101 protein-coding genes (1 of these 101 cut by a window edge) are annotated in these 112,249 nt (G+C 67.7%); 46 read left to right on the top strand and 55 right to left on the bottom strand.

Features of this window, described 5'->3' with window-relative positions; all coding sequences use genetic code 11:
* The 3 genes in view from AC5WJ1_RS17625 to AC5WJ1_RS17615 are tightly spaced (at most 35 nt apart) and all read right to left on the bottom strand, a layout consistent with a single transcriptional unit that may run on beyond the window.
* Positions 1 to 175 carry the start of a tripartite tricarboxylate transporter substrate-binding protein gene (locus AC5WJ1_RS17625; protein ID WP_135703891.1) on the bottom strand. The gene continues 818 nt to the left of window position 1, outside the view, so the window shows 175 of its 993 coding nt (coding positions 1-175); it begins with the start codon at positions 173 to 175; its stop codon lies off the left edge, out of view.
* Positions 176 to 210: 35 nt separating this feature from the next.
* Entirely contained in the window at positions 211 to 1,713 is a 1,503-nt protein-coding gene (locus AC5WJ1_RS17620) for a M81 family metallopeptidase (RefSeq protein WP_494476823.1), read from the bottom strand.
* Positions 1,714 to 1,747: 34 nt separating this feature from the next.
* Positions 1,748 to 2,746 (bottom strand): Bug family tripartite tricarboxylate transporter substrate binding protein, encoded by a 999-nt coding sequence (locus AC5WJ1_RS17615; RefSeq protein WP_494476822.1) that lies wholly within the window; start codon positions 2,744 to 2,746, stop codon positions 1,748 to 1,750.
* A gap of 205 nt (positions 2,747 to 2,951) precedes the next feature.
* Between AC5WJ1_RS17615 and AC5WJ1_RS17610 the strand changes: the two genes are divergently transcribed.
* The 5 genes from AC5WJ1_RS17610 to AC5WJ1_RS17590 all read left to right on the top strand — a co-directional run bounded on the left by AC5WJ1_RS17610 (position 2,952) and on the right by AC5WJ1_RS17590 (position 8,318).
* Positions 2,952 to 3,977, top strand: coding sequence for a LysR family transcriptional regulator (locus tag AC5WJ1_RS17610; RefSeq protein ID WP_240745780.1), 1,026 nt, complete (start codon positions 2,952 to 2,954; stop codon positions 3,975 to 3,977).
* A 299-nt stretch (positions 3,978 to 4,276) separates the two neighbouring features.
* Positions 4,277 to 5,302, top strand: a complete 1,026-nt coding sequence (locus AC5WJ1_RS17605) for an acetamidase/formamidase family protein (protein WP_133093283.1) — start codon at positions 4,277 to 4,279, stop codon at positions 5,300 to 5,302.
* Between the two features lie 91 nt (positions 5,303 to 5,393).
* Entirely contained in the window at positions 5,394 to 5,621 is a 228-nt protein-coding gene (locus AC5WJ1_RS17600) for a XapX domain-containing protein (RefSeq protein WP_135703896.1), read from the top strand.
* Between the two features lie 15 nt (positions 5,622 to 5,636).
* Positions 5,637 to 5,828 carry a DUF1427 family protein gene (locus AC5WJ1_RS17595; protein ID WP_063240339.1) on the top strand — a complete coding sequence of 64 codons (192 nt, stop codon included), beginning with the start codon at positions 5,637 to 5,639 and terminating at the stop codon, positions 5,826 to 5,828.
* Positions 5,829 to 5,927: 99 nt separating this feature from the next.
* Positions 5,928 to 8,318, top strand: coding sequence for an acetamidase/formamidase family protein (locus AC5WJ1_RS17590; protein ID WP_494476821.1), 2,391 nt, complete (start codon positions 5,928 to 5,930; stop codon positions 8,316 to 8,318).
* Positions 8,319 to 8,335: 17 nt separating this feature from the next.
* On the opposite strand, the gene aspA is transcribed toward AC5WJ1_RS17590, so the two are convergent.
* The 4 genes from aspA to AC5WJ1_RS17570 form a co-directional block, all read right to left on the bottom strand.
* Positions 8,336 to 9,781 (bottom strand): aspartate ammonia-lyase, encoded by a 1,446-nt coding sequence (gene aspA, locus AC5WJ1_RS17585; RefSeq protein WP_195427441.1) that lies wholly within the window; start codon positions 9,779 to 9,781, stop codon positions 8,336 to 8,338.
* Positions 9,782 to 9,812: 31 nt separating this feature from the next.
* Positions 9,813 to 10,829 carry a ribonuclease Z gene (locus AC5WJ1_RS17580; RefSeq protein WP_135703899.1) on the bottom strand — a complete coding sequence of 339 codons (1,017 nt, stop codon included), beginning with the start codon at positions 10,827 to 10,829 and terminating at the stop codon, positions 9,813 to 9,815.
* 338 nt (positions 10,830 to 11,167) lie between these two features.
* Positions 11,168 to 12,286, bottom strand: coding sequence for an NAD(P)H-dependent flavin oxidoreductase (locus AC5WJ1_RS17575; RefSeq protein ID WP_195427439.1), 1,119 nt, complete (start codon positions 12,284 to 12,286; stop codon positions 11,168 to 11,170).
* A gap of 228 nt (positions 12,287 to 12,514) precedes the next feature.
* A complete protein-coding gene (locus tag AC5WJ1_RS17570) occupies positions 12,515 to 14,254 on the bottom strand; it encodes a sigma-54 interaction domain-containing protein (RefSeq protein WP_218959483.1) in 1,740 nt (579 codons plus the stop codon).
* Positions 14,255 to 14,456: 202 nt separating this feature from the next.
* On the opposite strand from AC5WJ1_RS17570, the gene AC5WJ1_RS17565 reads away from it, so the two are divergent.
* From AC5WJ1_RS17565 to AC5WJ1_RS17520, 10 genes are all read left to right on the top strand, one after another.
* Entirely contained in the window at positions 14,457 to 16,007 is a 1,551-nt protein-coding gene (locus AC5WJ1_RS17565) for an acyl-CoA carboxylase subunit beta (RefSeq protein WP_135703901.1), read from the top strand.
* Positions 16,008 to 16,058: 51 nt separating this feature from the next.
* Positions 16,059 to 19,376 carry an acetyl-CoA carboxylase family protein gene (locus AC5WJ1_RS17560; protein ID WP_494476820.1) on the top strand — a complete coding sequence of 1,106 codons (3,318 nt, stop codon included), beginning with the start codon at positions 16,059 to 16,061 and terminating at the stop codon, positions 19,374 to 19,376.
* A 42-nt stretch (positions 19,377 to 19,418) separates the two neighbouring features.
* Complete coding sequence (locus AC5WJ1_RS17555) at positions 19,419 to 21,890, top strand: CaiB/BaiF CoA-transferase family protein (protein WP_494476819.1); 2,472 nt, start codon at positions 19,419 to 19,421, stop codon at positions 21,888 to 21,890.
* 44 nt (positions 21,891 to 21,934) lie between these two features.
* Entirely contained in the window at positions 21,935 to 22,963 is a 1,029-nt protein-coding gene (locus AC5WJ1_RS17550) for a tripartite tricarboxylate transporter substrate binding protein (protein ID WP_494476818.1), read from the top strand.
* Between the two features lie 196 nt (positions 22,964 to 23,159).
* Positions 23,160 to 24,506 carry an MFS transporter gene (locus tag AC5WJ1_RS17545; protein ID WP_195427434.1) on the top strand — a complete coding sequence of 449 codons (1,347 nt, stop codon included), beginning with the start codon at positions 23,160 to 23,162 and terminating at the stop codon, positions 24,504 to 24,506.
* Between the two features lie 94 nt (positions 24,507 to 24,600).
* On the top strand, positions 24,601 to 25,221 hold the full coding sequence (locus AC5WJ1_RS17540) for a TetR/AcrR family transcriptional regulator (protein ID WP_133093271.1): 621 nt from the start codon (positions 24,601 to 24,603) through the stop codon (positions 25,219 to 25,221).
* Positions 25,222 to 25,379: 158 nt separating this feature from the next.
* Positions 25,380 to 26,597 (top strand): YbfB/YjiJ family MFS transporter, encoded by a 1,218-nt coding sequence (locus AC5WJ1_RS17535; RefSeq protein ID WP_494476817.1) that lies wholly within the window; start codon positions 25,380 to 25,382, stop codon positions 26,595 to 26,597.
* 92 nt (positions 26,598 to 26,689) lie between these two features.
* The gene (locus AC5WJ1_RS17530; protein WP_135703908.1) at positions 26,690 to 27,805 is read left to right on the top strand and encodes an NADH:flavin oxidoreductase/NADH oxidase; all 1,116 of its coding nucleotides are present in this window, start codon (positions 26,690 to 26,692) and stop codon (positions 27,803 to 27,805) included.
* A gap of 29 nt (positions 27,806 to 27,834) precedes the next feature.
* Positions 27,835 to 28,257, top strand: a complete 423-nt coding sequence (locus AC5WJ1_RS17525) for a VOC family protein (protein ID WP_135703909.1) — start codon at positions 27,835 to 27,837, stop codon at positions 28,255 to 28,257.
* Between the two features lie 216 nt (positions 28,258 to 28,473).
* Positions 28,474 to 28,641, top strand: a complete 168-nt coding sequence (locus AC5WJ1_RS17520) for a hypothetical protein (RefSeq protein ID WP_165971435.1) — start codon at positions 28,474 to 28,476, stop codon at positions 28,639 to 28,641.
* A 47-nt stretch (positions 28,642 to 28,688) separates the two neighbouring features.
* Here AC5WJ1_RS17520 and AC5WJ1_RS17515 read toward each other — a convergent pair whose 3' ends face one another.
* The 4 genes from AC5WJ1_RS17515 to AC5WJ1_RS17500 all read right to left on the bottom strand — a co-directional run bounded on the left by AC5WJ1_RS17515 (position 28,689) and on the right by AC5WJ1_RS17500 (position 34,112).
* Positions 28,689 to 30,554, bottom strand: a complete 1,866-nt coding sequence (locus AC5WJ1_RS17515; protein ID WP_434034096.1) for an ATP-binding response regulator — start codon at positions 30,552 to 30,554, stop codon at positions 28,689 to 28,691.
* On the bottom strand, positions 30,551 to 31,189 hold the full coding sequence (locus AC5WJ1_RS17510) for a response regulator transcription factor (RefSeq protein ID WP_135703911.1): 639 nt from the start codon (positions 31,187 to 31,189) through the stop codon (positions 30,551 to 30,553). The genes AC5WJ1_RS17515 and AC5WJ1_RS17510 overlap by 4 nt, the downstream gene beginning before the upstream one ends.
* Positions 31,190 to 31,538: 349 nt before the next feature.
* A complete protein-coding gene (locus tag AC5WJ1_RS17505) occupies positions 31,539 to 33,200 on the bottom strand; it encodes a hypothetical protein (protein ID WP_135703912.1) in 1,662 nt (553 codons plus the stop codon).
* A 207-nt stretch (positions 33,201 to 33,407) separates the two neighbouring features.
* Complete coding sequence (locus tag AC5WJ1_RS17500; RefSeq protein WP_133093265.1) at positions 33,408 to 34,112, bottom strand: Crp/Fnr family transcriptional regulator; 705 nt, start codon at positions 34,110 to 34,112, stop codon at positions 33,408 to 33,410.
* A 156-nt stretch (positions 34,113 to 34,268) separates the two neighbouring features.
* On the opposite strand from AC5WJ1_RS17500, the gene AC5WJ1_RS17495 reads away from it, so the two are divergent.
* Positions 34,269 to 35,903, top strand: coding sequence for an acyl-CoA synthetase (locus AC5WJ1_RS17495; RefSeq protein WP_494476816.1), 1,635 nt, complete (start codon positions 34,269 to 34,271; stop codon positions 35,901 to 35,903).
* Between the two features lie 12 nt (positions 35,904 to 35,915).
* Here the strand turns inward: AC5WJ1_RS17495 and AC5WJ1_RS17490 are convergent, their stop codons facing one another.
* From AC5WJ1_RS17490 to AC5WJ1_RS17480, 3 genes are all read right to left on the bottom strand, one after another.
* Positions 35,916 to 36,188, bottom strand: a complete 273-nt coding sequence (locus AC5WJ1_RS17490; protein WP_135703913.1) for a DUF6566 family protein — start codon at positions 36,186 to 36,188, stop codon at positions 35,916 to 35,918.
* A 14-nt stretch (positions 36,189 to 36,202) separates the two neighbouring features.
* Complete coding sequence (locus tag AC5WJ1_RS17485) at positions 36,203 to 36,481, bottom strand: hypothetical protein (protein ID WP_135703914.1); 279 nt, start codon at positions 36,479 to 36,481, stop codon at positions 36,203 to 36,205.
* Positions 36,482 to 36,749: 268 nt separating this feature from the next.
* On the bottom strand, positions 36,750 to 36,998 hold the full coding sequence (locus AC5WJ1_RS17480) for a hypothetical protein (RefSeq protein ID WP_133093261.1): 249 nt from the start codon (positions 36,996 to 36,998) through the stop codon (positions 36,750 to 36,752).
* A 179-nt stretch (positions 36,999 to 37,177) separates the two neighbouring features.
* Between AC5WJ1_RS17480 and AC5WJ1_RS17475 the strand changes: the two genes are divergently transcribed.
* Positions 37,178 to 38,299 (top strand): AGE family epimerase/isomerase, encoded by a 1,122-nt coding sequence (locus AC5WJ1_RS17475; protein WP_135703915.1) that lies wholly within the window; start codon positions 37,178 to 37,180, stop codon positions 38,297 to 38,299.
* A gap of 88 nt (positions 38,300 to 38,387) precedes the next feature.
* Here the strand turns inward: AC5WJ1_RS17475 and AC5WJ1_RS17470 are convergent, their stop codons facing one another.
* The 5 genes from AC5WJ1_RS17470 to AC5WJ1_RS17450 all read right to left on the bottom strand — a co-directional run bounded on the left by AC5WJ1_RS17470 (position 38,388) and on the right by AC5WJ1_RS17450 (position 41,564).
* Positions 38,388 to 38,594, bottom strand: coding sequence for a hypothetical protein (locus tag AC5WJ1_RS17470; protein WP_084402732.1), 207 nt, complete (start codon positions 38,592 to 38,594; stop codon positions 38,388 to 38,390).
* A 206-nt stretch (positions 38,595 to 38,800) separates the two neighbouring features.
* Entirely contained in the window at positions 38,801 to 39,169 is a 369-nt protein-coding gene (locus tag AC5WJ1_RS17465) for a hypothetical protein (protein ID WP_135703916.1), read from the bottom strand.
* A gap of 67 nt (positions 39,170 to 39,236) precedes the next feature.
* Positions 39,237 to 39,920 carry an alpha/beta hydrolase gene (locus AC5WJ1_RS17460; RefSeq protein WP_133093258.1) on the bottom strand — a complete coding sequence of 228 codons (684 nt, stop codon included), beginning with the start codon at positions 39,918 to 39,920 and terminating at the stop codon, positions 39,237 to 39,239.
* A 127-nt stretch (positions 39,921 to 40,047) separates the two neighbouring features.
* Positions 40,048 to 40,347: a hypothetical protein gene (locus tag AC5WJ1_RS17455; protein ID WP_133093257.1), complete on the bottom strand. Its 300-nt coding sequence runs from the start codon at positions 40,345 to 40,347 to the stop codon at positions 40,048 to 40,050.
* Positions 40,348 to 40,523: 176 nt separating this feature from the next.
* Positions 40,524 to 41,564, bottom strand: coding sequence for an alpha/beta hydrolase (locus tag AC5WJ1_RS17450; RefSeq protein ID WP_240745782.1), 1,041 nt, complete (start codon positions 41,562 to 41,564; stop codon positions 40,524 to 40,526).
* A gap of 347 nt (positions 41,565 to 41,911) precedes the next feature.
* Here AC5WJ1_RS17450 and AC5WJ1_RS17445 point away from each other — a divergent pair, with 347 nt between their 5' ends.
* The 4 genes from AC5WJ1_RS17445 to AC5WJ1_RS17430 all read left to right on the top strand — a co-directional run bounded on the left by AC5WJ1_RS17445 (position 41,912) and on the right by AC5WJ1_RS17430 (position 45,065).
* Positions 41,912 to 42,388 (top strand): copper resistance protein CopQ, encoded by a 477-nt coding sequence (locus AC5WJ1_RS17445; protein WP_494476815.1) that lies wholly within the window; start codon positions 41,912 to 41,914, stop codon positions 42,386 to 42,388.
* A gap of 273 nt (positions 42,389 to 42,661) precedes the next feature.
* The gene (locus AC5WJ1_RS17440) at positions 42,662 to 43,228 is read left to right on the top strand and encodes a TetR/AcrR family transcriptional regulator (RefSeq protein ID WP_133093255.1); all 567 of its coding nucleotides are present in this window, start codon (positions 42,662 to 42,664) and stop codon (positions 43,226 to 43,228) included.
* A 395-nt stretch (positions 43,229 to 43,623) separates the two neighbouring features.
* A complete protein-coding gene (locus AC5WJ1_RS17435; protein WP_135703918.1) occupies positions 43,624 to 44,256 on the top strand; it encodes a copper resistance protein CopQ in 633 nt (210 codons plus the stop codon).
* A gap of 221 nt (positions 44,257 to 44,477) precedes the next feature.
* Complete coding sequence (locus AC5WJ1_RS17430; RefSeq protein ID WP_494476814.1) at positions 44,478 to 45,065, top strand: TetR/AcrR family transcriptional regulator; 588 nt, start codon at positions 44,478 to 44,480, stop codon at positions 45,063 to 45,065.
* On the opposite strand, the gene AC5WJ1_RS17425 is transcribed toward AC5WJ1_RS17430, so the two are convergent.
* The 10 genes from AC5WJ1_RS17425 to AC5WJ1_RS17380 all read right to left on the bottom strand — a co-directional run bounded on the left by AC5WJ1_RS17425 (position 45,051) and on the right by AC5WJ1_RS17380 (position 56,500).
* Positions 45,051 to 45,803, bottom strand: a complete 753-nt coding sequence (locus AC5WJ1_RS17425; RefSeq protein WP_135703920.1) for an alpha/beta fold hydrolase — start codon at positions 45,801 to 45,803, stop codon at positions 45,051 to 45,053. The two genes, AC5WJ1_RS17430 and AC5WJ1_RS17425, sit on opposite strands and share 15 nt — an antisense overlap.
* A 15-nt stretch (positions 45,804 to 45,818) precedes the next feature.
* Positions 45,819 to 46,844 (bottom strand): M14 family zinc carboxypeptidase, encoded by a 1,026-nt coding sequence (locus AC5WJ1_RS17420; protein WP_133093251.1) that lies wholly within the window; start codon positions 46,842 to 46,844, stop codon positions 45,819 to 45,821.
* Positions 46,841 to 47,734, bottom strand: coding sequence for a LysR substrate-binding domain-containing protein (locus AC5WJ1_RS17415; protein WP_494476990.1), 894 nt, complete (start codon positions 47,732 to 47,734; stop codon positions 46,841 to 46,843). Before AC5WJ1_RS17415 ends, AC5WJ1_RS17420 begins: the two co-directional genes overlap by 4 nt.
* 143 nt (positions 47,735 to 47,877) lie before the next feature.
* Positions 47,878 to 50,031, bottom strand: a complete 2,154-nt coding sequence (locus AC5WJ1_RS17410; protein ID WP_135703921.1) for a phosphocholine-specific phospholipase C — start codon at positions 50,029 to 50,031, stop codon at positions 47,878 to 47,880.
* A 68-nt stretch (positions 50,032 to 50,099) separates the two neighbouring features.
* A complete protein-coding gene (locus AC5WJ1_RS17405; RefSeq protein ID WP_133093249.1) occupies positions 50,100 to 50,288 on the bottom strand; it encodes a hypothetical protein in 189 nt (62 codons plus the stop codon).
* Between the two features lie 68 nt (positions 50,289 to 50,356).
* Positions 50,357 to 52,336 carry a hypothetical protein gene (locus tag AC5WJ1_RS17400; protein WP_494476989.1) on the bottom strand — a complete coding sequence of 660 codons (1,980 nt, stop codon included), beginning with the start codon at positions 52,334 to 52,336 and terminating at the stop codon, positions 50,357 to 50,359.
* 320 nt (positions 52,337 to 52,656) lie between these two features.
* Positions 52,657 to 52,785, bottom strand: coding sequence for a DUF2474 domain-containing protein (locus tag AC5WJ1_RS17395; protein ID WP_133093247.1), 129 nt, complete (start codon positions 52,783 to 52,785; stop codon positions 52,657 to 52,659).
* On the bottom strand, positions 52,785 to 53,792 hold the full coding sequence (gene cydB / locus AC5WJ1_RS17390; RefSeq protein ID WP_133093246.1) for a cytochrome d ubiquinol oxidase subunit II: 1,008 nt from the start codon (positions 53,790 to 53,792) through the stop codon (positions 52,785 to 52,787). Before cydB ends, AC5WJ1_RS17395 begins: the two co-directional genes overlap by 1 nt.
* A 4-nt stretch (positions 53,793 to 53,796) precedes the next feature.
* Positions 53,797 to 55,230, bottom strand: a complete 1,434-nt coding sequence (locus tag AC5WJ1_RS17385) for a cytochrome ubiquinol oxidase subunit I (protein WP_135703925.1) — start codon at positions 55,228 to 55,230, stop codon at positions 53,797 to 53,799.
* Positions 55,231 to 55,564: 334 nt separating this feature from the next.
* On the bottom strand, positions 55,565 to 56,500 hold the full coding sequence (locus AC5WJ1_RS17380; RefSeq protein WP_494476813.1) for a LysR substrate-binding domain-containing protein: 936 nt from the start codon (positions 56,498 to 56,500) through the stop codon (positions 55,565 to 55,567).
* 144 nt (positions 56,501 to 56,644) lie between these two features.
* On the opposite strand from AC5WJ1_RS17380, the gene AC5WJ1_RS17375 reads away from it, so the two are divergent.
* From AC5WJ1_RS17375 to alaC, 10 genes are all read left to right on the top strand, one after another.
* Complete coding sequence (locus tag AC5WJ1_RS17375; protein ID WP_494476812.1) at positions 56,645 to 57,661, top strand: tripartite tricarboxylate transporter substrate binding protein; 1,017 nt, start codon at positions 56,645 to 56,647, stop codon at positions 57,659 to 57,661.
* Positions 57,662 to 57,702: 41 nt separating this feature from the next.
* Positions 57,703 to 59,226 (top strand): UxaA family hydrolase, encoded by a 1,524-nt coding sequence (locus AC5WJ1_RS17370; RefSeq protein ID WP_494476811.1) that lies wholly within the window; start codon positions 57,703 to 57,705, stop codon positions 59,224 to 59,226.
* Between the two features lie 37 nt (positions 59,227 to 59,263).
* Complete coding sequence (locus AC5WJ1_RS17365) at positions 59,264 to 60,739, top strand: NAD-dependent succinate-semialdehyde dehydrogenase (RefSeq protein ID WP_494476810.1); 1,476 nt, start codon at positions 59,264 to 59,266, stop codon at positions 60,737 to 60,739.
* Positions 60,740 to 60,778: 39 nt separating this feature from the next.
* Positions 60,779 to 61,597 carry a 4-hydroxy-2-oxoheptanedioate aldolase gene (hpaI, locus tag AC5WJ1_RS17360; protein ID WP_494476809.1) on the top strand — a complete coding sequence of 273 codons (819 nt, stop codon included), beginning with the start codon at positions 60,779 to 60,781 and terminating at the stop codon, positions 61,595 to 61,597.
* Between the two features lie 60 nt (positions 61,598 to 61,657).
* Positions 61,658 to 63,055 (top strand): FAD-binding oxidoreductase, encoded by a 1,398-nt coding sequence (locus AC5WJ1_RS17355; RefSeq protein ID WP_494476988.1) that lies wholly within the window; start codon positions 61,658 to 61,660, stop codon positions 63,053 to 63,055.
* A gap of 180 nt (positions 63,056 to 63,235) precedes the next feature.
* Entirely contained in the window at positions 63,236 to 64,318 is a 1,083-nt protein-coding gene (locus tag AC5WJ1_RS17350) for an MBL fold metallo-hydrolase (protein WP_494476808.1), read from the top strand.
* Between the two features lie 299 nt (positions 64,319 to 64,617).
* Positions 64,618 to 65,316 carry a PadR family transcriptional regulator gene (locus AC5WJ1_RS17345; RefSeq protein WP_494476807.1) on the top strand — a complete coding sequence of 233 codons (699 nt, stop codon included), beginning with the start codon at positions 64,618 to 64,620 and terminating at the stop codon, positions 65,314 to 65,316.
* Between the two features lie 78 nt (positions 65,317 to 65,394).
* On the top strand, positions 65,395 to 66,222 hold the full coding sequence (locus tag AC5WJ1_RS17340) for a siderophore-interacting protein (RefSeq protein ID WP_494476806.1): 828 nt from the start codon (positions 65,395 to 65,397) through the stop codon (positions 66,220 to 66,222).
* An 80-nt stretch (positions 66,223 to 66,302) separates the two neighbouring features.
* Positions 66,303 to 66,695: a hypothetical protein gene (locus tag AC5WJ1_RS17335; protein ID WP_133093236.1), complete on the top strand. Its 393-nt coding sequence runs from the start codon at positions 66,303 to 66,305 to the stop codon at positions 66,693 to 66,695.
* A gap of 123 nt (positions 66,696 to 66,818) precedes the next feature.
* Complete coding sequence (gene alaC / locus AC5WJ1_RS17330; RefSeq protein ID WP_494476805.1) at positions 66,819 to 68,030, top strand: alanine transaminase; 1,212 nt, start codon at positions 66,819 to 66,821, stop codon at positions 68,028 to 68,030.
* Between the two features lie 52 nt (positions 68,031 to 68,082).
* On the opposite strand, the gene AC5WJ1_RS17325 is transcribed toward alaC, so the two are convergent.
* The 5 genes from AC5WJ1_RS17325 to AC5WJ1_RS17305 form a co-directional block, all read right to left on the bottom strand.
* Positions 68,083 to 69,228: an enoyl-CoA hydratase/isomerase family protein gene (locus AC5WJ1_RS17325; protein WP_135702522.1), complete on the bottom strand. Its 1,146-nt coding sequence runs from the start codon at positions 69,226 to 69,228 to the stop codon at positions 68,083 to 68,085.
* An 8-nt stretch (positions 69,229 to 69,236) separates the two neighbouring features.
* On the bottom strand, positions 69,237 to 70,007 hold the full coding sequence (locus AC5WJ1_RS17320) for an enoyl-CoA hydratase (protein WP_494476804.1): 771 nt from the start codon (positions 70,005 to 70,007) through the stop codon (positions 69,237 to 69,239).
* On the bottom strand, positions 70,004 to 70,909 hold the full coding sequence (mmsB, locus tag AC5WJ1_RS17315; RefSeq protein ID WP_494476803.1) for a 3-hydroxyisobutyrate dehydrogenase: 906 nt from the start codon (positions 70,907 to 70,909) through the stop codon (positions 70,004 to 70,006). Before mmsB ends, AC5WJ1_RS17320 begins: the two co-directional genes overlap by 4 nt.
* Before the next feature lie 104 nt (positions 70,910 to 71,013).
* Positions 71,014 to 72,537, bottom strand: a complete 1,524-nt coding sequence (locus AC5WJ1_RS17310) for a CoA-acylating methylmalonate-semialdehyde dehydrogenase (protein ID WP_434034068.1) — start codon at positions 72,535 to 72,537, stop codon at positions 71,014 to 71,016.
* A 42-nt stretch (positions 72,538 to 72,579) separates the two neighbouring features.
* On the bottom strand, positions 72,580 to 73,713 hold the full coding sequence (locus AC5WJ1_RS17305) for an acyl-CoA dehydrogenase family protein (protein ID WP_133093230.1): 1,134 nt from the start codon (positions 73,711 to 73,713) through the stop codon (positions 72,580 to 72,582).
* A 181-nt stretch (positions 73,714 to 73,894) separates the two neighbouring features.
* Here AC5WJ1_RS17305 and AC5WJ1_RS17300 point away from each other — a divergent pair, with 181 nt between their 5' ends.
* Positions 73,895 to 74,911 (top strand): AraC family transcriptional regulator, encoded by a 1,017-nt coding sequence (locus AC5WJ1_RS17300; RefSeq protein WP_135703935.1) that lies wholly within the window; start codon positions 73,895 to 73,897, stop codon positions 74,909 to 74,911.
* Between the two features lie 26 nt (positions 74,912 to 74,937).
* On the opposite strand, the gene AC5WJ1_RS17295 is transcribed toward AC5WJ1_RS17300, so the two are convergent.
* The 10 genes from AC5WJ1_RS17295 to AC5WJ1_RS17250 all read right to left on the bottom strand — a co-directional run bounded on the left by AC5WJ1_RS17295 (position 74,938) and on the right by AC5WJ1_RS17250 (position 85,535).
* Positions 74,938 to 76,155: a GGDEF domain-containing protein gene (locus AC5WJ1_RS17295; RefSeq protein ID WP_195427399.1), complete on the bottom strand. Its 1,218-nt coding sequence runs from the start codon at positions 76,153 to 76,155 to the stop codon at positions 74,938 to 74,940.
* 162 nt (positions 76,156 to 76,317) lie between these two features.
* Positions 76,318 to 76,455, bottom strand: a complete 138-nt coding sequence (locus tag AC5WJ1_RS17290) for a hypothetical protein (protein WP_165971434.1) — start codon at positions 76,453 to 76,455, stop codon at positions 76,318 to 76,320.
* 126 nt (positions 76,456 to 76,581) lie between these two features.
* Complete coding sequence (fghA, locus tag AC5WJ1_RS17285; protein WP_494476987.1) at positions 76,582 to 77,424, bottom strand: S-formylglutathione hydrolase; 843 nt, start codon at positions 77,422 to 77,424, stop codon at positions 76,582 to 76,584.
* A 22-nt stretch (positions 77,425 to 77,446) separates the two neighbouring features.
* The gene (locus AC5WJ1_RS17280) at positions 77,447 to 78,553 is read right to left on the bottom strand and encodes an S-(hydroxymethyl)glutathione dehydrogenase/class III alcohol dehydrogenase (RefSeq protein WP_494476802.1); all 1,107 of its coding nucleotides are present in this window, start codon (positions 78,551 to 78,553) and stop codon (positions 77,447 to 77,449) included.
* Positions 78,554 to 78,688: 135 nt separating this feature from the next.
* A complete protein-coding gene (locus tag AC5WJ1_RS17275) occupies positions 78,689 to 80,053 on the bottom strand; it encodes an NTP/NDP exchange transporter (protein ID WP_135702534.1) in 1,365 nt (454 codons plus the stop codon).
* A 15-nt stretch (positions 80,054 to 80,068) separates the two neighbouring features.
* Entirely contained in the window at positions 80,069 to 80,989 is a 921-nt protein-coding gene (locus AC5WJ1_RS17270) for an aldo/keto reductase (protein WP_133093226.1), read from the bottom strand.
* Between the two features lie 153 nt (positions 80,990 to 81,142).
* Positions 81,143 to 82,504 (bottom strand): GntP family permease, encoded by a 1,362-nt coding sequence (locus tag AC5WJ1_RS17265; protein ID WP_133093225.1) that lies wholly within the window; start codon positions 82,502 to 82,504, stop codon positions 81,143 to 81,145.
* Between the two features lie 217 nt (positions 82,505 to 82,721).
* Positions 82,722 to 83,114, bottom strand: a complete 393-nt coding sequence (locus AC5WJ1_RS17260; protein WP_063240271.1) for a RidA family protein — start codon at positions 83,112 to 83,114, stop codon at positions 82,722 to 82,724.
* Positions 83,115 to 83,172: 58 nt separating this feature from the next.
* Positions 83,173 to 84,627 (bottom strand): N-acyl-D-amino-acid deacylase family protein, encoded by a 1,455-nt coding sequence (locus AC5WJ1_RS17255; RefSeq protein ID WP_135702538.1) that lies wholly within the window; start codon positions 84,625 to 84,627, stop codon positions 83,173 to 83,175.
* Positions 84,628 to 84,629: 2 nt separating this feature from the next.
* Positions 84,630 to 85,535, bottom strand: a complete 906-nt coding sequence (locus AC5WJ1_RS17250) for a MurR/RpiR family transcriptional regulator (RefSeq protein WP_135702540.1) — start codon at positions 85,533 to 85,535, stop codon at positions 84,630 to 84,632.
* Between the two features lie 210 nt (positions 85,536 to 85,745).
* Between AC5WJ1_RS17250 and AC5WJ1_RS17245 the strand changes: the two genes are divergently transcribed.
* From AC5WJ1_RS17245 to AC5WJ1_RS17235, 3 genes are all read left to right on the top strand, one after another.
* Positions 85,746 to 87,014 carry an amino acid deaminase gene (locus tag AC5WJ1_RS17245; RefSeq protein WP_195427396.1) on the top strand — a complete coding sequence of 423 codons (1,269 nt, stop codon included), beginning with the start codon at positions 85,746 to 85,748 and terminating at the stop codon, positions 87,012 to 87,014.
* Positions 87,015 to 87,027: 13 nt separating this feature from the next.
* A complete protein-coding gene (locus tag AC5WJ1_RS17240) occupies positions 87,028 to 87,966 on the top strand; it encodes a sugar kinase (protein WP_135702544.1) in 939 nt (312 codons plus the stop codon).
* A gap of 64 nt (positions 87,967 to 88,030) precedes the next feature.
* Positions 88,031 to 88,675 (top strand): bifunctional 4-hydroxy-2-oxoglutarate aldolase/2-dehydro-3-deoxy-phosphogluconate aldolase, encoded by a 645-nt coding sequence (locus AC5WJ1_RS17235; RefSeq protein WP_133093220.1) that lies wholly within the window; start codon positions 88,031 to 88,033, stop codon positions 88,673 to 88,675.
* Positions 88,676 to 88,765: 90 nt separating this feature from the next.
* On the opposite strand, the gene AC5WJ1_RS17230 is transcribed toward AC5WJ1_RS17235, so the two are convergent.
* From AC5WJ1_RS17230 to AC5WJ1_RS17220, 3 genes are all read right to left on the bottom strand, one after another.
* A complete protein-coding gene (locus tag AC5WJ1_RS17230; RefSeq protein ID WP_010814145.1) occupies positions 88,766 to 88,897 on the bottom strand; it encodes an entericidin A/B family lipoprotein in 132 nt (43 codons plus the stop codon).
* 16 nt (positions 88,898 to 88,913) lie between these two features.
* Positions 88,914 to 89,444, bottom strand: a complete 531-nt coding sequence (locus AC5WJ1_RS17225) for an EAL domain-containing protein (RefSeq protein ID WP_240745787.1) — start codon at positions 89,442 to 89,444, stop codon at positions 88,914 to 88,916.
* 417 nt (positions 89,445 to 89,861) lie between these two features.
* Entirely contained in the window at positions 89,862 to 91,178 is a 1,317-nt protein-coding gene (locus tag AC5WJ1_RS17220; protein ID WP_135702550.1) for a hemolysin family protein, read from the bottom strand.
* 183 nt (positions 91,179 to 91,361) lie between these two features.
* On the opposite strand from AC5WJ1_RS17220, the gene AC5WJ1_RS17215 reads away from it, so the two are divergent.
* Entirely contained in the window at positions 91,362 to 92,285 is a 924-nt protein-coding gene (locus AC5WJ1_RS17215) for a helix-turn-helix domain-containing protein (RefSeq protein WP_135702552.1), read from the top strand.
* On the opposite strand, the gene AC5WJ1_RS17210 is transcribed toward AC5WJ1_RS17215, so the two are convergent.
* Positions 92,260 to 92,808 (bottom strand): acyloxyacyl hydrolase, encoded by a 549-nt coding sequence (locus AC5WJ1_RS17210; protein ID WP_494476801.1) that lies wholly within the window; start codon positions 92,806 to 92,808, stop codon positions 92,260 to 92,262. The two genes, AC5WJ1_RS17215 and AC5WJ1_RS17210, sit on opposite strands and share 26 nt — an antisense overlap.
* A 367-nt stretch (positions 92,809 to 93,175) precedes the next feature.
* Between AC5WJ1_RS17210 and AC5WJ1_RS17205 the strand changes: the two genes are divergently transcribed.
* The 3 genes from AC5WJ1_RS17205 to AC5WJ1_RS17195 all read left to right on the top strand — a co-directional run bounded on the left by AC5WJ1_RS17205 (position 93,176) and on the right by AC5WJ1_RS17195 (position 96,223).
* Positions 93,176 to 93,739, top strand: coding sequence for a surface-adhesin E family protein (locus tag AC5WJ1_RS17205; RefSeq protein ID WP_135702554.1), 564 nt, complete (start codon positions 93,176 to 93,178; stop codon positions 93,737 to 93,739).
* A gap of 169 nt (positions 93,740 to 93,908) precedes the next feature.
* The gene (locus tag AC5WJ1_RS17200; protein ID WP_135702556.1) at positions 93,909 to 94,142 is read left to right on the top strand and encodes a hypothetical protein; all 234 of its coding nucleotides are present in this window, start codon (positions 93,909 to 93,911) and stop codon (positions 94,140 to 94,142) included.
* A 359-nt stretch (positions 94,143 to 94,501) separates the two neighbouring features.
* Complete coding sequence (locus AC5WJ1_RS17195; RefSeq protein ID WP_135702559.1) at positions 94,502 to 96,223, top strand: mechanosensitive ion channel family protein; 1,722 nt, start codon at positions 94,502 to 94,504, stop codon at positions 96,221 to 96,223.
* 42 nt (positions 96,224 to 96,265) lie between these two features.
* Here AC5WJ1_RS17195 and AC5WJ1_RS17190 read toward each other — a convergent pair whose 3' ends face one another.
* The gene (locus AC5WJ1_RS17190; protein WP_135702561.1) at positions 96,266 to 96,700 is read right to left on the bottom strand and encodes an RT0821/Lpp0805 family surface protein; all 435 of its coding nucleotides are present in this window, start codon (positions 96,698 to 96,700) and stop codon (positions 96,266 to 96,268) included.
* Between the two features lie 271 nt (positions 96,701 to 96,971).
* Between AC5WJ1_RS17190 and AC5WJ1_RS17185 the strand changes: the two genes are divergently transcribed.
* The 3 genes from AC5WJ1_RS17185 (at position 96,972) to mdoH (ending at position 101,924) form a co-directional block, all read left to right on the top strand.
* A complete protein-coding gene (locus AC5WJ1_RS17185; protein ID WP_133093211.1) occupies positions 96,972 to 97,337 on the top strand; it encodes a hypothetical protein in 366 nt (121 codons plus the stop codon).
* A 400-nt stretch (positions 97,338 to 97,737) separates the two neighbouring features.
* Positions 97,738 to 99,333, top strand: coding sequence for a glucan biosynthesis protein G (locus AC5WJ1_RS17180; protein ID WP_133093210.1), 1,596 nt, complete (start codon positions 97,738 to 97,740; stop codon positions 99,331 to 99,333).
* Complete coding sequence (gene mdoH, locus AC5WJ1_RS17175; protein ID WP_434034060.1) at positions 99,306 to 101,924, top strand: glucans biosynthesis glucosyltransferase MdoH; 2,619 nt, start codon at positions 99,306 to 99,308, stop codon at positions 101,922 to 101,924. Before AC5WJ1_RS17180 ends, mdoH begins: the two co-directional genes overlap by 28 nt.
* Positions 101,925 to 102,076: 152 nt before the next feature.
* Here the strand turns inward: mdoH and AC5WJ1_RS17170 are convergent, their stop codons facing one another.
* Positions 102,077 to 102,673 carry a hypothetical protein gene (locus AC5WJ1_RS17170; protein ID WP_135702564.1) on the bottom strand — a complete coding sequence of 199 codons (597 nt, stop codon included), beginning with the start codon at positions 102,671 to 102,673 and terminating at the stop codon, positions 102,077 to 102,079.
* A 406-nt stretch (positions 102,674 to 103,079) separates the two neighbouring features.
* Between AC5WJ1_RS17170 and AC5WJ1_RS17165 the strand changes: the two genes are divergently transcribed.
* Positions 103,080 to 104,297, top strand: coding sequence for a Bcr/CflA family multidrug efflux MFS transporter (locus AC5WJ1_RS17165; RefSeq protein ID WP_133093208.1), 1,218 nt, complete (start codon positions 103,080 to 103,082; stop codon positions 104,295 to 104,297).
* Between the two features lie 4 nt (positions 104,298 to 104,301).
* On the opposite strand, the gene AC5WJ1_RS17160 is transcribed toward AC5WJ1_RS17165, so the two are convergent.
* Positions 104,302 to 105,144 (bottom strand): mechanosensitive ion channel family protein, encoded by an 843-nt coding sequence (locus AC5WJ1_RS17160; RefSeq protein WP_135702566.1) that lies wholly within the window; start codon positions 105,142 to 105,144, stop codon positions 104,302 to 104,304.
* Between the two features lie 172 nt (positions 105,145 to 105,316).
* Entirely contained in the window at positions 105,317 to 106,519 is a 1,203-nt protein-coding gene (locus AC5WJ1_RS17155; RefSeq protein WP_133093206.1) for an ammonium transporter, read from the bottom strand.
* Between the two features lie 494 nt (positions 106,520 to 107,013).
* On the opposite strand from AC5WJ1_RS17155, the gene AC5WJ1_RS17150 reads away from it, so the two are divergent.
* The 3 genes from AC5WJ1_RS17150 to AC5WJ1_RS17140 all read left to right on the top strand — a co-directional run bounded on the left by AC5WJ1_RS17150 (position 107,014) and on the right by AC5WJ1_RS17140 (position 108,455).
* Positions 107,014 to 107,295, top strand: a complete 282-nt coding sequence (locus tag AC5WJ1_RS17150; RefSeq protein WP_029047409.1) for an HU family DNA-binding protein — start codon at positions 107,014 to 107,016, stop codon at positions 107,293 to 107,295.
* A gap of 181 nt (positions 107,296 to 107,476) precedes the next feature.
* Positions 107,477 to 107,962, top strand: a complete 486-nt coding sequence (locus AC5WJ1_RS17145; RefSeq protein WP_133093205.1) for an acyl-CoA thioesterase — start codon at positions 107,477 to 107,479, stop codon at positions 107,960 to 107,962.
* 16 nt (positions 107,963 to 107,978) lie between these two features.
* Positions 107,979 to 108,455: a CreA family protein gene (locus tag AC5WJ1_RS17140; protein ID WP_371702962.1), complete on the top strand. Its 477-nt coding sequence runs from the start codon at positions 107,979 to 107,981 to the stop codon at positions 108,453 to 108,455.
* A gap of 33 nt (positions 108,456 to 108,488) precedes the next feature.
* On the opposite strand, the gene AC5WJ1_RS17135 is transcribed toward AC5WJ1_RS17140, so the two are convergent.
* The 3 genes from AC5WJ1_RS17135 to AC5WJ1_RS17125 form a co-directional block, all read right to left on the bottom strand.
* Entirely contained in the window at positions 108,489 to 110,237 is a 1,749-nt protein-coding gene (locus tag AC5WJ1_RS17135; RefSeq protein WP_494476800.1) for a class I adenylate-forming enzyme family protein, read from the bottom strand.
* A gap of 121 nt (positions 110,238 to 110,358) precedes the next feature.
* The gene (locus tag AC5WJ1_RS17130; RefSeq protein ID WP_135702570.1) at positions 110,359 to 111,123 is read right to left on the bottom strand and encodes an SDR family oxidoreductase; all 765 of its coding nucleotides are present in this window, start codon (positions 111,121 to 111,123) and stop codon (positions 110,359 to 110,361) included.
* Positions 111,124 to 111,391: 268 nt separating this feature from the next.
* A complete protein-coding gene (locus AC5WJ1_RS17125) occupies positions 111,392 to 112,249 on the bottom strand; it encodes an arylamine N-acetyltransferase family protein (RefSeq protein WP_195427387.1) in 858 nt (285 codons plus the stop codon).

The following is a 112,249-nucleotide window of genomic DNA, read 5'->3' as shown; positions in this document are numbered from 1 at the left end:
GCTTCTCGGCCAGCGCACGCGCAAAGATGTCGAGGGCGCCGCCAGGCGCGAATCCAACCACGATGCGCAGCGGGGTATCGGGGGGGGCCGCGAGCGCGGTGGCCGGCAAGACGCCCATGCCCAAGGCAAGGGAAATGCCGACTGCGAGGTTGCGCAGTGCGAATCGGACCGGCATGGTGTCTCCTTTGGGAAGCGAGAATACATCGATCATCAGAACGTCTGGAGCGCGGCGTGTTCGTCCAGCGGATAGATGGGGCGGCTCAGGTTGCGGAAGGGAAACTGGCTGTAGTCCGAGTTGCAGACGCCAGGGCCTGCCACCAGCACGATGTCCTTCGCGATCGGCTCGAAGCCGGCGCGGAAATGCTGGCGCGACTTGATCAGGACATACTTGCGGCGCGACAGGTCGATCCCGGCGTGGGTGAAGACGCCAGTATCGAATGGCTCCTGCGGCTTCTCGCAGACGACGACCAGCGTGCCGTCCACGTCAAGCACCGCTGTCCGGCCGAGGCTGAGCCGCATGCCCGTGAACATCGGCCCGGTCACCTGGTAGGCGCCATCGGTGATGGCGCGAACCTGTCCGGTCAGGCGTAGCGGCTTGCCTTTCAGGCCGAGCGCGGGCATGTCGGTCTTGCCGCCGACGTCGACCGTCACGGTCGTGCCCACACCCGCCTCGATCATCAGGGCTACGGCACCCGGATCCCAGAAGGGCCCGGCGACAACGTCCTTCAGTCCCTGCCGCAGCACCTCACCAAGCACCGTCATCTCGTCGGTCGGCCCGCCCGCACCGCAATTGTCGCCGTGGTCGACGAGGATCACGGGGCCGGCCTTGGCTTCGCGTGCGCGAGCGATGGACGTTTCCATGGGTTCGAGCGGAAAGACGAAGTCGGCGCGGCGCTCCCATGCTGCGGCGCTGAGTTCGTCGAGCAGCTGGGTGCCCGCCTCGGCATGGGCTGCATCGGCGACCACGACCACCGTCAGGCCGACATGTGGAATATCCGCAAGCGGAAAGCCGCCGAAGATCGACACGTTCAGCACCTCGCCATCGCGCTCCGCGGCGATGGCTCGATCCATGATGTCCTTCATCGGTTGCTCGCGCGGTGTCTGGCGCAGCATGTGGGTGAGCATCGGCAGCGTGCGCCACAGCATGACCGGGCGGACTTCGCCACGGATTGCCGCCATCAGCGTCTGCGCAGCGCGCGCTCCGGTCTCATACACGTCCACATGCGGATAAGTCCGGTAGCCGGCAATGACCGTGGCATTGTCCACCAGTGCCTTGCTGAAGTTGGCATGGAAATCGAGCGATACCGCGATCGGCACCTCCGGCGCGGCGGCGCGGATCCGGACAAGCAGTTCGCCTTCGGCATCCGCAAGGCCTTCGGCCACCATTGCACCGTGCAGGTCGAGCATGACGGCGTCGCAGCCTTCGCGCACGGCCTCGATGATGGTGGCCGACATCGATTCGAAGGCTTCCCGTGTCACCACGCCGCTAGGTACGGCATTTGCCATCAGGGGCATCACGAACTGGTCGCCCTGGGCGACCACCAGGTCCATGAACGCCGCCGCAGCGCTGTTGGTGCCCTGGCAGGCGCGCACGGCGTCGTCGCCATACAGCGGACCATCGGTGCTGCTGCCGCGGCTGAAGGCGGACAGCGGCGTGGGAATCGGCGAGAAGGTATTGGTCTCATGCCGCATCAGGGCGATGACGAAGCGCATTGGGCGAGCTCCAGAAAATGGGTCGGACGTGATGTCAGTTGGATTCGAGATTGACCGTGCGAGCGATGGCGCCGTAGCGCACGGTCTCGGCGTGGATCAGGCGGCGGCTCTCGGCGGGCGTGGTGAGGACCGGTTCGTAGGCGAGCGACTGCAGCCGCTCGACGAAATCAGTCTCCTGCATGCTGGCGCGCACCTCCCGGTACAGCCGCTCGACGACGGCTTCGGGTGTGCCGGCCTTGGCGACCAGCGCCAGGTTGGCGCGGACGAGCAGGGCATCCTTGCTGTCAGCGGCCTGCCGCTGGAGCTTGGGGAACTGCGCGACCGCCGCCGTTTGCAGCACGGCCAGCGGCTTGACCTTGCCGTCGCCGACGTAGCTGATGGAGGAGCCGATGACATCCACATGGGCATCGGTCTGGCCGCCGATCAGGTCCGACATGGCCGGCGGAGAGCCGCGATACGGCACGATGGTGAAGTCCAGTCCGTTGCGTCGCTTCCAGTCCGCCAGGCCGAGATGCGCCGCGCCGGCGACAGCATTGATGCTGATCGAGACCTTGCCCGGGTGCTTGACGATGTAGTCCCTGAGCTCGGTCAGGTTCATCTGCTTGCGGTCCACCCGCGTGACGATCCAGTGCGGCACGGTACTCACGATGGTGACGGGCGTGAAATCCCGGTCGGGGTTGTAGCGCAAGCCCTTGACGGTATGCGGATTGATGTTCAGCGTGCCGTCGCTCGCGAGCAGCAGCGTATTGCCGTCGGCCTTCTCCTTCAGTACCGACATGACGCCCGGCACGGTAGCGCCGCCAGCGATGTTCTCGACCACCACCGGCTGCCCGAGCCGCTGTTCCAGCTTGCGCGCCAGGGTGCGGCCTACGATGTCATAGGAACCGCCCGCGGGAAACGGCACCACCAGCCGCAGCGGCCGATCCGGCCATGCCGCGGCAGCGGCGGGTTGAATCGCGACAAGCATGGTGCCCACCGTGGCGGCTGCCATGACCCCGCGTACGATCCTGGCAATAGTGTTCAGCGTGATCATCGGTTCTCCTCCTGGGGTCTTGCGCCGCCTTGTATTGATGGAATGCCGCCGACTATAAGGGATCGAGGTCTTTACCCAAAAGCGAATAAAAGTCACTGTAGATAAACCAAATGGTTAACTCTTAAAATGCGGCTATCTCCCCGTCACTAGTTTTCCACCGATGCCGAATGATCCTGCCCGCGCCGTCCGGGAATCCGCCCAGTCCATGCTTGGTCGCCTGAAACTTCGTCATCTCCGCCTCGTTCTTGCGCTCAGCGAAGCGGGTACGGCCGCGGCGGTGGCCGAGCGCCTGCACGTCAGTCCGGCTGCGGTGTCGAAGGCATTGGGGGAAATCGAGGATATTGTCGGCACGCCGCTCTATGTCAGGAGCCGACGCGGCCTGGTGCTGACCGAGCCCGGCCGCGAGATGGCGGCTCACGCCAAGGTGCTGCTGGCGCAGTTCGAGCGGCTGGCGGAATCGCTGCACGCGGTGCGTGCCGGCAGCCAGGGCGAGCTGCGCATCGCCTTTCGGACGATCTCGGTGCAGCCGCTGCTGGCGCAGGCCATGACCGATTTCCACCGTGACAATCCGCGCGTGGAAATCAGCGTGATCGAAGGCGGCATCGGCGAAATGACGGAGCAGCTTGTCGACGGCTCGCTCGACCTGCTGTTTGCCTACGACGACCCTCGCCTGTCCCGGCCGGAATTGCGGACCACGCCCGTGGTGCCGGCGCAGAAGGTCGTCATTGTGGCCAGCCGCGACCACCCGCTGCTGGCGCGCCGCAAGATCGCGGCACAGGCCTTGTCTTCAGAGCGGTGGTGCATACCTGCGGCCGGATCGCGCATGCTCCACCTGCTGCACACGGCCTTCCACGCCTTTGGCGTTGCGCCACCGGCATCGGGAATCCGCACGAGCGATGTCGCCGCGACCGCAAGCCTCATGCAGACAGGGCATTACCTGGCAGTCTTCCCCGAGCGCATCGCCGCGCAGCTCTGCGAGGCCAAGGTCGCACGCATTCTGCGCTTCGACCTGCGCAGCCACGTGGAGCCGGTGGTCGTGGTCTGGAATGGCGAAGTCACGCCGCGGCCCGCGGCGCAGCGTTTCCGTGACCTGGTCGTGGAACGGGCCAACCCCGGCGCCTGGCGGCACGAAGGCGTGCCGGTGCTGGGCGCGCGTGCCGTGGCCGCGGCGGGCATGGTGGATCGCGAACCGAAGCCGTCAGCGAATCGTAAGCCGCGCGCGTCCCACTGATGCCCAGATCGTGCCGCCCCAGCGCACGTTTACCCTAGTACGCGCCAGCACAAGTCTTTGGGGCGTATCGCCCTATCGGTCATGCACCGGCCCTCTCTAGTATGGATTCACCGCGCGGCACCGAAAGCACTGCGGCGCGGCATCCGGGCTTCCCTGCCTGGACGTGAATCGCCGGGCTCAATGACGGCGATTCATGAGAAACACGAATAGCCGATATCCCCCTCCCTGCCTGACCGGATACAGCCGATCACCGAGTGAGCGGCTGGGGATGCGGCTGCGAAAAAAATCCAGGAGACGACATGCTGCATGACCTGCCCGCCCGCCCCGAGACCATCCACTGGGGCTATTTCGATGCCACCAAGGCGCCCGCCCTGACCGTGAAAAGCGGGGACCTCATCCGCGCCGAAGCGGTGACCCATCACGCCGGCGATGCGCCAGACCTGATGATGGATGCCGCCATCCGCGAGATCTACCGGACCATCCCGCACGATGACCGCAACCCGGGCGTGCATATCATGACCGGGCCGATCTATGTCGAGGATGCCAGGCCCGGCGATATGCTGGAGGTGCGCTATCTCCAGATGATCCCGCGCTTTCGCTTCGGGGCCAACGTTGCGGCGCACTGGGGGCAGCTCTACCGGGAGTTCGAGAAAGAGCGGGTCACGATCTACGAGCTGGACCAGGCCTCCAACACCGCGCATGCGCTCTATGCCTTCGACTATCCCGGCAAGCTGACCACGCCCGGCAAGGTGGTCGACGACCGCGAATGCTGCCGCCAGCCGGCGCTTGCCGGTGTGCGCGTGCCGGTGCGCCCCCATCTTGGCACGGCCGGGGTCGCGCCCGACAAGCGCGGCCGGGTCACTACCGTCGAGCCCGGGCTGCATGGCGGCAATATCGACAACTGGCGTATCGGCGCGGGGGCCACCATGTACTATCCCGTCCAGGTCGATGGCGCGCTGTTCTCGATCGGCGACCCGCATATCTCGCAGGGCGACGGCGAAATCAGCGGCACGGCGATTGAAGCCTCGCTGAACGTGTTGTTCCAGGTGATCCTGCGCAAGGATTTCCACTTCCCTTCGCCGCTGCTGGAAACGCCCGACTGCTGGGTCGTGCACGGTTTCCACGAGGACCTCGATGAAGCCGGCAAGAACGCGGCCCGCGACATGATCCAGCTGCTGACCGAGCAGCAGGGCCTCTCGCGCGACGATGCCTACTCGCTGATGAGCGTGTCGGCCGACTTCGGCGTGACGCAGGTCGTCGATGGCACGCAGGGCATCCATTGCACCATGCCGCGCGCGATCTTTCCCCCGAAAGGCAAGGGCTGAACTGGCATCCTCATCGAACCCTCGCACCGCCGGACGCCCACCGCCGCAAGGCGGGGAGGGCCCGCGCGGCTGCGGAACCGGAGATACGCGCATGCAATACGTCTACGTAGGACGCAACGAATGGGTGGCCCTGATCGTCGGCCTGGTCACCGGCACCCTGTATTCCTGGCTGGACTTGCCGATTCCCGCGCCCAATGTCACCGGCGGGATCTGCGCCATTCTTTTTACTTACCTCGGCTACCTGATCGTGCAGGCGTTGCGCAGGACGATCGCCTTCGGGCGCCCGCCGCAAGGCAGCCAGGGCAACGGAATTTCCTGAGAGCGGGAGAACGACATGGTCGAAATTGCATTGGGGACGACCGAGTTGCAGGCAGCGGCCGTCGGACTGGTGACTGGTATTGTCTACACTGCTGTTCGTGCGCCGATACCGGCGCCTAACGTGCTCGGCGGCATCTTCGCCATCTTCGGCACATTTGCCGGTTTCGTGCTGGTTGCCGCAATGCGGGGCCAACTGCTGGTCGGATAGCCCGGCGGGCTGAAGGACCTTGCATGAGATGCCTGAAGCGTTGGCGGACAACCATGTCCGCCAATTGCGCTGTTGCAGAACGCTGCCTGGGAGGCTGAATTGCACCTTTTGCGCTTTTCCACCGAAGCCTATCCGCACAAGCGGCGCGGCGCCGCCTGGCGCGACGAACTCAGGGTCGCGCGCCTGCATTGCGAAAGCCTGTGCGCGGATCACACCCTGCACGGCACGATCCAGTCGCGGACAACGCCCGCGGGGGTCGAGCTGGCGTGCATCTCGTCGGTTCCACAGACCCTGAGCATTGCCGCGGGAGGCGGGCGCGGCATGATGCTGCTGATGCTGGTCGAAGGTAACGCCACCCTCGCCGCGCCGGACCTGCGCGAGCCGCTGCGGCCGGGCCAGCTGGCATGCGTGCCGCAGCAGGACTCCCGAAAGCTGGTGCTGAGCACCGGCTTCCGTCTGATGGCGGTACACATCGGCCAGGCCTTGCTCGGCGCAAGGATCACGGCCCCGCTGCCGGGCGCCGCGCTGATGCTTTCCGGTGATTCGGCCGAGCTGTTTGCCCGGCTGCTGCAATCGATGGCGCTCAGTTTCGATACGGTAGTGGCCGCCGAGGGCAAGGCGCTCCAGCCGTTCGAGAACACCATCATTTCGTGCCTGGGCGCGGTCCTTGCGGACAGCCGGGCAACGCCGGCCGCGGACATGACGCCATCGCGGTCCGCCATCTTTGCGCGCGTCTGCAGCCGCATCAACGCCCGCCTTTCGGAACCCGAGCTCAGCCTTGCCGCCATTGCCGCGGACGAGCGCCTGTCGGCCCGCTACCTGCAGAAGCTCTTCGAGAAATCGGGCAGCAGCTTTTCATCCTATCTGCGCACCAGCCGGCTTGACCGATGCCGGGCCGATCTGGCCAACGCGCAGTATGAAAAGCTCTCGATTGCCGATATCTGCTATCGCTGGGGCTTCAACGACCCGTCCTATTTCAGCCACGCGTTTCGCGAACAGTTCGGGATCTCGCCGCGCGCATACCGCGACCAGATGGCGATCGCGCCCGCGCCCCGGCCACCGCAGAAAGTGTCGCGCGGACTTCCCGCGCACGCGAGGCTTGCGCCTGGCATGCGCGCAGCGCCGCCCGGTGATGGCCCGGTTGGCGCGCAACAAGCAGCCCCGGCCGTGGTTTCCATTGCCCAGGCGCGCGCGCATGCCGCACGCCACGAAGGCCGGCACCACTGGCTGCAGGCGACGGACAAGACCGTGCATTGGGGTTACCTGAGCCATGAACTGCAGCCGGTACTGGAGGTACAGTCGGGCGACACGGTCACGATCGAGACGCTGACCCAGCACGCATCGGACGACCGCGAGCGCATGATCGAGGGGGATCCCGGCGCGGAAAGCGTCTTCCACTGGACCGCGGAGCAGAAGAACGTGAACCGGCGCGGCGCCGGGCCGATCGATGCGTCGGTCTATGGCCGTGGTGCCGGAGAAGGCTTCGGCGTCCATATCTGCACCGGCCCGGTCGCGGTTCGTGGCGCCATGCCCGGCGATGTCCTCGAGGTGCGCATCCTCGACGTACGTCCGCGGCGGTGCGCCAACCCGCGCTTTGCCGGCAAGGCCTTCGGCAGCAACGCTTCGACCTGGTGGGGGTTTCACTACCGCGACATGCTGACGGAACCGCGCGAGCGCGAGGTGGTCACCGTGTTCGAGATCGATTGCGAACGTGCCGACGGTTGCGCGCGCGCGGTCTATAGCTTTCGCTGGACGCCGCAGCGCGATCCCTTCGGCGTGCTGCATCCGACCATCGACTATCCCGGCGTGCCGGTCGACCATGCCACCATCAGCAAGAACTACGACGTGCTGCGCGACGTGGCCATACCGGTCCGGCCGCACTTCGGCGTCATCGCCGTGGCGCCGGCGCAGGACGGGCTGATCGATTCCATCCCGCCATCGAGCTTCGCCGGAAACCTGGACAACTGGCGGGTCACGCGGGGCGCTACCGTCTACCTCAGGGTTGGCGTTCCGGGCGCGTTACTGTCGATTGGCGATCCCCATGCCTCGCAGGGAGACTCGGAACTATGCGGAACGGCCATCGAATGCTCGCTCACCGGAGACTTCCAGCTGGTCCTGCACAAGAGCACCATGATTGAACGCGGGGCTCCATTTGCCGACCTGAGCTACCCGTTGGTAGAGACCGCCGACGAGTGGATACTGCATGGCTTCAGTTCACCCAATCACCTGACCGAGCTGGGCAAGACGGCACAGAGCGATATCTACCTGAAATCCACGCTCGACGATGCCATGCGCGATGCCTTCCGCAAGGCGCGCCGCTTCCTGATGACGGTCAAGGGGCTGACCGAAGACGAGGCGGTCACCCTGATATCGGTCGCCGTCGATTTCGGGGTGACGCAGGTCGTCAATGGCAACTGGGGCATCCATGCCATCATCAAGAAGTCGTTGTTTGCCGGCACACCTGCCGGGCGTGATTACGGCCAGGGATGAGCCACGGCGAATCCTGTTCATGGCTTGCCGGTGGGCTTGCCTGCAGGTTTGTCGGCGAGCTTGTCCGCACGGGGCCGGATCAGCGTTTCGGGCCGCAACGCCTCGTCGAGCGCTTCGGCGGTCATCAGGCCCCGCGCCAGCACAACTTCGCGGATGGTGGTGCCCTTGGCATGGGCCTCGGCGGCGACGGAGGTCGCGTTCTTGTAGCCGATCACGGGATTGAGCGCGGTCACCAGGGCGATCGAGCGCTCGATGGTTTCGCGCAAGCGTTCAGGGTTGGCGGTAATGCCGTCGACGCACTTCTGCGCCAGCGTCAGGCAGCCATTGGTCAGGTGCCGGAAGCTGCGTAGCAGGCTGGCGGCAATCACCGGCTCGAAGGCATTGAGCTGCAACTGGCCGGCCTCCGCGGCAAAGGTGATGGTGGTGTCGTTGCCGAACACCTCGAAGGCGATCTGGTTGACAACCTCCGGAATGACGGGATTGACCTTGCCGGGCATGATCGACGAGCCCGCCTGCATCGGCGGCAGGTTGATCTCGCCGAAGCCCGCGCGCGGCCCGCTCGACAGCAGCCGCAGGTCGTTGCAGGTCTTGGACAGCTTGACGGCAATGCGCTTGAGCACGCCGGAGATCTGCACGAAGGCGCCGCAATCCTGCGTGGCCTCCACCAGGTTGGGCGCGAGGCACAGGTCGATGCCCGTGATCCGCCGCAACGCGGCCAGGGCCTTCGGCGCGTAGTCGGGATGCGCGGTGATGCCGGTGCCGATCGCGGTGGCGCCCAGGTTGATTTCGCGGATCAGCAAAGCGGTTTCGCGCAGGCGCGCCATGTCTTCCTCGAGCATGACCGCGTAGGTGGAGAATTCCTGGCCGAGCGTCATCGGGACCGCATCCTGAAGCTGGGTGCGGCCAAGCTTGAGCAGGCCGGAGAACTCCGTCGCCTTGCGGTCGAACGCGGCGCGCAGGACTTCCATCGCTTCGAGCAGGTGCTCGATGGCGAAATACGTGGCAATGCGCAGCGCGGTTGGATAGACGTCGTTGGTGCTTTGCGCCATATTCACGTGCTCGTTCGGGTGCAGGAACTGGTATTCGCCCTTGCGGTGCCCCATGTGCTCGAGCGCGCGGTTGCAGATGACCTCGTTGGCATTCATGTTCGTCGATGTGCCGGCGCCGCCCTGGATCGTGTCGACAATGAACTGGTCGTGCAGCTTGCCTTCGCGCACGTCATGGCAGGCGGCCAGGATGGCGTCGCGCAGCGTGGCGGGCAGCAGGGCGAGTTCGGCATTGGCCTCGGCGGCGGCCTGCTTGACGGAGGCCAGCGCAATGATCAGCTCCGGCCACGATGAGATGGGGGTGCCGCTGATCTGGAAGTTCTCCCAGGCCCTGAGGGTGTGGACGCCGTAGTAGGCATCGGCAGGCACCTGGCGTTCGCCAAGCAGGTCGGCTTCGGTGCGATGGGTATTGGTCATGACGCGATTCGATAAGGGTTGATGCGGCTGCTCAACGTCGCAGGTGCTCCCGGGCCGCCTGCACTTCACTGGCCATCTCCTCCGCACGGCCACGGTAACGCGGCGAGAAATGGAACGGCGTCACCGCGCGGGCGCCAATGCAGGACGCGATCCGGCCAGCCTGGGCGGCGGTCAGGTGGTTCTTGCGCAGGGCGTGGGCGCGATCCGCTTCCAGGAACACGCTCTCGATAAAGAGATGGTCGACGCCCTGCATCAGGTTCGACAGCGCCTGCATGTTGTCGCTGGTATCGCGCAGGTCGGTCGCATAGCCGATGCGCTGGCCAGGCGTGGCGTCAAGGATCAGGCGGCTTAGTTCGCCGACCGTTCGCGTTACCGCATGGTCGCCGCCGCTGTCGCGCCATTGCACGGGAATCGGCGTGTCGACGGGGGCACCGGTCAGGACCGCATGCTTAAGCTCGCGCAGCCACGCGCCTTTTGTCATGCCCGATGCGCCAAGGCGCTCCTTGTCGACGCCGAGCCGGACCTTTTCTTCGACGATGTAGGACAGGCAGGGAATGCCGTGGTCGACAAAGCAGGCGCGCACTCGGAATGTTGTCTCGTCATGCACGATATCGCCGCATTGCTCAGTCGTCGCGACTGCCACACTGGCAAAGCGGTCCCGGCTTGAAAACCGCGCGCTGCGGATGTGGCCATCCAGTGCAAGCTCGAACGCCTCAACGACCAACTCCAGGTCATAGCGGTGCACGACATTCCAGGTATAGGCACGCAGCTTATGCCCGACTTGCGCCACGAACCCGGGCCCGCCGTACAGCGCGATGGACGGCTTGCGCCCGAGCAGTACGCGCAGCAGGTGGTCGAAGCCGGAAAAGTGATCCATATGGGTATGCGTGACGAACACATGCGACACGCGCATCAGATTGCGCGGCATCAGCGCCGTGATGTCGCCCAGGTCGAAGAGCAAGGCGCGCCGTTCGTCGAGAAAGTCGACGAACAGGACGGGGTCGCCGAAGACGTCATTGACGAGGCGGGCTTGCAGCAGGGGACGCATGGTCACACGCGCGGGGGAAATCAGGAGAGGCAAGGTGCCTGTGCGGGCACATAGGCCGATTACCGGGCCCTTGTATCAGAATAGGACGCTCCGGTTTGCGGCGCTTCCACCGAATCCCTGTCTCCGACAGGTGGCCTTTTTTTCGCGTGCGCCGGGCGATTTCGCGGGGTTCTCATCCCTCACCGGCAGTGATGGAAGGCATCACCAAAGATGTTTTACGTGAGCGGTCCGGCCACCTGATTTAGGCATACCCAACCTTATCGGCATCCCTGCTGCAGATCAAGACATCACGCCGGCCGGCCCGCTGCATCGCTGACACGGCGGCCGGCATGGCGATGCTAGGCGGCCACGTGTTGCAGGGAGGCCAGGCGCGCAATCGCGTCCCGCAGTTCCGACTGCAGCCGTCCGACCAGTTCGGCCGCGGGCAGCGCTCGCGCCAGCGGCACCGCCTGTCCCGCCCACTGGGCCGCATAGTCGGCGCTTCCCGTGGCCTTGGCGGCAGCGTGGAGCGCCTTGCCGGCGTCATACGTGGTGGGGTAGTCGGGGATGGCGGGCGCGTCCGGATGCTCGCCCAGTGCCGTGAGGCGGTTCGCAAAGCCCCGGGCGGCGCGGCCGGAGATGGCGCGCGTGAGCGTGGTGGGGCGCTTGCTGTCCGCCGCGAGGGCGCTGCGATAGGCGGCGTCGACCGCCGTCTCGGGGCAGGCGATGAATGCGGTGCCAAGCTGCGCCGCTTGCGCGCCGAGCGCCAATACCGCGGCAATGCCCGCGCCATCCATGATGCCGCCGGCTGCGATCACCGGCAGGCTCGTCTTCTGCACCAGGACACGCACCAGCGCCAGCGTGCCGAGGCCCTCGTCGTAGGCGGCCGGATCGAACACGCCACGATGGCCGCCCGCTTCGATGCCCTGCGCGACAATGGCGTCGATGCCCGCCGCTTCGATCTGGCGCGCCTCTTGCAACGAGGTCGCGCTGGCCAGCAGCACGATGCCCGCGCTGCGCAGGGCATCGATCTTCTGCTGCGCGGGAAGGCCGAAATGAAAGCTCACGACTGCGGGTTTCTCTTCCAGCAGCATGCGCAGCATGTCCTCGTCTTCGACGAAGCTCTTGTAGATTTCGCGCAGCGTGGCGGGGGCCGTGCCGCCGTGCTTCAGGAAGTGCGGGGTGAGATAGTCCAGCCAGGTCTTTTCGCGCGCGGGATCGGGCTGGGCCGGCGCATGGCAGAACAGGTTGACATTGAACGGCCTGCCGGTCAGTGCCCGGGTCTCGCGGATCGCCTTGCGCGCGCCCTCGGCGTCCATGGCACCGACGCCGAGCGAACCAAGGCCGCCGGCCTCGGACACGGCAGCCGCCAGCGCGGGCGTGCCGACGCCTGCCATCGGCGCCTGGATGATCGGCGTGGAAATATGCAGGCGCGCAAGCAGGCCGCGGCCGTTGTCCAGGGGCTTCGATGTTTCCATGTGCAGTTCCTATGTTGAATCGCCCGGCGCCTAAACGCTCCGGGCAGAAAGCGGTTGCAGCCCGCAATGGCGCGCAAGCGGGCGCTGGTCAGTCATGGCGCAGTTCGCGCACGAAGGCCTCGTATGCGACGGGCTCATGAATGCAGGCGCTGGTCAGGCCCGGTCGCGATCGGTCGACGCACATTCTATCGACATCGGCGACGGTGCCGATAGGGCGGTGGCGCGCGCCTATTTCGATTGCGACGGGTTCGGCCCGCGTTCCAGGATCTTGTACAGGTGCGAGCGGGAAATCCGCAGTTGCTCGGCTGCGCGCTTCTTGTTGCCGCCATGGCGCGCGACCGCGTCCATCACCGCGGCATAGGCCAGTTCCTTCATGCCCGCGGCCGGGTCGCCCGGCGTGCGAAGTGCGGAAGAGGGCGATGGCAGCTCGTCCGCCGCGGAAGCCTCATATCGATGCGCTTGCCCGGCCGCATGCACATGGGGCTGGCTTTCCAGCCCCGATAGCCCGCGCGCCGATTCGCCGCGTGCGAAGTCCGCTACGCGCAGCGTCCGGCCATCGCAGAAGACCAGCGCTTCCTCGATGCGCTGGCGCAGTTGGCGCACATTGCCGGGCCAGGGCTGGCCGGCGAGGTGGCGCGCCACCTCGTGGTCGATGCCTGGCGCCGGCATGGCGTTGCGCGCGCAGAAGGCGTCGACGAAATGCTGCAGCAGAGCCGGGATGTCCTCGCGCCGCTGGCGCAGCGCGGGAATGCGAAGCACCACGCCGCTGAGCCGGTAGTACAGGTCGAGGCGGAAACGCCCGGCATCGATCAACTCGGGAATGTCGCGGTTGGTGGCCGAGACCAGCCGGAAGTCGACCCGCTGCGCGCGGCGGCTGCCCAGGCGTTCGACCATGTGGTCTTCGAGCACGCGCAACAGCTTGACCTGCATCTCCATCGGGATGTCGGCGACCTCGTCGAGAAAGACCGTGCCGCCCGCTGCCAGCTCGAGCTTGCCCGCCTGTCCCTGGCGCTGGCTCCCGGTAAAGGCGCCGGGCGCATGGCCAAACAGTTCGGATTCGATCAGCGTGGCTGGCAGGGCGGCCAGGTTCAGGCTGACCAGCGGACGGGCGCTGGCCGGCTCGGCTCCGGCGCCGTGGATGGCGCGGGCCACCAGCTCCTTGCCGGTGCCGCTTTCGCCCAGGATCAGCACCGGCACGTCAAGGCGTGCCACGGTCTGGATTTCGCGGCGCAGGCGCTGCATCGGCGCGCTTTCGCCGATCAGGCCAAAGGTCGGCTGCCGCTCGGGCAAGCCGTCGCGCAGGTGATCAAACTCGCGCTGGTAACGCGCCACTTCCGAACGCAGCTCGACCAGTTCCTTGTGCATGCGGCCCAGGGCTTCGGGCCCCTTGAACATGACCTGGCCGATGGCGCCCACCACCTCGCCGTCCTGGCGGATCGGCATGCGGTTGACCACGCGGGTGGCGCCGTCGAGCTGCTGCAGCTGCCCGATCTCCGCCTTCCCGCTGGCCACCACCTGCGGCAGCCGCGAATTGGGGATGACCTCGGCCGCCGGGCGGCCGATGCCGGCACCGGTGTCGAGGCCCAGGAATTTCTCGTGGACGGGGCTGATGAAGCGCACCCGTCCCTCCTTGTCGACCACGGTGATGGCCTGGTAGGGATCGTTCAGGAAGTGGTCCAGGATCGCGCCGGCGAAGGGCACTGTGCCCAGGAAGTCGAGCAGCACGGCCTGTGTGTCGGTGCGATGCAGAAGGATCAGCTGGTGGTCGCCGTCTTCCAGGCTCAGGCCGATGAAGCGCCGGGTGCCTGCCTCGACGGGGAAAAGCCGGCGCCCCTCGCCCGGCGCCTGCGCGTGTGCGCATGCGGTGAACGCCGCGTCGGCAATGGCCGGGTCGGTACAGGCTCCGATCGCCGCCAGCCGGGAGCCGTCGCGAGAACAGACCAGCACCCCGAGCGCGATCCCACTCATGTCTTGTGTCGTCACTGAGGACACTTGATGTCTCCATGCGTGCCTCTAATGCGGACACGTTTGTGTACTCATGGTGGACATCCTAACGGCGGCCGGGCATTTGTTCAATGAAATCAACGCGTAATCGAGCGCCCTGTGGCTGGCACGGCTCCTGCGGAAGTGTTGGCGACACATGTGCCGCGCAAAGACACAGGAGAGGACAGTGAGCTGGCAGCCCGAAATCGATGAACTGGCCTACCGCCGGCGGCTTGCCGCCCGGATGGGCGGCGAAGGCAAGGTGGAACGCCACAAGGCGGCCGGCAAGCTGACGGTGCGCGAGCGTATCGATGCCCTGGCCGATCCCGGCTCGTTCCGCGAGGTCGGGGGCCTGACCGGCAGCGGCCGCTATGACAGCAACGGGCGGCTGGTGGACCTGGTTCCCTCGAACCTGGTGATGGGCCGCGCGCAGGTCGGCGGCCGGCCGGCGGTGCTGGTGGGCGACGACTTCACCGTGCGCGGCGGCGCCAACGAAGGCGCAGTGGGCGACAAGCTGATCCACGCCGAAAAGATGGCGCACGACCTGCGGCTGCCGATGATCCGGCTGGTCGACGGCACCGGCGGCGGCGGTTCGGTGCGCAATATCGAGATCAAGGGCCATACCCTCATCCCCACCATGAAGGTCTGGCAGCACGTGGTGGAGAACATGTCCGTGGTGCCGGTGGTGTCGCTGGCATTGGGATCCGTGGCGGGCATGGGCGCGGCCCGCGTGGCCGCCAGCCATTATTCGGTGATGGTCAGGGAAACCTCGCAACTGTTCAACGAGGGCCCGCCGTCGGTGGTGGCCCGCGTGGGCGAGGAACTGAGCAAGAACGAGCTGGGCGGCAGCCAGATCCACACCCGCAACGGCGTGGTGGACGACGAGGTCGGCAGCGAGCAGGAAGCCTTCGCGTGCGCGCGCCGGTTCCTGTCGTATCTGCCGCCTTCCGTTTTCGAGCTGCCGCCGCGGAGCGAGCCCGACGACGACCCGGCGCGCCGCGACGAATGGCTGCTGTCGGCAATCCCGCGGGATAACCGGGCGGACTACAGCATCCGGCCCATCGTGCAGGCGCTGGTGGACGCCGATTCCTTCTTCGAGATCGGCATGCACTGGGGCTGCGCCGTCATCACCGCGCTGGCACGGCTGGATGGCTGGCCGGTGGCGGTGATCGCCAGCGACCCGTCCTTCCATGGCGGCAGCTGGGACAGCGCCAGCGCCGAGAAATTCACGCGCTTCGTCGACATGGCGCAGGCCTTCCACCTGCCGGTGGTCAACCTGGTCGATACGGCCGGGTTCCAGGTCGGCCTCGAGGCCGAAAAGGCGGGAATCATGCGCTACGGCGTGCGCGCGCTGTCGGCGCTCTACCAGGCCACGGTGCCGTGGTGCTCGGTGATCCTGCGCCGTGCCTACGGCGTGTCGGCAGCCGGCCACCAGCACATGGGGCGCTTCAATTTCCGCTACGCGTGGCCCTCCGCCAACTGGGGCGCATTGCCGATCGAAGGCGGCCTCGACGTTGCCTACAAGGCCGAGATCGAAGGCGCCGACGATCCGGTGCAGAAGCGCGCCGAGATCGAGCTGCGCGTGCGCAGCCTGACGTCGCCGTTCCGCAGCGCGGAAGCCTTCGTCATCGAAGACATCATCGACCCGCGCGAGACCCGCACGCTGCTGTGCGAGTTCGCCAACCTGGCGGCGCCGCTGCGCGAAGCCGGCATCAGCCGGTTCGGCATCCGGCCCTGAGCGGCCAGGCACCCACGGCACAGACATCGAAATACAAACGAGGAGACTGCATTGAAGAAGCTGTTGATCGCCAATCGAGGTGAGATCGCGCTGCGCGTGCTGCGTGCCGCACGCGATCTCGAAATCGGGACCGTCGCGGTCTATTCGCAAGACGACCAGGGCGCGCTGCACCGGATCCTGGCCGACGAGGCCGTTGCCCTCGATGGTGCCGGGCCGGCTGCGTACATCGACATCGCAGGCATCATTGCCGCGGCGAAAGCATCCGGTTGCGATGCCATCCATCCGGGCTATGGCTTCCTCAGCGAACGGGCCGATTTTGCCCAGGCCTGCCACGAGGCCGGCATCCGCTTTATCGGCCCCACCGTCGAGCAGTTGGCGCTGTTCGGCGACAAGGGGCGGGCACTGGAACTGGCGGCCGACAGCGACGTGCCGGTCATGCCGGCCACGCGCGGCGCAGCGTCGCTCGAGGAAATCACCAGCTTCTTCGACCAGCAAGGCGGCGCGGGCGTGGTGATCAAGGCGGTCGGTGGCGGCGGCGGGCGCGGCATGCGGGTGGTGCGCCGGCGCGAAGAACTGGCCGAAGCCTATGCGCGCTGCCGCTCCGAGGCGGGCTCGGCGTTCGGCATCGATGCCGTCTACGCCGAGCGGCTGGTGGCCCGCGCGCGCCATATCGAAGTGCAGATCGCCGGCGACGGCGCGCACGTCATTGCCCTCGGCGAACGCGACTGCACCCTGCAGCGCCGCTTCCAGAAGCTGGTGGAAATCGCCCCCAGCCCGGTGCTCAGGCCGCAGCTGCGCGAGCAGATCATCAAGGCGGCGCTCAGGCTGGCGCGCCGCGTCAACTACCAGAGCCTGGGCACCTTCGAGTTCCTGGTCGAGGAAACCGAATCCGGCGAGCAGAAGGATTTTGTCTTTATCGAAGCCAATCCCCGCCTGCAGGTCGAGCACACCATCACCGAGCAGGTCACCGGCGTCGACCTGGTCGCGCTGCAGATCGGGATTGCCGCGGGGCAGACACTCTCCGATCTCGGCCTGGACCCCGCTGCGCCGCCGCAACCCCGCGGCTATGCCATCCAGGTGCGCATCAACGCGGAAATGACCGACGCGCACGGCCTGGCGCGCCCTGCGCACGGCCGCCTGGAGCGCTTCGATCCGCCTTCGGGCCCTGACGTCCGCGTCGATTCCCATGGCTACGCCGGCTATGAACCGTCGCCCAACTTCGACACCTTGCTGGCCAAGCTGATCGTCAGCAGCGCGGCGCCGAAGTTCGATGCGGCCGTGCGGCGCCTGCAGCGCAGCCTGGCGGAGTTCCGCATCGCCGGCGTGCCGACCAACCTCGACCTGCTGCGCGCGCTGGTGCAGCGCGACGATTTCCTCGCGCAGGATGTCCATACCCGGCACTTCGAAGCGATCGTGCAGGAGCTGACCGCATCGGCGGAGGCCATCGCGCAGGCCGGGCGCGCGCAGGAAGCCTTGCTGGGCGGCCCGGCCCGTGCTTCACACGCGCTTGCGCCGCGCCACGCCGATGCGGAAGAGGAGGTCGGCGAGGGACTGGTGGCGATCCGTGCGCCGCTGACCGGCAGGGTGGTGGAGATTGCCGTCGCGCTGGACGAGATCGTCAAGCCGGGGCAGACCGTCGCGGTGCTCGACGCCATGAAGATGGAGCATGCCATCGTCGCGGAATGCGGCGGGCGCGTGGTCGACCTGCGGCTGGAGCCGGGCGCGCTGGCCGCCGAAAACCAGGTGCTGATCGTGCTGGAGCAGCTCGAGGCCGATGGCATCGCCGTGGCTGCCGCCCAGCAGCTCGATCCGAACGCGATTCGCGCGGACCTGCAGCGCGTGCTGGACCGGCATGCCTACCTGGATGACGCCGCGCGCCCCGATGCCGTTGCCAGGCGCCGCTCGCGCGGGCAGCGCACCGCGCGCGAGAACGTCGCCGACCTGTGCGATGCGGATACCTTCGTCGAGTATGGAGCGCTGGCACTCGCCGCGCAGGCTTCGCGCCGCAGCCAGCAGGACCTCATTGCCAACACCCCGGCGGATGGCCTGATCACGGGCATCGGCAATATCAATGGCGAACTGGTCGGCAAGGATCGGGCGCGCAGCGCGGTGATGGCCTACGACGCCACGGTGATGGCCGGCACGCAGGGCAAGCGCAACCATATCAAGACCGACCGCATCGTGGAGGTGGCGCTGCGCGACGAGCTGCCGCTGGTGCTGTTTGGCGAAGGCGGTGGCGGCCGGCCCGGCGACGTGGATTTCCCTTCGGTATCCGGGCTGTACCAGCCGTCGTTCGCCGCCTTTGCCGAGCTAAGCGGCAATGTGCCGGTGGTGGGCATTGTCTCGGGGCGCTGCTTCGCCGGCAACGCAGCCTTCCTCGGCTGCTGCGACGTCATCATTGCCGACCGGTCGGCCAATATCGGCATGGCGGGACCGGCCATGATCGAAGGCGGCGGCCTCGGCATCTTCAGCCCCGAAGAGGTCGGGCCCGCATCGGTGCAGCATGCCAATGGCGTGGTCGATATCCTGGTCGACAACGAGGCCGAAGCCGTGCAGGCAGCGAAGCACTATCTGTCGATGTTCCAGGGCCGCGTGGCGCACTGGAGCGCACCGGAGGCGCTGGCGCTGCGCCATGTCGTCCCCGAGAACCGGCTGCGCGTCTACGACACCCGCAAGGCCATCGAGGGTATTGCCGATGCCGGCAGCGTGCTGATGCTGCGCAGCGGCTTCGGCGCGGGCATCCACACTGCGCTGGCCCGAGTGGAAGGGCAGCCCATCGGCATCATGGCCAACAACCCCTATCACCTTGGGGGCGCCATCGATGCGGATGCCGCGGACAAGGCGTCGCGCTTCATGCAGCTGTGCGATGCGCATGGGCTGCCGATCGTCTCGCTGATCGACACCCCCGGGTTCATGGTCGGGCCGGAGGTCGAGGCCCGCGCACAGGTGCGGCACGTGTCGCGCATGTTCCTGACGGCGGCCAAGCTGCGTGTCGCGCTGCTGGCGGTGACGCTGCGCAAGGGCTACGGGCTTGGCGCCATGGCCATGGCGGGCGGCGGCTTCCGCTCGGCCAGCTTCACCGTGTCGTGGCCGACCGGCGAGTTCGGCCCGATGGGCCTGGAAGGCGCGGTCAGGCTGGGCTTCAAGAAGGAGCTTGAGGCCGTACCGGATGGTCCCGAGCGCAAGGCGCTGTTCGACCGGCTGGTGGCCCAGTCCTACGAGCGCGGCCACGCGATCAACACCGCGGCCGCCGTCGAGATCGACGCGGTGATCGACCCCGCGCAGACACGGAAGTGGATCGCACAGGGCATCGCCTCCGCGGAAGTGCGCAGCCGCAGGGAGCGCCGCGGCTTCATCGATGCGTGGTAAGCGCCGTGCCTGACGAGCCCACAGACAGAGCCAGGAGTTTTCATGATCAAGCATGGTATTGACCCGGCGCAGCTGGCGCTGGGTGGGTTGCGCGTGCTCGAAGTCGGCAGCGGGCCTGCGCTGGCGTACGCAGGCAAGCTGTTTTCCGATTTCGGCGCCGAAGTCATCAAGGTGGAAAGCCCGTCCGGCGACGCCTGGCGGCGGATGCCGCCCATGGTCAGCGCAGCGGGGGCCGCGCAGCCGGAAAGCGCGCTCTTTGCATGGCTGAACACCAACAAGCGCAGCGTCACCGCGCACGACGGTAACGCCGAGGACCGCGCATGGCTGGCCCATCTGGCGCGCACGTGCGACGTGGTGCTGGATGCCCGTGCGCTGGCTGAAGGCCCGGGCATCCTCGGCACGCCGGTCTGGCAGGGCATGGCCGATGAAGCGCGGGGGCAAGAGCCGATCGAGGTGGCACTCACCTGGTTCGGCGAAAGCGGACCATACAGCCATTACGCTGGCGCTGAAGCAGTATGCCGCGGACTTGCCGGCGCCGTGCATGGCAGCGGCCCCGCAGATGGGCCGCCACACATGCCGCACGACGTGCAGTCGGCGATCGTGGTCGGCTTGAGCGCATTCTCGGCCGCCGCCGCGGCGCTGATCGGGAGCGGGCAGGGCAGCCGCCGCTATGTGCTGAGCGCCCACGAATCCATCTTCAGCGTGGTCGAGATGGAAGCGGGCATGGTGCAGGACAAGCGCCATCCGCTCCAGCGCCTTGGCGTCAACCGGTTCTGCGGCACGCATCCGGCCGGGATCTACCAGACCGCCGAAGGGTGGATCGGCATCTTTACGCACACCCTGCCGCAGTGGAAGGGCCTGTGCGAGGCCATCGGGCGTCCGGACCTCGGCAGCGATCCGCGCTACGCAAGCGGCCCGGAGCGGATGGCGCGCGCGGACGAGATCGACGCGCTGCTTCTGCCTGCGTTCCTGGCGCGCACGGCCCGGCAGTGGTTCGAGATCCTGGGCGGCAAGAAGCATCCCGCCGTGATCGTGCCGACGATGGAGACCCTGCTCGGCCAGGAAGTGCATCGGCAGCGCGGTGCCTTCGTGCCGGTCGGCGTGGGCGGCGCATCGTTTGAAGGCCCGGTGGTGCCGCTACGCCTCGACGCGGCGGGTCCGCTGCCCGGCGGGTATGCGCCGGCGAAAGGCTCCCATGACCTGCACTATCGGACCTCGGGGCTGGATCATCGCCCGCGTCTGAGCCTCAGGCGAACGGCAGGGGAGCGCTTGCCGCTGCAAGGTATCCGCGTCATCGACCTGACGATGGGCTGGGCGGGACCGCTTGCGGCGCGGACGCTGGCCGACTTTGGCGCGGAGATCATCAAGGTCGAAAGTACCGGCTATCCCGACTGGTGGCGCGGCGCCAATTTCACCGAGGCTTTCTATCGGGACAGGCTGTACGAGAAGAACTCGAACTTCAACCTGATGAACCGCAACAAGCTGGGCATCACGCTGGACCTGACGCGCCCCGAAGGCAAGCAGTTGCTGCTGCAGCTGGTCGAAGGCGCCGACGCGGTCATCGAGAATTACTCCGCGGAGGTCTTGCCAAAACTAGGGCTGGACTACGAAGCGCTGCGCGCCAGAAACAAACGGCTTGTCATGCTGTCGATGCCGGCCTTCGGGCTCGGCAATGCGTGGAGCAATACCCGCGCCTACGGCGGCACGCTGGAGCAGGCCAGCGGGCTGCCGCTCTACACGGGGCACCCCGATGGCCCGCCGGCGATGACGTCATACGCCTACGGCGACCCGATCGGCGGCCTCAATGGTGGCGCGGCGATCCTGCTCGCGCTGTTTGCCCAGCAAGCGACGGGGCAGGGGCGGCACATCAACCTGTCGCAGGTGGAGGCCATGTTGCCGATGGCCGCGCCGTTCATGCTGGAGCAGTCCATCTCCGGCGCCGTATCGCCGCGCCAGGGCAATCGCCATCCGATGTACGCACCCCATGGTTGCTTCCGCTGCGCTGGCGACGATGCGTGGATCGTGCTGACTGTTACCGACGCGGACTGGCCCGCGCTATGCCGGGCGATCGGACGGGCGGACCTCTCCGCCGATCCGCGGCTGGAGCAGGGAGCGGGGCGGCGCGCCGAGGCGGACAGGATCGAGCAGGCGATCGGGTCCTGGTGCATGGCGCGGGACGCCGAACAGGCAATGCACCTGCTGCAACAGGCCGGGATCGCCGCTGGCGTGGTGCGTCCCATGTCGCAGGTGCTGCAGGACGCCCATCTGCGGTCGCGCGGATTCTGGTGCGAAGTCGAGCGCGCCCATATCGGCACCTACACCAGCAGCACTGCCTGGTTCAGGACCGGGCCAGGCCCTGTGCCCATCCGCAATGTCGCGCCGACGCTGGGCGAACACACCGAAGCGGTGTTGAGCCGCGTGCTTGGACTGGGCGCGGAGCAGATCGCAAGCCTGGAGCGGCAGGGCATCACCGGCACCGTCGCGAAACCAAAGCACGCGAAGGAAACGCCATAGGCCGGCAAGTATTCAGCACACCATTACTACGATACGGAGACGATATGAACAAACCGACATGGATCCAGCGCTGCCAGGCAAGCGCAAAGGCCGGCAAGTTCAGCATGGCGGCAGCCGCGCTGGGCATCCTGGCCGCGACGATAGCCGCGCCGGCTGCGGCGCAGAATAACGGCTGGCCCAGCAAGCCGATCCGCATGATTGTCCCGTTTCCGGCGGGGTCGTTCACGGATACCGTGGCGCGGGTGCTTTCGGAGCGCCTGACCAAATCCCTCGGCCAGCCCGTGGTCGTGGAAAACAAGGCCGGAGCGAACGGGCTGATCGGTGTCGGCGAGGCCGCCAGGGCCGCGCCCGACGGCTATACCTTGCTGGTCACCAACTCCAGCAGCATCACCATCAATCCGCAGATCTACAAGAAAGGGACTTACTCGCCGAAGGACTTCACGCCGGTCACCCTTGTCCTCGAAGCGCCATTCATCCTTGTCACCAATCCGGACTGGTCGCAGAAGAACTCGGTCGGGTCGGTACCGGAGCTGGTGCGCTACGCGACGCAGTATCCCGGCAAGGTCAGCTATGGCTCGGCCGGACCGGGCAATATCGCGCATCTCAGCTTTGCCATGCTGAACAACCGGGCGAAGATCAAGACCACGCACATTCCGTACAAGTCCGCGGCGCAGGCACAACTGGCCGTGATCAGCGGCGAACTGGATACTGCCTTCGATACCTGGACGGCACTGCCGCAGATCAAGGCCGGCAAGCTCAAGCCCATCGCCGTCAGCGCATCGAAGCGCATGGCGCAGTTGCCGGATGTGCCGACGCTGGAGGAACTCGGCATTGCGCCCTTCAACGTAACCTTCTGGATCGGCATGCTGGCACCGGCCGGCACGCCGCCGCAGATCGTCCAGAAGCTCCATTCGGTGATGCAGGGGGTTCTCGAGGACGGCAAGGCGAAGACAGCGCTGGGACAGCAAGGCGATGTCGTGATGATCGATCCGGCCAACTTTGCGAAGCGCGTGGAGAAGGAAGAGGGCAACTGGACGGCGGTGATCCAGCGTGAAGGCATCACGCTGGACTGACCCGGCAGACTGCACGGCGGCGGACGGGAATCCTGCGGGAAATGTGCATACATATGAAGCCCTCTTCAGCACGCTGAAGCGTTTTCCCGTATCGTGTCGGTCTGGTGCTGCCACTGGCGGCCACCGGTAACCGGCAACGACAGTGTCAAGCACAGCGCCCCTTCCCTCCGCGTCTGCCGCCGCCGCAGACAACGCCATGACAGCGCGCGAGCGCCGCGGCATGGCCGCCATCCTGATCGCGGTCGCCCTGGCGACCCTCGATACCGCCATCGCCAATACGGCGCTGCCCTCGATCGCCGCCGACCTGCGCGCCACGCCGGCGGCGTCGGTCTGGGTGATCAATGCGTACCAGCTGGCCATGGTCGCCACGCTGCTGCCGTTCGCGGCGCTGGGCGGCATCCTGGGGCACCGGCGCATCTATCTTGGCGGCGTCGCGGTATTCACCGTCGCGTCGGTCATCTGCGCGCTGGCGTGGTCGTTGCCGACGCTGGCGGCGGCACGTGCGCTGCAAGGCATCGGCGCGGCCGCGATCATGAGCGTCAACACGGCGCTGATCAGCTCGATCTTTCCGATGCACAGGCTGGGGCGCGGGGTGGGATTGAACGCGCTGGTGGTCGGGGTGTCGTTCGCGGTGGGGCCGACGGTGGCGTCGGTGATCCTGTCGTTCGGCACGTGGCCGTGGCTGTTTGCCGTCAACCTGCCGATCGGTCTGCTGGCGCTGGGGATCGCGCGCGGCGCGCTGCCGCAGACGCCGCGCGGCACGCAATCTTTCGACCGGGTCGCGGCGCTCCTCAACGTGGTGGCCTTTGCCGCGCTGATCTTCGCGCTCGGCGAGGGCGCGCAGCGCGCACCGCTGCACGAATCGCTCGCGGCCGCCGGCGTGTTCGTGGTGGCGTTCGGGCTGCTGGTCTGGCGCGAACGCGGCCGGCCCGCGCCGATGCTGCCGCTGGACCTGTTCCGCCGGCCGATGTTCGCGCTGTCTACGCTGACCGCGGTGTGCTCGTTCGCGGCGCAGGGGCTGGCGTTCGTGTCGCTGCCGTTCTACTTCCAGCATGTGCTGGGGCGAGGGCAGGTCGAGACCGGGTTCCTGCTGACCCCATGGTCGGTGGTGGTGGCGCTGATGGCTCCGCTCGCTGGCCGGCTTTCCGACCGCTATCCGCCCGGCCTGCTGGGTGGCGTGGGACTGGCGGTGCTGAGTGCGGGCATGGTGTCGCTGGCGCTGTTGCCGGACAATCCCAGCGCGCTCGATATCGGCATCCGCATGTGCATCTGCGGGGCCGGCTTTGGCTTTTTCCAGTCGCCCAACCTGAAGGCCCTGATGGCCAGCGCGCCGCGTGAGCGCAGCGGCGGCGCCAGCGGGGTGATTGCCACCGCGCGCCTGCTCGGCCAGGCCACCGGCGCCGCGCTGGTGGCGTTGTGCTTCGGCATCGGCGGAACCCACGGTCCGGGGCTGGCCCTGGCGCTGGGCGCCGCGTTTGCCGCGGTGGCGGCGATAGCGAGCTGGCTGCGGCTGGTCGCGCCCGACCCGCTGGCGCCGGCCTGACCCTTGCCTGACACTTGCATCGAGCATGGCCTTGTGTTTTGTATCGATCGATCTATAATTCGTTTCATAGCGAACGATACAAAATCGAGCGACCATGGCCAGACCCCGCAAATTCGACGAACAGACCGCGCTGACGGCGGCGCTGGATGCCTTCTGGGCGCGCGGCTACGAGGCCACGTCCACGCGCGACCTGACCAGTGCCATGGGTATGACCCAGCCCAGCCTGTACAACGCCTTCGGCGACAAGCGCTCGCTGTTCCTGCTGGCGCTGGAAGGCTATGTCGAAGCCAGCATGCGCGAGCGGATCGCCCGGCTGGGCACGACGCTGCCACCCGGCGCGGCCATTTCGGCGTACCTGTCTGAAAGCCTGGAGCGCTCACTGGCGGATCCGCTGCACCGCGGCTGCCTGCTGGTCAACACCGCACTGGAAGTCACGCCTGACGATCCCGGCCTGCAGCAGAAGGTCGCGGACGCATTCGCCGAAATCCGCGCATTCTTCCGCGACCGTTTCGCCGCCGCGCAGCAGCAGGGCGCGGCCAGCACCGGCGTGTCGGCCGACGACGCTTCGGCACAGCTGCTGGCGACGCTGCTCGGCATGCGCGTGCTGGCTCGCTCCGCCCCCCAGCGCGCCTTGCTCGAGGCGGCTGTGCGGCCGACGCTGGCGCTGCTCGGCCTGCCGCCACTGAGCGCGGCCGCGGTGCCCGGCACCGGCTGATTCCCGCCATCCCGGCCTGACCTTTCCCGTTTGTAGCTCCCGGACACGCCGCCCAGGCAGCGTGGCGGGCAGCTGCATGCCCTTTTTCCGGCGCCATGCCTGGCGCCGATGGCCCCGTTTTGCCCGGCGCAAGGGCGGGGGCCACACCGGAGATTCCCATGTCCAGACCTGCCGGCCTCTGCGCCGCCCCCACCGCGCCCGATCCCCTGGCATGGCGCGAGATCTACGCCGCGCTGTGCGGCCTGTGCGCGAGCCTCGTCGCCATCGGCCTGGCGCGCTTTGCCTACACCGCGCTGGTGCCGCCGCTGATCCAGTCGCACTGGTTCCCGGCCTCGCAGACCGTCGCGCTGGGCGCGGCCAACTTCGCCGGCTACCTGGCCGGCGCCTTGCTGGGCCGGCCGATGGTATCGGTCTGGTCCAGCCGCACGGTGCTGCGCGCGTTGATGCTTGCCGCCACGCTGGCATTCTTTGCCTGCGCGTGGCCTTTGTCGGTGGCGTGGTTCTTCGGCTGGCGCTTTGTCTCGGGGCTGGCCGGGGGCGGCATCATGGTGCTGGTGGCGACCTCGATCCTGCCGCATATCCCGGCGCCGCGCCGCGGGCTGGCGATGGGCACGATCTTCGTCGGGCTTGGCCTGGGTATCGCTGCCTCGGGCACGCTCGTGCCGCGCCTGCTGCAGTTCGGCCTGCGCGAGACCTGGCTGGGGCTGGGCGCGTTGGCGCTGGCGCTGACCGTGTTCAGCTGGTTCGGCTGGCCCGGCCCGCTGCCGCAATCCGGTGCGGGCGCGGCGGCAAAGGCACCGCCGGCAGCGGCGCGGCGTCGGCTGCAATGGCTCTACGCGCAATACGCGATCAATGCGTTCGGACTGGTGCCGGCGATGCTGCTGCTGGTCGACCTGGTCGCACGCGGGCTGGGGCGCGGCAGCGAGGTCGGCGCATCGTACTGGGTGCTCTATGGCCTGGGCGCGATCGCCGGGCCGCTGGTGTGCGGCTTTGCCGGCGAACGCATCGGCTTCGGCGTTGCCTATCGCGTCGCGCTGCTGCTGCAGGGACTTGCCGCGGCGATGCTGGCATTGTGCGGCGATCCGCTTGCGCTGGGCGTGGCGGCGGTGGTCCTCGGTGCCTTCACGCCCGGCATTGCGCCGCTCGGACTGGGCGCGATCCAGGAGGCGCTGCCGCACGACCCTGCCGCGCAGCGCGCCGCATGGAGCCATGCCACCAGTGCCTTTGCGCTGTTCCAGGCGCTGGCCGGCTACGGCTATGCATGGCTGTTTGCGCATTCGCATGAGAACTACGTGCTGATCTTCGGCTGCGGCGCGGCGGCGCTGGCACTGGCGCTGGTGTTGAGCCTGGCCGGCCAGCGCCGCGCGGCACCGTGAACGTCGCCGGCAGCAATCCCGGCATCGGCCTAGAATCCAGATTTCCCCCGGCCCCGCTGCGGGCCGGCATGACCTGCAAGGAGCAGCAACGCATGAGCCATCTGTTCGAACCGCTGGAAATCGGCAGCCTCCGGCTCGCCAACCGCATCATCATTGCGCCGATGTGCCAGTACTCGGCGCAGGACGGCAACGCCGGCGACTGGCACATGATCCATCTCGGCACGCTGGCGCTGTCAGGCGCCGGCATGCTGATCGTGGAAGCGACCGCGGTCTCGCCGGAAGGCCGCATCACGCCGCAGGACCTGGGCCTGTATTCGGACGACAACGAGGCGGCGCTGGGGCGCGTGGTGCAGGCGATGCGCGCGCATTCGCCCATCGGCATAGCGATCCAGCTCGGCCATGCGGGCCGCAAGGCGTCGAGCCATGCGCCGTGGGACGGGGGTCAGCAGATCGCGCCGGATGCGCCCGGCGGCTGGCACGCCGTGGCGCCGTCGGCGGTGCCGCATGGCGACGGCGAAGTGCCGCCGGCCGCGCTCGACCGCGCCGGTATGGACAAGGTGCGCGACGACTTTGTCGCGGCGGCGCGGCGCGCGGCACGGCTCGGGCTGGACGGCATCGAGATCCATGCCGCGCATGGCTACCTGCTGCACCAGTTCCTGTCGCCGCTGGCCAACCATCGCGACGACGAATACGGCGGCAGCCTGGAAAACCGCATGCGCTTTCCGATCGAAGTCTTCGACGCGGTGCGCGAAGCGTTCCCAGCGGAGCGGCCGGTGTGGATGCGCATTTCGGCCACCGACTGGGTGCCGGGCGGATGGGACATCGAGGGCACGGTGGCCTTGTCCAAGGCAGTGCAGTCGCGCGGCTGCGCGGCCATCCACGTCACCACCGGCGGCGTCTCGCCGCAGCAGGCGATCAAGCTCGGCCCGGGCTACCAGGTGCCGTACGCACAGCGCGTCAAGGCCGAAGTGGGGCTGCCGACGATCGCGGTGGGCCTGATCACCGAGCCCGAGCAGGCCGAAGCGATCATTGCCAACCAGGAGGCCGATGCGGTCTCGCTGGCGCGCGCCATGCTGTACGACCCGCGCTGGCCGTGGCATGCGGCCGCGCGGCTGGGCGCCAGCGTCCATGCGCCGAAGCAGTACTGGCGCTCGCAGCCGCGCGAACTGAAGGACCTGTTTGCCGGCGCCGCCTTCGGCCAGCGCTAGGCCCACCACATCTGCAGGAGGGTAGTGCCATGAAGCCTCGCATCACACTGGTCACGCTGGGCGTCGACGACCTGGAGCGCGCGGTGCGCTTCTATCGCGATGGCCTGGGATTGTCGACACCGGGCATTGTCGGCCAGCAGTTCGAGCACGGCGCGGTGGCGTTCTTCGACCTGCAGTCCGGGCTGAAGCTGGCACTGTGGCCGCGCGCGAGCCTGGCGCACGACGCCGGGCTGACGGTGACACCGCGCGCGTCCACCGATTTTTCGCTGGCCCACAATGTCGGCGACAAGGCGGAAGTCGATGCCGTGATGGCGCAGGCGAAGGCGGCAGGCGCTACCGTGGTCAAACCGGCGCAGGACACGTTCTGGGGCGGCTATGCGGGCTATTTCCAGGATCCCGACGGGCACCTGTGGGAGGTCGCTTGGAACCCGGAAATGCTGCCCGCCGGCTGACCTGCCACGCCTCCCTTGCGGCGGCGCCCCAGCCGTGGTGCGCCGCCGCAAAGGGATTTCCATGATTGCCACGCCCGCGCGAACTCCCGACTATCCTTGGTAACAGACAGCCTTAGCATGGCGGCGGAGCGGCCCCCACGCAGTGCCTTTGCATCACGCTTCGCCGGCAGACCACCGAAGTAAAGCAATAAGAACAAAAGGCCAAGGGAGACATCCATGCAAGTCTATGACAGCCTGCTGTATGTGACTGCGATGGTGCTGGTGTGCTTGTACGTGTATCTGGGCGTGCTGTCGCGCAGTGCCGCGATTCGCCTGGGTTCGCCGGCGATCGTGGCGGGACTGGTGCTCGCTTACTCGCTGTCCCCGCTGCATTCGGGCGGCTGACGCCCGCAGCGGTGCGCGGCCATCCGGCTTGATGCGGGAGGGCCGTCCTAATCAGCTTCGGCCTGTGAATGGCCGCGGCGTGTTTCGCCCTGCGCGTCCTGCACATTCTGCGCGGGGGCATCGCGCAGCAGCGTGTCGATCGCCGCGTGCAATTCCTGCGGAACCACCGGCTTGTGCAGCAGCAGCGTGCCTGCCGCATGCGCGGTCCGCAGCCGGTCCGCCGCCGTATCTCCCGTGATGATGATCGCCGGCACATGACGGCCCAGCCGCTGCCGGATCGCGTCCAGCGCTTCCTGGCCGGTGCGATGGCCGCGCAGGCGGTAGTCGGCAAGCACCAGTGCAGGCTGGAACGCCGCGAGCATGGTCAGCGCCTCGTCCTCGGATTCGGCCGTGCGGCAGTCGCATTGCCATGCCCCCAGCAGCTCCGACATGGCGGTGCGGATCGCTTCGTCGTCGTCGATCACCAGCACGCGCAGCCCGTCAAGCCCGCCCGGTGCCACCGGGTGCGGCGTGTCTTCCGGCGTGCTCCACGCGCGCGGCATCACGAAGCGGAACACCGACCCCCGCCCCGGCCGCGAGCCCAGCGTGACGTGCGTGCGCATCGTCCGCGCCAGCCCCTCGACGATGGCCAGCCCCAACCCCAGCCCCTTGCGCTGGTCGCGCTCCGGATTGCCGAGCTGGTGAAACTCGCGGAAGATCTCGCGATGCTGTGCGGCGGGAATGCCGATGCCGGTGTCCCATACCTCGATCACGGCATGCAGCCGGCGCTGGCGGCACGCCACCAGCACGCCACCCTCCCGGGTATAGCGGATCGCATTGGCGATCAGGTTGCGCAGCACCAGTTCGACCAGCGTGGGATCGCCGTACAGCGTTGTGGTGGTATCGCGCGTGCGGTACACCAGCCCGCGCGCATCGGCCTGCGGCGCGAATTCGTTCTCGAGCTTGTGCAGCAGCGGCTGCAGCCGGAACGGCCGCGGCCGCGGCGTGACCACGCCGGCTTCGAGCTTGGAGAAGTCCAGCAGCGAGTTCAGCATTTCGCGTGCGGCGCCGGACGATGCCTCCACATGCTCCAGCAACTGGCGCTGGCGCGCATCCAGCGCGGTGCGGCCCAGCGACACCAGGAACAGCCCCATCGCATGCAGCGGCTGGCGCAGGTCATGGCTGGCCGAGGCCAGGAACACCGACTTGGCGCGGCTCGCTTGCTCCGCCGCATGCTGCGCGGCCTCGGCACGCGCGGTCTGCTCGCGCAGCTGCGAGATCAGCTCGATGTTTTCGAAGCGCAGCGCGATCGAATGCCGCGCCACGCGCGAATAGTTGCGTGCGAACATGATCAGCACGAACAGGTACAGCGGTGTGCCGAGGAACATGGGCAGGTATTCGATATCGCCGGTGACCAGGAACGCGATCCAGACCGGCACGATCGACGGAATAAAGAAGCCGATCGCCACCGGCAGGCAGGCGGAGAACACCGCCAGCGCCGCCGCGCTCATGCCGGCGATCAGCGACAGCACGCAGATCACCACCGCCGGCATGCTCACGTCCAGGTAGAGCCATGCCACCAGTCCCCACAGCGCGCCGATCAGCGCGAGCATGGCGGTCATGCCGCGCGCATAGCGGCCCGCGCCTGCCTCGGTCAGCCGTCCGGCCAGCGCCAGCCGCCCGAAGTACGCCACCGCGCAGGCCACTGCCATCGCGCAGGCCCAGGGCAGGGCGCCGGGACGGTCGCCCGACAGCCTCAGGCCCGCGGCGAGGATAAAGGCCGCCAGCGAGCAGCCCAGCATGGCGATGCCGAAGCTCTGGTCGATCAGCGCCATCTGCGCGGCCAGCAGCCGCGGCTCGTCGAAGCGCGGCAGCAGCCGCACGCCCTGCGGGCGATCTCCCCTTACGCGCGGCGGCGCCTGGTCCGCGGTCATCGCGCCGCCTGCACCAGCCCGCGGCGCTGCGCTTCCAGGATGGCTTCGACGCGGCTGACCACGCCGAGGTGGTCGAGGATGGCGGCCACATGAACGCGGACGGTGTTTTCGGACAGGCCCATGTGGTAGGCAATGACCTTGTTGGAGCGGCCCAGCGTGAGCTGGTGCAGCACCTCCAGCTGGCGCGGCGTGAGCGTGCTGGCGGCATACGGCGCCGGCGCGGCGGCACGGCCGGCCGCACTGGCGTCATCGGAGAAATGCATGCCGCCGGCGAGGCAGCAGGCGATCGCTTCCTCGATCTCGCGCGCATCGGCCGACTTGGGCAGGAAGCCGGCGATCTCGCGCCGCACGTCGGCCGGAATGGTTTCCAGTCCGGAAGTGCCGGAAACGATCAGGATGCGCGCCGCGGGGAAATGCCGCCGCAATACCTTGACGCCCTCCAGGCCGTTCAGGCCCGGCATCTGGATATCGAGCAGCAGGATATCGACCGCGGCGCCGGCATGGTCCTGTACCGCCTGCATGACAGAGCCGGCTTCGATGATCTGCCCGACGCTCGGGCTGTCGGCCAGGACCAGGCGCAGGCCGGTGCGGAACAGGGTGTGGTCGTCGATCAGCAGCAGGCGGGCGTGGGGCATGGGGAACAGGCGCCGTGAGCAGCGGGGCGCAGGTCAGTCTGGATGCCGTCGCAGCGGGCACGGGTCGACAGACATTGGACAAGAATTCATGGAGATTGTCCATGCACCAGACGCGTCAGCGCGACTAGTCCGGAAAGATTATTGGCCCGGCGCGGCGCCGGTGCGAAGATCCTCGCCGTGGACAGTTCCGCGACATGTCCGCACCACTTTTCGTTACCCACTACCACCCGGCTGTGGGTATTTTTTTGTCTGCGGTTTTGCGATCGGCAAAGAAAAGGCCGGCGTCGCGGGGCGGTGCCGGCCTGGAGCGAATCCGGACAACGGATGTCCGGATTCGCCGTGCGGTGGATTACGGACGGTTGAGCGAGATGCTGTAGAAGTTGACGTTGTTCACGCCGATCGACACGTTCACGCCGGTATTGCCCAGCACCATCGCGATCGACTCGGCTGCGGCGGTGCTCGCTTCGCGATAGCGCAGGCCAGGCGCCGGCACGTTCTGCTTCCAGCTGTCGAGGCGGCCGTCTTCGACGCGCTTGCGGGTATAGATGCCAGTCTGCGCGTCGGCCGATTCGACCACCGTGCTCCATTTCTCCGTACCGGTGAAGGTGAGCACAGGCGTGCCACCGCCCGCGGGCCGCAGGTACATCACCGCGTTATCCCAATACGCATTGGAATAGCCGACTGCCGGCAGCGCGCGGTCAACCTGCTTGCTGAAGATCATGAAGCCGTCTTCATGCGGGATCACCGCCATCATCTGACCATCGGTGCCCTTGAAGGTGTAGACGGGCTGCGCGCTGGCATAGAGGTCGTTGAAGCCGAAGATGCCGTTGCCGATTGCGGAGAAGGTCGGCAGCTCGGCTGCCGGCCAGCTTTCGCAGCTGTTGATGCCGGTGCAGTCGGCGCCCGCGGTCGCCTTGCCGTCGGCATCCAGGCTCAGTGTGACGCGGCTGGGCTTGAGTGGCGAGCCGGCGTCCTCACGCTCGTAGCCGAGGCCGTTCCAGTTGCCGGCAAGGTCGGCCAGGGTCAGCGACTGGGCGGGAATCAGCATGGCCACGCCGGGGTTCGGCATCGGCGCTGCCGGCACGGCCAGGCCCACGCCGGACTTCGACATCAGCACGGTCGTGACGCTGCCGCCGGACGAGACGGTGAAGCGGCAGGCTTCGGCGGCATCCGGGGTCAGCGTCACCGACGAACCGGAGGGTGCGTCCGCGGCGAAGCTGGACTTCTGCGTGATCGTCAGCGCGCTGGCATCGACTTCGGCAATGGTGCCGGACGGGTAGCTCAGGCCGACCAGGTGGTACTTGCCCGAGCGCAGGCCCGCGCAGCTTGCCGCCGCCGGTTGCAGCGCGGTCTGGATCGCCGTGGCGCCTGCATTGGAGGCGACTGCCGACGACAGCTCGTCCAGCGAGGTCTGCGACGACTCCAGGCGCTCGCCCAGCTGGTCGAGCAGCTGATCCTGAGCGTTGCCCGCAGTGCTGCCATTGGCCGCTACCAGCGTGCCCTTGAGCGGATCGACGCCGGTCAGGTCGACCACGCCGGTCAGTACCAGCTTCACGGCCTCGGTGGCCGTGTTCAGGCCGCTGGTGGTCAGCTTGGCCTGTGCGCTGGCATCGAACTGGTTGAAGAAGGCGTCGGTGTCGCCGCCGGCCAGCGATGCGGTGATCAGCTCGGTCAGCGGCGTGATGTTGGCCGTGGCGGTGGTACCGCTGCCGGCTTCCACGACCGAATGCAGCGTGGTGCCGTCCGGCGTCGTGACGCTCAGCACGCACGGGCGCGTGGCGTTCGGGATATCGATGGTGAAGGTGCCGTCCGCGGCGGTGGTGGCGGTGCCGCTGCCCGATGCGCACTTGGCCTGCACGCTGGCATTGCCCAGCGCCGCGCCCACTGCGGCCGTGCCGCTGATCTTGGTGGTCGGAGCCGAAGAAGCCGGCGCTTCGCTTTCTCCTCCGCCGCCGCATGCTGTCAGCACGGCGACAGCCAGACCCGTCAGAAACAAGTTTGTGGTTTTCATCCCTGTATTTGGCTTTATGTGGTTCTGGTTATGGCAGGGACCGCGCTGGTCGACCCGTGGCTCATGCAGCCCCGCCAACAGGGTGGCTCGCCCACCCTGCGGGCGCGAGTGTGTGCGAACGGCAGGGTTCAAGGTAACCCGCGTTCTGGTGATTGACACACAAATAAGACATATGGTTTGGCGGCCAGCGCCGCCAAACCTTGACCGCTACAGCTCTGACAGCCCGAAGCTGCGCAAGCGCGGCAGGTCGGTCACGCGGATGCTCTGGTAGGACAGATGCACCATGCCGGCGTCGGCCAGCCGTCGCAGCGCCTGGTTGACGCGTTGCCGCGACAGCCCGGTCAGCAGGCCGATTTCTTCCTGCGACAGCTCCAGCACGGGACTGGTGCGCGGATACAGGTCGGGATGGAACAGCTGCGCGATTGCCTGCGCCACGCGCGCATCGGCGCCGAGCAGGCGGTCGTTCTGCACCGTGGCGATGAACTGGCCCATGCGCTCGTTGAGCTGGCGTACGACAAAGCTTGCAAACGGCAGGCTCTGCGCCAGCAGCGTGTTGAAGACCGGCTCGGGCACCAGCAGCACTTGCGAGTCGCGGATGGCGATCACGTCGTAGCGGCGGTCTTCGCGCTTGATCACGCTGCCTTCGCCGCACCAGCCGCCGGCCGGCACGCCGGAGAAGGTGCAGCCGCGTCCGTCCGGCGTGTACACCGCCAGCTTGATCAGGCCGCTGTCGACCCCGATCCAGTAGCGCGAAGGCTCGCCGCGCCGGGCAATGAAGGCGCCCGCGGCGAAGGACTGCAGCAGTGTTTCGCGCGCGGCCAGCGCCTGGTGTTCCGCCGCCAGCGCGGCGTACCACACATGGCTGGCAAGCATGCTTTCAGGGGCGCGAGTGGGGTTCTGGGATGCGGTCATGACATCGGCGCGAGCGGCTGCGCGGCACTTTGTAAGATTTGCGTAAGCCTTGGCCGGCGCGGGTTTGCGGGAAGTTTGTCGTCCGGACGACAGTGCGCCGGGCGTGTGCGATGATAGCCTTGCCCCAGAAAAAGTGCGACTAGCGGAGACACAGCAATGCCAACCGATTTCGACAGCGGCCTGGCCCGCAATGCGGCCAATTTCGTACCGCTCACACCCATCGACTTCCTGGTCCGCGCCGCGGAGGTGTACGGCGACCGCCTGGCCATCGTGCACGGTCCGGTGCGACAGAACTGGCGCGACACGTATGCGCGCGCGCGCCGCATGGCCAGCGCGCTGGCGCGTGCCGGCGTCGGCAAGGGCGACACCGTGGCCGCGCTGCTGCCCAACACGCCGGCCATGGTCGAGGCGCATTTTGGCGTACCGATGGCGGGCGCGGTGCTCAATGCGCTCAATATCCGGCTCGACGCCGCCAACCTCGTCTTCATGCTGCGCCATGGCGAGGCCCGCGTGCTGCTCGCCGACACCGAGTTTGCCGACGTTGCGCGGCAGGTTGCGCTGGAAATTCCCGGGCTCAAGGTGATCGCGGTCCATGATGCGCTGGGGCCGCAGGCCGAGCCTTTCGGCGAGACCGACTATGAATCCTTCCTGGCTTCAGGCGACCCGGACTATGCGTGGCGCATGCCTGCCGACGAATGGGATGCGATCGCGCTGAACTACACCTCGGGCACCACCGGCGATCCCAAGGGCGTGGTCTATCACCACCGCGGCGCGGCCATCAACGCGATCTCCAACGTCCTGGAATGGGACCTGCCCAAGCACCCGGTCTACCTGTGGACGCTGCCGATGTTCCACTGCAATGGCTGGTGCTTCCCTTGGACCATCGCGGCGCGCGCGGGCGTCAACGTCTGCCTGCGCAAGTTCGAACCCAGGCTCGTGTTCGACCTGATGCGCGCGGAAGGCGTCACGCACTACTGCGCCGCGCCGATCGTGCATACCGCGCTGGTCAACGCGCCCGCATCGTGGCGCGAAGGCGTGCGCGGCCCGGTGCGCGGCATGGTCGCCGGCGCGCCGCCGCCGGCAGCGGTGCTGGCGCAGATGGAGGCCATGGGCTTCGAACTCACGCACGTGTATGGCCTGACCGAGGTTTATGGCCCGGCCGCGGTCTGTGCCGAGCAGGACGACTGGCGCACGCTGTCGGAACAGGACCGCGCCGTGCGCAAGGCGCGCCAGGGCGTGCGCTACCACCTGCAGTCGCAGGTTGCTGTGCTCGATCCTGATTCTATGCAGCCCGTGCCCGCCGACGGCGAGACCATCGGCGAGATCATGTTCCGCGGCAACATCTGCATGAAGGGCTACCTGAAGAACGAGAAGGCCACGCGCGAGGCCTTCGCCGGCGGCTGGTTCCATACCGGCGACCTCGGCGTGTGCATGCCCGACGGCTATATCAAGATCAAGGACCGCAGCAAGGACATCATCATTTCCGGCGGCGAGAATATTTCCAGCGTGGAAGTGGAGGACGCGCTCTACCGGCATCCCGCGGTGCTTGCCGCGGCGGTGGTGGCTCAGCCTGACGCCAAGTGGGGCGAGACGCCGTGCGCCTTCGTCGAACTGAAGGATGGCGCCAGTGCCACCGCGGAGGACCTGATCGCGCATTGCCGCACGCTGCTGGCCGGCTTCAAGGTGCCCAAGGCGGTGTACTTCGGGCCGCTGCCCAAGACTTCGACCGGCAAGATCCAGAAGTTCGAGTTGCGCCGCAAGGTGAAATCGGACGCGGCCATCGATGTCTGAACGCGGCGGTTGCTAGGGCTGTACCGCTTCCTCGGCATCGCGCTGTCCGGCGATATCCGAGTCGATGGCTTCGCGGCCCCACGCCATGCCCGCGCGCGTGGCATCGCCGGCACAGCCAAAGCGCGTCTGCATCACGGGGCACGGCCATGGCAGCCGCGTGCCGCGATGCCAGACTTCGGCGCGCAGCGTCCACCAGCCATCGTGCTGGCTGCCATAGCGCAGCGCCGCGACATGGATGCGATAGCCGCGGTAGCTGGCGTTCTCGTCATGCAATCCGCTGGGCATGCGCTATCGGGCGTTCAGCGTGCCCGCGCTTCGTGTGGACTTCCGTGAGGGCGGGGACGGTGCCAGTCCTGGGCAATGTCGGGGACCACCTCGCATTCGCCACGCACGATATTCTCGATGGTGGCGCACACGCATTCAGTGCCGCGCGGCCCTACGCACACCAGGCTGCGCGGATGGTCGGTGTGCTGCGGAATGGCATAGACGCGCATGCCCTCCTGGTACAAGGGATGCTTGCTCAGGCGCTCGTTCATCAGCTCGACGAAGCGCTGCGGAGAGACGACCGGCTTTTCCATTTCATGCTCCTGCGGCCCTGCCACCGCACCGATGCCAAGCGCGGCGAGGCGACCAGGCCAGTTAAGGCCAGGAAGATGACAGGCAGGTGGCAGGGAAGCACCCAGGCTTCGGGAAGGCCCTGGGCGTGGCCGGAACGGAGAATCGCGGGCAAATAGCCTGCCCGCGTTGCCACTGCCACGATTCCAGACTAGGACATGCGCGGCAGCGCGCAAGGATCGGGGCCACCCGGACGCCCGCGCCTGCACATGGCAGCGCGGGCGGCGTGCTTCAGGTGGTGCGCAGTTCGCTCGCCGCGCGCGGGCCATCCAGCATGCCATTGCCGGCGGCCCAGCAGGCTGCCTCGGCCTCGGCATGCGAACTGTATGTGGAAGGCGCTTCAACAGTGCAGTCGGCATCGGCCGCGCCGCAAAGTTCTTCCATGACAATGCGCCAGGTGTACTGGCCGGATGGCTCTTCCAGCACGTGCAGTACCAGCGTGCGGTGATGGTCCGAAAGCGTAAGGGGCAGGGTCGACATTGGCTCCTCCCGTTGGCAGGTGGGACGCATTTGATGCTAGCAACTACAGGCGCATGGTGCCATCGGAGAATTGCAACCGCGGCATGGCAAGATACGCGTGCCGCGGCTTCCCCCGCTGCGCCGAATCCAGTAACCTTCTGCGCCTGGCGCCACGTGGCGCCTGCTTCTCGCCACCGACCATGCTCAATTCGACCGCACTCAACCAACAGGTCGCCGCCTTGACGGCGCACTACGACGCCACGGTGCTGCCGCTGTGGACTGCCAGCGGCTGGAATGCCGGCCTGTTCCTGCCTTATGAGGCCCTCGACGGCGCCACGGCCGCGCCGCTGCCGGCGGCGCGCTACCGTGCCATGGCGTGTGCGCGGCAGCTTTATGTGTTTTCTGTGGCGGGCCAGCATGCGCATGCCGATACGCTGTTCGGCTCGCTGCAGGCGTATTTCGGCGACGGGGCGGGCGGCTGGATCTACAGCGTGGGACCGGACGGTTCGCCGCTGGACACCACGCGCGACCTTTACACGCACGCCTTCGTGATCTTTGCCTGCGCCAGCTACCACGCGCTGCGCGGCAATCCCGATGCGCTCGAAGTGCTCGACGAAACCGTCGACGTCGTCGAGGACTTCTTCACTGAAGATGGCGGGCTGTACCATGCCGCGCTTAACGAGCACTTTCGCCCGAAAGGCGCAGGCGTGCTGCAGAACCCGGTGATGCACCTGACCGAGGCCTACCTGGCGGCGCTCGATGCGACCGGCGACGAATGGTATGCCGAGCGGCTGCGCGAGATCGCGATGGCCGTGTTCGAGCGCTTTGTCGATCCCGCGAGCGGCTGTATCGCCGAGCTGCCGCAGGGCAGTGCCGACAATCGCATCGAACCGGGCCACCAGTTCGAATGGTTCTCGCTGGTCGCGAGCCGGCCGCAGCTGTTCGGCGACCTGCCGCTGGAAGGCGCGCTGCGCCAGGCCTTCGACTTTGCGCAGCGGCATGGCGTGGCGCCCGGCACGCTGGGCGTCAGCGCGGCACTGGACGCGCGTGGCGGGCTGCTCGACGGTACCCAGCGCATCTGGGCGCAGACCGAGTATGCACGCGCACTGGCGCTGCATGGACAACCCGGGTCGCTGGCTACGCTGGAAGCGTGGGCCGGGCAGTTCCGCAATCGCTTCCTGCATGCGCAGGGATGGCACGAATGCCTCGCGCCTTCAGGCGACGTGGTGCGTGCGGAGATGCCGTCGACTTCGCCATACCACCTGGCAACGTCTTACCTGGCGCTGGCACAGGCCGCCGGCCTGTCCTGGCCGAACCAGTGACGCGACGCAATCGTTATCAATTCTTTGCAGTCGCGGCCAGGGGCCGCGACTAGACTCAAGCCCGCGCTCCGCCCGTGCGTTGTCCTTCTTAACTACCTGGTCGTCGTTCTGAAGTCGCGGGCCGGGGCGCACCCGCCTGCGGCGATACCTGCGTGCCTACGCGGACTTCCATCTGCCGTATGCGGGTGGCGGCACGGGTCTCTGCGTGGTCATTGAGGATCAGGCACAGCAGCGTCAGCAAGGCCGCTGCGATCATGCTCAGCGCGATCCAGGCGAGGCAGTGCTTGCGTTCCATGGTGGAATCGATGGGGGCATTATTGGAGCGCGCAGTGTAAGCGCCCCGCCGCAAAGCGATTGTCAACCTTTGCAAACACAGCGGTTATGCCACGTCTGGATGCTCTGGCAAGCTCTCCGGCAATCGCGCCCCATCCACGATTTAGCGTTTTCGCCAATTCCTGCAATGCCGGCGAGAAGCGCTAATTCGCAAATTCAATGATTCGCTTATTCCATCACGCCGTTCTCGCGCAGCAGCCGTTCGCATTCATCGAGCATGTCGTGCGCAAAGGCAGACTGATAGTTGGGATCGAGCGCTTCCATCATTTCGTGCGCGGCATACAAGCCCGCTTCGCGCGACAGCGTCTCGGCCAGCTGTCGTGCAAACTGGTCGCTAAGTTCCGACAGCAAACGCCGCTCGGACAGCGGCAGCTGCAGCCGCGAGCGCGACAGCCATTCGCCTGCGAGCGTCGCGCCTTGTGCGTCCGTCATCCACTTGCGGTGCTCGTAATAGGCCGACAGGCGCTCGGCGGTCAGCGCGAACAGCAGCGCCTTGCGGGTGTTGAAATCGATGCGGGGCAGTGGGGCGAGGCTCATGGGTACGGCTTGCCGCGCGGGCGTGGCCCTTGCGGCGATCTGTCAGGGTTATCGGCGTTTGATCAGGTCAGGCACCGGCAGGGCCGAAGCGCTCCGCCAGCCATGCGCCGATGGCAACGATCTCTTCCAGGCAGACCGAATGCCCCATCGGGTACGTCTGCCATGTCAGCGGATGCTGGCGCGCCTGGATAAAGTCGCGTGCCGCAACGCCCAGCTGCAACGGCACCACATCGTCCTGCGTGCCGTGCGCGGCAAACACCGGCGTGGCGGCATTCGCGGCGCTGGCCTGCGCTGCCACCGTGCCCGGCGCGGGAATATAGCTGGACAGCGCCACGATGCCGGCAAGCGGTTCCGGATGCGTCAGGCCCGCGGTATAGGCGATGGCGCCGCCCTGTGAAAACCCGGCCAGCACGATGCGGCTGCAGGGGATGCCGCGCGCATTCTCGCGCGCGACCAGCGCGCGGATGGCATTGCACGAGGCCTGGATGCCGGCCTCATCGGCGCGGCGGCCGGCCTCGTCGAGGGAATAGATGTCATACCAGGCCGGCATGACATAACCGCCGTTGCAGGTCACGGAAATCGCCGGCGCGTGCGGAAAGATAAAGCGCACGCCAGGCGAGGCGGGCAGCCGCAACTCCGGCACCACCGGTGCAAAGTCGCTGCCGTCGGCGCCCAGCCCGTGCATCCAGATCACGGCGCAGCGGGGATCGGGCGCGGTTTCGATTTCAATGGCGGGCAGCAGTTCGCTCATGGGGCAGGTTCCTGTGTGACGGCGTGCCCGCGCGCCGATGGGCGCGGCAGGCAGCGCGAGTATCGCACAGGTCAGGCCCGCTGATGCCGCACGCCCGCCATGCGGGCAGGGCGGCACGACTGCCGGTTCAGGCGGCGGACGGAACGATCGGCACGGTGGTCAGCCCCGGCGCGCGCGCATTCTGCGCGGCGGAGGGCAACTCGGCCATTGCCGGCACGGTGGCGCGGCGCTTGTCCACCACGTCCTCCACGCCCTTGGCCGAGACATCTTCCAGGAACGCGACCATGTCGCGGTAGTAGGCCACCTGCATCTGCGCCTCGAGCAACTTCCGCTCGGCCTGGAATAGCGTCAGCCTCATGTCTTGCAGTTCCCTTTCGGCGATTTTTTCCGGGGTCGGCGGACTGAACAAGTTTGCAAGCCAACGCATGGCAGTACCTCCAGTTCTGTCAAAGCGAAATTGCGATGCTTGTGCCACGAGGTCAAATATAGACAAGAAATCGATAAAAGGCCTCTTGGCCTCCTTGCCGTGGTGCCTCGCCCACAAGGATGATTGCCGCTTGCGGGAGTCTGCGGTAGATTGTCCGGCGACTTCGGATCGCCCCCTCACTGCTTGCCTGGCACGCGCATCGGATCGCTGTTTTTGTGCGGGTTTTCGAGCGGATTCCGGCCCTGGCTGCATTCCCCGCCTGCTTCCACGACCTCCACGCGCGCGCCGGTTTCATGCTGCGGGAGGGTGTCCAATTCATGTACGTAACGCACGATCGGCGACCAGAATGCGGCGATATGGTCTGGCTCGATGGCGGCGCCATGCGGCATGGCGTCATGCATCACCAATTGATGCAAGTGCCGCGCGGCGGCGGCCACGCGCTCCGCATGGACGTGCGCGAACACGGCATCGGCGCGGCTATGCACCACCAGCAGCGGACGTTCGAGGCGGCTGGCACGCGCGGCGTTGTTCCAGGGATCCGGCAGCAGCCACGCTGCCCAGGCCGGCACGCGGCCGGTCTGCACCGCGGCGCGCCGCGCCGAGCTGAAGCCGGCGGCAATGACATAGCCGTCGGGCTGCGGCGCGAAGTGCCGCGCCACGTCGAGCAGGATGCCCGAGCCCAGCGAATGGCCCAGCACCACGCGGCGCGACGCCGCGGGCGCGGCCGCAACAAACTGCCGGTATGCAGTCATGGCGTCCTGGCGCAGGTGGCGCACCGAAGGGCGCCCGCTGCTGCGGCCATAGCCGCTGTAGTCGAACACGAAGGATGCGATGCCGGACTCGGCCAGCAGGGCCTGTACCGGCAGCCAGTCGGCCAGGGTTTCATTGTCGCCATGGCAGACCATCAGCGCGGGCGCATCGTGGCGGGCGGCTGGGACAAAGCGGGCATGCAGTTCCCGATCGCCGCTGGCGAACGTGGTATGCCGCACAGGCATGGATGACCAGGGCACGGGAGTCCCGGTGCTTGTTTCATCCGTTCGCGTGACAAATGCTTTGCGCTCCACCGCACGAAACAGTAGATGGCGCGCAACGCCGGCGGCCAGCGCGACGCCCGCCGCCACGGCAAGCCAGCGCAGCGTGCCCGGCGCCGCCGGAGCGGGGACGGTTGCAGCAGGGTCGGGATGCGGCGTGTCGAACATGCTAGGGCGGCGTGCCATGGTCGGGTCCGTGTTATTTCAGGCTAGCAGGCTACGATGAACATGTTAAGAAATGTCCATCCGGGCGGACGGATCTCTGCCCCATGAGCCGTCCTATCGCGCCGATAGGAAAATTTTGTCTTGACTATCTACCTAGTAGTAGATAGCATTCTCTCCATGGAACCGCTGCACCGCCAGCAGCAAAGCAGGAAGGGCGGAGAAGTGGCGATCCCATCGCAATACCGCTATGCGGTCTTTTTTTAGCGCCGTCCATCTATCTACTAGTAGATGGAAGTGCGAGAAAAGCCCAGCAGGAAGCCACTGACACCGATTGACGCGATCCGAAACATCGCCACCAGGAGCCCATCATGACCAAGTTCGCCAAGACCCTGATCACCGCCGCCACCCTTGCCGCCGCCTTCGCAGGTGGCGCCGCCCACGCCGCCGGCGTGCAGGACGGCAGCTTCGCCGGTGACAAGTACGGCTACCAGTTCCGCGTAGGCAAGACCGATGCCTTCACCGACGGTGCCCGCACCGGCAAGTTCGATCCGTTCACCGAAGGCGCGCGTGCCGGCAAGTTCGACCCGTACACCGATGGCCGTGCAGGCAAGGCTGATCCGTACACCGACGGTGCTCGCACTGTCAGCTACCGCAGCGGCCAGTTCGACCCGTTCACCGAAGGTGCGCGCGTCGGCAAGACCGACCCCTACACCGACGGCTTCCGTACCGTAGCCGGCCTGGACCGCAGCGGTGTCTCGTCCGAGCCGTCGCGCAGCTTCGACCCGTACACCGACGGTGCGCGCGTGGGCAAGGCCGACCCGTACACCGACGGCGCGCTCGCCTGATCCCTGCCGTCCACCGGCCGGCGGCTTAACCACCTTTACGGCGGCGGCCAGCAAGGCCGCTGCCCGATGGAGTCCATCATGAGTTTGCGTGACAGCATCCTGCTGCTTGGCGGATGGCTGGTGCTCTGCGTGACGAGTGGCTCGATGATCACCTTCGCCGCGCAGGTCCTGCCTGGCTAAAACCGTAAAGCCGATGCCTCGGCGCTAGGGGATTACCCGGGCGCCGGGGCATTTCAGCTTGAGCGCCTATCTTCGCGTAGATACACTGCCTTTATGAAAACGCAATCCGTACGCGAGCAACTGCTCGAGCACACCCTGGTCCTGATCCGCCGCCGCGGCTTCAACGGCTTCAGCTATCGCGACCTGGCCGAGCTGGTGGGTGTGAAGACTTCCAGCATCCACTATTACTTCCCGACCAAGGACGACCTCGTCCTCGAGGCGGTGAAGGAATACAGCGCCCGCCTCAGCGAGCACCTGCGCGCCATCGACACGAAGCTGCCGGTCACCGAGCAGGCCGCGATCTACCTGGCGCCGTTCCGCAACAGCTGCGGCTCCGACCAGATCTGCCTGTGCGGCATGCTGTCGACCGAAACCCTGTGCCTGCCCGAATCCGTGCACCAGCTGCTGCAGGGCTTCTACCTGATGCACGAGAAATGGCTGACGGGACTGCTGGAGCGTGCCCAGCCGCTGCGCAGCACGCCATTCCCCGTGCCGCCGCCACGGCTGGCGCAGGTGGTGTTCGGTTCGCTGCAAAGTGGCCTGATCGCAGCCCGGCTGTTCGGCACGTCCGACCGCGTCGAGGCAGCGGCCGATACGCTGATGGCAGCCGTGGCTGGCTAAGGGTTAGCGTTCCGATCTATCGCGCTGTCAGTGGCGCGTCCAGAGCCGTCGGGTGGCGAAAGCTGCGCGGCGGCTTTTTTCATTGGCGGCTCGCGTCCGCTTTTTTTCTCGCTATATTCTTTTGGAATCAAAGACTTACTATCGGCTATCAGTCCCATAGAAATATTCTTCCTTGACTATCTACCTAGTAGTAGATAGTATTTGACTCATGGAAGCGCCGCAGCGCCAGCAGCAACGAAGAGCAGGGCCCAGCGACGATCCCATGCATGACCGAAGGCGGTCATTTTTTCAGGGCAGGTGATCTATCTACTAGTAGATAACTACCCAAAAAAAAGCACCGCGAAGCCACTGACACCGATTGACGCGATCCGAAACATCGCCCCCTGGAGCCCATCATGACCAAGTTCGCCAAGACCTTCATCACCGCCGCCACCCTTGCTGCCGCCTTCGCTGGTGGCGCCGCCCACGCCGCTGGCGTGCAGGACAGCAGCTTCGCCGGTGACAAGTACGGTTACCAGTTCCGCGTTGGCAAGACCGATGCCTTCACCGACGGTGCCCGCACCGGCAACTTCGATCCGTTCACCGAAGGCGCACGCGTCGGCAAGGCTGATCCGTACACCGACGGTGCCCGCATCGTCGCCGGCCTGGATCGCAGTGGCGTCTCGGCTTCGCCGGCGCGCAGCGGCCAGTTCGACCCGTTCACCGAAGGTGCGCGCGTCGGCAAGGCTGATCCGTACACCGACGGTGCCCGCATCGTCGCCGGCCTGGATCGCAGCGGCGTCTCGGCTTCGCCGGCACGCAGCGGCCAGTTCGACCCGTTCACCGAAGGCGCACGCGTCGGCAAGGCTGATCCGTACACCGACGGTGCCCGCATCGTCGCCGGACTGGACCGCAGCGGCGTCTCGGCCTCGCCGGCACGCAGCGCCGACCCGTACACCGATGGCGCACGTGTTGGCAAGGCTGACCCCTACACCGACGGTGCACGTGTCGGCAAGGCTGACCCCTACACCGACGGTGCAATCGCCTGAGGCAAGCGTCTGGAAAACGGCCGGCAAGTTGCCGGCCCCCTGTAACCACCGGGCTGCCAGCGAGCAGCCCGGTTCATGGAGTCGATCATGCGTTGGCTTGACACTGCGCTGATCCTGGGCGGATGGGTAGGGCTTTGCCTGGCAAGCGGGTCCCTCATCACGCTCGTCGCACGCGCGCTGCCGGCCTGAGCCGCGCGGTGCAGAACGAAGGAGTTGGAACGATGAAAACCCGGTCCGTACGTGAAGAACTGGTCGAACATGCACTGGTGCTGATCCGCCGTCGGGGGTTCAACGGGTTCAGCTACCGCGACCTGGCGGAACTGGTCGGGGTCAAGACCTCGAGCATCCACTATTACTTTCCGACCAAAGAAGACCTAGTGCTGGAAGCGGTGCGCGAATACGGCGCACGCAAGCAGGCACGGCTGGCGGCCATCGACAGCAGCCTGCCGCCGGCCGAGCAGGCGCGCCAATACCTGGCTCCCCTGTGCGCCGGCGCCGGCACCGACGAAGCGTGCCTGGTCGGCATGCTGGCGGCGGATGTGCTGATGCTGCCGGAGTCCGTGCGCAGCGCGATGCGCGACTTTGTCCGCCTCAACGAGCAATGGCTTGCGCGGCTGTTCGAGCGCGCGGCGGCGCAGCGGCAGGCGCCTTACCCGGCGTCGCCCCAACAACTGGCGGAGATTGCGTTCGGCGCGCTGCAAAACGGCCTGATCAGTGCGCGGCTGTTCGGCACCACCGACCGGCTCGACGCCGCCGCGGGGATGCTGACCGGCCTGATGCGGGCGGAGCGGGCGCTAGCCGTTGCCTGACACCATGCGCGCCACGGCCTCGCACAACCAGCCCGGATCGTCGTGGGGCAGGTCGTGGCCGGCCCAGTGATGCGTCAGCACCGGCGCGTTCCAGGCCTGTCCGATACGTGCGGAGCAGGCCGGGTCGACCAGCCGGTCCGATGACGATGCAATCAGCAGCAACTGGCAGCCAGGCGCGTTCGCCGGTGCCCGATAGCGTGCCGCGGCCACCAGTTGCGCCAGCGCGGCGCAGCGGCTGACCGGCGCGTCGGCGGCAATGGCTTGCCAGGCCGCGATGTCGGCGGCAAGCGTATCCGCGCGCGCGCAGGTGATGGCGTGAATGGTGCGCTCGCAATAGGCGCGGTCGTGCCAGCGCTGCGCGACGCGCAGCAGCTTGCCCCAGTTGCGCGGCCGCAGCCGCTGCATCGGCGTGCAGAAGGGCCGCATGCTGGTGTTGACCAGCACCAGCCCGCCGACTTCGTCCGGATAGCTGCTGGCCCACTCGGTGGCGACCATCGCGCCCAGCGACATGGCCAGCACGCGGTACGGCCCGCGCGCGCCGGCCGTCGACAGCTGCCGGCGCACCGCGCTGACCATGTCGCGCACGCACCAGGGCGCGGGCTGCACCGACAGCGCGCCATTGCCCGGCAAGTCGGGCAGCAGCGGCCGGCCCAGCCCGGCCGCTTCCCATTGCGCGGGCAGGTGCCCCCAATGGCGCGTCTCGCGCGTCAGTCCCCGCAGGAATACCCATCGGCTCATGCGATCCTCAACAGTTCATGGCAACGCCTCTGTCTGCCAGTGCGCGCGCGCCTGCTGCAGCAGTGCCTCGCGCTGCGGCCCGTGCGGCAGCCAGCGTTCCGGCGCAAACGCGACGCGCCCGAGGAAATCGAACAGGCTCACGTGGCGGCGCAGCACGCGCGCGGTGCGGTGCGCCTTGATCGGGTTGAAGATCCCCTCGCGCGAGAACAGCTGGCGCGGGTTTTTCTTGATCCACAGCCACGAGCCCAGCTCCAGCGTCATCGGCAGGAACAGGTTGCCGGCCGGCGTGAGGTCATACGCATGGTCCCACAGGTCGCCATGCAGCAGGTACTGGTGGCTTTGCGGCTCGAAGGTGTAGCCGTGGTGCGGGTGCGCCTGCTCGAACAGGGTCTTGAGCAGGTACATCTCGGGCAGGTGCGCCATCGGCCGGCGCGTGCGCGCGTACGGGAACCAGATGCTGTCGCGCCAGCCGTAGCCGGAGTGGCAGTCCACCGCAAAGCTGAGCGGGCGCGGCAGCAGTTCTTCCTGCACCACGCGCAGCAGCGCGCGGCTCTCCAGCTCCATCGGCCCGCCTTCCGGGCCGCGATACCAGGGCAGCCAGGCGCCAAGGCGCTGCCCGCCGGCCAGGAACGGCACGGGCGCGTCGGCGTCCTGCGGGCCGTTGCGCATCAGGTCGACGCCGTTGGGATTGGCCCGGGTGCCGGCCCACATGCCGCCGGGATTGACGATCGGCATGAACACCAGCCGCACGGCCTGCAGTTCGCGATGCAGCAGTTCGTCCCATGCCAGCCGGCCCAGCACGGAGCGCAGGTAGTCCAGTACCAGCTGCGTGCCAATCCGCTCGAGGCCGTGGATGCCGCCGAAGATGCCGATGGCCGGCGCCTGCGGGTCGCGGCTGCCAAGGGTGGCCACATGCAAGCCGAAGCGGTGGCCCTGCACCACGGCTTCGCCCACCACGCGGCAGTCGAGCACATGGCTGGCGGCGTCGAACAGCGCCAGCAGCTGGTCGTATTCAGGAAAGGCGTCGGCGCGCGCGATCATGCCGCCCGCGGCTCGGCGGCGGCATCGGCATCGGTCGCCGTCAAGCAGGCCAGGAAGGCACCCACCAGGCGCGTGCCGCGCCGGCTCTGCAGGCAATACAGGTATTCGTTCAGCACGGGCGCGCCGCGCGCAAACGGCACCACCCGCAGCAGCGGGTCTTGCGGCACTTCGCCCAGCGGCACCACGCTCGCGCCGAGGTTCTGGCGGATCGCTTCGTAGATGGCCTCGCGGCTGCCGATCACGGTATGCCGCGGCAGCTGCTGCGCGCAGGCGGCGAGGGCATCCTCGGTCGCCTTGCGTGTCATCGAGCCATGCTCGCGCACCAGCAGATGGCAGCCGCGCAGCTGGGCCAGGTCCACCTGCGGCAGGCGCGCCAGCGCATGGTCCGGATGCACCACCAGCACCATCGGCGCGGAGGCCAGGCGGATGCGCGCAAGGCGGTCGTCTTCGACCGGATGCGACGACACGGCCGCGTCGATCCGGTACTCGAACAGTGCTTCCAGCATCTGCTGCGAATTGCCGATGTCCAGGCTCACCTCGATCGCCGGATAGCGCTGCCGGAACGCGGCCACCGCGCGCAGGATGTAGTAGGGACCCGTGGCGCCGAGGCGCAGGCTGCCGAAGCGCAGGTCGCCGGCGTTGCGCAGCAGGTAGTCGGCCTGGCCTTCGTGCTGCATCAGCTGCTCGACCACCGGCATCAGCGCCAGCCCCACGTCGCTCAGGTCGACCCGGCTGGCGCGGCGGTGGAACAGCTCAACGCCATACGATTCTTCGAGCTGGCGGATGCGGCCGGTGACGGTGGGCTGGCTCACGCGCAGCTGTCGGGCCGCCATGGTGATGCTGCCCTGGCGCGCCACTTCGAAAAAGGTCATCAGCAGGTCGCCAAGCATGGTCATCCGCGGTGGTTGGGGGGAGCGCACCGGACAGGTCCGGACGACCGCGCAGTCTAGCGGGGCAATATGACAATACGGCGACGCCCGCCGCGGCGTGGGCCGCGGCGGGGCTGGCGGGCTTGGCATAGGGCAGGCAGGCCTCAGCCGGTCACCCCCATGGCCGGATCCGACACGCTGTCCTTGCCGGTCTCGATACGCCCGGCAAAGCGCCGCGTGAAGCCGCCTTGCGACGCGGTCACGGTGAAGTCGTACCAGTTGCCCTGCAGTCCCACCGGCCAGTGCTGCTGCAGTTGCTTGCCGGCCGGCACTTCGAAACTCCACGGGCCGTCATTGCGGTAGGCATTGGGCCGCACGGTGAATGTGGTGGCCGCGCTGCCGGTGTTGATCAGGTCCAGGTAGACCGCGGCGTTGGCGATGTCATAGCAGACGCGGATCTCGGGCGCGCTGGCGCCCGCTGCGCCGGCCGCTGCAACGTCGCCGACGAAGGCGCGATGGAAGCCGTTCGGACCCAGCACCCACAGGTCGTACTTGCCGGCATCGCTGGCGAATACATCCCAGCTGCCATGCAGTTCCTTGCCCGGCTCGACCATATAGCGGCGCGGCACGCGGTCCAGGTGCAGGCGGTCATAGACATGGAAAACGGCGGCGGCCGTGCCGGTGTTGGCGAACAGCAGCCGCACCACGCGTTCGCGCGCGTCTTCGCGGGCGCTGACATGCAGCTCGTACGGCAATGCGCGCGACGGACGCGTGCCGCGCTCCTGCGGCGGCATCGGCTGGGTGCCGGCCGGGGGCAGCGGCACCTGCGGCAGCACGCCCTGCGCGGTGCGGATGGCATCGGCGCTGGCCTTGTCGCGGTTGGGCAGCGAGGGCAGCGGATTGTCGTTGGGACTGACGAAGTTGAAGGCCGAGACCAGGTCCCCGGCCACCGCGCGACGGAAGCTGCTGATATTGCTCTCCACGACGCCAAAGCGGGCCTCCAGGAAGCGCAGCACCGACGTGTGGTCGAACACCTGCGAGTTTACCCAGCCGCCGCGGCTCCAGGGCGACACCACATACATCGGCACGCGCGGGCCGGGGCCGTACGGGTGCTTGTCGACGTGGTATTCGGCCGCCAGTTCGCCGGCGGGCAGCGTGGTCGCGCCGGCCAGCGTGTCGCCGTCGTAGGCGGGGGCGCACGGCGGCGGCACGTGGTCGAAGTAGCCGTCGTTCTCGTCGAAGTTGATCAGCAGTACGGTCTTGCTCCACACCGCGGGATTGGCGGTGAGCGCGTTGAGCACCTCCTGCGTGTACCACGCGCCCTGCACCGGGCTGGACGGCCCGGGGTGCTCGGAATAGGTGGCCGGGGCCACGATCCACGACACCTGCGGCAGCGTGCCGGCGGCAACGTCGTCGCGCAGTGCCTGCAGGAAGCCGCCGTCCGGCATGGTATTGGCCACGCCCTTGAGCAGCGGGCTGATGGCGTCGTCGGCACTGGTGTACGGCGGGTAGGGGCTGCCGTTGGCCAGGTTGCCGCGTGCGGCGTTGGCGTCGCGGTATTGCTTGAAGCCCGCGAGCGGGTTGTCGGTAAAGTTGTCCGGCATGTTCTGGTAGACCTTCCAGCTGACGCCGGCTGCGTTCAGCCGCTCAGGGTAGGTGGTCCAGGTGTAGGGCGTGTTCGAGCCGGTGAAGGAGTCGCCGCTGTTGTCGATGACCGGGCCGCCGTGCGTGCCGGCCGGATCGTTGGTGCCGGTCCAGTGGAACAGCCGGTTCGTGTTGGTGCCGCCGTGGAAGCTGCAGTGGTAGGCATCGCACAGCGTAAAGGCATTGGCCAGCGCCATCTGGAAGTCCAGTTCGGCCTCGGTGTAGTAGCCCATCGACTGGGTCTGCTTGTAGGTGGGCCACTTGTTCATGCGGCCCAGGTCCCAGGCGGCCTGCGCATCGGGATAGGAGTGCGGCGTGCCGCTGACGCGCTGCGCATTGCCGGCACTGCTGTCGAGGTGGTAGGGCAGCACGGTGCGCGTGGTGCCGCCGTTGGTATAGGTCTGCTGCCAGACGTTGAGGCCGCCCGCCAGCGGGATCGGGAAGCGGTCGCCGAAGCCGCGTACGCCGCGCAGCGTGCCGAAGTAATTGTCGAAGGAGCGGTTCTCCTGCATCAGGATGACCACGTGCTCGACGTCGCGGATGGTGCCAGTGGCGTTGTTGGCGGGGATTGCCAGCGCGCGGCGGATGGCTGGCGGGAACGCTGCCAGCGCGGCGGTTGCTGCGGCGCTGCCGCCGGCGAGCTTGAGGAAGTTGCGTCTGCTATGCGAATTCATTGGTTCTGGGCCGGATGGGTTCAGGATAGGCGAGGCGGTAGGCGAGGCGGGCGGCTGCCGGCGTCGGCTCAGGGCGCGCAGCGTAGTTGCGGCGTGACCGCGGGCGGCTGGCCGGGTTCGTTGCCGCCGGCGCCCGGGGTGCCGCCGGGCGTGCCACCCGGCGTGCCGGTGGCCGGGCTGTCGCCGGAATCGCCGCCGCAGGCGGCAAGCGCCAGGCACAGCAGCAGCGCGGCCAGCGTGGAAGATCGGAGAGTCATGGTGTCGTGCTCCTGCAGGGATGGGGCGCGCGGCGCCCCGGAGAGTGGTCGGACGCGGGGTCCGCGGTTCAGGGGTTCAGCGTGGACAGCGGCTGGCGCGCGCCGGTGATGGTCTTCAGCTCGTCGAGCGTCAGCACCCGCGTCCACATCGCCAGGTCATTGAAGCCCATCACGCCCTTGAGCGCGCCGGGGTTGTTGCCCACGTAGTTGTGCGTGGCGTCGTCGTTGACGCCCCAGCCGGTGCCGAGCCCGGCCAGCTTGGTGACATCGGTGTTGGCGATGGCCTTGTTCTCGGTCTTCTGCAGGCCCAGCACCGGGTCGATGACATAGGCACTGAAGCGCCTGGCCGTGGCATCGACCGACAGCGCCAGGTAGGCCCACTGGCTGGCCGATACCTTCATGCCGTTGATATCGTCGCGCTTGCCGCCGCTGCCGAGGTTGAAGCGGAGTTCGCAGCTGCCGAACAGGCCGATGGCGATGCCCGGGTTGCTGCCCGAAAAGTAATTCTTGTTGGCCAGTACCGGCGCACCGGTGCCGTTGCCCTGGGTGCAGTCGGTGCGGAACCAGAAGCCGATGGTGAATTGCGGGCTCAGCGCGATGTCGGCGCCGTTGTGCACCAGCTTGTAGGCGTCGATATTGGAATCGACCCGCAGCGACTTGCCGGTGAAGTTGTCGTCGGCCAGCGAGCCGCCGTCGGTGCCGGCAACCCACGGGCCAAGCGTGGCGCCGCCCTTGCTGTCGGCAAACGGCTTGCTGTCCATGCTGAAGTACGTGGCCAGGCCATCGCGCAGCGTGGGCGCCAGCGTGACGGGCTTGACGTAGTGGATCTGCGCCAGGTACGACACCGGCACGTCGTTGCGTACCAGCGTGTAGTTGAAGCGGTACAGGCCGGTGGGCATGTCGAAGGCGCTGTCGGTAAACTCGCGCGCCCCGGGCGCCAGCGAAGCGATCACCACGCCGTCGCGCAGCACGCGCGTGGTGCCGAAGGATTCGGTGGGGTTCTGCCAGCTCAGCGTGATGGCGTCGCTGTAGCGGCCGACGCTGGCGCCGATCGCCCGCACGCCGGCAAAGGCCGCCTGCAGCGGTGCGCCGTCGAGCCGGCTGGCGGCGGGGTCGGCGGCCACGCCGGCGTGCGCGAGCATCGTCGGCACGAGATCGGCCTCGGTCGGCAGCGCCGACAGCTCTGCCGCGGTGATGGGCGCAGCGGCGCCGGGCCGGGCCAGCGCGGCGTTCAGCGTCTTGTTGGTGGCGAAGAATGCGGTGCGGTTTTCCACGGTCGGCGCCGTGGTGGTGGCGCCGGTGGCATCGAGGCCGTGACTGGTGGTGGCCAGCACCAGCCAGTCTTCGCCCGGCTGCGCCTGGCGGCGCGCGGCGACGGCGGCCAGCAGCTCGCCCAGTGCCTTGTCGGTGTCGGCGAGGGCGCGCGCATAGGCGCCGCCGCCGAACCCGCCGCCGAATCCCCCGATTTCCGCCGCGGCAGCCGGGGCGCTGTACTGGGCAAACACCACGCCATAACCGGATTGCAGCTGGCGCAGCGCGTTCTGCGTGACGCAGCTGTCCACGCCGGCACAGTCGACCAGCGTATCGAGCGCCCCGGTTTCCTGTTCGGCCTTGAGCAGGGCCGGCAACACCGGCGAGCTGATGGTGGCGCCTTGCTGAAGCCCCGGCTTGCCGGCATCGCGAAGGTGGCGGAAGACGGTGGGCGCCTGCAGCGGCGTGCCGCCGGTGTCGTCGTTGACGCCGTGGCGGTTGACCCAGGTGCCGGTCAGCACCGTGGCCCAGCTGGGCGCGTCCAGCGTCGGTTGCGCGGTGACGGTGCCCGGCACGCCGCCGGTGGCGGCCGGCACCACGTTCAGCTGCGACAGGTTGGGCAGCTCGCGCCGCAGGATCGCGCCCTGGACCTGCGCATAGGTGGCGCCGTCGATGCCTACCAGCAGCACGCGCGGACCGCCCTGGCCGGCGGGCGCCGGCGCCGTCGTCACGTCGGCCGGCGCGGGCCCGCTCGCCGCGGTGTCATCGCCGCCGCAAGCCGAGAGCGTCGCGGCCATTGCCGCCGCGCCCAGCGCCGCGCGGGACCGCGCGCGCCCGTTGTCGTGTGCGCTGCGCGCTGCATGCTTTCCTGACATCTGTCATTCCCCTGTCTGTCTGCTGTTCTGCGCCGGCGGCCGGTGCCGCGTGGCGGATTGCGCTTCCCGCAATGCGCTCGCAGAGTAAAAACAGGGGTTGTCACCGCGGTGACAGAGGGCGAAAGAATGCTGATGCGGTTATTCAGATTCTTTCGGGCATTGCAGACAAGGCAGGCGTGACAATGCCGCGCGGGGGCACAGGAAATTCGCGCGGCATCGGGGGCCGGGGAAAAGAAGGGCCGTCAGCTACGGAAGCCGACGCCTTGCATGATGATGCGCAGCACCCAGGCGGCCACCCCCAGCGCCGCCACGCTCGCCAGCCAGATCAGCGCCAGCCAGCCCAGCCGGCGCAGCCACAACGGCGCGGCCATCAGTGATAGCCCTCGCCGTGGCGGACCTTGCCGCGGAACACGTAGTACGCCCACACCGTGTACATCAGGATGAAGGGGATGATGAACAGTGCCCCGACCAGCGCAAAGCCCTGGCTCTGCGGCGGCCCGGCAGCGTCCCAGATCGAGATCCCGGGCGGGATGATATTGGGCCAGACGCTGATCGCCAGGCCGCTGTAGCCCAGGAACACCAGCCCCAGCGCGTACAGGAACGGCGCCATGTTCGGCTCGCGGCGCAGCGCGCGCATCAGCATCAGCATGCACAGCGCCACCAGGATCGGCACCGGCGAGAACCAGAACAGGTTCGGCAGGCTGAACCAGCGCTCGGCGATTTCCGGGTGCGTCAGCGGCGTCCACAGGCTGATCACCGCGATCACCGCCAGCAGCAGCCACGCCAGCGCGCCGGCCAGCCTGATCATGCGCTGCTGCAGGTCGCCCTCGGTCTTCATGATCAGCCAGGTGCTGCCCAGCACGGTGTACGCCACCACCAGCCCGACGCCGCAGAACAGCGGGAAGGGCGCCAGCCAGTCCAGCGGGCCGCCGGCAAAGCGATGGCCTTCCATCCTGATGCCGTCGATATAGGCGCCCAGCGCCACGCCCTGGAAGAAGCTGGCGGTGGCGGATCCCAGGATAAAGGACGCGTCCCACACCGGCCGTTCGCGGTCGTTGGCCTTGAAGCGGAACTCGAACGCCACGCCGCGGAAGATCAGGCCCAGCAGCATCAGCATCAGCGGCAGGTAGAGCGCGCTCAGCACGACCGAGTACGCCAGCGGGAACGCCGCCAGCAGCCCGGCACCGCCCAGCACCAGCCAGGTTTCATTGCCGTCCCAGACCGGCGCCACCGTGTTCATCATCACGTCGCGGTCATGGCGGTCGGGAACGAACGGAAAGAGCATGCCGATGCCCAGGTCAAAGCCGTCCATCACCACATACATCATCACGCCGAAGAAGATGATGACGATCCAGAGAAGGGAGAGATCGATGCCCATGGTGTCAGCTCCGGGTGCGCACGGCGGGGTTGGGGGCAAGGACTTCGTCGTCGTCCACGGCGGAGAGCGGGCGGGCCGGCGTATGCTCGCGTCCCGGACCGCCTTCCGGCCTTGGCGCTTCCATCACCGGCCCCTTGCGCACCAGCCGCATCATGTAGGCGATGCCGACGCCGAACACGAAGAAGTACGCGATCACGAAGATCCCCAGCGTCAGCGCCAGTTCGGGCACGCCGTGCGGCGAGACCGCGTCGGCGGTGCGCTGCAGCCCGTAGACCACCCACGGCTGGCGGCCCACCTCGGTGGTGTACCAGCCGGCCAGGATCGCAATCACGCCGGCCGGCCCCATCCATAGCGCCATATGCAGGAAGGCGCGGGCGCGGTACAGCCGTTCGCCCCGGCGCAGCAGCAGGCTCCAGGCGCCCAGCGCGATCATCAGCAGCCCCAGGCCCACCATCACGCGGAAAGACCAGAACAGGATGGTCGAATTGGGCCGGTCCTCAGGGGCAAATTCCTTCAGTCCCTGGATCTGCCCATCCCAGGTGTGCGTGAGGATCAGGCTGCCCAGGCGCGGCACTTCGACCGCGAAGCGTGTTTCCTCGCGCTGCATGTCGGGCCATCCGAACAGCAGCAGCGGCAGCCCTTCGTTGCCGTGGTTTTCCCAGTGGCCTTCAAGCGCGGCGATCTTGGCGGGCTGGTGCTTGAGCGTGTTCAGGCCATGCAGGTCGCCGATCACGGCCTGGATCGGCGCGACGATCAGCAGCATCCACATCGCCATCGACAGCATCTTGCGGATGGCCTGGTTGTCGCGGCCGCGCAGCAGGTGCCACGCCGCCGACGCGCCGACGAACAGCGCCGTGGCCAGGAACGCCGCCACGCTCATATGCAGCAGGCGATAGGGGAAGGACGGGTTGAAGATGACCGCGAACCAGTCGGTGGGGACCACGCGGCCGTTGATGATCTCGAAGCCGGCCGGCGTCTGCATCCAGCTGTTCGACGCCAGGATCCACGTGGCGGAAATCAGCGTGCCCAGCGCCACCATCACGGTGGCAAAGAAATGCAGCCCGGGCCCGACGCGGTTCCAGCCGAACAGCATCACGCCGAGGAAGCCGGCCTCCAGGAAGAAGGCGGTCAGCACTTCATAGGTCAGCAACGGCCCGGTGATGCTGCCGGCGAACTCGGAGAAGAAACTCCAGTTGGTGCCGAACTGGTAGGCCATCACCAGCCCGGAGACGACCCCCATGCCGAAGTTGACGGCAAAGATCTTGGACCAGAAGTGGTAGAGGTCGCGGTAATGCGGGCGCTTGGTGCGCAGCCAGCAGCCTTCCAGCACCGCCAGGTAGGCGGCCAGGCCGATGGTGATCGCGGGAAAGATGATGTGGAAAGAAACGGTAAAGGCAAACTGGATGCGGGCGAGGTCAAGCGCGGTCAAACCAAACATAGTTGTTCTCCGTGGCGCTGGCCTGGCGCACGCCTGCGGACGGCGCGGCGCTGCGGGGGGCAGGCCGGCCAGTCGGCGGGGGCGCGCCGGGGGCGCGGGCCGTAGGCGCGTGCGGTAAGCGTAGTGTACGCCGCGTGCAGCGCGATGGGCAGCATGCCGGGCGAGTGACATTTCGCCGCAGTGGGCGGCGCGGGCACAACCTGGGCCGACTGCCGGAGATCATCCTACCGATCGGTCCTCAGGAATAACAGCATCACCTCCACGAAAAAATACCGTATCAGTTTTGCGCGGTGCAGCAGGTGCCACTGCGGGTGCCGGCGCTGCTGGCGCGGGGCTAGGCCACTTCCGCGGCGGCCTGGCGCAGGCAGGCGAGCATCTGTTCCGCGCTGAGCGACGGCGCGCGTTCGCGCAGCGTGATGATGCCGACCGGCGGCAGTTCCACCGGCACATCGATCGACAGCACCTGCAGCCTGCCTTCAGCCTGCATGGCCCGCGCCACCGATTGCGCCATGAACCCGGCCGCGCCGCGCTGGCCGACGAAGGTCGCCAGCGCCAGGTAGGACGACGTCTCGATCACGTCCTGCGGCGGATGCAGCCCGTAGCGGTAGAACGCCTGCTCGATCTTCACCCGCAGCGATGCCCACGGCGGCGGCAGCACGCACGGCATCGCGGCCAGGTCGGCCCAGCCCGGCCGCGTCTTGCGCGCGAGCTTGTGGCCGCGCTTGACTACCACCACCATCGGCTCGTCATACAAGGCCTCTGTCACAAGATCGGGCGCGGCGTAGCCTGGCTCCAGCCGGCCGACGATCAGGTCCAGTTCGCGCAGCCGCAGCTTGGGCAGCAGGTGCGTCAGGTCGCCTTCCTCCACCAGCACGGTGGCACGCGCATGGCGGTCCTTGAGCAGCCCCACCGCGCGCGCCACCAGAACAGGCAAGCCGGCGCCCATCGAGCCCACCTGCACGCGTCCCGACGCGCCGCTCTGCACCGCCGCGATTTCATCGCGGGTCTGCTCGTACTGCGCCAGCACCGAGCGCGCGAAGCGCACCAGCGACTCGCCGGCGGGCGTGGGCTCGGTGCCGCGCGTCGAGCGCGTGAACAGCGTCAGCCCCAGCATCTTCTCGACTTCGGTCAGCACCCGCGACACCGCGGGCTGGCTCACCGACAGGAATTCCGCGGTGCGCCCGAGATGGCGGAATTCATCCAGCGCCACCAGCAATTGCAGATGGCGCAGCTTGATATTGGAGCGCAGCGCGCGATCGATCTTGACCATGGCCCGCAGTCTACCTAACGAAAACGTTATGAAGCAATGCTGGTTTTTGATTGGATTGTTATGTACGGCGGCGAGAGAATGCCTGGCATGACGACGCCGGGCCCGCACCGGTCGCCCATAATCAAAACATGGAGACACCCGCAAATGACCCAAGGACTCCCCATCGACCTGAAGCGCCGCAACCTGCTCATCGGCGCCGCCGCCGGCGTTGCTGCCGGTGCTGCCGGCGTGCTGCTGCCGGGCTCGCGCGCGCTGGCCTCCGCGTATCCAGAGCGTCCGATCACCTTTATCTGCCCGTGGCCGGTCGGCGGCACGGCAGACCAGTCGATGCGCGCGCTGTGCCAGGTGGCCGGCGGCATCCTCAAGCAATCGATCGTGGTGGAAAACCGCGCTGGCGCTTCCGGCATGATCGGCACCAAGGCGCTGGCGCGCGCCACGCCGGACGGCTACACCATCGGCCAGATCCCCATCTCGGTCACGCGCTTTGCCCAGCTCGGCATGCTGCAGCTGGACCCGCGCACCGAGCTGACCTACCTGGCGCGCACCTCGGGCCAGACCTTCGGCATCGCCGTGCCGACCGGCTCGCCCTACAAGACGCTGCAGGACGTGGTCGCGGCAGCCAAGGCGAGCCCCGGCAAGATCACCTATGCGCACGCCGGCATCGGCGGCGCGACCCATGTCGGCATGGAGCAGTTTGCGCTGGCCGCGGGCGTGCAGTTCAACGCGATCGCCTACAAGGGCGGTGCCGCCGCGCTGCAGGACGTGCTGGCGGGCCAGGTGGAACTGCTGGCGGATTCCAGCTCGTGGGCGCCGCATGTGGAAGCCGGCAAGCTGCGCCTGCTGGCGACCTGGGGCGGGCAGCGCGCATCGCGCTTCAAGGACACGCCCACGCTGAAGGAGCTCGGCTACAACGTCGTAGTGGAAGCGCCCAACGGCATCGGCGCGCCCAAGGGCCTGCCGCCCGCCATCGAGAAGACGCTGCGCGATGCCTTCCGCGCCGCGGTGGCGAGCAATGAGTTCAAGCAGGTCGCGGCACGGCTGGATGCGCCGCTGATGTACCTGGACGGTCCCGACTACAAGAAGTACGTGGCCAGCATCTATGCGCAGGAAACCGAGCTGATCAAGCGCCTGAAGCTCAAGGAACTGCTGCAGCAAAGCTGAGCGCAGTTGCACCACCAGCCGTCCACCACAGCGAATCCCAAGTGAAGCCCAATCCCGTCATCCGCCTGCACGCCAACGACAACGTGCTGGTCGCCCGGCATGAACTGTCGCTGGGCCAGCAGCTTGCCGAACCCGCGGTGCGTGTGCGCGCGCAGGTGCCGGCCGGCCACAAGATCGCGGCCTGTGCCATTGCCGCCGGCACGCCGGTGCGCAAGTTCGATACCGTGATCGGCGTGGCCGCGCGCGATATCGTGCCCGGCGAGCATGTGCATTCGCACAACCTGACGCTGGTCGATTTCTATCGCGATCCCGCGTTCTGCCAGGACGTGCGGCCGGTCGACTACGTGCCCGAGGCGCAGCGCGCCACGTTCAACGGCTTCGTGCGCGCCGATGGCCGCGTGGGCACGCGCAATTTCATCGGTATCCTGTCTTCGGTGAATTGCTCGTCGACGGTGATCCGTCAGATTGCCGCGCATTTCACGCCGGAACGGCTGGCGGCCTATCCCAATGTCGATGGCGTGGTCGCGTTTGCGCAGACCAGCGGCTGCGGCATGTCGTCGCCGAGCGAGCATTTCGATGTGCTGCGGCGCACGCTGGCGGGCTATGCGCGCCATCCCAACCTGGCTGGCGTGCTGATCGTCGGGCTGGGCTGCGAGCGCAACCAGGTCGCATCGCTGGTGGAATCGCAGGGCCTGGAACCCGGACCCGCTGTGCATACGCTGGTGATGCAGGACACCGGCGGTACGCGCGCCACCATCGCGGCGGGCATCCGCGCGGTCGAGGCGATGCTGCCCGCGGCCAATGCCGCGGTGCGCCAGCCGGTGCCGGCCAGCCATCTCAAGATCGGGCTGGAGTGCGGCGGCTCGGACGGCTTCTCGGGCATCAGCGCCAACCCGGCGCTGGGCGCGGCCATGGACCTCCTGGTGCGCCACGGCGGCACCGCCATCCTGTCGGAAACGCCGGAGATCCACGGCGTCGAATTCATGCTGACGCGCCGCGCCGTCACGCCGGAAGTCGGGCAGAAGCTGCTCGACCGGCTGGCCTGGTGGGAGCGCTACACCGCCGGCCAGAACGCGCAGTTCAACGGCGTGGTCGGCCACGGCAACCAGCAGGGCGGGCTCGCCAATATCTTCGAGAAATCGCTGGGCTCGGCGATGAAGGGCGGCACCACGCCGCTGCAGGCAGTGTACGAGTATGCCGAGCCGATCGACCGGGCCGGCTTTGTCTTCATGGACTCGCCTGGCTACGACCCGGTCGCCGTGACCGGGCAGATTGCCAGCGGTGCCAACCTGATCTGCTTCACCACCGGCCGCGGCTCGATGTTCGGCTCCAAGCCCGCCCCGACGATCAAGCTCGCCTCCAACTCCGCCATGTACCAGCGGCTGGAAGAGGACATGGACATCAACTGCGGGCTCGTGCTCGACGGCGGACTGACCGTGCCCGAGATGGGCGAGCGCATCTTCCGGCATATCCTGCGCGCCGCTTCCGGCGAGCCGACCAAGAGCGAGCTTCTGGGTTTGGGCGACAACGAGTTCGTACCCTGGCACCTCGGCATCGTCAGCTGATTGCCGGCTGTCCCACCATTTTTTGAATCGATTCCCGATGGCCCTGAACCTTGCCGAGCCCGCGCTGCTGCGCACCCAGAACCTGATTGACGACCAATGGCGCGATGCCGGCCTGGGCGCTCGCCTGTCCGTGTCCGATCCCGCCACCGGCGAGGCCTTTGCCAGCGTGCCGGATAGCGATGCCGGCGATGCGCGCCTGGCGGTGGACGCAGCCGCCGCCGCATTTCCGGCATGGAGCCGGCGCACCGCGCGCGAGCGTGCGCAGCTGATCAAGCGCTGGCACGCACTGATCCTGCAGCACCAGGAAGACCTGGCGCGCATCATCTCCACCGAGCAAGGCAAGCCGCTCAAGGAAGCACGCGGCGAGGTGCAGTACGGCGCATCCTACGTCGAATGGTTCGCCGAGGAAGCGACCCGCATCTGCGGCGACATCGTCGCGGAAGCGGTGCCGGGCCGCAAACTGCTGGTCCTCAAGGAGCCGGTAGGCGTGGTCGCCGCGATCACGCCGTGGAATTTCCCGCTGGCGATGATCGCCCGCAAGATCGCTCCCGCGCTCGCCGCCGGCTGCACCGTGGTGGCCAAGCCCGCCGAAGACACGCCGCTGACGGCGCTGGCGCTGGCATGGCTGGCACAGCAGGCCGGCATTCCGGCAGGCGTGCTCAACATGGTCAGCGCCTCGCGCGAGCATACGCCCGCCGTGGTCGATGCCTGGCTGGCCGACAGCCGCGTGCGCAAGGTCACCTTCACCGGCTCCACGCCGGTGGGCAAGCACCTGGCGCGCGAATCCGCCGCCACGCTGAAGAAGCTGTCGCTGGAACTGGGCGGCAACGCTCCGTTCATCGTGTTCGAGGATGCCGACCTGGACGCCGCGGTCGACGGCCTGATGGCGTCCAAGTTCCGCAACGGCGGCCAGACCTGCGTCTGCCCGAACCGCATCTATGTCCATGAGGCGGTCCACGATGACTTTGTCGAGCGGCTGGCGCAACGCGTCGGCGCGCTCCATGTCGGCCCCGCGACGGAAGACGCCGCGCAGATCGGCCCGATGATCAATGCGCGCGCCGTCGACAAGATCGCCCGCCACGTCGACGACGCCGTCGCCCGCGGCGCGCGCGTGGTCACCGGCGGCAAGCGCGTGCGCACGGAAGACGGTCCGCACTACTACGCGCCGACCGTGCTGGTCGACGCCACGCCGGCAATGGAACTGTCGTGCGAAGAGACCTTCGGCCCGGTCGCGCCGATCCTCCGTTTCCGCGACGAAGCCGAAGTGATCCGCGACGCCAACGACACGCCGTTCGGGCTGGCCGCATACTTCTATTCCAACGATGTGCGACGCATCTGGCGCGTCGCACAGGCGCTGGAAACCGGCATGGTCGGCATCAACGAAGGCGCGATCGCGGCCGAGGCGGCGCCGTTCGGCGGCGTCAAGGAATCCGGCTACGGCCGCGAAGGCTCGCGCCACGGCCTGGACGATTACATGCATACCAAGTACCTTTGCCAGGGCCAGCTCGGCTGAAGCGCCGGGCAAACGCCAGATCGAACAGGAACAATCCCCATGCCCGCAGACAATCCCTTCAAGACCGCGCTGGCCGCGCGCCAGCCGCAGATCGGCCTGTGGCTGTCGATGGCCACGCCGTACCTGGCCGAAGTCTCGGCCACCGCCGGCTTCGACTGGCTGCTGATTGACGGCGAGCACGCGCCCAACGACCTGCAGACCACTTTGCAGGCGTTGCAAGCGGTAGGCGCCTATCCGTCGCAGCCGGTGGTGCGCGCCGTGTCCGGCGACGTGGCCCTGATCAAGCAACTGCTCGATATCGGCGCCAAGACGCTGCTGGTGCCGATGGTCGACACCGCCGAGCAGGCGCGCGCGTTGGTCAGCTCCACGCGCTACCCGCCGCAAGGTATCCGTGGCGTCGGCAGCGCGGTGGCGCGGGCTTCGCGCTGGAGTTCGCGCACCGATTACCTCGACGTGGCCGATGACGAGGTCTGCCTGCTGGTGCAGGCCGAGACCGTCACCGCGCTGCAGAACCTGGAAGCCATCTGCGCGGTGGAAGGCGTCGACGGCGTTTTCATCGGCCCCGCAGACCTGGCCGCATCGATGGGCCATCGCGGCCGACCCGGCCATCCCGAAGTGCAGGCCGCGATCGAAGGCGCGATGCGCACCATCATCGCCAGCGGCAAGGCCGCCGGCACGCTGACCTCCGATCCCGCGCTGGCGCGCCGCTACCTCGAACTGGGCTGCACCTTCGTGGCCACCGGCGTCGACGTGCTGGTCTATGCCAACGCCGCGCGCAAGCTGGCGGCATCGTTCCGCGAGCAACCGGCCGACGCTGCCGCCGTTTCCGCAGACATCAAGCCCTCCGCCGCGTACTGACCCGCTCCAGGACAACACATGCATGCCGTTCCCCAGAACCACGAATCCACGCTGCGCGCGATGGAAGCCATCGTCGGCGCCAACGCCTGCCGCACCGGCGAGGCCGACACCCAGGCCTATGTCACCGACTACCGCGGCATCTACCGCGGCCAGGCGCAGGTGGTGGTGCTGCCGTCCTCGACCGAGCAGGTCAGCCAGGTGCTGCAGTGGTGCCATGCCAACCGCGTGCCGGTGGTGCCGCAGGGCGGCAATACCTCGCTGATGGGCGGCGCCGTGCCCGACGACAGCGGCACCGCGGTGGTCGTCAACCTGAGCCGCATGAACCGCGTGCTGGAGGTCGACACCATCAACGACACCATGACCGTGCAGGCCGGCGTCACGCTGAGCGCCACACGCAGCGCGGCCGAAGCGCAAGGGCGCCTGTTCCCGCTGCGCATCGGCTCCGAAGGCTCGTGCCAGATCGGCGGCAACCTGTCGACCAATGCCGGCGGCACCGCGGTGCTGCGCTACGGCAACATGCGCGACCTCGTGCTCGGCATCGAGGCCGTGCTGCCCGACGGGCGCATCTTCTCGTCGCTGCGCGGCCTGCGCAAGGACAACACCGGCTACGACCTCAAGCAACTGTTTATCGGCGCCGAAGGGACGCTCGGCATCATCACCGGCGCGGTGCTCAAGCTAATGCCGCAGCCGCGCAGCACTGCCGTGGCCCTGGTCGCGGTCAAGAACCCGGCCGCCGCGGTGGCGCTGCTCGGCGAAGCCAAGCGCCTCTCCGGCCAGGCCGTCAGCGCCTTCGAACTGATCTCGCGGCCCGCGCTGGAGCTGGTGCTGGAATACCTCGGCAACGTCGCCGCGCCGCTGCAGGACCGTCATGACTGGATGGTGCTGGTCGAACTGACTTCCGGCACCGACGCCGAAAGCCTCAACGCCACGCTGATGGAAATCCTGGAGTCCGGCTTCAGCCAGGGGCTGGTGCTCGACGCCGCCGTCGCCTCCAGCCTGTCCGACGTCCAGACCTTCTGGCGCATCCGCGAAGAGATCTCCGACGCGCAGACGCGCACTGGCGGCAGCATCAAGTGCGACGTCTCGGTGCCGCTGTCGCGCATCGCGGCGTTTGTGGAAGAGGCTTCGGCCAGGGTGCTGGAGCTGGTGCCGGATGCGCGCATGGTGATCTACGGGCATATGGGCGACGGCAATGTCCACTTCAACCCGCTGCGGCCCAAGGACCAGGAGGCGAAGGATTTCCTGGCGCAGTGGTATGAGCCGGTGTCGACGCTGGTGGATGGGCTGGCACATGCGGGTAATGGTTCGGTGTCGGCCGAACACGGCATCGGCGTGGCCAAGCGGGACGACCTGGTGCGGTACAAGTCGCAGGTCGAGCTGGAACTGATGTGGCAGGTGAAGCGGGCGCTGGATCCGATGAATCTGCTGAATCCGGGGAAGGTGCTGCCGGCGCCCTGAGCCGTCACTCCTGGCAGGTTCTGGCGATTACCGGCCCGTTCGACCGCAACGGGCCGGGCAGGGCGCACAACCGCCGTGGCAAGAATCTGCCGTCTCGGCTAAGGTGAGGGGTATCCAGAACGCCGGAACAGGCGCATGCCGGGCCACCGGCACACGCCCGGCCCCCCCGCCGAGACCAATATGAGCGCCCCTGCCACCGATACCGCCGCCGCCACCAATCCCCTCAAGAAACCCGAACTGGACTATCCCTGCGGCGACGCTCCCGAGCCCGGCCGCGCCAGCGAGATCGTCCCCGGCGTGCTCTGGATGCGCATGCCGATGCCGCTCGGCCTGAACCATATCAACCTGTGGGCCATCCGCGATGGTGCCGGCTGGGCCGCGGTCGACTCCGGCCTGCAGACGCCCGAAACGGCGCAGGCGTGGCGCACGCTGTTTGGCGACGGCGGCGCGCTGGCCGATGGCCTGACGCGGCTCTTCGTCACCCACATGCATCCCGACCATATCGGCATGGCCGGCTGGCTCAGGCGCAAATTTGGCTGCCAGCTGTGGATGACCCGGATGGAATACCTGATGTGCCGCGTGCTGGCCGCCGATACCGGCCGCGCCGCACCCGACGACGCCATCGAGTTCTACCGCCGCGCCGGCTGGGACGACGACGCCATCGAGGTCTACCGGACCCGCTTCGGCGGCTTCGGCAAATTCGTCCACGCCTTGCCGGAGAGCTTCCGGCGCCTGGAAGACGGCGCCACCATCCGCATCGGCGACCACGACTGGACGGTCGTCGTCGGCACCGGCCATTCCCCCGAGCATGCCTGCCTCTATTGCCCGTCACTGAAGCTGCTCGTCTCCGGTGACCAGGTCCTGCCGCGGATCTCGTCCAATGTGTCGGTGTTTCCGACCGAGCCCGACGCCGATCCAATGGAAGACTGGCTGTCGTCGCTGGACAAGGTCAAGGCGGCCGTGCCGGACGATGTGCTGGTGCTGCCGGCCCACAATGAGCCATTCCGCGGGCTGCACGCCCGTATCGACTACCTGCGAGCGAGCCAGCTGCAGGCGCTCGACCGGCTGCGCGGGACGCTGGCGGAGCCGAAGCGGGCGGTGGATGTGTTCGGCGAACTGTTTTCCCGGCCGATTACGGGGGCGGGCGGGTTGCTGGGGATGGCGACGGGGGAGAGCATCGCGCATCTGAACTACCTGCTGCATCGGAGGGAAGCGGTGCGTGAGCTGGGCGCGGACGGGTGCTATTGGTATCGGTTGGGGTAGTCGGCGGCGGTGTGCGTGGGTTCTCGTGCCCCGATGGTGTTGCTGACGTCCAACGACTCTCGACCCCACAGGTTGGCTGAGCGCAATCGTCTATTGGATGGCGGCAGGTGTCTGCCGCCATTCTTTTTGTAGATCGATTGGCTTAAAAACCGGGCTCCGGTGCTTGGCGGGCGGGATAGACAACCCCACTTGGTGCGGGTAACGCACGCATTCGGCGCAGGGGGTGGCGAGATCCGGGGTTGACTTTAGATCGTACGATATATATCTTACGATCTATCTTGCGATAGATCGGAGAGCCCATGCGCCACCATCATCACCACCAAAGGTACCCCGACGCGACTCACGGCTCGGTACGCCATGCATTCATGCGACTCGCTCCGCACCCCATGCGTCACGCCATGGGCCGAGGCGGCGCCGGCTTCTGGGGCAACCGAGACGACGACGGCTTCAGTGGCGGCGGCCCCGGCGGCTTCGACAACGATGACTGGCGCCGCGGCCGCAAGTTCAGCGCCGACGACCTGCAACTGCTGCTGCTCAGCCTGCTCGAAGAAAAACCCAGCCACGGCTACGAACTGATCAAGGCGCTCGAAACGCGCACCAACGGCTTCTACAAGCCGAGCCCCGGCGTGGTGTACCCCGCGCTCACCTACCTGGAAGAAGTCGGCTACGCCACCGTCGACACCGAAGGCAACAAGAAGCGCTACCAGTTGTCCGAAACCGGCAAGGCGCACCTCGCTGCCAACCGCGAGCGAGTCGATGTGATGGTGGCCAAGCTGCGCCATGTGGCCCGCAAGATGGAGTGGATGCGCCGGGCCATGAGCGGCGAGCCGCAGCCGGAACCGGAGCAGGGCGGCTGGCTGCCCGAGCTGATGCAGGCGCGTGGCGCGCTCAAGCGCGCCATGGTGATGCGCAGCGAAGCCGGCGCCGACGAGCAGCGCCGCATTGCCGCGATCCTGATGCGCGCAGCTGCGGAGATCGAAGCCGGCCCCAAGGCCTGAGCCGTGGCGCTGGCGCTGGCCTGTGCGATCGGCACCCAGGCCCGGCAAGCGCCGGGCCTGCAACCAAGGAATTCCTCCATGACTGCAAACGCTACTAAATCCCATCGCGATCTGTCCGTGCAGCGCGTGCGCCATCCGCTCAGGATGCGCCTGCTGCAAGTGGTGCGCACCACGCAGGTCACGCCGCAGCTGCTGCGCGTCACGCTGGGCGGCGCCGAGCTGGAAGACTTTGTTTCGGCTTCGTTCGACGACCACGTCAAGGTCTTTTTCCCCGTGGATGGTGCCGACAAGCCGGTGCTGCCGCAGGTGGGCCCGGACGGCATCAGCTTTCCCGAAGGCCAGCCGCGTCCGGCCGCGCGCGACTACACGCCGCGCCGCTACGATGCTGCCGCGCAGGAGCTGGATATCGAGTTCGTGCTGCACGGCGACGGCCCCGCCTCGACGTGGGCGGCGCAGGCGCGGCCGGGCCAGTACCTGGGCGTGGGCGGGCCGCGCGGCTCGTTCGTGGTGCCGACGGGCTTCGACTGGCATCTGCTGATCGGCGACGATACGGCGCTGCCCGCAGTGGGGCGCCGGCTGGAAGAGCTGGGCGCGGAGGCGCGCGCCATCGTCGTCATGGAAGTGGGCGATGCGACCGCGCAGATCGCACTGCCGAGCCCGGCCAATGTCGAGGTGCACTGGCTGCATCGCGGCGATGCGCCCGAGGGCAGCCTGCTGGAAGGGGCGCTGCGCCAGGTCACGCTGCCTCAGGGCGAAGGCTATGTCTGGGCCGCGGGGGAGGCGGCCGCGATGAAGGCCGTGCGCCACTACCTGGTCGGCGAGCGCGGCATCGACAAGAAGCGCATCCGCACATCGGCCTACTGGAAGCGCGGCGACGCGGCGGTGCACGAGACGCTGGACGACTGAGCCACGGCGGCGGCACGGTGTGTACGCGGGCGCGGCGTTGCCATAAGATGGCAGGCAACGCCACCGCCGGGAGGACTGCCGTGCTGCCTGCATCCAAGCCGTCGCGCATCATCGCCGCCGCCGCGGCATCCGTTGCCATGCTGGCCGCCTGTGCGCCGGACGCCGTGCGCAGCCGCCAGGCCACCGACTTCAATGCCTATCTCGATTCGCTGCGGACTGCGTGCCCGAACATGATGGTCGGCACGAACAATATCAGCGAGTGGCTGCGCACCAGCGGCAGCCGCAGCGACGACGATTACGTCTACTGGCTGGACCAGACTTCGCGCCTGTACTACCAGCGCATCTCTGCCCAGCAGTACCGCGATTCGGTCAGTGCGGCGCTGGGCGGGCGCTCCGATTCTCCCGCGCTCGATTGCATCGTGCGCCATCTGCCCGCCAACCGCCCGACCGGTCTGCCTGGCGGCAGGCTCTAGTCATCTGCACACACACCCGTTGTGCAACGGTGGCATCCCCGCTAACATGAGTCCCCAGGCAGCCGAAACAGCGGCTGCCGACGTCGCTCGGACGGTTCCGGGCGCTTACGTAAAGGACTCCACATGACTGCCGCTTCCTCCGGCAAGCGCCGCTTCGCGCGCATCGATCGTCTTCCCCCGTACGTTTTCAACATCACCGCCGAGCTGAAGATGGCCGCCCGCCGCCGTGGCGAGGACATCATCGACATGAGCATGGGCAACCCGGATGGCGCCACGCCGGCGCATATCGTGGCCAAGCTCACCGAGGCGGCGCAGCGGCCCGACACGCACGGCTATTCCACGTCCAAGGGCATCCCGCGGCTGCGGCGTGCGATCTCGCACTGGTACCGCGAGCGCTATGACGTCGAGATCGACCCGGATACCGAGGCCATCGTCACCATCGGCTCCAAGGAAGGGCTGGCGCACCTGATGCTGGCCACGCTGGATCGTGGCGACACGGTGCTGGTGCCCGATCCCAGCTACCCGATCCATATCTACGGCGCGGTGATTGCAGGGGCGGATATCCGTTCGGTGCCGCTGGTGCCGGGCATCGATTTCTTTGCCGAGCTGGAACGCGCGATCCGGGGCAGCTATCCCAAGCCCAAGATGATCGTGCTGGGCTTTCCGTCGAACCCGACCGCGCAATGCGTCGAGCTTGATTTCTTCGAGCGCGTGATCGCGCTGGCGCGCAAGCACGATATCTTTGTCGTGCATGACCTGGCGTATGCGGACATCGTCTTCGATGGCTACCAGGCGCCTTCGATCATGCAGGTGCCGGGCGCCAAGGACATCGCGGTGGAGTTCTTCACGCTGTCCAAGAGCTACAACATGGCGGGCTGGCGCATCGGCTTCATGGTCGGCAACCCCGACCTGGTGGCGGCGCTGACGCGCATCAAGAGCTATCACGACTACGGCACCTTCACGCCGGTGCAGATCGCTGCGATCGCCGCGCTGGAAGGCGACCAGCAATGCGTGCGCGAGATCGCCGCGCAATACCAGTCGCGCCGCGACGTGCTGGCGAAGGGGCTGATCGAGGCGGGGTGGCCGGTGGAGATCCCGAAGGCGTCGATGTATATCTGGGCGCGCATTCCCGAGCCATACCGCGCGCTGGGCTCGCTGGAGTTCGCCAAGCAGTTGCTGGCGAAGGCCAAGGTGTCGGTGTCACCGGGCATCGGCTTTGGCGACTACGGCGACGAGTACGTGCGTTTCGCGCTGATCGAAAACGAATCGCGCATCCGGCAAGCCGTGCGAGGCATCAAGGCGATGTTCCGCGCGGATGGGCTGATCAAGGCCTGATGCCGTGGCAACCTGCGCCGCGGGGTGCGGCGCAGGTGCTGGCTTGTTGCATTCAGGCCGGAAGGGCCAGCGGCAACGGTTGCTCGCCAGGCGCCCACCATGGCCGGAACAGTGCCTGCGCGTCATCCGGCGCCACCGCCTCATAGCTGGTGGTGCGCCAGCGCGGCGCGTTGTCCTTGTCGACGATCAGCGCGCGCACGCCTTCGATGAAATCCCCTTGCGAGAAGGTGTTGACCACCACTGCCAGCTCCATGCGGAAGCAGTCGGCGAGGTCCATGCGCCGGCCGCGCAGCAGCAGTTCACGTGTGGCACACGCCGACAGCGGCGAGCGCGTACGCAGCACGTCGATGGTGCGCGTGGCCCAGGCGGTGTAGAGCGGATCGTCCTGGCACGCCAGGCCGGCCAGGATTTCCGGCAATGTGGCATGCGCGGGGAAGTGGCGCAGCAGCGCGGGCAGCACCTGCAGCAGCGGTGAGTCGGCGGCGCTCGTCACGGGTTCGCGCACCAGCGCATGGCGCAGGTCGGCGAGCACGTCGCGGCCCCACGTAATGCCGGCCAGTGTCTGCTCCAGCGTGGCCAGCGTGCCGCTGTCGACGGCGGCATCGGCCAGGCCGCACAGCAGCGCATCGGCGGCGCCGATGGTGACGCCGGTCAGGCCGAGATACAGCGCCAGCTGCACCGGCAGCTTCGACAGGAAATGGCTGGCACCGACATCCGGCACCAGCCCGATGCCGGTCTCCGGCATGGCCACGCGCGAGCGCTCGGTGACGATGCGCAGGTGCGCGGCCTGCGCCAGCCCCATGCCGCCGCCCATGACGACGCCGTCCATCAGCGCCACCAGCGGCTTGGGATAGCGGTGCAGGCGGTAGTCCAGCGTGTATTCGTCGATAAAGAAGCGCCGGTGCAGCGGTGTGCCGTCGCGGTAGCTGTCGTACAGGGCGCGGATATCGCCGCCGGCACAGAAGGCCTTGGGACCCGCGCCGCGCAGCACGACGGCGCGGATGGCGTCGTCCTGCGCCCAGGTTTCGAGCTGCGCGCCCAGCGCGACGATCATCGGGTACGACAGCGCATTGAGCTGGCGCGGCCGGTTCAGCGTGGCAATGCCGACGCCGTTGACGACGTCGAACAGGGCCTCAGGCTCGGCGGCATCCTGCGTGCCGGCATGGTGCGGCGAGTTGGCCGATTCGGTCAGGCGCATGCGGGCTCCTAGGCGTTGCGCCATTGCGGCGCGCGTTTCTCGAGGAAGGCGTTGACGCCTTCGCGCTGGTCGGCGCCGTCGAACAGGTCGACAAAGCGCTCGCGCTCCAAGGCCAGCGCTGCCTGGCGCGGCACGCCCTGGCGTGCCAGGTGCACCAGCTGCTTGCTGTACGCCGCGGCGCGCGGGCTGACCTTGCAGGCGCGTTGCGCCATCTCCAGCGCAGTGGCCAGCGCCTGTCCGCGCGGCACCACTTGCTCGACCAGTCCGATGCGCAGCGCGGTGGCCGCGTCGACGCGTTCGTTGGTCAGGATCATGCGCTTGGCCCAGCCTTCGCCGACCAGCCACGGCAGCGTCTGCGTGCCGCAGCCGCACGGCAGCAGGCCCACGGCGGCTTCGGGCAGTGCCATCTGCGCGTGTTCCTCGGCGAGGCGGATATCGCAGGCCAGCGCGCATTCCAGGCCGCCACCCATCGCGTAGCCGTTGATGGCGGCGATGACCACGGGGCGCGCGTTCTGCAGCGCTTCGAAGGCACTGCCGAACTGCTGCGCCATCGCGCGCGCATGGGCACGATCACCGTCGGCGAAGCCGTTCAGATCGGCGCCGGCGCTGAAGAATTTCTCGCCAGCACCGGTGACAACGACGGCGCGAATCTCGGGGTTGGCGTCGATCATCGCCACCAGATCGCGCAGCTGCTGCAGGCCGTCGGCGGTGAAGGCGTTGGCGGGCGGTCGGCTCAGCGTCAGCGTGGCGACGTGGCCATCGAGGGCGAATTCGATCATGGCTGGCGCTCCTTGTCGGTGGCGGACAGGTACTGGCGGATCACGCCGGAGAAATCGAGCTGGCCTTCGCCGGCGTGGCTCATGGCCTGGTAGACCTGCTGCGCCAGCGCGCCCAGGAACAGCGGCTGCTTCACGCTGCGCGCGGCATCGGCGGCGAGGCCCAGGTCCTTGAGCATCAGGTCGGCGCCGAAGCCGCCGCTGTAGCCACGGCCGGCCGGAGCGGTATCGATCACGCCGGGCCACGGGTTGCAGGTATCGGACGCCCAGCAGCGGCCGGTCGAGGTATTGACGATGCCGGCCAGCACGTTGGCGTCGATGCCGAGCTTCACGCCCAGCGCCATCGCCTCGGACACGCCGATCATCGAAATACCCAGGATCAGGTTGTTGCAGATCTTGGCGACCTGGCCGGTGCCAGTGCCGCCGCAGTGGACCAGGTTGCGGCCCATGCTGGCCAGCACCGGGCGCACCTGAGCGAACAGGGTTTCGGTGGCACCGACCATGAAGGTCAGCGTGCCGGCCTGAGCGCCGCCGGTGCCGCCGGAGACGGGGGCATCGGCCAGAGAATTGCCGTGCTCCTCGGCGGCGGCGGCCAGCTCGCGCACGGTGGCCGGATCGATGGTGCTGGAATCGACCAGCGGCACGCCCGGGCGCACGCCGGCGAGCACGCCGTCTTCGCCAAGGTAGGCGCTGCGCACGTGTGCGGCGGCGGGCAGCATGGTGATGACAAAATCCGCTTCCGCCACAGCCTTGCGCGCGGTGTCTGCACTGGCTGCGCCGTCGGCGCATAGCGCGGCGACGGTGGCGGCATTGAGGTCGAACACGGTCAGGGTATGGCCGGCTTTGAGCAGGTTGCGCGCCATGGGCGCGCCCATGTTGCCCAGGCCGATGAAGGCGATATGCATGGGGTGTCTCCTTCAGCGAAGGTATTTGAACAACGTTTGTTTTCTCCCCTCTCCCGCTTGCGGGAGAGGGGAGCAGACCGTCGGCCGTTGCGACGTGCCACGCCTCACTTCAAACTGATCGTCGTATTCACCCCGTCATTCACCGTCGCATCGTCAAACCACCGCGCCGTCACCGTCTTGGTCTGCGTGTAGAACTGCACCACCTGCTTGCCATACGGCCCCAGATCGCCCAGCTTGGAACCACGCGAGCCGGTGAAGCTGAAATAAGGCACCGGCACCGGGATCGGGATATTGATGCCAACCTGGCCGACGTCAATTTCGCTCTGGAACTTGCGCGCGGCGGCGCCGCTCTGGGTGAACACGCCGGTGCCGTTGCCGAACGGGTTGCGGTTGACCAGCGCGATGGCGTCGTCCAGCGTTTCGACGCCGATCACCACCAGCACCGGCCCGAAGATTTCTTCCGTGTAGATCGTCATGTCGGTGCCGACCTCGGTGAAGATGGTCGGCCCGATGAAGTTGCCCTGCGGATAGCCCGGCACCTGCACGTTGCGGCCGTCGAGCACCAGCTTCGCCCCTTCGCGCTCGCCGGCGGCGATCAGGCCGAGGATGCGCTCCTTTGCTGCCACCGAGACCACCGGGCCGACATCGGTACCGGGCTCCACGCCGGCGCCGATCTTCAGGGTCTTGGCGCGCTCGACCAACTCAGGCACCCAGTCGCGCGCCGCGCCTACCAGCACCACCACGGAGGTGGCCATGCAACGCTGGCCCGCCGCGCCAAAGCCCGCGCCCGCCAGCGCGTTCAGGGTCTGTTCCTTGTGCGCGTCGGGCAGCACCACGGCGTGGTTCTTGGCGCCCATCATCGACTGCACGCGCTTGCCGTGCGCGCCGGCCAGGTTGTAGACGTGCGTGCCGACCGCGGTCGAGCCGACGAACGACACCGCCTTGATGTCCGGATGCGTGCACAGGGCATCGACCACATCCTTGGCACCGTGCACCACGTTCAGCACGCCCGCCGGCACGCCGGCTTCCAGCGCCAGCTTGACCAGTTCCATGGTCGACAGCGGGTCCTGTTCCGACGGCTTGAGCACGAAGGTGTTGCCGCAGACGATCGCCATCGGGAACATCCACAGCGGGATCATCGCCGGGAAGTTGAACGGCGTGATGCCGGCGCAGACGCCGATCGGCTGCTGCAGCGTGTAGGTGTCGACGGTGGAGGCGACGTTCTCGGCAAAGCCGCCTTGCTGCAGCGTGCCGATCGAGCAGGCGTGCTCGACCACTTCCAGGCCGCGGAAGATGTCGCCCTCGGCATCGGCCAGGGTCTTGCCCTGTTCGGCGGTCAGGATGGCGGCGATGCGCTTGCTGTGCTCGCGGATCAGCGCCTGGTAGCGCAGCATGATGCGCAGCCGTGCGCCGATGGGTGTGTGGCGCCACGTGGCAAAGGCGCGGTGCGCGGCGCCGACGGCGGCGGCGACTTCGCTGGCGGTGGCCAGCGGCACGCGCGCCAGCACTTCCTGGGTGGCGGGGTTGACCACCTGGCGGAACTCGGTGGCGGACGATTCCACCCATTCGCCGTTGATCAGCAGCGGTACGGTCGGCACGGCATTGTCGGTCTTGGGCACTGCGCTCATGGTTGTCTCCGGACGGTGTGGTTGTATGTGGTTGGCAAGGGATTACAGGCTGCGCGCGATCAGCATGCGCTGGATCTCGCTGGTGCCTTCGTAGATCTGGGTGATGCGGGCGTCGCGGTAGTGGCGCTCGACCGGGTAGTCTTCCAGGTAGCCATAGCCGCCGTGGATCTGCAGCGCCTTGGAGCAGACGCGCTCGGCCAGCTCGGATGCGTACAGCTTGGCTTGCGAGGCTTCGGACAGGCATGGCACGCCCTCGCTGCGCATGCGCGCGGCACGGTGCACCAGCAGGCGCGCGGCGTTCAGCTCGGTGGCCATGTCGGCCAGCATGTTGGCGATGGGCGGATGCTCGCGCAGCGGGCGGCCGAACTGGATGCGCTCCGATGCATAGCGGCACGCGGCCTCGAACGCCGAACGCGCAATGCCGATCGCCTGCGCGGCAATGCCGATGCGGCCGCCTTCGAGGTTGGACAGCGCGATGCGCAGCCCCTCGCCAGGCTCGCCCAGCAATGCGTCGTGCGGCACGGTGCAGTCTTCCAGCGTGATGGCGCAGGTGTCCGAGGCGCGGATGCCGAGCTTCTTCTCCGGCGCGTGGACGACAAAGCCCGGCGTGTCGGTCGGCACCAGGAAGGCCGAGATGCCTTTCTTGCCGCGCTCCGGCTCGGTCGAGGCAAACACTACGGCAACGCCGGCGCGCTGGCCGTTGGTGACGAACTGCTTGCTGCCGTTGAGCACCCAGCCATTGTCGGTATAGCGGGCGCGCGTGCGCAGGTTGTGGGCTTCGGAGCCGGCCTGCGGCTCGGTCAGGCAGAAGGCGCCGATCAGTTCGCCGCTGGCCAGCCGCGCCAGGTAGCGTTCCTTCTGCGCATCGGTGCCGTAGTGCAGGATCGGGCCGCAGCCGACCGAGTTGTGCACGCTCATCAGCGTGGCGCAGGCGGCGCAGCCCGCGGCGATTTCTTCGATGGCGAGCGCGTACGCGACATAGTCGGTGTAGGTGCCGCCCCAGTCCTCCGGCACGATCATGCCGAGCAGGCCCAGCGCGCCCATTTCGGCGACGACCTCTTCGGGCAGGCGGCCGTCGCGGTCCCACTGGGCGGCGCCGGCGGCCAGGCGCTCGCTGGCAAAGGCGCGCGCGCTGTCGCGGATCATCTGTTGCTGTTCGGTGTAGTCGCTGTGCATGGCAGGTTGGCGTGGTGGTGTTCAGCGGGGGGCTTTATGTAAAGCGCGTTGGCGCGGCGCCGCATCTGAGGCAGAATGCGCGCTCGGCGTCGTGGCCTGCGGGCAGTGTAGGAACGCCGCGGGCGGGCTCCTATGCCAAAATCCGCCAATCTTCATGAACTCGTTTGCCACCCGCCGGACCATGGAAAAAGGCAGCGTCGCGCTTTGTTTTGTCCACCACGCCATCGCCGGGCTGCAGGCGCGCGGGATCGACCCGGGGCCGGTGCTGCGCAGCGCCGGCATCGCGCCCGAATTGCTGGCAGTGCCGCAGGCCAGGGTGTCGGCGGCCAGCTACAGCGAACTGTGGCTGGGGGTCGCCGCCGCTCTGGACGACGAATTCTTCGGCCAGGATTCGCGCAGCATGAAGTGCGGCAGCTTTGCCATGCTGTGCCACGCGGTCTTCGGCAGCCGCACGCTGGGGCAGGGGCTGGAGCGCATTACGCGGTATTTCCGGCTGCTGCTGGACGATATCGGCGTGCGCCTGGACCGGCACGGGGACGAGGCCGCGCTGGTGCTGACCGCGCCCAACGCGGCGCTGGGGCGGCAGCCCGGCGTGTTCGCCAAGGAAACCATGCTGATCATGCTGCATGGACTGATGAGCTGGCTGTTGCGCCGGCGCGTGCCGGTGCGGCTCGCGGCGTTCGACTACGCTGAGCCGCCTTACAGCGCCGAATACCGCGTGATGTACTCGCGCCAGCTTGCCTTTGACCAGCCGGCCACGGCGCTGGTGTTCGACGCCGCGCTGCTGGACCAGCCGGTGCGCCAGGACGAGCGCAGCCTGAAGGCGTTCCTGCGCGATGCGCCGCATAACGTGGTGGTGAAGTATTCCGACCGCAGCAGCGTCGGGGCGCGCGTGCGCCGGCTGTTGCGCAACCAGCGGCCCGAGCTGTGGCCCACCTTCGAGGCGCTGGCGGTCAGCCTGAACCTGTCGGCTTCATCGCTGCGGCGCCGCCTGATGGACGAGGGCGTGAGCTACCAGGACCTGAAGGACGGGCTGCGGCGCGACCTTGCCATCGAGGCGCTCAGCCATTCGGGCCGCCCGGTGGCGGATATCGCGGCGGAACTGGGGTTTGCCGAGCCGGGCGCGTTCCACCGGGCATTCAGGCGCTGGACCGGCTCGCGGCCCGGCGCTTACCGCCGCGTGGTGGAAGAGGATTGACGGGATTGACGGGGGATTGAAGCGACTCAGGCATCGAGCGCCTGCGCGGTCTCCGTTGCCGCCTGCGTAGCCGCGGCAGGCCCGCTGTGCGCCGCGATGCGGTTGCGCCCGCCCACCTTGGCGCGATACAGCGCCGCATCGGCACGCGCGCTCAGCTGCGCCAGCGTCAGGCCCGGGTGCCAGCCGGCGGTGCCGCCGCTGACGGTATAGCGCACGGTGTGGGTGCCGCCGTCCGCCGCTGCCGTCGTGACCGCATGGCGCTGCACGCAGGCGCGGATGCGCTCGGCCACCGCGCCGGCGCCGGCCTCGCCGGTGGCGGGCAGCAGTACCATGAACTCTTCGCCGCCGAGACGGCCCAGCAGGTCGCCGGGCCGCAGTTGCGCCGCCACCAGCCTTGCGAACGCCTGCAGCACGGCATCGCCGGCCGCGTGGCCGTAGGTGTCGTTGACCGACTTGAAATGGTCGATGTCGACGATCAGCAGTGCGGGCGCCGGCTTGCCGCCGGCGGCGCGCGCCAGCTCGCGCTGTGCGCCTTCCTCGAACGCCTTGCGCGACAGCACGCCGGTCAGCGTATCGGTATTGGCGACCGCTTCGAGCCGGCGCACGATGGCGTCATGGATCATCAGCACCGCGCCCATGGTCATCGCGGGCATCACCAGCGCACCCAGGGTCAGGAACACCGTGTTGAGGAACATGGATTCCTGCAGGTAGGGATTGCCCAGCCACTGCAGCGCCGACAGCGTGCCGCGCACCGCATGGCCGGCGGCGAAAAACAGCGCGAAGCAGGCGGTCGTGATGAAGAACCGTGCCGATTGTCCGCGCGGGCGGCGGCGCAGCAAGGTCAGCGCGATCAGCGCGCACAGCACCGCATGGAAGACCGAGACAATGACGACGCGCGTGGTGAAGACGTCGACGGCATAGCGCCAGACGATCACGCCTGCAGTCGTCACCGCCGTCGCCGCCAGCAACCGCCGCCACGGCGGCACGCCGCCGCAGAAGCGCACGCTGCCGGCGTAGAACAGGGCCAGCGACCACGCCAGCGCGGCGTTGGCAACGCCAACCGACAACAAATCCGGGATCATGCCGCGCAGCGAGAACAGCACCAGCGCCCCGGTCGCGGTCAGGTTGGCATTGCACCATTCGCCTACACCCGGCAGCCCACAGCGGCGCAGCGACCACACGATGGCCAGCATCATGGCGCTGAGCGCGGTCGTGATGGTGAGCAGGGCGATCGGGACGGACATCGGACAGGGCTGGCTGCGGCGTGACGGTAATGCGCCGGTCCGGCGCGACCCGTAATGATACGGGGCGAGCAGGGCCAGCGGGCGCCGCCAGGGGCGCGCCGTCGTGCCGTCCGTGGGATGTGAGGTTGCCGCCGCTTGTGCCGGCGCTGTCGCGGCGCCTGGCTAGTCGGTTCGTCGTGGCGGTTCGTGCGGCTCGTCGGTGCGCAGCACCGGGTCATTGCGCAACAACCATCGCACCGCGATCAGCAGCGCTGCCAGGCAGCCGAGGATATAGCCGCCAAGGGAGACGACGTGGTTCATGATGTGACCCCATCTTGTTCCGGCTCTGAGGCCGGTCGAGCAGCAATTATGGGATCGGGGCCGGCACCGGGCATCCCCTGAATGGGGGCCGGTGCGGGGCTATGGGTGCGCTTGAGCGCTCAGGCGCTAGAGCTGCCCGGCGTGGTGCCGGATATGGTCGGCGATGAAGGTCGTGATGAAGTAATAGCCGTGGTCGTAGCCGCTGTGCCGGCGCAGCGTCAGCGGCTGGCCCGCCGCCTGGCAGGCGGCCTCGAATGCGTCGGGGTGCAGCTGGGTCTGCAGGAACTGGTCGTCCAGGCCCTGGTCGACCAGGATGCCGGCCGGGAACGGCGCGCCTTGCTGGCGCACCATCAGCTCGGTGGCGTCGTACTGCGTCCATGCCCCACGGTCGATGCCGAGATAGCCGGTGAAGGCCTTCTCGCCCCACGGGCAGCGCATCGGCGCGGCGATCGGCGCGAATGCCGACACCGAGCGGAAGCGCCCGGGGTGGCGCTGCGCCAGCACCAGCGCGCCGTGGCCGCCCATCGAATGCCCGAAGATCCCCACGCGCGACGCCTCGCCCGGCAGCGCGGTGGTGACCAGGTCGAACAGTTCCTCGGCGACATAGCTTTCCATGCGCCAGTGCCGGCTCCAGGGCGCCTCGGTGGCGTCGACGTAGAAGCCCGCGCCCGCGCCGAAGTCCCACGCATCGGCCTCGCCCGGCACGCCCGCGCCGCGCGGGCTGGTGTCGGGCGCGACCAGCATCAGGCCGTGTTCGGCGGCAAAGCGCTGCGCGCCGGCCTTGATCATGAAGGTTTCTTCTGTGCAGGTCAGGCCGGCCAGGTAGAACAGCACCGGCACCTTGGCGCCGCCCTGCGCCTGCGGCGGCAGGAACACCGAGAAGCGCATCGGCAGCCCGATCGCCGCCGAATCATGGCGGTAGAAGCGCTGCACGCCGCCATGGCAGCCGTGTTGCGAGATCAGTTCCAACAGTTCCATGTCGGCGCCGTCCTCAGTACAACACCACCGAGCGGATCGACTCGCCGCGCTTCATCAGGTCGAAGCCTTCGTTGATGCGCTCCAGCGGCAGCGTGTGCGTGATCAGGTCGTCGATATTGAGCTTGCCTTCCATGTACCAGTCGACGATCTTGGGCACGTCGGTGCGGCCGCGCGCGCCGCCGAAGGCGGAACCCTTCCATTCACGGCCCGCCACCAGCTGGAACGGTCGCGTCGAAATCTCCGCGCCGGCCTCGGCCACGCCGATGATGATCGACTTGCCCCAGCCCTTGTGGCAGCACTCCAGCGCCTGGCGCATGACCTGCGTATTGCCGATGCATTCAAACGAGTAGTCCGCGCCGCCATCGGTCAGCTGGATGATGTGGTCGACCACGTTCTCGACCTGCTTCGGGTTGATGAAATGCGTCATGCCGAACTTGCGCGCCATGGCCTCGCGCGCCGGGTTCAGGTCCACGCCGATGATCTTGTCGGCACCGACCATCTTTGCGGCCTGGATCACGTTCAGGCCGATGCCGCCGAGGCCGAAGACCACCACGTTGGCGCCGGCTTCCACCTTGGCGGTGAACAGCACCGCGCCCACGCCGGTGGTCACGCCGCAGCCGATGTAGCAGACCTTGTCGAACGGCGCATCGGGGCGGATCTTGGCGAGCGCGATCTCCGGCACCACGATGTGGTTGGCGAAGGTCGAGGTGCCCATGTAGTGGAAGATCGGCTTGCCGTCGAGCGAGAAGCGCGAGGTGCCGTCCGGCATCAGGCCCTTGCCCTGCGTGGCGCGGATCGCCTGGCACAGGTTGGTCTTGCGCGACAGGCAGAACTTGCACTGGCGGCATTCCGGCGTGTACAGCGGAATCACGTGGTCGCCGGGCTTGAGCGAGGTCACGCCGGGGCCGACGTCGGTGACGATGCCGGCGCCTTCATGGCCCAGGATCGCCGGGAAAATGCCTTCGGGATCGGCGCCGGACAGCGTGTAGTAATCGGTATGACAGATGCCGGTGGCCTTCACTTCCACCAGCACTTCCCCGGCGCGCGGGCCGTCCAGGTCCACGTCTTCGATGGTCAGCGGGGCGCCGGCTTTCCAGGCGATGGCGGCTTTGGTCTTCATGGGGTCCTCCGGGGAAAAGATGTACGGATGGGCTCGGCGGCGGGCAAAGACACCGGCAACGCAGGCCCGAGCGCAAGAGCAAGACTATACGACCATCCGGTGACACCAGGCCAGTGCCAGGTTCTGAAGCAGGGATCAGCGCGAAGTCGTGGTCGCGCCTTCGGCCCCGGCGTGGCGGCTCGCCTCCCGCGGCGCCAGCTCGGTCTCGTGCCGCCGCCCCAGCCACCATCCCAGTGCTGCCCATGCCAGCGCCAGCCCGGCACCCGCCAGGGCGACCGTGGCGGGTTGGCCGGAAATCGTATCGATGGCGGTCTTGACCCATGCGCTGACCGCATCGCCGGCGCGATAGACCGCGGTGTCGATCACGTTCTTGGCCTTGTACTTGGTCTCGGGATCGACCACCGTGAACAGCATCTCGCGCCCGGGCCGCAGCAGCGCATACTCGCCCACGCGCCGCAGGATCATCACGCCCGCAAGCACGCCGAAGGTCGGCACCAGTGCCAGCACCACGAAGCCCGCCGCGACCGCCAGCGGCACCGCGGTCAGCAGCAGCGTGACGCCGTAGCGCCGCGCCATGCGGCCGGTGAAGAACAGCTGGACCAGGATGGTCAGCGCCTGGACCGTGGCGTCGAGCGCGCTGAAGACCTGGGTTTGCCGTGTGCGCTCGGGGAAGGCCTCGGCCACCAGCCGCGCCTGCTCGAAATACAGGAAGGTGCTGGCCGTGGCCAGCAGGATCACGAACAGCCCGATGCCGAGCAGGTAGCGCGAGCGCAGCAACAACGCCAGCCCCGCCCACAGGCCGCCGCCGACCGGGTTGGCGGGATCGCTGGCGGCATCCGCGGGCACTTCATGGCCCGCGCCGGCTCGGCGGCGCCAGCCGAACAGCCAGCCCACCCCCGGCAGCGTCGCGGCGAGCAGCGCCGCGGACAACAGCATCAGCCCCGTCAGCCCGATGCGCGGCACCAGCCAGCCGCCCAGCACCGGCCCGGCCAGCCCGCCCGCGCTGGCGCCCGCGGCCAGCAGCGCGAACAGCCGCCGCGCCTGCTCCGGCCGGAACACGTCGGCCATCAGGCTCCACGCCACGGACACCACGAACAGGTTGAACACCGACAGCCACACGTAGAACACGCGCGCCAGCCAGACATCGTCCGGCCGTGCGCGCGTGGCGAAGGCAAAGGCGAGCAGGTTGGCGATAAAGAACGCGTAGACCCACGGCACGAAGCGCCGCCGCGGCAGCCGCGCGCACACCGCGCCGTACACCGGGATCGCCGCCAGCATGACGACGAAGGTCGCGGTAAACAGCCATTGCAGGTTCTTCACGCCGCCGGCGATGCCCATGGTCTCGCGCACCGGGCGCAGCATGAAATAGCTGGCGAACAGGCAGAAGAAGAACAGGAAGCCGGCCACCACCGCGCCGGCCTCGCCGGGGCGGATGCCGAAGCCGCGCCGCAGCCGTGCCAGGCCGCCGCCGGCGGATGCGTCGCGATCGGGTTCGTCCATGCGGCCCGTCGCGCCTCAGGCCAGCAGCGCGGCGATGCGCTCGCGCTGGCCCGGATCGGGCATGCGCCCCAGCGCGGCGCCGAGGTTATCGGCCATATTGCGCGGCTTGGAGGTGGCGGGGATGGCGGCGGTCACCGCCGGATGGCTGACGATGAATTTCAGGAACAGCTGGCCCCACGAGCCGCAGTCGATGTCTCCGGCCCACTGCGGCAGCGGCCGGTCCTTGACCACGCGGAACAGGCGGCCGTCCTGGTACGGGCGGTTGACCAGCACCGCGACGCCGCGCTCCTGGCACAGCGGCAGCAGCACGCGCTCGGCATTGCGCTCGGCCACCGAGTAATTGACCTGGACGAAATCGACGCGCTCGTTGCGCACGATCCGCTCCAGCGCCTCGTGCGCGTCGTCGCGGTAATGGGTGATGCCCAGGTAGCGGATGCGGCCCTGTTCCTTCAGCTCCCGCAGGAAGCGCAGGTTGCCTTGCCAGTCGATCAGGTTGTGCACTTGCAGCAGGTCGACCTTGTCCACGCGCAGGTCGGCCAGCGAGCGCCCCCACTGCGCCTGCGCCGGGGCGCCGGACTGGGCCGAGATCTTGGTCGCCAGGAACACGCGCTGCCGGGCGTTGGCCGCGCGCAGCAGGTCGCCGGTCACTGCCTCGGCGTTGCCATAGCTGGGCGCGGTGTCGATGACCGAGCCTTCGGTGCGCAACAGCATCGCCATGACTTCGGCGAGCGGCTTGCGTTCGGTGGCTTCGCTGCTGACGTTGAAGGTGTCGGCCGTGCCCATGCCCACGACGGGCAGGGCCTCGGTGGTGCCGGGGATGTTGCGGCGCATCGGGACGGCAACGGTGGCGGCCCCGGCGGATAGAGGGGCGATGGCGGCGGCGCTGGCGGTCAGCCCGGCGGCCAGGGCCAGGAATGAGCGGCGGTCGATTGGCATGGAAGCGCTTCGGGACGGGTCATACACTGGTTGACCTTAGGCGCTTGCCGGAGCCTTGTAAACCGTTGCTTCAGTGCGTTATCCGGCACGCCGCGCAGCGCGGGCACCGCCGCGCGCACCCGGCGGACAGGTGCGCGGTACGGCTTTCGCGCCTCAGACCACCGTGGCCAGGCCCAGCGTCAGCAGCAGCGCCACCACCGAGATGATGGTCTCGCACACCGACCAGGTCTGGAAGGTCTGCGTCACGGTCATGTTGAAGTACTCCTTGACCAGCCAGAAGCCGCCGTCGTTCACGTGCGACAGGATCAGCGAGCCGGCGCCGGTGGTCAGCACCAGCAGCTCGGGCCGGGTGCCCGGCACGCTGGCGGCGATCGGCGCGACGATGCCGGCGGCGGTGGTCATGGCGACCGTGGCCGAGCCGGTGGCGATGCGGATCATCACCGCGACCAGCCAGCCCAGCACCAGCACCGACACCTGCGCGCTGGTGGCGACATCGACGATGGCCGTGGAGATCCCCGAGTCGCGCAGGATGCGGCCGAAGCCGCCGCCGGCGCCGACCACCAGCGTGATGATGGCGGTGGGCGCCACGCACTCGTTGGTGAACTTCAGGATGGTTTCGCGGTTGAAGCCGCGCGCCTTGCCGAAGGTGTAGAAGCTCACCAGCGCGGCGATCAGCAGCGCCATCACCGAGTTGCCGATCAGCTTGAGGAAGTCGTTGGCAAAGGTCTTGGGCGTGGTGAAGACGTCGGCCCAGCTGCCGATCAGCATCAGCATCACCGGCAGCAGGATGGTGAACACCGTGATGCCGAAGCCCGGCAGTTCGTGCGATTCCTTGACGCGCTCATCCTCTTCGGTGAACTGGTCGGCCAACGGGTTGACCTCGGGCAGCTTGACATAGCGGTCCATCAGCTTCGCAAACAACGGCCCGGCGATGGCAGCCGTGGGAATGCCCACGATCAGCGCGTACATGATGGTCTTGCCGATGTCCGCGCCGTACGCGGTCACGGCCAGCAGCGCGGCCGGATGCGGCGGGATCAGGCCGTGCACCACCGACAGGCCGGCCACCATCGGGATGCCGACCACCACCATCGACGTGCCGGTGCGCTTGGCCACGTTGAAGGCGATCGGCACCAGCAGCACGAAGCCGACCTCGAAGAACACCGGCAGGCCGACGATAAAGGCGATGGTCGCCATGGCCCAGTGCACGTTCTTGGCGCCGAAGAAATCGATCAGCGTGTTGGCGATGCGTTCCGCGCCGCCCGACTCGGCCATCATCTTGCCGAGCATGGTGCCCAGGCCCACCACCAGCGCGATATGGCCGAGGGTGCCGCCGACACCGGCTTCGAATGACTTGACGATGTCGCCCATCGGCATGCCCACGGCAAAGCCGAGCAGCACCGAGACGACAACGAGGGTAATGAAGGGGTTGAGCTTGTAGCGCGCGATCAGCACCACCAGTGCGATCACGGCGATCAGCGCATACACCAAGAGCGTGGTTCCGGTGACGGGACCCATATTGTCTCCTTGTGTGGAATAAAGGCCGCTTGTGGCGGCAGCAGAGGTTTAGGCTTGTTGTTTTCTTCCCTCTCCCGCTTGCGGGAGAGGGATTGGGGAGAGGGCGGGCGCGTGGCAAGCACCGTGGCGGCTCACTTCGTGGTGACGCCGGCCCTCTCCCCCGCGCGGGAGAGGGGAGCAAACAGTCGGGAAGCAGTTAATCAACCAGGCAGCAGGCTCAGGCCGCCGGCTTCTTGTACGCGATGCAGTCCACTTCGACCTTGCAGTCCACCACCATGCTCGACTGCACGCAGGCGCGTGCCGGGGGGTTGGCGCCGAAGTATTCCTTGAAGATCTTGTTGAACGAGGCGAAGTCGCGCGCATCGTCCAGCCACACGCCGCAGCGGACCACGTGCTCGGGGCCGTAGCCGGCCTCGGCCAGGATCGCCAGCACGTTCTTGATGGCCTGGTGGGTCTGCGGCACGATGCCGCCATCGATCAGCTCGCCGCCGACCATCGGCACCTGGCCGGAAACGTAGAGCCAGCCGTCGGCCGCCACTGCGCGCGCAAAGGGCATGTGCGCGCCGCCCTGGCCGGTGCCGCCTTCCACGCCGAATCGTTTGATGTCCATGGGTACTCCTGGAATTTGTTGCCGGGAAAAAATTGAAAGAAAAGGGAGAGGGAGCGAATCAGTCGGCGCCGCGCGCCAGGAAGCGTCCTGCGCGGATGCCGGTCGGCTGCCGCTGCTGCCATGACAGCTCGCCATTGACCCAGACCGCGGCAATGCCTTCGGCGGGCTGCATCGGGTCGGTGAAGCTGGCGGCGTCGCGGATGGTCGCGGCGTCGAACAGCACCAGGTCGGCCCAGTAGCCTTCGCGCACGAAGCCGCGGCCATGCAGGCCGAAGCGCTCGGCGGACAGGCCGGTCATCTTGTTCACGGCGACGGTGAGCGGGAACAGCTCGCGGTCGCGCGCATAGTGGCCCAGCACGCGCGGGAACGCCCCCCACAGGCGCGGATGCGGCAGCGGGTCGTTGGGCAGGCCGTCCGAGCCGACCACGGTGGCGGGGTGGCTCAGGATGCGGTCGACGTCTGCATCTTCCATGCAGTGGTAGACGGCGCCGGCGGGCATCAGCCGGCGCGCGGCCTCGTACAGGTCGACCTGCCATTCGGCGGCGATATCGGCCAGCAGCCGGCCGCCCATCTCGGGCGCGCCTTCGGACCACGTCACCATGATGTCGAAGTCGCTGGTGACCTGCTTCAGGTCCAGCGTCGACGAGCTGGCGGTATAGGGATAGCAGTCGCAGCCCACGGGCTGCCAGCGCTGCGCGCCGTCGAGTGCGTCGAGCACTTCGGTGCTGCGGCCCCAGTTGTCCACGCCCGCGCATTTCAGGTGCGAGATCACCACCGGCACGCGCGCATGGCGGCCGATGCGGAAGGCTTCGTCCATGGCGTCGAGGATCTCGGCGAACTCGCTGCGCAGGTGCGTGGCGTAGAGCGCGCCGGCATGGGCCAGCGGCTCGGCCAGCGCCAGCACTTCCTCGGTCGGCGCGTTGAAGGCATTGGCGTAGGCAAGTCCGGTGGACAGGCCCAGCGCGCCGTGCTGCAGCGACTCTTCCAGCTGCGCGCGCATGGCCGCGATTTCCGCGGGCGTGGCGGCGCGGTCGAGCCGGTCCATATGGTTGCTGCGCAGCGCGGTATGGCCCACCAGCGCGGCGACGTTGATCGCGGGCTGCGCGGCATCGACGGCGTCGACGTAGGCCTTGAAGCTGGGGTAGCGGAACGCGTCGGCATGGCCGAGCAGGTTCATCGGGTCGGGCGGCTCGCCGGAGAGCGTCACCGGCGCGGCGCTGATGCCGCAGTTGCCGACGATCACGGTGGTCACGCCCTGCGACAGCTTGGGCGTCATCTCGGGCTGGCGCACCACGTTGGTATCGTCGTGCGTATGCACGTCGATAAAGCCCGGTGCCAGCACCAGGCCGTGGCCTTCGACCACGTGCGCGGCGGCATCGGGATCGATCGCGCCGCCTTCATCGATGCGGGCAATGCGGCCGTCGCGCAGCGCCACGTCGGCCAGGCGCGCGGCGGCGCCGGAGCCGTCGATCAGCGTGACAAGGCGGATCAGGGTATCGAACAGGTGTGGCATGGTCAGTCTCCCAGCGGCTGGCGGCTGTCCGGGCCCAGGGTGGGGCCGCTCTCACCGCGGTGGCTGTCCAGCACGTACTTGAGCCGGCGCAGGCGCTCCTTGCTCTGGTCCTGCTGCAGCAGCGCACACTGGGTGGCCAGCACGTCCAGCACCATCAGCATCGCGTAGCGGGACGCCGACGGCTTGAAAATGAAATCCGTCTCCAGCGTGCGCACCGGCAGCAGCACGTCGGCGCGTGCGGCCAGCGGCGAGCCCAGCGCGGTCACCGCGACCAGCTTTGCGCCGTATTCGCGCGCGATCTCGCAGCTGGCCAGCATTTCCGGCACGCGCCCGCTGGCCGAGAACGCCAGCACCACGTCGTCGCGGCTCAGCGTGGCCGCCACCATCTTCTGCAGCAGCCCGTCCTGGTAGCTGGCCACCGGCTGGCCCAGCCGCGCCAGGCGGTGGCGCGCCTCGTCGGCCAGGAACGACGAGCCGCCACCCATGCCAAAAGCGTAGACCATGCGTGCGCCCAGCAACAGGCGCGCGGCGTCTTCGATGCGCTGCGCGTCCAGCAGGCCGCGGTTGACTTCGAGCGCGGTCAGGATGTCGGCATGGATGCTGTCGGCCAGCGTTGCCGGGGCTTCGGCAGCTGCATCGGCGCCGCCGGGTTGCAGGAAACGCGCACCCACCGCGGTGGCCTGTGCCAGCCGCAGCTTCAGGTCGCGCACGTCGCGGCAGCCGATGGCCTTGGCGAAGCGGGTCACGCTGGCCTCGCTGACGCCGGCCTTGCGCGCCAGCTCGTTGATGCTCGCGGCGGCGGCGCCGGCCAGGTCTTCCAGCACCACCTGCGCGACCTTCTGCTCGGCCAGGCGCAGCGCGGGGCCGCGCTCGGCGATGCGGGTCAGGATGTCGAAGGGCGCGGTCATGGTTGGGTGGCTGGGGGCAGGGCCGTGAGGCAAAGTGACGCAGGCGGCGGACGCTGTCCGCAAGGGCTATAACAGTGACGGGCGCGAGCTTGGGCGTTGTCTCTGCGGTTCCCTGTGTGCTGTCAACGTGTTACTTTATAACAAGGATGAAATATCTTATTTTCAGGGGTATCATTACGTCAATCAGATTTTTTCAGGGTGATGACAAGCATGCGTGAAATAAAGTATCAGGCCGGCGTGATCGATCCGCTCAACAAGGCGCTGGGGCGGCTGGAGGCCCCGCTGGCACCGGACGCCGCCCGCACCGGCTGGAGCCTGCTGCAGGAAGAACTGAGCCTGCCGGCCGCGGTGCTTTACGAAGACCGGCTTGCGCACAACCTGGAATGGATGCGCCGCTTTATGGGCGAGTACGGCGTGCAGCTTGCGCCGCACGGCAAAACCACCATGGCACCCAAGCTGTTCGCGCGCCAGCTTGGCGCCGGCGCGTGGGGCATCACGCTGGCAACCGCGCACCAGACCGCCGCGGCGCATGCGCACGGCGTCAAGCGGGTGCTGATGGCCAACCAGCTGGTGGGCCGCCGCAACATGGAAATCATTGCGGACCTCCTGCGCGACGATCCGGGCTTCGAGTTCTTCGCGCTGGTGGACTCCGCCGCGCTGGTCGACCAGCTCGGCAAGTTCTTCAAGGAGCGCGGCCAGACGCTGCAGGTGCTGCTGGAGCTGGGCGTGGCGGGCGGGCGCACCGGCGTGCGCGACGACGCGCAGCAACAGGCCGTGCTCGACGCGCTGGCGCGCTGGCCGCAGGCGCTGTCGCTGGCGGGTGTCGAGATCTATGAAGGCGTGCTGAAGGAAGAGGCCGATATCCGCGCCTTCCTGCAGCGCACCGTGGCGGTGACGCGGCAGCTGGCGCAGCAGGGCCGCTTCGGCCGCAGCCCGGTGGTGATGTCGGGCGCGGGCTCGGCCTGGTATGACGTGGTTGCCGAGGAATTCGCGCGCACCGACATCGGCACGCCGATCGACATCGTGCTGCGCCCCGGCTGCTACCTGACCCATGACGTGGGCATCTATCGCGCCGCGCAGCAGCGCATCCTGGCCAGCAACCCGGTCGCGCAGAAGATGCGCGAGGGCCTGCTGCCGGCGCTGCAGCTATGGGCCTACGTGCAGTCGATCCCCGAGCCGGACCGCGTCATCATCGGCATGGGCAAGCGCGATGCTGCCTTCGATGCCGGCATGCCGACTCCCGCGCAGCTGTACCGCCCGGGCAGCGAGGCGCCGGTCGACGTGCCCGCGCACTGGGAAGTGACCGGCATGATGGACCAGCACGCCTACCTGCAAATCAAGCCGGGCGACGACATCCAGGTCGGCGACATGGTCGCCTTCGATATCTCGCACCCTTGCCTGACCTTCGACAAGTGGCGCCATATCCCGGTGCTGGATCATGACCTGCGCGTGATCGACATTGTGCAAACCTTCTTCTGAGGCGGGCCACCCCATGAGCATCGATATCCTGGCCTACGGCGAGCCGCTGGTGGAGTTCAACCAGCAGCCCGACGATCCCGACCGCTACCTGCAGGGCTTTGGTGGCGATACCTCCAACTTCTGCATCGCCGCGGCGCGGCAGGGCGCCAGCACCGGCTATATCAGCGCGGTGGGCGCCGATACCTTCGGCGAGCGCCTGCGCGCGCTGTGGACGCAGGAGCGGGTCGATACGCGCTACGTCCACGTGGACCCGTCCGCGCCGACCGGCGTCTACTTTGTCTCGCACGACAACCACGGCCACCGCTTCGACTACCTGCGCGAAGGTTCCGCCGCCAGCCGCTACCAGCATGAGCAACTGCCGCTGGGCGCGATCGCCGCGGCGCGCTACCTGCACCTGTCGGGCATCAGCCTGGCCATCAGCACCAGCGCCTGCGATGCGGGCCTGGCGGCGATGGAGCATGCGCGCAAGGCCGGCACCAAAGTCACGCTCGACACCAACCTGCGCCTGCGGCTGTGGTCGCTGGCGCGCGCGCGCGGCATCATGCGCGAAGCGTTCGCGCTGACCGACGTGTGCCTGCCCAGCTGGGACGACATCACCGTGCTGACGGGGCTGGACGACCGCGATGCCGTCGTCGATTACCTGCTCGGCTGCGGCATCGGCCTGGTGGCGCTCAAGCTGGGCGAGGAGGGCGCTTACGTGGCCACGCCCGAGTCGCGCACGCTGGTGGCGCCGTATCCGGTCAAGCCGGTCGATGCCACCGGTGCCGGCGATTGCTTTGGCGGCAGCTTCGTCGCGCGCCTGGCGGCGGGCGCCGACCCGTTCGAGGCCGCGCGCTACGCCAACGTGGCCGCGGCGCTGTCCACCACCGGCTATGGCGCGGTGGCGCCGATCCCCGATGCGCAGACCGTGATGGCCCGGCTGGCCGAATCGGTTTCGGTGATTGGCGGCTGAGCGGCGGCTAAGCCGGCTGCATTCCCTGACTTTGCTTTCCTGAACCCTTTATCCCGAGACCGACATGCAAAACCAGACTTCCCCGCTGCTCCCCCTGCTGGCCGATGTGCCGGTGATCCCCGTGCTGGAATTCCATTCGGTGGATGAGGCCCTGCACGTCAGCGAGGCGCTGGTCACCGGCGGCCTGCCGCTGCTTGAGATCACGCTGCGCACGCCGGTCGCGCTGGAAGCCATCAAGGCCGTGGCCGCCGCGCTGCCGCAGGCGTACGTGGGCGCCGGCACGGTCCTGACGGTCGAGCAGCTGCATGCCGTGCGCGATGCCGGCGCCAAATTTGCCGTGTCGCCCGGCCTGACCCCGTCGCTGGCGCAGGGCGCGCAGGGCGCGGGGATCTCGCTGTTGCCGGGCGTGGCCACGGCCAGCGAGGCCATGCTGGCGCTGGAGGCCGGCTTCACCTTCCTGAAGTTCTTCCCGGCGCAGGCGGCCGGCGGGGTGCCGATGCTCAAGTCGCTGGGCGGACCGCTGCCGCAGTTGCGCTTCTGCCCGACCGGCGGCATCGATGCCGCGCTGGCGCCGACCTACCTGGCCTTGCCCAACGTGGTGTGCGTGGGCGGGTCGTGGGTGGTGCCCAAGGACGCGGTTGCCGGCAAGGACTGGGGCCGTATTCGTTCGCTGGCCGAGCAGGCACGCGCGCTGCGCAGCAAGGGCTGAGCGCAATGCAAAAACGGCACGCCGCGGGGCGTGCCGTTTTTGCTGCAGACGCGGCCAGGCCGCGTCATTGCGCGGTTGTGGCGGTCCGGCTTACTTGTGCCGGTCCGCCGAGCTTTCCAGCTTCTGGCCGCCGCGCTGAATGTCTTGTCCGAGTCCTGCCATCGTGTTGCAGCCAGCCAACAGGGTGGCAAACAGAACGCACCAGATCCAACCTTTCTTCACGCCGGGCTCCTTTCCATTAGGTTGAGGGTTTGAGGCAGATTTTACCGCCGCTGTCAGCGCGGTTGATATCTGGTATGTGCCAATTTGTAAATCGTGCAATCGGTACAACAGCTGGTACAACAGCTGGCGCCGCTGGCGCCGCCCGGCTTGGCCGCTTCAGCCTGCCGGCGACAGCAGCTCGCGGGCGCGCCGCCGGATAGCGGCGTGCGTCTGCACCAGCCAGGCCGCCGGGAAAGGTTGCGCCAGCAGGTAGCCGGCGCAAGTCTGCAAAGCAATCGAGGATACCGGCGACCGGGGGCACCGCGCTGGCGGGCAGCTCGATGCACAGGCGCTCCGCGGCAATGCCGCCGGTGTCGATGGCCCGTGCCAGGGCACCGACCATTTGCGGGCGGTGCAGCTGCGCGCTTGAGGCCAGCAGCGTAAATTGCAGCGGCGCAAACGCTTCGGAGCTGCGCACCAGCGGCAGCACGCTGTCGAGCAGCCAGCCGCCGAAGCGTTCAACCAGCCCGAGCGTTTCCAGCGCCGGCAGGAAGTCCTGCGGCGCCACGCGCCCCAGCACGGGGCTGCGCCAGCGCAGCAGTCCGGCCGGCCGCGCCGGGGCGTCCGCATCGGATGGCGCTTGTGGGCTTCCCGATGCGCCCAATGGCGTCCCGCCGGGATCGTCGGCATCTGGATACATGAATCGTGCTGCGGGCGGAGGCCGTGCTGGCGGCGCTGTCCCGCGTCTCCCCGTTGTCAGTGGTCCACGTCTGGCAGGACCGCTGGCGCGGGCCGGCTGCTCTCGTCAGGCGTGACTGCGCGCGCCTGCTGCAGCGCAACGGGCTGCAAGGCCAGATCTTAAGCCAAGCCGGGGGCAAGACCTTGCAATTTGCGACAAGTTGCGGACTACGCACCTATCGTTTGACGGGGGGGCAATGTGGTGCTGGCGCTTCACTCGAAGAGGTTGCCTGAACACCGCGCGGCATCAGCCGGTCGTTTCTTCTTCCGGGCCGTCTTCAGGTGGCAGGCGCGAAGCCAGCACCTTGTCGATGCGCTTGCCATCCATGTCGACAATCTCGAAGCGCCAGTCGCCCCACTCGACGCGGTCGGCGATCTGTGGCAGCCGTCCGAGCAGCAGCAGCAGCATGCCCGACAGCGTGTGGTAGCGCTCCTTTTCTTCCTCAGGCACCTGGCGCAGCCCGATGCGGTCCTTCAGTTCGGGGATGGGGATCAGGCCGTCGAGGAGCCACGAGCCATCGTCGCGCTGCACCGCCCATTCCTCGCCGGCGGCCTCGGCCTTGAACTCGCCGGTGATGGCTTCGATCAGGTCCTGCAGCGTCACCAGCCCCAGCACCTCGCCGTATTCGTCGATGACAAAGGCCACTTGGCCGCCCGAGGCGCGGAAGTTTTCCAGCAGCTCCATCCCGGTGACGCTTTCGGGCACGAACACCGCCGGCTGCATCACTGCCATCAGGTCGGCCTCTTCGCCGCGCAGTCGGCGCGCCAGCAGCTGGCGCGCGCTGACCACGCCGACGATGTCGTGCATGCCGCCGCGCACCGCAGGGAAGCGGGAGTGGTCGGATTCCTCGATACGGCGCAGGTTTTCTTCCAGCGGTGCGTCCACGTCCAAGTAGATGACGTCGCCGCGCGGCACCATCAGCGAAGCCAGCTGGCGGTCGTCGAGGCGGAACACGTTGCGCACCATGGTGTGCTCGTGCTGCTCGATCACGCCGGCCTCGGAGCCTTCGACCAGCAGGGCGTGGATTTCTTCCTCGGTCACGCCCGGGCCGCTGTCGGTCTTGGTGCCGAGCAGGCGCAGCACCAGCCGGGTGGAGCTCGACAGCAGCTTGACGAAGGGGGTGGACGCCACCGCGAGCCAGGAGATCGGGCGCGCCACCAGGCGCGCAATCGCTTCGGGGGCCATCTGGCCCAGGCGCTTGGGCACCAGCTCGCCCAGCACGATGGAAAAATAGGTCAGGCCCGCCACCACGATCGCGGTGGCGACGTAGCCGGCGGTGGACTCTGACATGCCAACACTGCTGTGCAGCCAGTCGCCGAAGGGCTGCGCCAGTGTCGATTCGCCGACCACGCCGTTGAGCACGCCGATCGACGTGATGCCGATCTGCACCGTCGAAAGGAAGCGCGTGGGATCCTCGCCCAGCTTGACGGCTTCGATCGCGCCCCGGTCGCCGTTCTCGATCTGCCGCTGCAGGCGCGCCTTGCGCGCGGTGACCAGCGCGATCTCGGACATCGCGAATACGCCGTTCAGCAAGATCAGCGCCAGTAATATGGCAATTTCCATCAAAGTGCGCGCCCTTTGCGCGCCGGGAGTTCAAAGAGGGCAAGCATACCATTCGGACTATTACAGGAAGTCGTCGCTGTGACGCCTGCGTCGCAGCGGCGGCAAGGCAATCGCTGACAGGGAATTGCTGCTATTACCTGGCAGGTAGTCGCTCCCAGCACCAGGCCATGCTCTAATAAGTGCATGGAAACGCTGACCCCCGCCTCCGAAACCACTCTCGACTTCCCCGGCCTGCTGCGCTACTGGCGCAGCAAGCGCGGCTACAGCCAGCTGGCGCTGTCGCTGGCCGCCGGGGTGTCGCAGCGCCACATCTCCTTCCTGGAATCCGGCCGCGCCCGCCCCAGCCGCGAAATGGTGCTGGCGCTGGCCGAGCGACTCGGCGTGCCGCTGCGCCAGCGCAACCGCATGCTGCTGGCGGGCGGCTTCGCCCCGGCCTACAGCGAGCATGCGCTGGCCTCGCCGCCGTTGCAGATGGTGCAGCAGGCGATCGCGTTGATCCTGTCCAAGCAGGAGCCGTACCCGGCCGTGGTGCTGGACCGGTTCTGGAACCTGGTCGACGCCAACCAGGCTTACCGGCGCATGCTCGATACGCTGCTCGACGGACGCGCGCCCGCGTCGCTGGAGGACGAAGGCGGGCGGGGCGGCGGGCATGGCGGCGGTCCGCGCCGGGTCAACCTGATGCTGTCGGTGTTCGATCCACAGGGATTGTGGCCGGTGATCGAGAACGCGCGCCAGGTCGGACGCTACCTGCTGCGGCGCGTCTGGCAGGAGTTGCAGAGCCAGGCCCACGACCAGACCGCGCGCGAGATCTTCCGGCGCATCGCCGCGTGGCATCCCGACATGGTCGGCCCCGGCGGCGCACTGCTCCCCGATGACGACGGCGCCGAAGGGCCGCCGCCGCCGGTGCTGCCGGTGGTGCTGCATGCGGGCGCGTTCCGTGCGTCGCTGTTCTCGACGCTGACCACGCTTGGCATTCCGCAGGACATCACGCTGCAGGAGCTGCGCATCGAGTCCTTCTTCCCCGCCGATGAAGCCACGCGCGCCCTGTTTGAAACGCTGGGCGCCGCGCAGCCAGCGGCGCTCAGAAGCGGTAGCGCAGATAGATGACGTGGAAGCTGGTGCCAGGATTGGGCTCCTTGATGCCGGCATTGGACAGGTGCTGGAAGCGGTAGCCCGCGGTAAAGCGCCGGTCCGAGCCGAAGGTTACGCCCAGGCCCGCGTATTCCGAGAACTGGAACGCCGTGGAAATGACATGGTCGTCCGAGGTGCGCGTTCCCGTCAGCAAGCGCGGACCGACCGACAGTTCGAGGAACGGCGCCCACGCGTGCTTCCACCAGCCGATGCGGACCACCGGCGAGGCGCCGAACTCCCACAGGTCATGCGGATTGTTGTCGCTGCTGCTGTTCCAGCGCGCGATATTGACTTCCCATTGGAGGTCGACCAGCCAGCCCTGCGGATTGCCCCACGCAAAGCCTGAATCCCACAGCATGGCCATTTCGACCTTCTGCACGTGATGGGTCTCGTCGAAGCCGTAGCCCAGCTGCACGGCCGGCGCGGCGTGGGCGGTGCCGAGGCAAAGGGGGAGGGCCAGCAGGCTCGCCGCGGCGGTGTGTCGGACGACTAGCGGCATTGAGCGTGCGGCAAAGCGACGCTGCCGGTGCCCCCGACGACCGGTACGCGCTGTGGGCGCGGGAGCGAGATCGCAACAACTTGCATGGCGGTCCTGACAGGCTTCTTGGTCTTGTCGTGGCATGGGAAGCAAGGCTTGGGGTGCTGCGTTGCTGTCGGACCTCGCATGGGGCGGCGCCGCAACGGGCGTCGCCACGCATGGCCGGCCTCCATACCCTATTTGTAGTACACGAGTTAGCACATTGCTGGCCCGGAGGGCGGGGCGACGACATTTGCGTGCGTGTGCGCAACCGGTGCATAGCGGCCACATCGTGCCTTTCGTGTGCGACAATGCGGCTCGCTTTTCCCGTCTATACGAGGGCAATTCAATGATGTTCCGTGTTTTTGGGCATGCGGCCGCGCTGGCGGGCTGCATGTTCGGCCTGGCCGTCCCGGCCGCTCATGCCGAAGGCAGCGCCATGCCGGCCCAGCGTCCGGCCGCGGCCGCCGGCCTTTACGAGTGCCAGGCGCCGGACGCCGGCACCGTGTTCCGCTCCACGCCCAGGGAAGGCTGCCGTCTGGTGGCAGCGCCCGACCCTGGTGCACCCGACCCGCAGCGCTGGTTGCCGCTGATGGGGGCCAACGGCGTGGTCTCGTACTTCGACCAGTCGGCGACCCGGCGCCAGGGCACGCAGGTCGGTGTCGTGCTGATGCGCAATTCACCGTCTGGGGTGATCCGCACCGCCAACGGCGAACCGATCCGCTCGTCGCTCAAGCGCATGGTGCTCGACTGTGCCACGTCGATGTTCGCGGTGGTCGAGCAGACGCTGTACAGCAAGCGCTACGCGCGCGGCAATTCGCTCTATACGATCCGCGCGCCGCGGTACGGCACCTTCCAGCCTGCCGGCCCCGGCACGATCGCGGGTGAACTGCTGCGCAGGCTGTGCCGCTGAGTTGAGGCGCTGAGTTGAGCCGGACCCCGCCGGCGGCGCCGATGCTCCTGTCAGGGTTTGTCCCGGTCAACCGCGTGCAAACCGTCCTCGTTGATGCAAATGACCCGGCGCGAATCGCGTGCCGGTCATTGCAGGCATTCCTACACGCAGGGCTCACGAGGAGACCGAAATGAAGAAGTGGATCGTCATGCTGTCGCTGGCAATGTTCGGTGCGGGCGCGATGGCGCAGGCAACGCCGGCCACTCCGGCAACCCCCGCCACGCCGGCGGCACCGGCTGCCGACAAGGCTGCGCCGGCCAAGGCCGACGGCAAGCAGAAGGCCAAGGCCAAGAAGACCAGCGCCAAGAAAAACAAGAGCCACGCTCCCTCTACCAAGGACCCGATGACGAAGAAAGGCGCCTGAGCGCGCTGCCGATGGCGGCGGGCGCCCGGTGCCCGGTTCCCCGGCAAGCGGGGAAGCGGGGAAGCGGCCGGCGTCCGTGCCGCCATGCCGCTGCGCTGCGATGGCGTGGCACGACGGCGGGGCCATGTCCACATGACCCTGCCGCGTGAACAACAGCCCTGTGGCACGCCATGCCGTGCCTTCCGGGGGGAAAGGCAGGGTCGTTGCGGCGGATCGAGACAGGAGGCTACGGCCTCCTTTTTTTCGTTCCTGCGCGACGGCTTTGCGTGCGCAGCTGTGCACGCTATGCTAGCGGGCATCGTGCCGGCCTGGCCTGCAGTGCCGGGCCGGCGCAATGCAACCCTCGGACAGGAGCGTCTATGGCAGCGCTTGCAGCTTGGTGGCGGCGAATCGCAATCCTGTGGACGCTGGCGCTGCTGTGCCTGCCGGCATGGGCGGCCACGCTGGCACCGGCAACGGCACCAGTCCCGATCGCCGTGCCCAGCGGCGAAGTCGCGGAACTGCGGCTGATGGACCGTCCCATCGCCACGCTGCGCGCAGCCATCGGCGGCGCGACGCCGGCCATGCGCGTAGCGCGCGCCCAGCAGTTGTTCGACGGTCTCACCGAAGCCGAACTGGCCCAGCCGCTCGGGCAGCTCAGCGGCACCCTCGGCGACGCGCCGATGATCGCGTTCCGGCTCGGCGACCGGTTGCTGTTCGCCCTGGCCATGCAAGACCTTTCCCCGGAAGACAACCTCACGCTGGAAGCTGCCGGCGCGCAGGCGGCGGCGGCGCTGCGCCAGGCCATTGCCGCGCGGCGTGCGCACCTGCACTGGCCCAACCTGTTCCGCGGCGGGGCGCTGAGCCTGCTCGGCCTGGGCGTGCTGGCCGCGCTGGCCTGGGGCGTCGCGCGCGCCAGCGTGACGCTGCGCGCGCGCCTGCGCTCGGCATTGCAGCGCCACGTGGCGCAGCACCTCGAACGCCGGGCCGGGCAGTTCGACTGGACCGGCACGCTCTACCAGCTGGTTGCGCGCCTGGTGCAGATCGTTGCCGTCGGCGTGGTCCTGGTGCTGGCCTTTGCCTGGCTGGACTTCGCGCTCGAACAGTTTCCGCTGACGCAGCCGATGGGCGACCGCATGGGCGCGTTCATCCTCCACCTGCTGTCAGGCATTGCCGTGTCGATGGTTGGGGCGGTGCCAGGGCTGGTGACGGTAGTGGTGATCCTGCTGATCACGCGCGCGGTGCAGCGGCTGGTATCGAATATCTTCAAGGCGGTGCAGAAGGGCCAGATCTCGGTGCCCGGGCTGCATGCCGAGACCGCCGGCGCCACGCGGCGCCTGGCCGCGGCGTTGATCTGGGCGCTGGGCTTCACCTTCGCCTACCCGTATATCCCGGGCTCGGAAAGCGATGTGTTCAAGGGCCTGTCGGTGCTGCTCGGCTTTATGGTGACGCTGGGCTCGGCCAACGTGGTCAACCAGCTGATGAGCGGCATGGTGGTGGTGTACTCGCGCGCGCTGCGGCGCGGGGACATGGTATGCATCGGCGACACCGTCGGCACGGTGGCCTCGCTCGATGCGCTGTCGGTCAAGGTCATCAACCTGCGCAATGAAGAGGTGACGCTGCCGAATGCGGTGGTGGTCGGCAGCGCGATCCACAACTACACCCGGCACGGCAGCGTGCGCGATACCGGCACGAAAGAGGTCTGGCAGGCCGCGATGATTTCGACCTCGGTCACCATCGGCTACGACACGCCGTGGCGGCAGGTCCATGCCATGCTGCTGGCCGCGGCCGCGCAGGCCGAGCACGTGGCGGCGTCACCGACGCCGTTCGTGCTGCAGCGTGGCTTGTCGGACTTCTATGTCGAATACGAACTGTTTGCCGCGCTGGATGACCCGCGCAACCGCTTCTATGCGCTATCCGCGCTGCACGCGGCGATCCAGGATCAGTTCAACACGCACGGCGTGCAGATCATGTCGCCGCACTTCATGGCGCAGCCGGAGAAGACTGTCTACGTGCCTGAAGCAAAATGGTTCGAGCGGCCGGGTAGCGCGCAGATCGATCCGGCTGCGCGGCCGCAGCGGGCGCCGTCGCGCGCCGCATGAGCGTGGCCTAAGCACTGCTCGTGCGCGCGCGGGGCGCCTGCTTCAGCCGTCGACGTGGCGGGCCTTCCATTGCCCGCTGGGCTGCTTGCAGAACCAGCCTTTCCAGTGCTCCTGCGAACTGCCGCGCTTGAGTTCCGACTCCAGCCGCCGGCACTGCTGGCCCTTGTCGGTCTTGCTTTCAACAGGGGTGATGGTGCCATCCACCTGCTGGCGCCGGCCGCTGGCCGGATAGGTCCACGTCACCGACTGGCCGTCGGCGGTATCGTTCAGCGCCTTGCGCACCGATTGCGACAGCGAGGCACCTTCCTTCTCGTTGAGCGTGCCGATGATGGAACCGCTCAGGTAGTTGTCGAAGTACGCTTGGGCCGGCGCGGCCACGGCCAGCAGCAGCGTGGAGCCGAGCACGCAGGCGATGGCGGCACGGATGGCGGCGCGGGTGGCCGGGCGGGCAGTGCGGTCTGTTTGCCGAGGCAGCATGACGATTCCTTTGGCTTCATGTTGGCGTGCCGCGAGCCGACGGAAGGCATTGCGCGGGCAAGCCGGATGGGTCGTTTGGGTGGCATTGTAAGCGCAATGCCGGGCTGGCGACGACCACTTTGCCGCATTGCGGCGGCGCCGGCGCGGTTGACACCGGCGTAGCGCTGACCTAGCGTTGATTGCTGCCCCAACGCTTGCCATCCCCTGTTCCGCAGCGGCTGTCAGCGGCGCACACGCAAAGGCAAGCGCCTTTCCCCCGAGAGGAGATTCCATGAAGCTGCGCTATCTCATCATTGGCCTGGCCGGTGCCTGTGCCTTCGGCACACTGCACGCCCAGACCGGCAAGGCCGACAAGTTCAATCCCTACACCGACGGCGCCAAGCAGGACAAATTCAGCACGTACACCGATGGGGCCAAGCAGGACAAGTTCAGCACGTACACCGATGGCGCAAAAAGCGACAACGTGACTTCGCTCAACCCCGGGGCGCGGCCTGACCAGATGGAGCCGATCGAGGGCGGGGCGCAGAAGTTCGATTCATACAGCCAGGGCGGGATGAAGAGCGGCAAGTTCGATACCTATTCCGAAGGCGCAAAGAGCGGCAAGTTCGATCCCTACAGCGAAGGCGCTAAAAAGTAACACCGTATTAAAAGTGTCGAGCGCGGGGTGACGGCCGCACCCCGGCCGATCACGCTGGTCCGGAGGTCCGGCGAGCTTTGCGCTCGCCGGCGCTTGACCCGGTGTGACCTGAACGCCCGCAAAGCCTTGCCCGGAGCGGCTTTCGGGCAACCCCACCAACATTTTGTTTCAAACCTTGCGTGGTCGAAACGTGACTTTGGCGTCTCGAATTGTTATGGTTTATTGCGCATCGCAACAAACCGGACACAGTGCCTCGCGGGCGCCGAGACCCGTGTTCGGGCCACGCCATATTGGACCCGGCCCGCCTCTTGCTGTGTCGTGCCTTGCGGCGCCGCCTGCAAGGCTCTTCGCCCCGACCGCCGATGCCGGTCATTCCGTTTTAACTGTTCCCCTGGCATACATGTCACAGATCGCCACGCCACGCTTGTCCGCAATATTTTCCGCGCCCGCCCCCGGGCCGGCCCGTCGCCGCAGCGCGCGCGCCGGGGTACGGATCGCGGCATGGCTGGGCGGCAGCATCCTGGCACTGTGCGCCATGACGGCGCAGGCGTTCGATTTCGATACCGTCGCCGCGCGCGCCAAGCAACTGGCAGCATCGCCATACAAGGCCCCGCTGCAGAACCTGCCGCGCGAACTGCGCGAACTGTCCTACGAGCGCTACCGCGAGATCGAGTACAAGCCCGAGCGTTTCGCCTGGCGCGGCACGCGCTCGCCGTTCGAGCTGTCGTTCTTCCATGAGGGCATGGTGTTCGACCAGCCGGTGCGCATCCATGAAGTGGTGGGCAACAGCGTGCGTGAATTCCGCTTCGATCCCGCCGCGTTCAACTACGGACCCCACAAGGTCGACGCCGCCAAGCTCAAGGGGCTTGGCTTTGCCGGCTTCCGCATCCTGTATCCGCTGAACCAGGGCAAGCGCAAGGACGAACTGGCGTCGTTCCTTGGTGCCAGCTATTTCCGTGCGCTCGGCAAGGACCAGTGGTATGGCCTCTCGGCGCGTGGCCTGGCGGTGGACACCGCGCTCAATTCCGGCGAGGAATTCCCGCGCTTCGTCGAATACTGGATCGAGCGGCCTGGCCCCAATGCCAAGGAGCTCATCGTCTATGCACTGATGGATTCGCGCCGCATGAGCGGCGCCTACCGCTTCACCATCAAGCCGGGCGCCGAGACCGCGATGGAGGTCAAGTCGCGGCTGTTCCTGCGCGAGAACGTGACCAAGCTGGGCCTGGCGCCGCTGACCAGCATGTATCTGTTCGGCGAGAACCAGCCGTCGCCGGTGCAGGATTTCCGCCCCGAGGTGCATGACTCGGACGGCCTGTCGATCCACCTGGGTACCGGCGAATGGGTCTGGCGCCCGCTGGTCAATCCCAAGCGCCTGCTGGTGACGTCTTTCGCGGCGACCAACCCGCAGGGCTTCGGGCTGATGCAGCGCGACCGCAGCTTCAACAGCTACCAGGAACTGGGCGCATGGTATGAACGCCGCCCGAGCGGCTGGGTGCAGCCGCGCGGCAACTGGGGCTCGGGCCGGGTCGAGCTGGTGCAGATCCCGACGCCGGACGAGACCAACGACAACATCGTCGCGTACTGGGTGCCGGACAACCCGCCCAAGCCGAAGCAGGCCTTCGACTACGAGTACCGGTTGCTGTGGCAGAAGGACGGCGAACAGCTGCCGCCGCTGTCATGGGTGAGCCAGACCCGGCTGGGCCGGGGCCAGTCGGCCAGCAAGGAGGACACGAGCTTTTCGCTGGTGGTGGACTTTGAAGGCCCGGGCTTCCGCAGGCTGCCCGCTGACGTTCGCATCGACCCGGTGGTTTCGGCCGATGCCAACGGTGAACTGCTGAAGACGTCGGTACAGCGCAATGAAGCGACCGGCGGCTGGCGCATGACCATGGTGATGCGCCGCAAGGATGAAACCAAGCCGGTAGAGTTGCGCGGCTATCTTCGCAACGGCAATACAACCCTATCCGAGACGTGGAGCTACATCTTACCCCCAGGCTAAAGCAGCGACCGGCCCAGGCAGCGGCATGCGAGCGCTATGTCGACCGCCTGCCCGTATCGCCTGAAATCCGCAGCGAACTGCTGGCCGACATGCCCGCCGCGGCCGCGGCACCGGTGGCATCGCTGGCACCGGTCAGCACGGTCATGCCGGTCGGCGGCGATGGCCGCGACGGCCGCGACGCGCAGGAAGCGATCTCGCGCCTGCAGTCGCGCCTTGCCGCCAAGGACGCGCCCGCCGCGCAGGGCGGCGGCGCCTACGCGTCGGTCGGCCGCCGTTTCACCATCGCCTACGGCAACCCTCAGGTTGGCGGCGAGCCGCTGCTGCAGCGCCGCGACGATGGCACCGTCAAGGTCGACACCGGCCCCGAGCCGGAGCGCAGCTCGATGGTGCCGCGCCAGTGGCCGCCGCATATCGTCACCGGCTGGCTGCGCAATGCCTGGCGCCGCATGCTGGGCCGCCCGCCCGTGCCCGAGACCTGGGACACGCTGCACGACGGCCCCGATGCCGAAGGCATGTGGCATCCGGCCGGCTCGCACCGGCGCTGGGTCCTGCTGGGCCTGGTCCTGATCCAGACCGTGCTGGCCACCTACTTCATGACCAGCGTGCTGCCATACCACGGGGCCGATCCGCTCGAGATCGCGATCTTGGGCCTGTTCGCCATCCTGTTCTCCTGGGTGTCGGCGGGCTTCTGGACCGCGATGATGGGCTTCCTAGTGCTGGCCAAGGGCGGCGACCGGCATCTGATCTCGCGCTCCGCCGCACCCGAAGGGCCGCTCGCGCCCGAGGCGCGCACCGCGATTATCATGCCGATCTGCAACGAGGACGTGACGCGGGTGTTCGCGGGCTTGCGCGCGACCTATGAATCGCTGGCGCGCACCAGCCACCTGTCCAATTTCGATTTCATCGTGCTGTCCGACAGCGGCAATCCGGACCTGCGCACCGCCGAGCACGATGCGTGGATGGAACTGTGCCGCGCGGTCGGCGGCTTCGGCCGCATCTTCTATCGCTGGCGCCGCCACCGCGTCAAGCGCAAGACCGGCAACGTCGCCGACTTTTGCCGCCGCTGGGGCAGCAAGTATCGCTACATGGTGGTGCTCGATGCCGACAGCGTGATGAGCGGCGAATGCCTGGCCACGCTGGTGCGGCTGATGGAGGCCAACCCCGGTGCCGGCATCATCCAGACCGCGCCGCTGGCCGTGGGCCGCGAGACGCTGTATGCGCGCGTGCAGCAGTTCGCCACGCGCGTGTACGGGCCGCTGTTCACCGCGGGCCTGCATTACTGGCAGCTGGGCGAATCGCACTACTGGGGCCATAACGCCATCATCCGCGTCAAGCCGTTCATCGAGCATTGCGCGCTGGCGCCGCTGCCGGGCCGCGGTCCGCTGTCCGGCGAAATCCTGTCGCACGACTTCGTCGAAGCCGCGCTGATGCGCCGTGCCGGCTGGGGCGTGTGGATCGCGTACGACCTCGAGGGCTCGTACGAAGAACTGCCGCCGAACCTGCTCGACGAAGTCAAGCGCGACCGCCGCTGGTGCCAGGGCAACCTGATGAATTTCCGGCTGTGGCTCAAGCAGGGCTTCCACGTGGTGCACCGCGCGGTGTTCCTGACCGGCATCATGGCCTACCTGTCGGCGCCGCTGTGGCTGTTGTTCCTGCTGCTGTCCACGGCGATGCTGGCCAAGCATGCGCTGGTGCCGCCGGAGTATTTCACGCAGCAGTACCAGCTGTTCCCGACCTGGCCCGAGTGGCACCCGGAGAAGGCGCTGGCGCTGTTCTCGGCGACCGCCACGCTGCTGTTCCTGCCCAAGCTCGCCAGCGTGGTGCTGCTGATGAAGCAGGCGCGGCGCTACGGCGGCGCGGTGCAGCTCTTTGCCAGCATGCTGGTCGAGGTGCTGCTGTCAGCGCTGCTGGCGCCTACGCGGATGCTGTTCCATACCAAGTTTGTGATTGCCGCCTACAGCGGCTGGGGCATCTCGTGGAAATCGCCGCCGCGCGAAGACGCCGAGACCACCTGGGGCGAGGCGTTCCGCCGCCACGGCTGGCACACCGCGCTGGGGTTTGCGTGGGGCGGTCTGGTCTACTGGCTGAACCCGTCGTACGTGCTGTGGCTGCTGCCGATCGTCGGGTCGCTGGCAATGTCGATCCCGTTGTCGGTGATGCTGTCGCGCGTGTCGCTGGGCCGTGCCTCGCGCAATGCGGGCCTGTTCATGATCCCGGAAGAAACGCTGGTGCCGCGCGAGATCGTCGAGACGCAGCAGCATGTCGAGAACGCCGCGGACACGCCTGACTTTGTCGATGCGGTGGTGGACCCGGTCACCAATGCGCTGATGTGCGCGACCGCGACGGCGCGGCCGGTGCAGCCCGAAGCGGCACGCCGGCGCCACGAAACGCTGGTCGAGCATGCGCTGACCCATGGTCCGCGCGCGCTGACACCGGCGCAGAAGCACCTGCTGCTGGGCAACCCGTTCGCGCTGGCCCGGCTGCATGAGCTGGTGTGGGGTTCGCCGCTGGCCGATGCCGGCTGGAAAGATACGCGCATGCTGGTGCGCAGGGCGGCCAACGTGCTGCCATTGCGGCCGCGCGCGGCGTGACGCCGATTGCCTGCTGAACAAGAAATGGCCTGCTGATGCGGGCCATTTTTTTGCTGGCGGCGGTACCGGCACCAACCACCGCCAACCGGCACCCATCGGCATTACCGTGGTGTCATTTGCAATCGATTCTTGTTTCCTGGCGGGTTGCGGCTTCAGCGCAGCGCCGACGTGCAGATCGGCGCATTGATGTAGACATCGCCGATGCGGCGCTCTCCGCGGTCCTTGCGGGTCATGTAGCGGAACATCAGGCTGACGCCGAGCTTGGTCAGGATTTCCACGTCGCGGTTGGCGCAGATATTGCGCTGCAGCGGCGCGGCATAGTTGACCTCGAAGCTGGCGAGATCCAGCATCGGCCCGCGGTAATTGGTCAGTTCCAGCTGGAACAGCACGTGCTTGCCGGGCACCGACTGGCAGCGGCGCAGCCGCGTTTCGCCGTCGATTTCGATCGGCAGGGCATCGTTGAGCTGGCGGCAGGCGCGCGCCAGCACGTTGTCGGGGCGCGTGGTATTGCGCAACAGTTCGGGCACGCCGGCGGCGCCGGTATTCTGGCCCGTGGCCGCCCCCTTGAGCATGCGCGACAGGGGTTCGGCTTCGTCGACCGCGGCAGCCGGCGCCGACGCCGCGGCGGCATTGCGCACCGGCACCGGCACCGGTGCCGCATGCAGCGCCAGCGGCAACAGCAGCGCGGCCACCCATGCAGGGGTGGCCAGGCCAGGCGAAGCGGAAATCGGCGTGTGTCGTGTTCTCATGCAGGCTAACGTTGCCGGGAGCGGTACTGTCGTCCGTCTCTGCGAGGCCGGCCGCGCATGTCACGCGACACTCACGCCGACAGGCTGGCATTGTACCCTTCACCTTGCCAGGCGTGAAAGGCACGCCACGCCTGCCATCATGGCGTCAGTGCACGCATGGCATGCATTCCGGTCAGATGCTCGCTTGATTCCACCATCTGGCAAGTTTGCCAATCCTGCCAACTTCATCGAACCCGACCTTGGCAGGGCAATATTCCTGAACGAGTGCTTCAAACCTGTGCAACCCGCTGCGGCATCGCTTTCGTTATGTTGTGCAACAATTGCCCCTTTCCAACGGCTTGCAGCCGCGCCCCGGCATCGCCCGCGGCGGTGATCGCCACGCAACCGCATGCACCGGATTTCTTCCATGTCCCGTTCCCCGAGCGCTGCCTCGACCGCGCGCTTTCCCGCCTGGCTTTTGATATGCGGCTCGCTGATGGCGATCGCGCCGCTGTCGATCGACATGTACCTGCCGAGCTTTCCCGCGCTGGCGGGCGACCTTGGCGTCGATATCGGCCAGGTACAGCTGACCCTCGGCACGTTCCTGGTCGGCCTTGCCGTGGGGCAGGCGTTCTACGGGCCGTTCAGCGACCGCTTTGGCCGCAAGCCGCCGCTGTATCTGGGACTGGGACTCTATGTGGTTGCGGCGATCGGATGCGCACTGGCGCGCAATGCCGAGACGCTGATGCTGTGGCGCTTCCTGCAGGCGCTGGGCGGCTGCGCCGGCATGGTGATGGCGCGCGCCGTGATCCGCGACCGGCTCGAGGCCCATGAATCGGCGCGCGCGTTTTCGTCGCTGATGCTGGTGATGGGGCTGGCGCCGATCCTCGCGCCGGTCATCGGCGGCGCGATCCTTACGGCGGCCGGCTGGCGCACGATCTTCTGGGTGCTGGCGGCGGCCGGCCTGGCCATCCTGTTGCTGGTGCACTGGCGCATGGAGGAGTCGCTGGACCGGCGCCAGGCGGCGCCGCTGCGGCTTGGCACCGTGGCCAGGAGCTACGGCGAGCTGCTGCGCGACCGTGAATTCGTCGGCTACTCGATGTCGGCCGGTTTCGGGTCGGCGGGGATGTTCGCGTATATCTCGGGTTCGCCGTTCGTGCTGATCGAGCTGCACGGCATTGCGCCGTCGCACTATGGCTTCGTGTTCGGCGCCAATGCGCTGGGCCTGATCGTCATGTCGCAGCTCAACAGCCGGCTGGTGCACGGTCGCACGCTCGACCAGGTCCTGGGACGGGCGCTGCTGGCGCCTTGCGCCGCGGGCGCGGTGCTGGCCGTGGCGGCGCTGGCCGGACTGGCGACGCTGCCGGTGCTGCTGGCGGCGTTCTTCGTCTTTATCGGTGCGCTGGGCTGCGTCACGCCCAATGCTTCGGCGCTGGCGCTGGCGCACCAGGGGCATCGCGCCGGCACGGCTTCGGCACTGATGGGTACGCTGCAGTTTTCGCTGGGCACGCTCGGCGGCGCGGCCGTGAGCGTGTGGCGCGACGGCACCGCGCTGCCGCTGGCCGTGGTGATGGCGCTATGCGGCGCTGGCGCGGTGCTGATGCGTTACTACGGCAGCTCCGGCGCTGGCCGGGCGGCTGCCTGACGAATCAGGCGGCCTGCTGCAAGGCGGCGGCCTGCTGTACGACCACCATGTGTGCCGGCATGGGCGCGGCATAGCCGGCCTGGCCGAAGCACTCGCGGATGATGCGGTTGGTGTCGAAGTACACCTGCCAGTAATGGTCGTTGTGGCAATGCGGGCGTACCGCCAGCACCGGCCCGACCAGCGTGAATTCCAGGATCTCCACGTCGACCGCGGGTTCCGGCAGCACGTTCGGGATCTGCGCGATGCGCGACTTGAGCAGCGCCGCCGCATCGGCCACGTCGGTGCTGCCCGCGAGCTGGGCCTTCAGTTCCACGCGCCGGTACGGATTGGCGGTGAAGTTCTGGATGGTATCGCTGAAGATCTTGTTATTGCCGATCACGGTCTGCACGTTGTCCGGCGTATCGAGCGACGTGGCGAACAGCCCGATCTCGCGCACCGTGCCGGTGACGCCGCCAATGGTAACGAAGTCACCCACCTTGAACGGCCGCAGCACCACCAGGAACGCGCCGGCCGCGAAATTCGACATCAGTCCCGACCATGCCATGCCAATGGCCACGCCGGCGGCGGCAATCAGCGCGGCGAAGGTGGTGGTCTGGATGCCGAAGTAGCCGAGGATGCCGATCACCAGCACCACATTCAGCGTGACCGTGACGATCGAACCCACATAGCGCAGCAGCGTCGGGTCGACCTTCTGCTTGCCGAGCGCGTTCTGCACCATCCGTACCACAAAATGGATCAGCCATCGGCCGATGACCCAGAACGCTAGCGCTGCCAGGATCTTGACCCCGAACTGCGTGGCATAGGCGACCACCAGGGTCTTGAGGTTGTCGAAAGTCGTGGCATCCATCGGCGTGTCCTCTCGGTTTGGGTGAGTGGTGCAGCCCTGCGCGCTGACGCGGCGCAATACGTGGGCACGGCAATTATTGGAATGCCGTGCCTCGAAGTGCAAGCAAATAATTGTCAAGACAAGCGGGCCGGCAGGCCAGCTTGCCCAGGCGCCGCCGGGCGGCGCAACCGCCTTACCAGTTGGTTTCGCGCTCCGGCGTGGCGGAGATGCGGTGCAGCGTCAGGTCCGCGCCGTTGAACTCGCCTTCGGCATCGAGCCGGATGCCGACCAGCTTCTTGAGCGCGCCGTATACCAGCGTGCCACCCGCCAGCGCCACCACGATCCCCAGCACCGTGCCGATCAGCTGCGCGCCGAGCGACACGCCGCCCAGCCCGCCCAGTGCCCTGGCCCCGAAAATGCCCGCGGCGATGCCGCCCCAGGCGCCGCACAGCCCGTGCAGCGGCCAGACGCCCAGCACATCGTCGATATGCCACCTGTTCTGCGCCAGCGTAAACATATAGACGAAGAGGGCGCCCGCAACTCCGCCCGTGATCAGTGCGCCCAGCGGGTGCATCAGGTCCGAACCGGCGCATACCGCCACCAGCCCGGCCAGCGGGCCGTTGTAGGCAAAGCCGGGATCATTGCGCCCGGCGGCCCACGCCGCCAGCGTGCCACCGGCCATCGCCATCAGCGAATTGATCGCAACCAGGCCGCTGATCTTGTCGACGGTCTGCGCGCTCATCACGTTGAAGCCGAACCAGCCCACTGCCAGGATCCACGCACCCAGCGCCAGGAACGGGATATTGGAAGGCGGATGGGCGCTGATGCGCCCGTCCTTCTGGTAGCGCCCGCGCCGCGCGCCGAGCAGCAGCACCGCCGGCAGCGCGATCCAGCCGCCCAGCGCATGCACGACCACCGAGCCGGCAAAGTCATGGAACGGCGCGCCGGCAACCTGTGTGATCCAGTCCTGCACCCCGTAGCGCTGGTTCCACGCAATGCCTTCGAAGAAGGGATAGACAAAACCGACCAGAACGAAGGTCGCGACCAGTTGCGGATTGAAGCGCGAACGTTCGGCAATACCGCCCGAGATAATCGCCGGAATGGCGGCGGCAAAAGTCGCCAGGAAAAAGAACTTGACCAGGTCGTAACCGCTTTTCTGGGCCAGCGTTTCTGCCCCGGACATGAATTGCACGCCGTAGGCAATGGTGTAACCGATAAAGAAATAGGCAATCGTGGAAACTGCGAAATCCACCAGAATCTTTACCAGTGCATTGACCTGGTTTTTCTTGCGCACCGTGCCTAGCTCGAGGAAAGCAAAGCCGGCGTGCATGGCCAGCACCATGATGGCGCCAAGCAGGATAAACATGGCGTCGGTGCCGGTCTTCCAGTTGTCCATAGTGACCTCATGCTCAAAATGGGCGCATGGGTACGCAAAAAGCATTCCAGTTGCGGCTGCATCCTGGTGCCGGCTGCACCGGAGTGGGCGGAATCCGCACCGGAATGCCGCGCGCAGGGAACCGGGCCCGCAGGACGTCGGAGCCGGGCGCCGGCGGCCGTGCCTGATATGCGCCAGAATGGCGCTTCGCCGGCATGTTCGGCTGACCCGTTTTGGTGCGACGCCCCAATTCCGGGCATTTGCCGGGTCCGGGCCCGTGACAGCGTTGCCTTGCGGCGCAACGCCGCAGCCAGCCAAAGCGGGCCCGTGACAAGCGCGAAAAGAGCGGGAAATTGCCCGCTAACCGGCCTCAAGCAAGGATTTGCGGGGTTTTTTCGTTGCATTGGTGCCACTGGGGATTGCTCAACGCACAAGGGGCAGATTAGACTGCGCCGATCGATGTTTTGCCGCCAGGCAAGCACATCGGTGACGACGACCAACAAGGGAAATCAGCCATGAATAAAGGTGAACTGGTATCGGCCATCGCCACGGAAGCAGAACTGAGCAACGCCGCCGCTGAGCGCGCGCTCAACGCAGCGCTGGACAGCATCAAGAAGGCAGTGGCAAAGGGTGATTCGGTCACGCTCGTAGGTTTTGGCAGCTTCAGCGCCGGCAAGCGCGCCGCGCGCACCGGACGCAATCCGCGCACCGGCGAAACCATCAAGATCCCGGCCGCCAAGACGGTCAAGTTTTCCGCCGGACAGGGTTTCAAGGACGCGGTGAACAAGAAGAAGTAAGCAGTTTGCGTCCACAGCGTGAAAGAGCGGCCAGGCAGGCCGCTTTTTTGTTTTGCGCGCCGTGCGCGATGACCGGCAACGGCGGGGCCGATCCGGGTTAAACTGCCGGCGCCTGGATGCCGCCAGCCGGCCCGGGCGACCGCCCCCGCAATCCGCGCCCCCGATCCGAACTCCCCGCATCATGAACGACCTGTCCCACCAGCTTTCCATGACCGTGCTGATGACGCCGGACATGGCCAATTTCTCCGGCAACGTCCACGGCGGCACCATCCTGAAGTACCTGGACATGGTCGCGTATGCCTGCGCCAGCCGCTATGCGGGCCGCTACGTGGTGACGCTGTCGGTTGACCAGGTGGTGTTCCGCCAGCCCATCCACGTGGGCGAGCTGGTGACCTTCCTGGCCTCGGTCAACTTTACCGGCCGCAGCTCGATGGAGATCGGCATCAAGGTCGTGACCGAGAATATCCGCAGCAAGCTGGTGCGCCACACCAACAGCTGCTACTTCACCATGGTGGCGGTCGACGACAACGGCGCCCCGGCGGAAGTGCCGCCGCTTGAGCCGCGCGATGAAGTCGAGCGCCAGCGCTTTGCCGCCGCCCAGCAGCGCCGTGCACTGCGCCAGGAAATGGAAAAGCGCCACGGCGACATCAAGTCGTCGGTGACCTGACACGTTGCCATCCACCATGATGAAGCGATCCTGCACGATCCTGGCCCTGGCCGCCTGCGCGGCGGCCACGGGCGGCGCGCATGCCGAGGAGATCGGCAGCGTCAGCACCAATTTCCGCGTGACCGGCTCCGACAAGGTCGTCATCGAAGCCTATGACGACCCACAGGTCGAGGGCATCACCTGCTACGTGTCGCGGGCCCGCACCGGCGGCATCAAGGGCCAGCTGGGCATGGCAGAAGACCCGCCGGAAGCCTCGATCGCGTGCCGGCAGGTGGGGACCATCGCCTTCAAGGGGCCGCTGAAGCAGCAGGACAACGTCTTTTCCGAGCGCATGTCGGTGCTGTTCAAGACCCTGCATGTGGTGCGCGCGGTCGATCGCAAGCGCAATACGCTGGTCTACTTGACCTATTCGGACCGCATCGTCAGCGGCAGCCCGCAGAACAGCGTGACCGCCGTGCCGGTTCCGGCCGGCACGACGATTCCCGTCAAGTAGAGCGCCGCCGGCTGGTGGTTTGCCGCCGGCTGGTCAGGCTGCCTGGTCGAACAGCTTGCGCAGGTTCGACTTGAGGATCTTGCCATTGGCATTGCGCGGCAGCATCTCCCGGTAGAGCAGGATGCGCACCGGCACCTTGAACGCCGCCAGCCGCTCGCGCACGAACTCCTGCAATTCGGCTTCGGTTGCGTGCATGCCTGGCTTGAGGCTGACCACGGCCGCCGGTTCCTCGCCCAGCGTCTTGTGCGCCATGCCGACCACCGCTGCGTCCATCACCGCAGGATGTTCGTACAGCGTGCTTTCCACCTCGATGCAATAGATGTTCTCGCCGCCGCGGATCAGCATGTCTTTCATGCGGTCGACGATATACACATAGCCTTCCTCGTCCAGCCGCGCGATGTCGCCGGTGCGCAGCCAGCCGTCGACAAAGGTCTGCGCCGTGGCTTCGGGCTTGTTCCAGTAGCCGCGCACGACGTTGGCGCCGCGTACCAGCAGTTCGCCGGTCTCGCCCGGCGGCAGCGCCTGGCCGCGTCCGTCGACCACCTTCATTTCGCCGATCGGCAGCGCCGGACCGCTGCTGTCGGGCCGCAGCACGTATTCCTCGGCGCTGTGGCTGGTGAAGGTCGAAGAGGTTTCGGTCATGCCCCAGCCGATGCCGGGCGCGGCCGTCGGGAACACGTCGCCGATGCGCCGCACCAGTTCCGGCGACGCCGGCGCGCCGCCGTAGTTGACGTTCTCCAGCGAAGACAGGTCGAAGCGCGCGCGCTCCGGATGCTCGAGGATCTGCCAGGCGATGGTGGGCACGCCGCCGGCGGCGGTGCAGCGCTCGCGCTCGATCAGCTCCATGCCGCGCAGCGCGTCCCAGCGGTGCATCAGCACGATCTTGCCGCCGGTGGCGAGCGCGCCGTTGAGTACCGCCATGCAGCCGGTGACATGGAAGAACGGCACCGCCAGCAGCATGGCCTTCTGCGGGGCCGCGGGGTCCGGCGCCGGAATCGGCTCGCCGCGGCGCAGCAGGTTGCGTAGCGGGCTGAAGCTGCCAGCGGCCGCGACCGTGGCGGAGTTGCGGTGCGTGCCCAGCGCCCCCTTGGGTTTGCCGGTGGTGCCGGAGGTATAGAAGATGGTGGCATCGTCCTCGGGGTCGATACCGACCTGCGGCGGCGATTGCTGCGGCAGCGCGGCCCAGTCGGCGCTGGTGCCGATCACGCTTTCCAGTGCGGCGACGCGAGGATCGCCGGCCGCAGCGCCGGTGCGCGAGACGTAGACGCGTTCCAGCGACGGGCAGCCGGGCAGATGCTCGAGGATGCGGTCGAGCCGCTCGGCATCGACGATGGCCACGCGGCTGCCGGAGTCGGCCAAGCCGTATTCCAGCTCGGCGCCGGTCCACCACGCGTTCAGCGGCGTCACGATCGCGCCCGCGAGCAGCGCGCCGTAGAACGCCACCGGCCACTCCGGCAGGTTGCGCATCGCCAGCGCCACGCGGTCGCCCTTGCGCACGCCGTCGCGCACCAGCGCATGCGCCAGCGCGATGGCGGCGCGTCGGAAGGCATCGTAGGAAACGCGCTCGTCCTCGTAGACCACGAAGGTGCGGTCGCCGAAGGCACTGGTCGCGCGGAACAGGTCGTACAGCGTCGCGGGTGCGTGCTTCCAGACTGTGGTGGGGATGCCGCGGATCACGCGCGACTCGGTCTCGAACGGCGAGCCGGGCGCGGTCAGCCGGGCATGGGCCTCGGCCAGGGACATGACCGGCCAGTTGCCGGCCGCTTGCGGATTGCTTGACATGACTGCCTCCCGTAACTGCGCTGCAGGTTGAGGGCAATGCAAAGAAAGCGGCGTGCGCCCGGACAGGCCGGCGCACGCGCAACGCTTGCGTCAGAAGCTCAGGTACAACTCAAGATACCGGTCAGATCGTCACGCCGCCATCGACCACCAGCGCCTGGCCGGTCATGAAGCTGCTCGCGGCGGAGGCCAGGTACACGGCCGCGCCGGCAATCTCGATCGGCTCGCCGATGCGGCGCAGCGGGGCGCCCTGCGTGGACTGCTTGTAGCGCTCCGGATCTTCCCACAGCGCGCGCGCGAAGTCGGTCTTGATCAGGCCCGGCGCGATGCAGTTGACGCGCACGTTGTGCGGCCCGAATTCCACCGCGAGGTTGCGCGCCAGCTGGAAATCCGCGGCCTTGGAGATGTTGTACACGCCGATGGTCGGCGAGCCGCGCAGGCCGCCGATCGACGACACGATGATGATCGAGCCGTCCTTGCGGTCGATCATCTGCGGCGCGACCATCTGGATCAGCCAGTGGTTGGAAATGACGTTGTTGTCCAGCACCTTGCGGAACTGGTCGTCCGAGACGCCGCCCATCGGCCCGTAGTACGGGTTGGATGCGGCATTGCAAACCAGTACGTCGATCTTGCCGAAGGTCCGGTTGGTTTCGTCGACCAGGTGCTGCAGGTCTTCCTTCGACGAGATATTGGCGGGCACCGCGATGGCCGTGCCGGCGCCATGGCGTGCATTGAGCGCGTCAACCACTTCCTGGCAGGCCTCTGCCTTGCGCGAAGAAATCACTACCTTGGCGCCCTGGACGGCCATCTGCTCGGCGATGGCGCGGCCGATGCCGCGCGAGGAGCCGGTGACGATGGCAACCTTGCCCGTCAGATCGAACAATGACATGGAGTCTCCTGTATAGCTGCGCCGGCGTCAGCGGCCGGCTTCATGCAGGCGGCGGGTCTGCCGCGCTGTGGTCCTGGCGATGCGGCGCAAACGCTGCATCGACGGATCATTATGGTGGTGGCGCGCCAGCCGAGTCCACAGCGCAACGGCCCGGATGACGGCCATATCAGCATTCTTTCTGCGGGCAATGCGCGGCGTGCATGAAGGTCTGGTGCAGCGCGGCACGGCAACGCTGCAAGGTGGCGCGCACGCCGCGCATTTCATGCGGTCATGCGTGCGCGTTAGCCGCGAGCAAGGGCGGCAGCGCCGCCATCAGTTCGTGCCGCAGGGCATCGTCGAGCCGTATGCCGAAGCGTTCGTCCAGGACCTGCACCACGGCCTCAGGCGTTTCCAGCCGCTGGCGCCGCACGCTGCCGTCCGGCGCGCGTTCGGCCAGATCGCCATCGGCCAGCGTCACGCGCGTGCCGCCGTCGGTGCGCGCGGCCATCAGCCGGCGCAGGAACACACTGTCCGGATGCGTCGAGACATACCAGTTGCGCGGCCCGAAATCGATCCATGGCTGCGGCGTCAGGTCGAAGCGGTAGACCTTGAGCCAGCCCGTATCGCCGCGCGCCTCCAGGTCGAAGCTGTGGAATGCGCTGCCGGCCGCTTCCGGCGGGGAGCTGGCGAGCCGGTAGGGGAAGTCGTCGTCGGCAGGCGCGGACAGCGCCATCGCGCGAAACGGCGTGGGTCCGCCGAAGCCGACATCGGCGACATAGCTGCGATGCGCCACTTCCACGCGCAGCAGCATGTGCGACGCCACGGTCTCGACCGCATCGGGCACGCCCCAACGCACGCGCGCGGCCAGCGGCGTCACGCTGAAGCCGAACGCTGCCAGCGCCGCCGCCAGCAGCGTGTTGAGTTCGAAGCAGTAGCCGCCGCGCCCGCGCGTGACCAGCTTGTCGAAAACGGCGTCGACATCGATGCTGACCGGCCGCCGCAGCAGCGGGTCGATGTTCTCGAACGGAATGCTGGCCAGCTGCGCGCCGAGCACGGCGTCGAGCGCCTCCAGCGTGGGCGAGGGCGGGGCGGCGATGCCCAGCCGCGCGCAATAGGCGTCGAGTTGGGCGGCTTCTAGCGTGATCAT

It is taken from the genome of Cupriavidus sp. MEYA8 (assembly GCF_059278825.1).
The sequence above is the reverse complement of the archived record's forward strand: the minus strand, read 5'-3'. Positions and strand labels throughout refer to the sequence as shown.

Excerpts from the sequence above, each read along its gene's own strand:
- AC5WJ1_RS17620 (WP_494476823.1), bottom strand. The coding sequence starts at position 1,713 with ATGCGCTTCGTCATCGCCCTGATGCGGCATGAGACCAATACCTTCTCG.
- AC5WJ1_RS17615 (WP_494476822.1), bottom strand. The coding sequence starts at position 2,746 with ATGATCACGCTGAACACTATTGCCAGGATCGTACGCGGGGTCATGGCA.
- AC5WJ1_RS17610 (WP_240745780.1), top strand. The coding sequence starts at position 2,952 with ATGCTTGGTCGCCTGAAACTTCGTCATCTCCGCCTCGTTCTTGCGCTC.
- AC5WJ1_RS17605 (WP_133093283.1), top strand. The coding sequence starts at position 4,277 with ATGCTGCATGACCTGCCCGCCCGCCCCGAGACCATCCACTGGGGCTAT.
- AC5WJ1_RS17600 (WP_135703896.1), top strand. The coding sequence starts at position 5,394 with ATGCAATACGTCTACGTAGGACGCAACGAATGGGTGGCCCTGATCGTC.
- AC5WJ1_RS17595 (WP_063240339.1), top strand. The coding sequence starts at position 5,637 with ATGGTCGAAATTGCATTGGGGACGACCGAGTTGCAGGCAGCGGCCGTC.
- aspA (WP_195427441.1), bottom strand. The coding sequence starts at position 9,781 with ATGACCAATACCCATCGCACCGAAGCCGACCTGCTTGGCGAACGCCAG.
- AC5WJ1_RS17580 (WP_135703899.1), bottom strand. The coding sequence starts at position 10,829 with ATGCGTCCCCTGCTGCAAGCCCGCCTCGTCAATGACGTCTTCGGCGAC.
- AC5WJ1_RS17575 (WP_195427439.1), bottom strand. The coding sequence starts at position 12,286 with ATGGAAACATCGAAGCCCCTGGACAACGGCCGCGGCCTGCTTGCGCGC.
- AC5WJ1_RS17570 (WP_218959483.1), bottom strand. The coding sequence starts at position 14,254 with ATGAGTGGGATCGCGCTCGGGGTGCTGGTCTGTTCTCGCGACGGCTCC.
- AC5WJ1_RS17555 (WP_494476819.1), top strand. The coding sequence starts at position 19,419 with ATGATCAAGCATGGTATTGACCCGGCGCAGCTGGCGCTGGGTGGGTTG.
- AC5WJ1_RS17550 (WP_494476818.1), top strand. The coding sequence starts at position 21,935 with ATGAACAAACCGACATGGATCCAGCGCTGCCAGGCAAGCGCAAAGGCC.
- AC5WJ1_RS17545 (WP_195427434.1), top strand. The coding sequence starts at position 23,160 with ATGACAGCGCGCGAGCGCCGCGGCATGGCCGCCATCCTGATCGCGGTC.
- AC5WJ1_RS17540 (WP_133093271.1), top strand. The coding sequence starts at position 24,601 with ATGGCCAGACCCCGCAAATTCGACGAACAGACCGCGCTGACGGCGGCG.
- AC5WJ1_RS17535 (WP_494476817.1), top strand. The coding sequence starts at position 25,380 with ATGTCCAGACCTGCCGGCCTCTGCGCCGCCCCCACCGCGCCCGATCCC.
- AC5WJ1_RS17530 (WP_135703908.1), top strand. The coding sequence starts at position 26,690 with ATGAGCCATCTGTTCGAACCGCTGGAAATCGGCAGCCTCCGGCTCGCC.
- AC5WJ1_RS17525 (WP_135703909.1), top strand. The coding sequence starts at position 27,835 with ATGAAGCCTCGCATCACACTGGTCACGCTGGGCGTCGACGACCTGGAG.
- AC5WJ1_RS17520 (WP_165971435.1), top strand. The coding sequence starts at position 28,474 with ATGCAAGTCTATGACAGCCTGCTGTATGTGACTGCGATGGTGCTGGTG.
- AC5WJ1_RS17515 (WP_434034096.1), bottom strand. The coding sequence starts at position 30,554 with ATGACCGCGGACCAGGCGCCGCCGCGCGTAAGGGGAGATCGCCCGCAG.
- AC5WJ1_RS17510 (WP_135703911.1), bottom strand. The coding sequence starts at position 31,189 with ATGCCCCACGCCCGCCTGCTGCTGATCGACGACCACACCCTGTTCCGC.
- AC5WJ1_RS17505 (WP_135703912.1), bottom strand. The coding sequence starts at position 33,200 with ATGAAAACCACAAACTTGTTTCTGACGGGTCTGGCTGTCGCCGTGCTG.
- AC5WJ1_RS17500 (WP_133093265.1), bottom strand. The coding sequence starts at position 34,112 with ATGACCGCATCCCAGAACCCCACTCGCGCCCCTGAAAGCATGCTTGCC.
- AC5WJ1_RS17495 (WP_494476816.1), top strand. The coding sequence starts at position 34,269 with ATGCCAACCGATTTCGACAGCGGCCTGGCCCGCAATGCGGCCAATTTC.
- AC5WJ1_RS17490 (WP_135703913.1), bottom strand. The coding sequence starts at position 36,188 with ATGCCCAGCGGATTGCATGACGAGAACGCCAGCTACCGCGGCTATCGC.
- AC5WJ1_RS17485 (WP_135703914.1), bottom strand. The coding sequence starts at position 36,481 with ATGGAAAAGCCGGTCGTCTCTCCGCAGCGCTTCGTCGAGCTGATGAAC.
- AC5WJ1_RS17480 (WP_133093261.1), bottom strand. The coding sequence starts at position 36,998 with ATGTCGACCCTGCCCCTTACGCTTTCGGACCATCACCGCACGCTGGTA.
- AC5WJ1_RS17475 (WP_135703915.1), top strand. The coding sequence starts at position 37,178 with ATGCTCAATTCGACCGCACTCAACCAACAGGTCGCCGCCTTGACGGCG.
- AC5WJ1_RS17470 (WP_084402732.1), bottom strand. The coding sequence starts at position 38,594 with ATGGAACGCAAGCACTGCCTCGCCTGGATCGCGCTGAGCATGATCGCA.
- AC5WJ1_RS17465 (WP_135703916.1), bottom strand. The coding sequence starts at position 39,169 with ATGAGCCTCGCCCCACTGCCCCGCATCGATTTCAACACCCGCAAGGCG.
- AC5WJ1_RS17460 (WP_133093258.1), bottom strand. The coding sequence starts at position 39,920 with ATGAGCGAACTGCTGCCCGCCATTGAAATCGAAACCGCGCCCGATCCC.
- AC5WJ1_RS17455 (WP_133093257.1), bottom strand. The coding sequence starts at position 40,347 with ATGCGTTGGCTTGCAAACTTGTTCAGTCCGCCGACCCCGGAAAAAATC.
- AC5WJ1_RS17450 (WP_240745782.1), bottom strand. The coding sequence starts at position 41,564 with ATGGCACGCCGCCCTAGCATGTTCGACACGCCGCATCCCGACCCTGCT.
- AC5WJ1_RS17445 (WP_494476815.1), top strand. The coding sequence starts at position 41,912 with ATGACCAAGTTCGCCAAGACCCTGATCACCGCCGCCACCCTTGCCGCC.
- AC5WJ1_RS17440 (WP_133093255.1), top strand. The coding sequence starts at position 42,662 with ATGAAAACGCAATCCGTACGCGAGCAACTGCTCGAGCACACCCTGGTC.
- AC5WJ1_RS17435 (WP_135703918.1), top strand. The coding sequence starts at position 43,624 with ATGACCAAGTTCGCCAAGACCTTCATCACCGCCGCCACCCTTGCTGCC.
- AC5WJ1_RS17430 (WP_494476814.1), top strand. The coding sequence starts at position 44,478 with ATGAAAACCCGGTCCGTACGTGAAGAACTGGTCGAACATGCACTGGTG.
- AC5WJ1_RS17425 (WP_135703920.1), bottom strand. The coding sequence starts at position 45,803 with ATGAGCCGATGGGTATTCCTGCGGGGACTGACGCGCGAGACGCGCCAT.
- AC5WJ1_RS17420 (WP_133093251.1), bottom strand. The coding sequence starts at position 46,844 with ATGATCGCGCGCGCCGACGCCTTTCCTGAATACGACCAGCTGCTGGCG.
- AC5WJ1_RS17415 (WP_494476990.1), bottom strand. The coding sequence starts at position 47,734 with ATGCTTGGCGACCTGCTGATGACCTTTTTCGAAGTGGCGCGCCAGGGC.
- AC5WJ1_RS17410 (WP_135703921.1), bottom strand. The coding sequence starts at position 50,031 with ATGAATTCGCATAGCAGACGCAACTTCCTCAAGCTCGCCGGCGGCAGC.
- AC5WJ1_RS17405 (WP_133093249.1), bottom strand. The coding sequence starts at position 50,288 with ATGACTCTCCGATCTTCCACGCTGGCCGCGCTGCTGCTGTGCCTGGCG.
- AC5WJ1_RS17400 (WP_494476989.1), bottom strand. The coding sequence starts at position 52,336 with ATGGCCGCGACGCTCTCGGCTTGCGGCGGCGATGACACCGCGGCGAGC.
- AC5WJ1_RS17395 (WP_133093247.1), bottom strand. The coding sequence starts at position 52,785 with ATGGCCGCGCCGTTGTGGCTGCGCCGGCTGGGCTGGCTGGCGCTGATC.
- cydB (WP_133093246.1), bottom strand. The coding sequence starts at position 53,792 with ATGGGCATCGATCTCTCCCTTCTCTGGATCGTCATCATCTTCTTCGGC.
- AC5WJ1_RS17385 (WP_135703925.1), bottom strand. The coding sequence starts at position 55,230 with ATGTTTGGTTTGACCGCGCTTGACCTCGCCCGCATCCAGTTTGCCTTT.
- AC5WJ1_RS17380 (WP_494476813.1), bottom strand. The coding sequence starts at position 56,500 with ATGGTCAAGATCGATCGCGCGCTGCGCTCCAATATCAAGCTGCGCCAT.
- AC5WJ1_RS17375 (WP_494476812.1), top strand. The coding sequence starts at position 56,645 with ATGACCCAAGGACTCCCCATCGACCTGAAGCGCCGCAACCTGCTCATC.
- AC5WJ1_RS17365 (WP_494476810.1), top strand. The coding sequence starts at position 59,264 with ATGGCCCTGAACCTTGCCGAGCCCGCGCTGCTGCGCACCCAGAACCTG.
- hpaI (WP_494476809.1), top strand. The coding sequence starts at position 60,779 with ATGCCCGCAGACAATCCCTTCAAGACCGCGCTGGCCGCGCGCCAGCCG.
- AC5WJ1_RS17355 (WP_494476988.1), top strand. The coding sequence starts at position 61,658 with ATGGAAGCCATCGTCGGCGCCAACGCCTGCCGCACCGGCGAGGCCGAC.
- AC5WJ1_RS17350 (WP_494476808.1), top strand. The coding sequence starts at position 63,236 with ATGAGCGCCCCTGCCACCGATACCGCCGCCGCCACCAATCCCCTCAAG.
- AC5WJ1_RS17345 (WP_494476807.1), top strand. The coding sequence starts at position 64,618 with ATGCGCCACCATCATCACCACCAAAGGTACCCCGACGCGACTCACGGC.
- AC5WJ1_RS17340 (WP_494476806.1), top strand. The coding sequence starts at position 65,395 with ATGACTGCAAACGCTACTAAATCCCATCGCGATCTGTCCGTGCAGCGC.
- alaC (WP_494476805.1), top strand. The coding sequence starts at position 66,819 with ATGACTGCCGCTTCCTCCGGCAAGCGCCGCTTCGCGCGCATCGATCGT.
- AC5WJ1_RS17325 (WP_135702522.1), bottom strand. The coding sequence starts at position 69,228 with ATGCGCCTGACCGAATCGGCCAACTCGCCGCACCATGCCGGCACGCAG.
- AC5WJ1_RS17320 (WP_494476804.1), bottom strand. The coding sequence starts at position 70,007 with ATGATCGAATTCGCCCTCGATGGCCACGTCGCCACGCTGACGCTGAGC.
- mmsB (WP_494476803.1), bottom strand. The coding sequence starts at position 70,909 with ATGCATATCGCCTTCATCGGCCTGGGCAACATGGGCGCGCCCATGGCG.
- AC5WJ1_RS17310 (WP_434034068.1), bottom strand. The coding sequence starts at position 72,537 with ATGAGCGCAGTGCCCAAGACCGACAATGCCGTGCCGACCGTACCGCTG.
- AC5WJ1_RS17305 (WP_133093230.1), bottom strand. The coding sequence starts at position 73,713 with ATGCACAGCGACTACACCGAACAGCAACAGATGATCCGCGACAGCGCG.
- AC5WJ1_RS17300 (WP_135703935.1), top strand. The coding sequence starts at position 73,895 with ATGGAAAAAGGCAGCGTCGCGCTTTGTTTTGTCCACCACGCCATCGCC.
- AC5WJ1_RS17295 (WP_195427399.1), bottom strand. The coding sequence starts at position 76,155 with ATGTCCGTCCCGATCGCCCTGCTCACCATCACGACCGCGCTCAGCGCC.
- AC5WJ1_RS17290 (WP_165971434.1), bottom strand. The coding sequence starts at position 76,455 with ATGAACCACGTCGTCTCCCTTGGCGGCTATATCCTCGGCTGCCTGGCA.
- AC5WJ1_RS17280 (WP_494476802.1), bottom strand. The coding sequence starts at position 78,553 with ATGAAGACCAAAGCCGCCATCGCCTGGAAAGCCGGCGCCCCGCTGACC.
- AC5WJ1_RS17275 (WP_135702534.1), bottom strand. The coding sequence starts at position 80,053 with ATGGACGAACCCGATCGCGACGCATCCGCCGGCGGCGGCCTGGCACGG.
- AC5WJ1_RS17270 (WP_133093226.1), bottom strand. The coding sequence starts at position 80,989 with ATGCCAATCGACCGCCGCTCATTCCTGGCCCTGGCCGCCGGGCTGACC.
- AC5WJ1_RS17265 (WP_133093225.1), bottom strand. The coding sequence starts at position 82,504 with ATGGGTCCCGTCACCGGAACCACGCTCTTGGTGTATGCGCTGATCGCC.
- AC5WJ1_RS17260 (WP_063240271.1), bottom strand. The coding sequence starts at position 83,114 with ATGGACATCAAACGATTCGGCGTGGAAGGCGGCACCGGCCAGGGCGGC.
- AC5WJ1_RS17255 (WP_135702538.1), bottom strand. The coding sequence starts at position 84,627 with ATGCCACACCTGTTCGATACCCTGATCCGCCTTGTCACGCTGATCGAC.
- AC5WJ1_RS17250 (WP_135702540.1), bottom strand. The coding sequence starts at position 85,535 with ATGACCGCGCCCTTCGACATCCTGACCCGCATCGCCGAGCGCGGCCCC.
- AC5WJ1_RS17245 (WP_195427396.1), top strand. The coding sequence starts at position 85,746 with ATGCGTGAAATAAAGTATCAGGCCGGCGTGATCGATCCGCTCAACAAG.
- AC5WJ1_RS17240 (WP_135702544.1), top strand. The coding sequence starts at position 87,028 with ATGAGCATCGATATCCTGGCCTACGGCGAGCCGCTGGTGGAGTTCAAC.
- AC5WJ1_RS17235 (WP_133093220.1), top strand. The coding sequence starts at position 88,031 with ATGCAAAACCAGACTTCCCCGCTGCTCCCCCTGCTGGCCGATGTGCCG.
- AC5WJ1_RS17220 (WP_135702550.1), bottom strand. The coding sequence starts at position 91,178 with ATGGAAATTGCCATATTACTGGCGCTGATCTTGCTGAACGGCGTATTC.
- AC5WJ1_RS17215 (WP_135702552.1), top strand. The coding sequence starts at position 91,362 with ATGGAAACGCTGACCCCCGCCTCCGAAACCACTCTCGACTTCCCCGGC.
- AC5WJ1_RS17210 (WP_494476801.1), bottom strand. The coding sequence starts at position 92,808 with ATGCCGCTAGTCGTCCGACACACCGCCGCGGCGAGCCTGCTGGCCCTC.
- AC5WJ1_RS17205 (WP_135702554.1), top strand. The coding sequence starts at position 93,176 with ATGATGTTCCGTGTTTTTGGGCATGCGGCCGCGCTGGCGGGCTGCATG.
- AC5WJ1_RS17200 (WP_135702556.1), top strand. The coding sequence starts at position 93,909 with ATGAAGAAGTGGATCGTCATGCTGTCGCTGGCAATGTTCGGTGCGGGC.
- AC5WJ1_RS17195 (WP_135702559.1), top strand. The coding sequence starts at position 94,502 with ATGGCAGCGCTTGCAGCTTGGTGGCGGCGAATCGCAATCCTGTGGACG.
- AC5WJ1_RS17190 (WP_135702561.1), bottom strand. The coding sequence starts at position 96,700 with ATGCTGCCTCGGCAAACAGACCGCACTGCCCGCCCGGCCACCCGCGCC.
- AC5WJ1_RS17185 (WP_133093211.1), top strand. The coding sequence starts at position 96,972 with ATGAAGCTGCGCTATCTCATCATTGGCCTGGCCGGTGCCTGTGCCTTC.
- AC5WJ1_RS17180 (WP_133093210.1), top strand. The coding sequence starts at position 97,738 with ATGTCACAGATCGCCACGCCACGCTTGTCCGCAATATTTTCCGCGCCC.
- AC5WJ1_RS17170 (WP_135702564.1), bottom strand. The coding sequence starts at position 102,673 with ATGAGAACACGACACACGCCGATTTCCGCTTCGCCTGGCCTGGCCACC.
- AC5WJ1_RS17165 (WP_133093208.1), top strand. The coding sequence starts at position 103,080 with ATGTCCCGTTCCCCGAGCGCTGCCTCGACCGCGCGCTTTCCCGCCTGG.
- AC5WJ1_RS17160 (WP_135702566.1), bottom strand. The coding sequence starts at position 105,144 with ATGGATGCCACGACTTTCGACAACCTCAAGACCCTGGTGGTCGCCTAT.
- AC5WJ1_RS17155 (WP_133093206.1), bottom strand. The coding sequence starts at position 106,519 with ATGGACAACTGGAAGACCGGCACCGACGCCATGTTTATCCTGCTTGGC.
- AC5WJ1_RS17150 (WP_029047409.1), top strand. The coding sequence starts at position 107,014 with ATGAATAAAGGTGAACTGGTATCGGCCATCGCCACGGAAGCAGAACTG.
- AC5WJ1_RS17145 (WP_133093205.1), top strand. The coding sequence starts at position 107,477 with ATGAACGACCTGTCCCACCAGCTTTCCATGACCGTGCTGATGACGCCG.
- AC5WJ1_RS17140 (WP_371702962.1), top strand. The coding sequence starts at position 107,979 with ATGATGAAGCGATCCTGCACGATCCTGGCCCTGGCCGCCTGCGCGGCG.
- AC5WJ1_RS17135 (WP_494476800.1), bottom strand. The coding sequence starts at position 110,237 with ATGTCAAGCAATCCGCAAGCGGCCGGCAACTGGCCGGTCATGTCCCTG.
- AC5WJ1_RS17130 (WP_135702570.1), bottom strand. The coding sequence starts at position 111,123 with ATGTCATTGTTCGATCTGACGGGCAAGGTTGCCATCGTCACCGGCTCC.
- AC5WJ1_RS17125 (WP_195427387.1), bottom strand. The coding sequence starts at position 112,249 with ATGATCACGCTAGAAGCCGCCCAACTCGACGCCTATTGCGCGCGGCTG.